We start from the raw sequence: 115,343 nt of genomic DNA on the forward strand, positions 1-115,343 counted from the left end.
TAAAGCTGAATAACAATCCTCAATTGGTGCTGGGTAAGGGTGTTCAGGTGCTAAGCGGTAGTCTACAGACACGACCACACAGCCAGCTTCTTTTGCAAACCTCATACAAGTATCATCGTTATCATCTATAGACCCTAAGATATAACCACCACCATGTATCCATAATAAGACAGGTAAAGGCTCATTATTTGATTTTGGACGATAAATTCTTAATGGTAACGGATTATCATCAGGTCCAACAATGACTTCATCTGTTAATGAAAGGGATTCATCAACAACGGTAGGTGGTCTCATTTGAGCTATTCCTTCTCTGATTGATTGCAAGTTTTCCGGGTGTAAATCGAGATTTGGAAACATCTCTAACCCTTGTAATAACTCTGGATTTACTCTTGTTTTCATTTTAGCACCTCTATTTGTAATTGTTTTCGAATAAATGAAGTGTATTCTAAGTAGTTTAATTGTGAAAAAATATCACAATTAAATTGTAAATTGGATATGCGATAACAGTCAACAGAATATTCGGAAATTAAAACCTTTCTCAAGAAGGAGTTTCACGCAACCAATAATACAAGTAGTGGATTTAGGAGCAAAGTGTTTTCATGTCGTTGTATTTATGTACACTTAGTTTTCTAATTAAACCAAGTGATAATCCTTTTTATTTTAATGACATATTGCAAGTGATACCTATTCGAATTCATACTCGGAAAGAATTAATACATTTTCATTCCTTAATATATAATTCTGGGAAATACTCATGGGCAGGCATTAATATAGGAGAACAGTACAAATTAAAATAACTGTTTAAAAAAATTCCTTTTATTTGGCTAGAAAAGGAGTAGATTCTTTTTTCTTATCTAGACTCATGAAGAAGTATGAAAATCAGAATTTATAATTCAAAAGCCAGCTTAAAGTAATTGCAATAATTACTTTGGATAGTAATCTTAAAAAAATATAAAAAAGAGAAGAACTCACCAAGGTTCTTCTCTTTTTTATATGTAATTAGGGTTTCCATAACTGTAGATATGGATGGTGTAAATTAATGGATGAATAATTTACTCTTAAAATTATAACAGAACAATTAAAGATTTTTATATGTAATATTGCATATGAAGGGTAAACAACAATAATTTCTTTTTATAAAAATAAGCCCCTGGTGAAAATGATGAGTAACCCTTTTCCATATGAAATGAACTTGGTATAAAATGAAAGATTACAAGTATAAGATTCTATACTTAGTAATCCCTCACTTTAAGGCATGTCTTTGGGGAAGTGTGAGGAGTTCAATCGATTCTGAATAAAATTGATAGTATCAGTTGCAATTTTTTTACGTTTAAGGACAATCCCGGCATGCCCACATGTATAAATATATCGCGTAGGTCTTTCCCAGGATTCCCACAAATAGTCCGTATCCTCAGAATGCACATAAAGATCATGCTTGCCTGAAATTAATAAAATATTTTCTTTTTTTACTTTTGGTAATGCTTGACTCGGTTCAGTGATTTTCCAATAAGCTATTAAATCATCATACGTAACACCATGATGTTCCAAGTCTTCTCTAATAAATTTACCTGGATTTGTCTTCCAAATTGAATAAGAGAGTCGATTCGCGTAGAAAATGGATGCTAACACATCAATTTCTGGTTCAACAAGAGATGTTAAGTTAGTAATAACTCCACCTAAACTGATTCCTATTAAAATCAAGGGGCCATTTTTATTTGCTTTAATCCATTTGATCAAAGTTCGTAAATCAGCTACCGCTTGTTTAGTTGCTTCTACAGTTCGTTCAACATTGGCACTTACCATGTACTCTCCACTGTATAGGGATTGGTTCGGTTTTCTGTCAAAATGATATGGTAAAGTGAAATAATACATATTCCACTTCAAGTTGGTCATATGGTCGTGGAATATTTTTTTTACACGTTCGTTAGAATCCATTCTCCAACCATGAACAAAGATGACATGAGGTGCATCTTCATTTTTATGTAAAAATAATTCCCCAGTGACAGAATCGTTGCGTGAATCACCAGATTGAACCGAGCTTTTATATTTGAATTGTCCAACCATGTATTCCTTTTCTTGTTTTAAATGCTTAATGTTAAAATGAATATGAGATGGTTTTACTTTATAAAAAAATTCTATGTCCTTTATATATAGTGAGGTGTTAGAAAGAGAAGTATACTGAAACTTTACACTTCTTTTTTTGTGCAAATCATACAAGGCGTATCGATCAATGAGTTTTGAAAAAATCAAATTAACCTCCTCCAAAATACATATCGTCTAAAAGATGGACAAAATTTATGCTGTAAATTAATTGTAAAATATTATCTTTTCCTAATAGTAGATGCTTGAATTATAAAACAGGTGGGGAATTTGTATATTATATTATAAAGCTATCAATAAAATAAAACTATAAATATCTTTTACAAAAACCTAAAAAGCAAGTTAATATTCTCATTCATAAAAGAGAACATTAACTTGCTTATTTTCGTATCAAAAGGTACACCTTTTGAAGTGACGTAATTTATATGAAAGACAATGTGTCAATTTGTATATTTAATACAGTGATAGTTACCATAATTTTCGAAGCCTATAGTTAATTAACCTTACAATATACGTCTTTTTGGTATATAAATAGCTATATTCATTAGAGAAAGAGTTTTAATCCTTCATGAGAATCTTTAAAACCTAATTTCTTATAAAAGTGTAAAGCTTCTTGTCGTTCTTTATCTGTTGTTAACTGTACTAAATGACATCCCCGTAATTTAGCACGTTGAATAGCCCATTTAATAAGTTTACTTCCTATACCTTTACCACGTTTTGATGAGGCTGTCCGTACACCCTCAATTGTAGCTCTCCAACCCCCTTGACGTACAATGTAAGGCGTAAATGTAATTTGTTGAATACCGACAATCTCCGTCCCATCACACGCTACAATCAACTCGTTATTTGGATCACAATCAATAGCATGAAATGCTCTTATATAACTATCAGGGAGTGGTGTTTCATAGCGCTCTCTTTTATTTCCTAAAACATCATCAGCAAGCATTTTTACAATTTCATCTAAATCATCTGCCGTTGCAATCCTAAATGTTATAGTTTCTGTCACTATCAAAAAACCTCCTTAATGTATGCACTTGTTGCTTTTATTTTACTTGTTTAAATACAAAAGGTTAAATTATAAAATATTATGAGTCTCTATAATTTTTTCTTATAGATAGCATAAAAGCCTAACTTATAAAATTATAAGTTAGGCTTTTTAACACAATATTATTATTAGAGAATCCGACAAACTTCAATAAACCTCCATATTCTTTAATGAATTTTCATATTTAACAAGCACACATATAACCATCCAAATAGGGTGGTTTTTATTTTTTGTATAGAAATTACGTAATAAGCATGGATTTGTATGCTCTCATTCAATGAATCTTAAACTAACTAAGGACTGCCTCTTTATCAATATTCAAAAACGATTACGTTTTTGGATTGGTGTTCCCGTTTTTCTTGACCAGGTCAATGAATAACTACACATAAACTCCTTATATCTCTAGATAAACTACCGATTAACTCCATATAGACTCTAGATAACCTATATAGAATACAAGTTATCAAGGAGGTAAGAAAAAATGAACTTTATGAAACGAGCAATTCTCAGTATGAAAAAAAGAGTAGGAACATCATTAATTTTGATGGCGGTTTTCCTAATTGTTACAAATTTAGTGTTGGCAGGATTCGCAATCCAAAATGCATCAAAAAAAGCTGCTGATGCAGCAAGAAAAAAACTCGGTGCAGATGTTACTTTAAGTCTTGATTTTGACAAATTAGGTCAACAAGCTAGGGAAACTGGAGAGATGCCTAATCCACCGAAGCTTAATACAAAAGAAGCAGATCAATTAGCGAAGTCAAAGTATGTAAAAGACTATAATTACATAACTAGCACTCTCGGAATTTCTGACGGACTTAAACTAGTAGGAGCTTCAGAAGGAGAAGAAGAAGGAAAAGGTAAGGCGGGAATGGCGGCTGTACGAGGCGGTTCAGGCTCCGGCACAGAAATAGATATGAATTCTTCTTTTATGATTGAGGGAGTTCGCAAAACTGCATTACAAGAAAGCTTTAAGAATGGAAAAAGTAAAATCATTGATGGGAAACCAATTACAGAACAGATGAAAGATCAGAATGTAGCTTTAATGGAAAAACGATTAGCGGAATTAAACAACTTGAAAGTAGGAGACAAAGTTAAAGTGCAATCAGGGGATAAGAAGGAAACCCTGGAGGTTGAAATTATCGGTATTTACGAAACGAATGAGCAAGCAATGGGGCAACAAGCTCCTCCTATAATGGATCCAGCTAATAAACTATATATGCCGCATTCAACTATGAAAAAATTAGAAATAGATCAAGGTGTAAGTAGCATTCAAGTCGTGTATTTCTTGAAAGATCCACAAAACATTGAAGCATTTAAAGAAGAAGCAAAAAAATCTGATATTGATTTTAATTATTATAAATTAGATGCACATGATTCGTTGTACAAACAAATGATTGGGCCTATCGAAAATATCTCATCAACTTCTCAAATGATTATTTATATTGTATCAATTGCAGGTGCGATTATTTTAGGGTTAATCATTATGTTATCGATTAAAGCACGTCGTAAGGAAATGGGGATTCTATTGTCCATTGGAGAGAAAAAGTGGAAACTGATAGCGCAGTTCGTAGTAGAAGTAGTATGTATCGCTATTTTAGCATTTGGATTATCCATAACAACAGGAGCAAAAATTTCTCAATTCATAGGGAATAATTTACTTTCGAGTGAAATTGCTACAGCAGGAGAAGAAACAAACACCCCACAAAATGGAACTGTAATGGTAGCTGGACCTGGTGGAACTGTACAAAATCAAAAAGAGGATCCAATTGATAAAATTAATGTAAGTGTAACTGGAGAAGATGTAGGGAAAATGGGGGGGATTGGACTAGCTATTGCTATATTAGCAACGCTTCTGCCAGCATTATCTATTCTACGCTTGAATCCAAAACAAATTCTTTTAAAAGATGAATAAGGAGGCTCGATATGGAGACGATTTTACAATTTAAAAACTTAGATTATTATTATGAAAGTAACGGAAAAAAAGTAGTGATACTAGAAAATGTTAACTTTTCTTTTCAAAAAGGACATTTCTACACGATTCTAGGACCATCCGGATCTGGTAAAACCACTACTCTTAGCTTAGGTTGTGGGCTAGATATACCTAAAAATGGTTATGTACTATTTAATGGAAAGGATATTCGAAAAATTGGTTTGGATCGGTACCGTAATCAAAATGTATCGGTAATTTTCCAATCTTATAATTTGATTACCTATATGACTGCTCTTCAAAATGTCTTAACAGCAATGGAAATTACAGGTGTTAAAGTGCAAAATAAAACGGCAAGGGCGTTAGAATTATTAGAGAAAGTAGGACTTACAGAAGTAGAAGCGAAACGAAATGTTCTGCAACTAAGTGGCGGGCAACAGCAGCGTGTTGCAATCGCTCGAGCGTTATCTTGTAATGTTGATTTACTGATTGCGGATGAGCCGACAGGAAACCTCGACGAAGAAACGGCAATGGATATAATAGAACTGTTTCAAGAACTTGCACATAAAGAAAATAAATGTATTATTGTTGTGACGCACTCACAGGAAGTTGCTAAAAAATCAGACCGTGCAGTCTATTTAAGTAAGAAGAAGTTGGTAGTAAACGAAATTTAATATAAACACCCTAGTTTTTTAATTCACATAATTTTCGAAATCAGTTTCTTCAAATATTTATATTTGATATACAATATAACCAAGCCATAATCAAAATGGTCTCCCTGTATTGAATGTTAAGATAGTTTGTTATTCCCTTTTTAACAATTTTTGAAAAAGAACTTGTAGTATATTCTACAGGTTCTTTTTTGTGTTCTTTCAATATCAACGGTCTTCAAATGAAATATGAATTTTAACTAAGTCATTCTTTGGAGTAATTATTTATTCGTTACTTTTAAATTGTCTAACACTATTTTAGTTGCATCTGCAATAAGTTTATCATCGTATTTCGCATCTTCTTTCGCATGATTAGAAAGTATCGCAAGAATAATTGGCTTTTTATTTGGTGGCCAAATGATTGCAATATCATTCCTTGTTCCATAAGACCCAGAGCCGGTCTTATCGGCTACTTCCCATTCTCCTGGAACTCCAGCACGAATTAAGTTGTCCCCCGTAGTATTTCTTTTCATCAAATCTATTAAAAAGTTCCGTTTCTCAATGGAAAGTATATCGCCTAGCGCGTATGCTTGAAGACTAGTAGCTAACGCCTTTGGGGTACTAGTATCACGAGTATCTCCTGGCTGCACTTCGTTTAATTCTGGTTCAAAACGTTCAGGATTTGTGACAGTATCTCCTATTTCTCTCAGTGTTTTTTTGAATTCACTTGGCCCACCTAATTGCTTAAGAATAAGATTTTGTGCAGTATTATCGCTATATCGAAGGGAAGCATCCGCAAGCTCTTTAAGAGTCATACCTGTATCTACATATTTTTCAGTAATTGGATTGTAATTCACAAGATCTTTGCTAGTATACTTAATTCTTTGATCTAAATCTTCTATTGATTTCTTTTGTAACAGTGCTCCAACAGCAAGGGCTTTGTGGGTAGATGCGTATGCAAACCGTTCATCTGAACGATAAGTAACAGTTTGATTCGTACCTGTGTCCAATGCATAAATACCAAGTTTAGCATCATATTCTTTTTCAAGCTTTACAAAAGAATGATTACCTGTATTTTCTTGTTTGGTTTGTTTCGGTGGTTCGGATTGAATATTACTATTGGAACAGCCTATAAGCGTTGCACATGAAAGTAATACTACAGGGAGCATCTTTTTATAATGTGCGATGTGAAAAAACTTCTTTGAAACTAGCATACATTTTCAACCTCTTTCAAGAATATATGGATTTTGTTTAGGTATTTTACATACCGATACAATTAACAAATGTACCAGATAGCACTCATCTTGTGTTTCTTGCATTACAAAATGAGAGAACTACCAAAAGCACCTTTTTTATACGTAATAGACAATCTAAGTAACACATTTGTTCCATTTATGATTAAGGTTTTGAATATATCCATTAATTTTATTTATAAGAATCACAAAATCCACCTTTTCTGCACGCCACTTAATTTAATGTGGATTTAGATTGAGTTTACCTCGTAATGGGAATTTCAATTGGATTGCGTATATATAACAACCTCGTTCCGGACAGAATAAGTAATAACAACTACTGATTTCATTTTAAGTGAGGTGTTATACGATACATACGACAAAGCAAAAAAGACTTGTGGTGCAAAGTATAACTACATTTAGTCTACTAATAACGACTATCTTTACACCCATGCTTATTTACATTGTTTATGGATTACAGATTTCGAAAGGCTTTGAGGGATACTGGCCATCAATCTTGTTTTATACAACTTATATGACGGGTGTGTTTATCTGGATACCTATTGTGAATAAGGCTGGGATTCACCGCTTTTTATATTGGACTGTTTCTATTCTGATAGTATCATTACTTAGTGTTACTTTCTTTGGATGGAGTTCAAGATGGCTAGAAATAAGTGCGTTATTTTCTGGTTTTGCAGTTAGTACAATTTCTACCATGACGAGTACTTTATTGTTTCTACATGTGGAAGGCGGGGGAAAGGTTTATAATAAAAATCAACAAGCGATTATTATTGGTATCGTTTTTCTTTTACTAATAATCGTATTGTTAGCGATTAGTTTTTTATCGCCGCCGCTGATAACATGCATATATGGGATTTGTTTAATCAGTATCCTTTTTGCTATAAAAAAAATGCCGAGAACAGAGTTAGCCAAAGGGCTTTTACCTATCTCCATCGTATCGGTTGTAGGAAAGTTTCTTTTTGTCTCAATGCTTATTCTTTTGATTCGAACAAGTCGTAACATAAACAATGAACAATATATTTTTTATTTTTTTCTACTTTCTATAGCGCTTATTTGTTTCATGTTTTTGAGTTTGTTGAAAGGAAAGTTCTTTCATAAACTTTCATCTTCTTTACCAATTCGCTTAAAGGCAGAATCATTTTTACTTGGATTAGGAAATGGATATTTATTTTTGATGGGTATTTTTTATAGTTTTACTTTCTATAACATGTTAACCTGTATTTTCATTGTAGTTGGACCATACCTATTAGGGATTTTGATGTCCATATTTTTAGATATCAAAGCTGCTAAGAAAGTTAATCCAATCCATTTGTTTTTAGTAAGTACTTTAATCATGATATTCGGGTTTTATTCTCCAATATTTATAGTCCTTAGCGTTACATTTGGGAGCTATGCCATTAATAGTATTTCTTCTCAAAATAATATGAAAGTATATATGGTGAATGCTACACATAGAGAGCTTTCTTTACTCATTTACACAACATGGAGAAATATGGGGAATATATTTTTACAATTTTTTATATTGATTGTGATTGTGGGAGTAGGGGTGTTTTATGATGTCGAATGGTCGCAACTTTTCCAAACAATTGTTGGGAAGGGTCAAATGCAGATTGAAGGGTTATCCGTACAACGATTGATGTTTATGTTAGCAATTTGCTGTTGGCTTGGCATGGTGGGCTTAGGTATGTGGATTGGTAAAAAAGCTAATCCCAATATTGCTTAAAAAGTAACTCGAAAAATATCAATACTAAAACTACAAAAAACAAACAAACTCGTCCTACTAAGAGGGGAGTTTGTTTGTTTTTTGTTTAGATAATGGAATGTTCATGCTAAATTGTACACTACGTTCCATATTCTTTATAGAATACTTTATATCTAGCGTTTCAAGAATTTGTTTAACAATATATAACCCCAAACCACTTCCTCCAGTATTTCGATTCCTTGATTTTTCAATTCGATAAAATGGTTTGAAAATTTGTTGTATATTCTCTTCCTTAATATTGACACCTGTATTCATAATTTGCATTTTGATTTGCCCTTGTTTAGAATCCTCACTTAACTTTATATAGACTTTTTCATTATGTGGTGAATACATAACTGCATTATGGATAATATTTTTACATGCTTTTTCAAAAAGAACACGATCTGTATAAACAGAAAGATTAGAATCAATTTCTTTTATTATTTGGATGCTTTTTTGAGAAGCAAAAAATTCGAGATCTTTTGTGATTGTATCTATTAACTTCGAAAGATTAACTTCTTCTACTTTTAGTTTAAAGGTGTGTTGTTCTAATTTCGACATGCTTAAAATTTCACGAACTAATTGTTCCATACTTTCAATAATTTGATGATTTTTCTTTAAATATTGATCACGATTTTGATAAGGGCCAATATTGTATATCATCCCTTCTAAGTATCCTTTCATTACAGTTAGAGGGGTCTTTAATTCATGTGCTACAATCGCAAAAAACTCTCTGCGTTTTGTTTCTATTTCTCGTTCTTTTTCAATATCATTTTTTAATTGTTGATTTGCTTTTTTTAAATCAAACATAGCTTGTTGTAAGTTAATAGACATGTCATTCAAACTATTAGATAATTCTCCTAACTCATCTGTAGAGCGAACCTCAATTTTTTCGGAGAAATCTAAATTTGCCATCTTTTGTGCACCCTCATTAATATAAATAAGTGGTTTTGTAATAAACCTGGAATAGAAATAAGCACTCCCTACACCAATTATGAGTACAATGATACTAATATAGGGGAGAAAGCGTACTAAAACCTGTGAAGCTTCATCAATTGGTTGAAATGTAGCAAAGACTATAAGCGTTAAACTACCATCTTGGAATTGAATTGGTTTCGTAACGTTATATGAATTGCTAAGGGTACCTGCATTCTCGAACCGTGTGGCTCTAGTAACTACTGTTGTTTGCGAACCATTTTGAGTAAAAGAAAATGAAGGAGAGTATTTAATTATTCCCTCATTATTTTGAAGATAAAGCATCGCATTATTTTTTTTTGCATATTCATCAAAAAGTGGTATCGCATCTTGAAACGTAAGATCTTTAGATTTATCAATGATTTCTTTTATCCCTGTTTGAAGTTGATCTGTTTTGTATTGCTCATAAAACGTAGGGAGAAAGAAGTATAAAGTTAAATAAATCAATACTGCAAAGGATAACAAAATGAGAGAGGTAGTCATAAAGAGTTTATAAGTAATTTGCTTCATCTTCATGATTTTCACAATACTATTCATCAATTTTATAACCAATACCCTTTATTGTTTTAATATAAGGGATAGCTAACTTTTTACGTAGGTTTTTAATATGTGTATCAATTATTCGTGTTTCTCCAAAATAATCGTACCCCCAAACTTTTTCTACGATATTTTCTCTTGTGAGTACTTTTCTCTCATTTTGAAATAGTAGTTGTAGAATTTCAAACTCTTTTGTCGTTAATAAAATTTCAACGTCATTTACATATACTCTATATGCATCAACATCGATACGCACTTCTTTAAATACCAAATGATTATTTACATTTTTATCATAACTTCTTCTAAGTACAGCTTCGACTCGTCTAATCAAAACATGAAACGAAAAGGGTTTTGTTATATAATCATCGATTCCAAGATCGAACCCTTTCATTTGATCTTCCTCTTCTTCCAATGCAGTTAGCATAATAATTGGTACGTTTGACTGACTTCGAATCATCTTGGATACTTCAAATCCATTAAGATTGGGCATCATTACATCTAGAAGAATTAAATCAAAGGATTGCTTATTAAATTGTGTCATACCCTCTAATCCATCTGATGCGACTACCACTGTATACTGTTGTGTCATTAAAAATTGTTTAATTAATTCCTGAATTTCTTGATCGTCCTCAACCACGAGGATATGATAGTTTTTCATAATATCACCTCTGGTAGTCATTATAGCCGTACTATCTGTAGTTTATGTGGAGATAAATTAGGAGATTCCACAAGACGATTATTGTGTTAGCTCCACGTTCAATAAAATGAACATTAATATTTAAGTAAAACTAATGTATAATAATGTAAATCGGGTGTAATTTCTTGAATTGTATGAAAATATATTTTTACTTCTTTACCAAGAGGAGAAAAGGAAATGAATTTCAATATAAAAGAAGCTACTGTAATTCTAGAGCGTGTGCCACAAACTTTGGAGTTTTTTTATCTAGTTTATCAGGCGAATGGCTACATTGTAATGAAGAGGAAGGAACTTGAAATACATTCGAAGTAGTTGAGCATTTAATTGATCTGGAGAGAAACAACTGGATTCTAAGGCTAGAATTAATTCTCCTGGAAGGTAAAAATAAATCCTTTACTCTGTTTGATCGTTATTCTCACATAAATAACAACTCTCTTGGTAAACCAAAAGTTTCAAGGTACGAACTAGGGATTATTTATATATTGCGAGAAAGGTTGTGAAATTATTTGAGGGGTTATAAAGCGATGCTATTTGATTTAGATGATACGTTACTTGATAGGGATAAGGCAGTAGATAACTTGTTTTTATTAGTTTTAGAGAAGTGTTATGAGGATGTTAGTGATACAGTCAAAAACAATATGTTACAGAAATTCAAAGAATATGATAAAAGAGAATATGGCATTAGTGATAAAACAATAGTTTTAGAATCATTATTTGATGAATTCGCGCCGAAATATAGATTGCCACGCAATTATATCCAAGATTTTTGGAATGAAAACTTGCCTAAATGTTTTTCAATTGACCAAAATACTATTCTTTTCTTAAATCATATAAAGAGGCACTTTAAAGTTGGAATTATTACAAATGGCTCAACTCAGAGGCAAAAAGCTAAAATAATGAATACGGGTTTAAATGAGTATTTTGATACGATTATTATTTCTGAAGAAGTGGGATTTAGTAAACCTGATAAACGTATATTCGAACTAGCATTAAATAAGCTAAATGTACAATCAGAAGATGTACTATTTGTTGGAGATGACTTAGAAAAGGATATTGCTGGTTGTCAAAATGCAAATATAAAGGGCATATGGTTCGATCCTAATATGATTAAGAATAATACCGACACTAAACCATATGCCGAGATTACTTCTTTTGATAATTTATTAAGTTATTGTGGAGAGATAAATTTTCAAAAATAGTAAAAAGATAGATTACCCTTAATTTCATTGACCGTATGAGAAGTTTTAAAACAATATTTATTTACGAGGATATAAAGGATATTGAGCCAGGGGCAAATCATTTATGTGTGTTAATGAAGATCTACACAGCGTGTTTAATATATACTTTATAAATTATAGAGGGGTGAGACTATGGAAATAAAGAAAGTAGTAATTGGCGGAATAAATATTGCCGTCGTCAGAAACGATACAGTATTAATATCCGACGTTCAATCTGCATTAGATCTCATGGCAACAGTTCAATATGAAGTGGATTCAAAGCGGATTGCTATCAATAAATCATTAATAAGTGAAAGCTTCTTTGACTTAAAAACACGGCTTGCGGGTGATATTCTTCAAAAGTTTATAAACTACAGAGTAAAGATTGCTATTATTGGAGATTTCTCTATGTATACGAGTAAAAGCTTAAAGGATTTTATTTATGAATGTAATAAAGGTAAGGATATTTTTTTATTAGCAACTGAGCAACAAGCAATTGAAAAATTAAGCTCATTGAAATAAAGATATAAAATGTAATTCGAAAGAGGCATCCGTGAAGGTGCCTCTTATTTGTATTTTTATATAAATATGTTTTTCAAATTTAAATTTTGTACCGGTACAGTAACTGCAAATGTACATTGTTACTATATCCCTTCAAATTTACAATCAGCATATATTATTTTAATTTATAACTTATTAAGGGGTGCTGAATATGACAAAGTTACAAGATCAACTCTTTACAAGATTAAACCTTGAAAAACGTACTGAAATAAAATTTGAAGAATTAAGTACAATACTCTTTGCATTTGCCCACACAATCCCGTTTGAGAATTTAAATGTAATAGCAAGTAATGCGAATACAATTTCTATGAAAAACTTACAAGAGAAAATTTTAACTAGTTCTCGAGGTGGGCTTTGTTATGAATTAAATACTCTTTTTTACTATTTTTTAAAAGATAGTGGTTATGATGTACAACTCGCACTAGGTACCGTATATAAAAATGATATAAACGATTGGGCACTTGAAGATGGGCATATAACAATTATTTTAAATTACGAAAACGTAAGGTACTTAATTGATGTAGGTATTGCTTCATTAGTACCTCTTGTACCAGTACCGTTTACTGGCGAACTTGTTTCTTCTAAAAACGGTTCGTATCGAGTAAGACAAAAAGATACGAGTAAAGGAAACTATGTTCTAGAAAGAATAGATGTTGATGGAGAATGGAAAGTTTGTCATGCTTTTTATAAACATATTATTGATGAGACAGTAGTAAACGATGTTCAAAGAAGAGTGATAAAAGATGAGAAATCTATTTTCAATAAAGGACCCATTGCAGTAAAATTGACGAACTTTGGCCATGTCTCATTAACGAATACTAGTTTAACTGAAATTATTTATGGAGAAAAAACGAAGCGTGAAATTACAGAAAATAAATATAAAGAGCTTTTATATACTTTATTTGCTATTGAGTTGTGAATATAAAAATAGCCGGTTCTTATTCAGAATCGGCTATTTTTATTATTTTTGGTTTAAATGGTTTTCGTCTAATATGTTTCGGAAACTGCGGTATAGTTAACGTTTTTAACGTTTCCTCAGCTTTTTCATATGTATGAAAGACTGGCTCTTTTCCATTATCTCCTTGCAAAACTAGCCCTTCATCCCGGATTACATACGGCATAAAACCACTCCTTATAGTAAAAAATTATGGTCTATTGAAACAGAATGATACGATTTCAAGTTTAATTTTCTTAATAGATATAATACACTAGAACAGTATAAAGAAGTATATAAAATGAATATTGGATGCAAAGGAAGATTATATTGTCAGTTATTGATAAATTGAAACTAAATAAGTATACAAATATGGTCGTAATTAACGAACCAAGTGATTATGACATTTTCACAGGTAAAGAAACCTCATTTGCAAAAGAACATGATGCTATTTTTATTTTTGTTGAAACACTTGATGAAATGGTGAAACAAACGAATTTTATTATTAGTAATGAAGAATTACTAATTGAAAAAGGTTACGTGTTTTTCGCATATCCGAAAAAAGGTAATGCTCGTTACAGTACGTTTATTCACCGTGATGAGATGTTTCCGGCATTAAACGTTGGAGATGATGGATATGTGGGGGAAAGCGAAATTAAATTTGCGCGAATGGTAAGTATGGATGATGTCTTTACAGTTGTAGGTTTAAAACGTGAAAAGAAAAAAGCGAAGAAAACACCTGCAGCGAGTCAATGTGTTGCTGATTATGCAGACCGTATTCAAGATGTTGAAGCATTATTGGCTAATCATCCAGTTGAACTTAAGTTTTATCAAAGTTTAACTCCTGGTTATCAAAAAGATTGGGCACGTAATTTATTTTCTGTGAAACAAGAAAAAACACGCGATAAACGTCTTGAGAAAATGATTGAAATCCTTTCACAAGGCTATAAAACAATTGAATTATTCCGTAAGAAGAAAAAATAATGATTAGGAACGTCACAATGATGCAACAATTAATTACGTTGAGCACATTGAAAAAAGGATTCCTTTCAGTATACTAAAGTATGTTCTTATATTTAAATAATTAGCAAAAGAGAAAAGGTGTTTGAAATGAAATCGTATATTGTAGTTGGATCTGGAATTTTAGGGGCATCTACTGCCTATCATCTTGCTAAGGCTGGTGTGAAGGTTACTATTGTAGATCGTCAAGATTTAGGTCAAGCAACTGATGCAGCAGCAGGTATTGTCTGTCCGTGGCTGTCGCAACGTCGTAATAAAGCATGGTATAAAATCGTTAAAGGCGGTGCACGTTACTATTCTTCGTTAATTCAGCAATTAGAAGAAGACGGTGAAACGGATACAGGTTACAACCGTGTAGGTGCAATTAGTTTACATACTGATGAGAAAAAACTAGATCAAATGGAAGAGCGAGCGTATAAACGCCGTGAAGATGCACCGGAGATTGGTGAAATCACTCGCTTATCAGCTGAAGAAACGAAAAAGTTATTCCCAGCATTATCGGAAGAATATAGTTCTGTTCATATTAGTGGCGCTGCACGAGTAAATGGAAGATTATTACGCAACGCATTAATAAGCGCTGCGAAAAAACATGGTGCAACTTTCATTAAAGGTGATGCAGTATTAGTCCGTGAAGGGAATCATATTACGGGAGTTAAAGTAAATGACGAAACAATTGTAGCGGAAAAGGTAATGGTAACTGCAGGCGCATGGGCGAACGAAATCTTGAATCCATTAGGAATTAATTTCTTAGTTACGTTCCAAAAAGGACAAATTGTTCATTTGCAAATGGAAAATACAGCAACAGAAAATATGCCAGTTGTAATGCCGCCGAACGATCAATATATTTTAACATTTGACAATGGCCATGTCGTAATTGGTGCAACGCATGAGAATGATACTGGTTTCGATCACCGTGTAACAGCTGGTGGTTTACATGAAGTATTCCATAAAGCGTTAACAGTAGCGCCTGGTTTAGAAGATGGTACAATGCTTGAAACCAGAGTTGGATTCAGGCCGTTTACGCCAGGATTCTTACCTGTTATTGGCCCACTCCCTAATTTTGAAGGCATACTCATTGCAAACGGATTAGGTGCTTCAGGATTAACAGCAGGTCCATACTTAGGATCAGAACTTGCGAAACTTGCGTTAGGGCAACCGATTGAATTAGATTTAAATGATTATGATGTTGCTGGGGCAATGGAATAGTAATAAACAAAAAGATTAGGAGTGATTTCCTAATCTTTTTGTTATGTTATTTGGGCGTAACTAAGTATTTTGAGAGGTAGGAGTTCTTTTAAACAAGTGGGATCACCACATCGCTATCAAGCTAAAAAAATAAATAATATCCACAAAACGAAAATTTTTTGCCCTTTATAGCAACGAAGTACATTTTTATCGTTTGAGGTATTAGAGAAGAAAGATTGATTCGTTCAATATAGAGGCGAAAATACATATCAGAAATATAAACAATAGCCTCAAAAACTGGAGGCTATTCAATTTCACAATCTATTATGATTAATTACAATAGATAAGCTCTTTAAAGTCTGTCCCATCGCTGCATTCGTAAAATGATGAATAACATCAAAACCCTCAACTTGATGGATATTAGCGAACCGTTCCACAAATGAAATTAAAGCGATAGACGGGATCCCAATTAAAGTTTTTTAAACCTAATTGGACTTACCATTAAGAGAGCGAGGATTAATGTAATCCATGCATTGCTATATAAAAACAATCCCATACCGGCCAATGGTAATCCAGCAGCTGGAATAGGTAATCCCTTAAAATATCCAATGGTTGGTTTTACACTAAATTTAGCTAATCTTAAAGCACCCATCGTTGGGAAAAGGATAAATGCCAAAGAAGTTAAAATAGATGGTGTTGCTATCGAATGAAATAAAAGTGCAGGAGCAACTCCGAAACTAACAATATCAGCTAAGGAATCCAATTGTACACCAAACTCACTGTTCACTTTTAATTTCCTCGCAATTCTTCCATCAAGGAGATCTAAAACAGCTGAAAAGAAAATGAAAATGGAGGCTACTTCCAAATAGTCACTCATATTCATGGTAATTGAAAAAACACCGCACAATAAATTTCCAATCGTAAATAAATTGGGTACAGCTTTTACTATTTGATTGAACAAGGTTGTCCCCCCTAAGTTGATCAAACTTCACGTTTATGTAGCATTTTCTATATATTCTTCCGTTATTCTTGAAAAAATATGACCACTGTATGCTAAGTAAATTTCGGCAAGAGAAAAACCGATTTCCTGTACGTTATGTTGGTTTATAAACATGTTTGATCAAAGGTAAGTCTATTACTGCTGATTTACCTAATATAAAAAGCCTGTTTTTGAAAAAAAAGAGTTATCAAAATAGGCTCTAAACATATTTTATAGAATCACTTTTTATAAAATATGTTTGATTATTTTCGGTACGCGTTGTTGAACATTAGCACCCGATAGTTGAAGTGCCAAGTAGTCAAGCATTTTCCTCCGGTTTTAAATGTATTGTTTTTTATAAGTTTAAGATTAATTTTGTCCGTAATTTCTTTAATAAAGGTAGTCCACTGCCTAAGACTACAGGAAACATATTAATCCGATATTCATCAATCAATTCAGGTAGTTTACGAAATTCTGGTTTTCCGCCAGAAAAGATTAGTTAGATATATTAATTATATAGTGGAACAAGATCATCGTTTTATTAAGAAACATGTGCGTTCTATTTTTGGATTTAAGTCCTATAAAACAACATCTACACACTAAAAGATGCATCATATCTTCATATATTCATAAAATTAATCTGTAGTCGAAAATACGTAAAGAGCTGCAAGAATGAATTACTGAGAATACGAAGAATAAAGGAGAGAAGCTGAGTAAAAACTAAAAAAATTAGACAAAGAAAATGGAGAGATGAACTAAATGTTAAAGATCATCAAGCATTTAAAACCATTTATTGCTTCCATCATTGCAGTTGTATGTCTTTTAACTGTACAGGCAGTATGCGATCTATCACTGCCAGACTACATGTCTAACATTGTCAATGTAGGGATTCAACAAAAAGGTGTAGAAAATGCAGTACCTGAGGTTATTCGTAAAAGTGAAATGGATAAACTTACGCTCTTTATGAATGAAAATGAGAAGAAAAAAGTTGCTGATAACTATGTGCTTTTAGATAAGAACAACCTCTCTCAAAGTGAACTGAAAAATGACTTAAAAGATTATCAGCAGCTTGATAAAGAGCCACTTTATAAGTTACATACAGAAGATAAAAAAATAATTAACGAACTTAACGATATCTTTGGGAAACCAATGTTAATTACACAAGGAATTGAAAAAGGTGGCTCATCTGCTTTCTCTCCTGCTGCGACAGGTGACAACAACACACCAGCGAAACTTCCGCCAAATACAGATCCTTTTGCAGTCATTGCGAAACTTCCTCAAGATCAAATCAATGCAATGAAAGAAAAGGCAGATGAAAAGTTTAAGAATATGCCAGGCAGCATGGTAACACAATCAGCTGTTTCATACATTGAGAATGAGTATAAGAAAATCGGTATCAATACTGATAAACTTCAATCTAATTTTATCCTTACTTCCGGCGGGAAAATGCTGCTTTTATCCTTAGTAAGTATGGCAGCTACCGTTATCGTGAGTTTACTTGCTGCAAAAGTAGCTGCAGGACTCGGCAGAGACCTTAGAAAGAAAGTATTCCGGAAAGTTACAAACTTCTCGAATGCGGAGTTTGATAAGTTTTCCACTGCATCTCTAATCACAAGAAGTACAAATGATATCCAACAAGTTCAAACACTTATGGTTATGATGCTTCGCATTGTATTCTATGCACCAATTTTAGGTATCGGCGGCATTATTAAAGTACTTACTACAGACCTTTCAATGGGATGGATTATCGCAGTTGCGGTAATTGCGATTTTAAGCCTAGTCATTGGTTTATTTAGCATCGCGATCCCTAAGTTTAAGTGTATCCAAAAGTTAGTAGATAAAATTAACTTAATCACTCGTGAATCTTTAACCGGTATGCTCGTTATTCGTGCTTTTAATACTCAAAAACATGAAGAAAAGAAATTTGAAAAAGGAAATCAAGATTTAACAAAAACAAATTTATTTGTAAGCCGTTTAATGTCATTTATGATGCCAATGATGATGTTTATCATGAATGCCGTTACTGTACTTATTATTTGGGTTGGATCACACCAAGTGGATATGGGACATATGCAAGTTGGTGATTTGATGGCATTTATGCAATATACAATGCAAATCATCATGGCCTTCTTAATGATTTCAATGGTATCTATTATGGTTCCACGTGCTTCAGTTTCCGCACAACGTATCGCAGAAGTTTTAGATACTGACATTACCATTAGTGATGTAAAAGAGCCGAAAACATTTGCTTCAGACAAGAAAGGTTACGTTGAATTTAAAAATGTTGGCTTTAGATACCCAGGTGCAGAAGAAGATGTGCTTTCCAATATCACCTTTACTGCAAAACCTGGTGAAACGACAGCTTTCATCGGAAGTACAGGTAGTGGTAAATCAACATTAATCAACTTAATTCCACGCTTTTACGATGTCACAAGCGGCCAAATATTAATAGATGGCACGGATATTAGAGAAGTATCTCAGAAGGAATTAAGAGAGAAAATTGGTTATGTACCGCAAAAAGGAGTTCTCTTCTCAGGTACAATCGAGAGTAATTTGAAATACGGTAAAAAAGAAGCGACTGAAGAAGAACTCGAAAAAGCGGCGGAAATCGCGCAAGCTATGGAGTTTATTAACGCGAAGCCTGAAAGCTTCCGCACAGAAATATCACAAGGTGGTACGAACGTTTCCGGTGGTCAAAAACAAAGACTTTCTATTGCGCGTGCTCTTACGAAAAAATCGGAAATCTTCATATTCGATGATAGTTTCTCAGCTCTTGACTTTAAGACAGACGCAGCATTGCGCAGAGCTTTAAACAATGAGATTACAGGAAGTACTATTTTACTTATTGCCCAAAGAATCAGTACAATCATGAATGCCGATAAGATTATTGTACTTGACGAAGGAAAAATAATTGGAACTGGTACTCATGAAGAGCTTATGGAAAACTGTGAAGTTTATAAGCAAATTGCTTTATCACAACTTTCAAGAGAGGAGTTGTCATCATGAGTGATAGAAAAATAGAAAATAGAAAACAAAGCGGCCCTGGTCCTGGCGGTGGCGGTCCTATGGGCGGCGGCATGAGAAAGATTGAGAAAGCAAAAAACTTCAAAGGAACGATGAATAAACTCCTTCAATACTTGAAGCCCTATAAATTATCAATCTTAATCGTTATCCTTTTCGCAATCGGCAGTGCAGCCTTTACAATCGTTGGTCCAAAAATTTTAGGAAACGCGACAACAAAACTTTTCGAAGGACTCGTAAGCAAAGTATCAGGAGCACCCGGTGCGGCCATTGACTTTACCTATATCGGAAACATTGTCATTTTACTCCTTGGATTATATATACTGAGCACTGTGTTTGGTATTATCCAGGGGTACATTATTTCTGGAGTAGCTCAAAAAGTATCTTATAACTTCAGAAAAGAAATCGATGAAAAAATTAACCGTATGCCGCTGAAATACTTTGATAAAACAACGCACGGCGAAGTATTATCGAGAATTACAAATGACGTAGATACGGTGAGCCAAACTTTAAACCAAAGTATGTCGCAAATCATCACATCCGTTATTACAATCATCGGTGTACTTATCATGATGTTATCAATCAGCTGGCAAATGACATTAGTGGCGCTTTTAATATTGCCAGTATCGATGATTCTCATCATGGCAGTCGTAAAACGATCACAAAAATACTTCAAATCCCAGCAAGAATATTTAGGACACGTAAACGGTCAGGTCGAAGAAATTTATAGTGGTCACAATATCGTAAAAGCCTTCAACAAAGAAGAAGAAGAAGTGAAAAAATTCGAAAAGGTAAATGATACCCTTTACCATTCCGCATGGAAATCTCAATTTTTATCTGGAATGATGATGCCGATTATGACATTTATCGGTAATATCGGTTACGTCGCTGTATCTATTTTAGGTGGATGGCTTGCGGTAAAGAGAACCATCGCAGTTGGAGACATTTTAGCTTTTGTGCAATATGTTAGAAGCTTTACGCAACCAATCGCTCAAGTAGCACAAATCGCGAACGTACTTCAATCTACTGCAGCTGCTGCAGAAAGAGTCTTCGAATTTTTAGAAGAAGAAGAGGAAGTGCCAGAAGCAGAAAATCCAGTGAAGCTGCAAAAAGTTCAAGGAGAAGTTACCTTCCAAGATGTTCAATTTGGATACAATCCAGATAAGATCATCATCAATAATTTCTCATCTAACATTAAACCTGGACAAAAGGTAGCAATCGTCGGACCAACCGGAGCTGGTAAAACAACGATTGTAAAACTGTTAATGCGTTTCTATGACATAAACAGCGGTGCAATATGTATCGACGGTCACGATATAAAAGACTTCACGCGAGAAGACCTGCGCAACATGTTTGGTATGGTACTTCAAGACACTTGGCTATTTAACGGCTCCATCATGGAAAATATACGTTACGGTAGACTCGATGCTACAGACGAAGAAGTAATTGAAGCAGCGAAAGCAGCTCACGTTCACAACTTCGTAAAAACATTACCAAATAAATATCAAATGGAACTAAACGAAGAAGCAAGCAACGTATCCCAAGGACAAAAGCAACTACTAACAATTGCACGTGCCCTTATAGCGGATCCGAAAATATTAATACTCGATGAAGCAACAAGCTCCATTGACACTCGTACAGAAGTACTGATTCAAAAAGCGATGGAAAACCTTATGGAAGGTAGAACAAGCTTCATTATCGCTCATAGATTATCAACAATACGTGATGCAGATTTAATCCTTGTCATGAAAGACGGAGATATTGTAGAACAAGGTAATCATGAAGAGTTATTGAAAGCTGATGGTTTCTATGCTTCGCTTTATAATAGTCAGTTTGAAGGTGCGGATGCTTCTTGAGTTAGTAGGTGAAAGTCCATTTAAATAACTAAACCCACGAAGAAAATGCATTTTCTTCGTGGGTTTTTATTATTTTTAAGGTTCTGTTACAAAATTTTAAAAAGTAAGCTAGACTTTTGCAAAACAGAGTGAGGAGCATGATAAATGGGATGTTTTAAAGGGAAACAATTTAAAAAGAACATTAGAAGATTAATTAATACATTCTTGTAATGTTTTAGTGTTTCTCCTCCTTCTCTTGTTTTATGAATATCTCCAAAGATAAGGAGCATTTCTTCCCGATTAATTGTTGCACAACGGATAACCGGTTTAATTAAAGGGAATTATCAAAAAGGGTACTATAAAATAGAACAAGCCAAAGAAATAGATAAGGAGTGAGCAAGCGATGGACAACATGATTAATACGGGCAGCTTTGGTTTACAAAGGGGACCTGATCCAAAAACGGTTGGCCAGTATTTGTTCGATTGCCTGAAACTCGAGGGCATTACCGAAATTTTTGGTGTCGCAGGGGACTATAATTTTACACTTCTTGATACTTTGGAGTGTTATAACGGCATCCGTTTTATAGAAGGACGAAATGAACTAAACTCGGGCTACGCTGCAGATGGCTATGCAAGAATCAAAGGAATATCGGCTCTTATTACGACATTTGGGGTCGGGGAGCTCAGTGCATGCAATGCGATAGCGGGAGCCAACAGCGAGCATGTGCCAATTATACACATTGTGGGTGCGCCTCCTGAGAAGGATCAAAAAGAGCATAAGCTTATGCATCACACCTTAATTGATGGGAATTTTGACGTTTTTCGCAAGGTGTATGAGCAGATTACGGCATATACCGCGGTGCTTACGCCGGAAAATGCCAAGATTGAAATTCAGACTGCGATTCGCATTGCTAAGGAAAAGAAAAAGCCGGTATACCTGGTTGTGGCTAATGATTTAGTGACCAAGCCGATTAAAGTCTGGGCAGAACCGGTACCACCACGTCCAACATCCAACTCGAATACCCTTCAGGCTGCAGTGAATCATGTCCGTCCGCTTTTGGAACGTGCCCAACGACCGGTTATCCTGGTGGATGTGAAAACGATGCGATTCGGCCTTCAGACAGCGACTCAGCAGCTAGCCGATGCAATGAATGTGCCTGTTGTAACGATGATTTACGGGAAGGGTGGATTCGACGAGAACCATCCAAATTATATCGGAATGTATTTAGGCTCTTTCGGGAGGACTGAAGTCCAAAGTACAGTGGAGAATGCAGATTGTATCATTGCGATTGGTATGGTATGGGCGGATACAAACACCGCAAGTTTTACCGCAAAGCTGAACCCACTGATAACTGTCAATATTCAACCAGATATAGTTAAAATCGCTGAGGCGGAATATCCGAATGTTCTTGCAGCCGACATGCTACTTGCCGTTCAGAAGGTGAATTATAAGGGCAAAGGTTTGACAAAAAAATTGTCATTCCCTTATGAGCAATTCACAACTACTACCGACGGACCTCTAATGGCTGACGGCTATTATCCGCGTTTTCAGCGTATGCTGAAAGAGGGTGATATTGTAATCGCCGAGACCGGAACGTTCTATTATGGAATGGGAGAGGTAAGACTGCCGGGCAATGTAACATATATTGGACAAGGTGGATGGCAGTCCATCGGTTACGCAATCCCTTCGGCGTTTGGTGCTATTATGGCCGCGCCGGAACGCCGAGTATTGGTGTTTACAGGTGACGGTGCCCTGCAGCTAACGGTACAGGAAATCAGTTCTATGCTCTATTACGGCTGCAAGCCCATAATCTTTGTCTTGAACAACGATGGTTATACAATTGAGAAATATTTAAATGTCAAAACAGAGGATCAAAAGTACAACCAAATCCCTCGATGGTCTTACACCAAGCTGGCCGAAGTTTTTGGAGGTAACGCGTTTACCGTTACGGTCCGGACCTATGGAGAGCTTGATCAGGCTATAATCCATGCTGAAAAGGAAAGCGCCGAAAGACTCTGTATAATTGAAATGATCGCAGGGAATCGAATGGACGCACCTGAATATATGCGACGGATGCGCAGTTATATGGAGAAGCAGGAAATGCAGCGCAGTCAGAAATAGTATCCAATTCTCTAGTCCCTAATTGGATACTAATTGAACAGTGCTAATCATATTCTTTTAATAAAACGCAATTAAAGGGGTGTAAAGTGAGTTGACAAAAGTTAAGGTTAGTTTACGGCCCATTGCAAGTAAGTTCAATTTACCTACTGTTTTGAAAACAACTATACTACCAGGTGACTCAATTGAAAGGTTATTTATTGCAACCCAGGTAGGAGAAATCTTTTACATAGGAGACGGAGTTATAAGGACTTTTTTAGATATTCGCCCGCGAATTATCAAATTAGGCACGTTTGAAGAAGGTGTCTCTAGTAGCGGTTATGATGAACGCGGATTGCTAGGACTAGCGTTTCATCCACAATTTTATCAAAACGGTTTATTTTACCTTCATTATTCAGTAGCTGGCACTCAAGGTCCGGGTGCCCTTTCTGAACCTTTTAAACCTAATCCGTGTGATCCGAAAACTTTAAACTTAAAGTGGGTAAATAGAGATACTCAATATGATCATATTGATACGGTTGAGGAATGGATTTTACAATCACATAGTCAACCTCAAAAACGACGGACATTACTTAACATAAGAAGGCCCTTTTTTAATCATAACGGAGTCAATAGTTTAAACTTTTCACCTGAGAGTGGAAAACTTGTTTTTACAAATGGAGATGGTGGATCGGGTTATGATCCATTTAATTTAAGCCAGGATGATTTAGAAATAGCGGGTAAAATAATTGAAATTGATGTAAGTAAAAATACATTCATAAATAACCCTCCAGTAGTTACACGCTTTAATGAGTTTCCTTTATCTATACAAGAAACACTTACAGTAATTGCGAAAGGAGTTCGGAATATAACAGGTATTTCATTTCAAAGGTTTTATAATCAGTATATCAAATATGCTGGAAATGTCGGGCAGGATATTGTAGAGTCTGTTTTTTCGTTTGTTCATTATAAACCCATACCGGTTGCCGAACTTGTTCAAACGCATTTAATGAGATCCACTCCCAATCAAGATGGATTTATTAATTTTGGTTGGCGAGGATGGGAAGGAGAATTTCCTACTTCTTTTATAAGGCACTGTTCTGAGAACCCTACTTTGGATGAGAGAACAATGGCTTATTATAATGAAACAATAGAAACATCAGTGAGGCGCATACAGCCCCTAATTAGTTATTTTCATAAAGATTCCAGAGCAGATAAGTTTGGAGGAACCTCACTTACAGGAGTACAACCATATATGGGAACTACAATTCCTAGTTTAACTGGTAGTATCGTGTTTACTGATCTTGCTAAGAAAGAAGAATTTCAATCTCCAGTAAAGGGAGTGTTAGCTTTTACTAGAGCAGCTCTAGACGGGAAACGTAAGGATTTTCATGTTATTGAAACCACTTATGATTTTGGGACTCAAGCAGCTTATTATGTTAGTTTAGGAACAAACTTAGATCAAACTAGATTATATTTAGGAGTTTATGGTTCTATGAAAGTAACTGAATTTAACAAAGGTACTATTTTTGAAATTGTTCCATGATACGGTATAAACTCTTAGTCTAAAAATATATGGAATTCATACTTTTTCAAACGCACGACTTAGCGCCTCTTAAAAAACCTTCTATGGATAAACATCTATTGTATAGTGATTCCTAACAAGCAGAAAGTAAAACATAACCAATAAGTATTTGAATAAAAATAGAAAGTGGTGAATTAAGTCTCTTTAGGGGGGAATTTGATGAATCGCTTTAGAAGCTATTGGTATCAATGGATGATAGAGCAGGATGCGAATTTTGTTCATAAAAGAAAGGTGACGCCTGCAAGTAGGTTAGTCATTACAGCATTACTCGGTTCATTTGCTGCTATTTTTCAATCTGCGGGGAACTTAATCCCTGGAATTGGGTTATTTATTAGTCCTTTCGCGACGCTACCGATTTTTCTGGCTATTTGTTATTCTATTCGTGAGGGAGTACTTTCTTATATTCTTACTATTTTCCTACTATTCATTATTGAGCCAAGTGAACTAATTGTCTTTCCCTTTACTACAGGCTTATTAGGTATAGCGTTAGGAGTATCCTTTTTACAATTCAAGAGGAGGATTTGGGTAATTTCCTTTTCAGCGATATGTCTACTTATAGGAATTATGATCATTCTCGATATCTTCCGTTTTCCTGTACTTGGTCCTAGTATTCATACGACTATGGATATAAAAGTTATTACATTAATATTTATACTGAGTTTTTTATACTGCTGGATCTATGCAGAGTTGTGTAGAATAATAATGAATAGAGTATATAAAGTATGGTCTTAGCAATTGCATAAAATCTTTTTGAACAAATACACTTTCTCATATATTTTTAAAAATTGGAGATGTAAGCCATGTATAACATTGAAATTAGAAGGCCGAATTCGAATGATTTAGATGAATTACATTTGTTTTTTCGTCTTGTTATTACTAATACATTTAAAAACGAAGGGTTATCACATCTATTAGATGACATAGAAAATGAAATTAACTCGAAAAAGAAATATTTAAAAAATGATTTTGATAGTAATGGAGAAAATCGTTACTTTTTATTAGCGATAGATACAAGTAACGATAAAATCATTGGAACGATTGAAATCGGTCCAGCAAGTGCATTGATTAATAGTTGTACAGACGGTGTACTTAAGGATTTGTATGAAATAGGAACTGTATTTATACTTCCGGAGTATCAAAGAAAAGGTATAGGGAGTTTACTACTAAATACAATGTATCTTACATTACTTAGCAGAGGAATAACCGAATGCTGTTTAGATAGTGGATACAAAAAAGCACAAAGTATATGGACAAAAAAGTTTGGAAAACCTAGTTATGTGCTGAAGGATTATTGGGGCGAATCAAACGATCATATGATTTGGAAAAAAAGTTTACATGATATACCTATAATATTTGAATTATAAAATGAAATATCTCTCTTAACATAGCTTTTCTTACATACTTATGCTATTATTTATCTTTATAATAAAAGAGGACGTGAATGAACTTGATTAAAATTAATATTCCTGAAGCTGATGTTTCCATTACTGAACGTAACCAAGTTATTAAAGGAGACGAGCCATTAATTACTCCAATTAACGGTTTTATCGATTTCCACTTGTTCCCTAGAGATAAAGGCGGCATTTTTATGTTTTACAATATTAATGACGAACTTCTTTTCGTAGGTAAAGCTCGTAAAATTAGACAACGTATTAAAAAGCATTTTGAAGATAATGTTTCACCAATCAAAAATAATCGTGATGAAGTATACCGTATCGATGCATGTATCGTAGAAGATCCAACTGAAAGAGAAATTTACGAAACATACATCATTAATAAGTACAAAGCGAAATATAACGTTGATAAAGTGTTTTATAAATAAACAACATTAGCGAAATGAAACAATCCTAGTACATACACTAGGATTGTTTTTATTTATATAGCTTTGTAATTTTTGTCCGTAATGATTTTCCTCGCATTTGTTCCTCCTTATAAGGGAATAGATTATTTAATCGGCAGAATTTTTTCGTATTTTAAAGTAATGAGCGGCAATTAAACAAAGTACCCCTATAAATAACATAATAATTCCAAAAGTTTTATGCTTTCCTTCGAAGAAAGGTATGTCTGTAATTACATTTGTCATACATAAGCCTAAGAACACAAGAATTGGTCCAATCCAAAGTAATATGTTGCCTAATTTTGTATGTTTCTCCATGTAAAACCTCCTTTTTTACATATATATCCATCTTTATCGCAATCCATAACTTCTAAATAAAGGTTAAAGTAAATCCCCAAGAGAAATATATTTTCTTTCATAACAAAAATTAAAGCATCATATATTGGTACAAGCAAATGAGAAAGGAGATCATCATGAATTGGCTAGAAGCTTTTATTTTAGGAATTATTCAAGGGCTGACAGAGTTTTTACCTATAAGCAGTACAGGTCACCTATATTTAGGGCGACATATTTTTCAGTTAGATGAGGCAGGTTTGTTTTTAGATACGATGCTGCATATAGGGACGTTACTTGCGGTGTTTATTTATTATAGAAAAGAATTTATTTATTTAATAAAAAATCCATTTTCAAAGCTTATGCTATTACTTATTGTCGGGACGATACCTGCGGTTGTAATCGGCTTATTATTTAAAGACTTTTTTGAAGATATTTCAAAAACAGGTATAACAATAGGTTGGGAGTTTTTAGTGACGGGTTTATTTCTTTATATGGCCGATAAACAAAAGAACGGTCGTAAAAAAATGAATGATATTACATATAAAGATGCATTCATAATTGGTTCATTTCAAGCAGTAGCTATATTTCCAGCAATTTCCCGTTCTGGAATGACAATTGTCGCTGCATTATGGAGAAAGTTAGACCGTGAAACAGCGGCGTACTTTTCCTTTTTATTATCAACACCAGCTATTGTCGGAGCTATCATCTTGCAATTTGCAGATGTTTTTCAAGGGAAAGCTGAATCTATTTCTAGTACATCATTAATTGTCGGAACATTATCAGCAGCGTTCTTTGGTTACATAGCAGTTTCATGGATGATCCAATATTTAAAACGTCATTCTTTAAAAGTATTCGCGTATTACGTATGGGGATTAGGTATTTTAATTTTAATGTTGCAATTCACACAGGTGTTTTAAATATAATTATCAAGGAATTATTAGTTAAGATCCTGTTCCATTCATACACGACAGGATCTCTTTTCATTAAGGGGGAAAAAATGTTTACTAAGGCTATTGTTATTGGTGGAAGTATCGCAGGAAAACTCGCCGCAAAGGCTTTATCAAATACGTTTGAAGAAGTAATCATTGTAGAAGCTGGTGAAGAATGGGATGGAAAAGGCCCGCGAAAAAGAGTTCCGCAAAGTAATCATCCGCATGTGTTATTAAAAGGCGGCGAAGAAGCACTTGAGGAGTTGTTTCCTAACATTACTAATGAATTAATTGAAGCAGGTAGCATCGTAAATAATTTTACTCGCGATTTAAAATGGCATCAGTTCGGCCTATGGAAGCAGCCTTTCAAAGGCGAAATAAATATGATTCAACAAAGTCGTCTTCTGTTAGAATCGCATATTCAAAAACGAATTGAACAAGTTTCAAATGTTACTTCGAAGTATGAAATGTTGGTTGAAGGATTACTAGTAGATAACAAGCTTAATAAAGTCTATGGAATAAGAGCTAAATGTTTGAAAACAGGAATGAAAGAAGAATTTCATGCAGATCTTGTTGTTGATGCAAGTGGATTTGGTTCGAAAAGTATAGATTGGTTACAAGAATACAATTTCGAAGTACAAGAAGAGAAAGTAAGAATTGATTTGTTTTACGCAACTAGAATGTTTAGGCTCAAAGAAAAAGAGAAATTAGACTGCTGTAATATGCTTATGTCTCCAAGTTTTCCTGAGAATCCTTATGGTGTTCTAATTCAAACGATTGAAGATGATCGTTATTTTGTTACTTTTAGTGGATATGCAAATGAAAAAGCACCGCAAACAGATGATGAATTTTATGATTTTGCTGAAAACCTATCAATCACTAATGTTACAGAGTTTCTAAACAAATCTGAGGCGATTACCGATATAAAAACGTACAAAATTCCATATCAAGTACGCAGGCGATTTGATCTAGTTAATAATTTGCCTGAAGGATTGTTAGTAGTTGGAGATGCGCATTGTCGTTTTGATCCAGTTTTCGGACAAGGTGTTTCAGTTGCAGCTATGGAAGCTCACCAATTACAACTAATTCTTCAAGGGAGAAAAAGGCTTGATAAAATATTAACTCGAGAGTTTTATAGGAAGACTGCTATGATTATCAAAACACCTTGGGAAATGACCACAACGGAGATAGCACGTCATCCTAAGTTACAGAAAGAATTAACTACGAAACAAAAATTTCAGCAATGGTATACGAAACAAATATATCAACTTTCTGCAAGTGATTCTGATATTTATATTCGGTTAGTCAGAGTTATGAACTTAATTCGTAGTCCATTTCATCTTTTTCATCCTAGAGTATTACTTACTGTATTACTCAGACGAAAGAAATAGCAGGAAAATTATCGTTTAAAAAAGAATGTATAACAGTTAGTAAATCAAGAAGGGGTAAACGGGATGGAAATATACATAGAACAATTAAAGAATCAAGACGCTGAAGATTTATTTAATTTTGAACTCACGAACAAATCATTTTTTGAAACAATGGTACCAAGTCGTGGCTCTAATTATTACGTGTATGAATACTTTCAAAAGCAACTTGCCGAACTATTAAAAGAACAAACTGAGGGGAGTTCTTATTTTCATCTCATACGTAATACAGAAAAAGAAATTGTAGGACGTATCAATTTAGTTGATGTAGATAAGGAAAAACGAATTGGGTCGTTAGGCTACCGAGTTGGAGAGGGTTTTACAAAAAAAGGAGTTGCAGCAGCATCTGTAAAATTGATTTTGGCTCAAGCAAGAGTCTATGAAATTAATGAAATACATGCTATGACAACAACAAATAACATAGCTTCACAAATTGTATTAGAAAAGAACGGATTTTCTCGTGAAAAGGAAGCGGAGACAACTACTGTAGATTTAAACGGGGAAAACGTAAATTTCGTACATTATATTTGGAGGACTACTAAGGGTTAAAAATAATAGGGAGGGACATGTACATGAAGGATTTACGTTATCCAATAGGTCAATTTACTTACGTAGGAACTATTACAGAAGAAATAATTGATAAATGGATTCAAGAAATAGAGGATTTACCTAATGAACTAGCCAGAGCGATAAAAGATTTAGATCAGAAGCAGTTAGATACACCGTATCGCGTCGGTGGATGGACTGTTCGCCAAGTTGTTCATCATGTTGTTGATAGTCATATGAATAGCTACATACGCTTTAAATTAGCAATGACAGAAAAGAATCCAACTATTAAACCGTACAAAGAAGAAAAATGGGCAGAGCTACCTGACTCGAAATTACCAGTAGATGTTTCACTTGTAATGCTAGATTCATTACATAAAAGATGGGTTAACTTATTATATTCTTTAGAACCGGCAGATTTAGAAAAGACATTTAATCATCCTGAATCAGGAGAAACAAAACTTGCTGCTGCAATTGGACTATATGCATGGCACGGTCGTCATCATACAGCTCACATTACTTCTTTAAGAGAGCGTTTAAATTGGTAACGTTAGAGAAGGCGACAGAAATTGATGCAGAGATTATATTTCAAATGCAAGTAGAATCATTTAGTTCATTATTAGAAAAGTATAAGGACTATGAAACAAGTCCGGCAAATGAACGTATTGAAAGAACGATTTCAAGAATAAATAATCTGGACGGTGGATTTTATAAAATTTTCGTAAATACGAATCTTGTCGGCGCGATATGTATATCACGTAAAGAAGAGGCATCTAAATTTTGGATAAGCCCGATGTTTATTATTCCAAACTATCAAGGGAACGGAATTGCTCAAAAAGTATTAATTTTAATCGAGGAGATGTTTCCGGAAATAACGAATTGGGAGCTTGCTACAATTTTAGAGGAAGAACGAAATTGTTTTCTATACGAAAAGATGGGATATATAAGAGCGGAATTTAAAAAGAAATTAAATGATAAAGCAACTTTAATTTATTATACAAAAGAAAGGTAAAGCACATTTTAAATGCTTTACCTTTTTGTATTGTTTTAGATTAAATATACAAAAATAATGCATATTCTTCCAAAATATTCGGGTTAGTAATTTAGAATTCGAATAAATATACAAAAACCAACTATTTTGTCGTATATGTTACTAACGCTTTTTGAATACTTAATATGCTATCATCGCCTTTAAATTCTTTCGTAATTGGCGCGCTCAAACTAGATACCCATATTTTAAGTTCTGCATCTAAATCAAAATGCCCAGCTGTTTCAATGCTAAATTGTGTAATGCTTTTATAAGGAATAGAATGATACTCTGTTTTTTTACCTGATATCCCTTGTTTATCAACTAAAATAAGACGACGATTTGTAAATACGATTAAATCACGAATTAATTTATAAGCATGCTCAACTTTTTCATCATCTAGCATAATCTTTTCTAAATCACGTTCAACGCTTTCTGTACTCGCACTTGATGCATTTCCTAAAATACCACTAAATAAACCCATATGAAATTCCTCCTTTATAATATGTGGAATGAGTTTCTTATATTGTACCATGCGAATGACTAATAGATTATGACATTGCTTCAATAGTTTTTTGTTATTATTGCAACTAATTTATATAACCTCATCCTAAAATCTTGTGCTAACATGTAATTAAGAAAACAGAAGCAGAGGGACTGAGCATGAAGAATATCGGTTTAGTATTAGAAGGCGGCGGAATGAAAGGGTTATATACTGCAGGAGTACTCGAATATTTTATGGAAAGGGACTTATTCTTTCCGTATGTAGTCGGTGTATCCGCTGGAGCATGTATGGGAGCGACCTATTTATCACGTCAAAAAGGAAGAAATAAGAAAGTGAATACAGAGCTAGTAGGAGATCACAGGTATATATCTTATCGAAACTTAATTAGAAAACGTGAATTATTTGGAATGGATTTTTTATTTGATGAAGTACCAAACAAAATTGTACCGTTTGATTTTCAAACATTCCTAAATTCAAATGAACAGTTTGTAATCGGAACGACTGATTGTGAATCAGGACAGGCAGTTTATTATAATAAAACAGAACATGGAAATGATATTTTAAAAATTATTCGTGCATCAAGCTCTGTGCCGTTTATAGCACCTGCTGTAGAATATGATAATCGAAAATTGTTAGATGGAGGGATTATAGATCCTATTCCAGTATTAAAAGCGCAAAATGATGGTTACCAAAAGAATGTTGTTATTATGACAAAGCCGGATGGATACGAGAAGCAGCGGAATAAATTTTCTGGGCTGGCTAAAATGTTATATAGAAAATATCCGAATATCGCACAATCTTTAGTAGAACATTATCGTTTTTATAATGAGACGATAACTTATATGAATCAAATAGAACAAAAAGACAATTTTTATATCATTCAGCCTAGCGTACAGCTTCCTATAAGCGGAATAGAAAGAAATAAAGAAAAACTCGTTAATTTATATAATCTCGGCTATACAGATGCTCAATATCATTATGAAAAATTGTTAAATTGGATAGAGAAATAAAGGGGTGGAAAGTTGCTATTAGGTAAAAAGGTTATTTTTAATGAATTGCAGAAAATGCATAGTCCGCTACTTAAACCGTTTCCGAATTGTGACCTTCGAAAAATACGAAAAGATTTTAATAATATGTTTACAGAAGATGATTGCATAAGCGCTGATTTAAATTATTATTGGATGCATACAGCAGGTACTTTAAGTTACATACTTAATAACAACGAAAAGGAGATTGTGTTTGATCAAATAAAGTGGCTAAAGAAATCGTTTTTTGAATGTTTTCCGCAATATCGTTTTATAGAAACAGAAATTGTGAAGTATCCCATTTTGTATAGAGATTTCATGAATTATGAGAAGGCCCGGAAACTATTACTGTATTATCTTACTGAATAAAAATAAAAACGTACAAGTTATGCTGCTTGTGCGTTTTTTGTTCATAAAAAATACAATTTTAATACCTTGTTTATATAGGGATTCTAATACGAAGAAAGAAGTACATATAGAATGATGTAAAGGAGGGAGAGGCGTTTAGATACCGTTTTCCTTTAATCCATTATCCAATTCGAATATAGTTAGTTATTTATGATAAAATATTTCGAGTGAAATCAAGTACTTATTATATCCAGTATTAAATAAGTTAAGCCAGGAGGAACAATAGTAACATGGAAAACGTGTCAAATATAGATAAATTGGAATCAATAAAATCTTTACAATCGACAATTCGTAAACTTGAAAATGCTTTTTCACAGATGACTCAAAAGGGAGCAAATACTACCTTAGTGAAAAAAAGGCTTAAAGCCGTTTGTATAGGGCTAGCAGTGTTAGAGAACGTGTGGAATCAAGAAAGTCATCGGTATAGCCAAGAAGAGTTAGCAGAAGCTCGTAATGTCCTTGCTGGTTTGCTTCCATCAATTGAGAGAGCCTATGATAAGTCTAAGGCTGGTAGTCCTCAAAGAACACTTTTAGAAAGAAGAATAAAAGCGTTGGAACTTTCTATTCAGGCAATTGATAAACCTTCTAAATAAATAACTCATCTAAATACATAACATACTAATCCTAAATTTTATAAAAGCAATCTAGTGAAAAGAAAGAAATACAAAGGAGGCAGATGGGTGACTTCAATAATTAGCCCTAAGTTAGAGGAGCTTAATAATCAATTAAAAAAAGGAAACGAGAAAGCAATTTATACTTTTTTGCATGAAATAAAGTCAAATAATACGCCACTAATAGAACAATGTCCTGTAGAAAATCAGTATAAGCTTATAACGTATATATGGTTAGGGGATCAAAAAACTGAAAACGTCTATGTATTCGGTAGTTTTCCTGGTTGGGATTTGTCTGTAAATCAACTACAGCGGTTGTTACAGACAGATATTTGGTATGTAACGTTTAGGACGGATGAGAGTTTTATTTCAACGTACTATTTTTCAGTAAACGATTTTTTCGAAAATGATTGGATAAAGCGCAGTGAAAAGTACCAACTAGACCGATTTAATAAAAATACATTTGGAGAAGATGCCAATAAAGCGTCTGTGTTAAACATAGGAATGGAAGTACAGTATAGCAGTCGTTTTCCTTCAGATCATTATCCATCTGGAAAAATTGAAACATATTCTTTTCATAGTACGATTTTAAATGACACACGTAAAATTTATATTTATACGCCTCATGACTATTCTCACACTTCACATCTTCAAGAACTTCTCATTGTGTTTGATGGGAATTCATTCATTAATAGCCTTTCAATCGCAAGAACACTCAATTATTTAATATACGAAAAAGAAATCCCATCTTGTATTGCTGTTGCAATAGAACCCGTTGATCGACTAGAAGAGCTAACTTATAACGATAAAATGAATACATTTTTAACGGAGGAACTACTTCCATGGATTCAAGCTAGGTATCACGTATATCAAGAAAAGAATCATACAACAATTGCTGGTTTCAGTCTTGGTGGCTTAGCAGCTTTTTATGCAGCGCTTCAAAATCCACATGTTTTCGGAAACGTGTTGTCAATGTCTGGATCCGTACATTGGAAAAAGGATAGTTATGAAAATCAAATGCCTTGGATTGAAAATCAAATTTCATCTATAGATTCCAATACGAGTCAACCTCATTTTTATATAGCAGCAGGAGAACTTGAAAACAAACCTCTTTTAACGGCTAATAGACGCCTGTATAAAGCTTTAAAAGAAAAAGGATACCAAATTACTTATGAAGAGTTTCAAGGCGGTCATGACGGTGTTTGGTGGCGAGAAAAGTTATTTGATGGGTTGAAAGCATTAAAACCTACAAAAACGCTACTATAAAATATAAAAGGGAGAGATTTTATGAATCAAGAAGAACTAGATAAAAAACTAAAAAAGCAAGAGATTTTAGTAAAAGATGAGAAAGTTTGGTCCTATACGTATGAGGATCATATTAGTTCTATCGTTAAAGAAGCAGAAAAGAAAGGGTCTTTTGATAATTTACCAGGTAAAGGGAAACCTCTAAATCTAGATAAAGATCTTTCGTATAATCCTGAAAAACAACTGTATAGAACTTTAAAAAATAATCATGTTTTACCTAGGTGGATTGAGCTTTCAAAGGAAATTGATGATTTAAAAGAAAGGCTAAAAGAAACTACAAATACTGCAGAAGCAGCGGATTTAATTCGAACTATTAATAAAAAGGTTTTAGAACATAATTTACTTTGTCCACCAAGTGCGCAAAAAACGAGGGTGAAAACGGATATTTAACGATTTTCAATGAAGTTATCTTTTGCTATATAATTAAGTAAGGCATTTTCAATTCATGATTAAGGGGAGGCAAATGTAATGAAGAATACGTATCAACTTCAAATTCCGAAAGAACTAGAGCAGTATCGTAGTATTTTAGAAGAAAGTGTGAAACCGTATATTAAAGTGTCTGGAACGCAAGCAGAAACAACTCTTTTTGAAAGTAAGTTTGGTGGCTATCCGTATGTACCTATAGATCAAGAGCATCCTAAAGATTCAAATGGACAACCTATGATGTTACTTGCGCAGCTAAACTTTGAAGAAATGCCGCATGTTGAATATATGCCTCAAAAGGGTATGCTGCAGTTTTTCGTAAGTGCTGAAGATGAGCTTTACGGAGCAGATTTTGATCATCCAACAATCCAAAAAGACTTTCGAATTATTTATCATTCTACAATTATAGAAGATTTAAATAAGGTTATTACTGATTTTAGTTATTTAAACACTTCAGAATTAGAGGACTTTATCATACCTGAAGCAGCGAAATTAAAGTTTGAATTGGGTTATCAACCCGTAACATCAAGGGATTATCGATTTGAAAAGATGTTTAGTGAGGAAATTGATTGGGAAGAAATTGTTGATGGAGAAAATAATACAGAATTAGGCGAACTGTATGATGATTTATGTAAAGATCAAGGGCATAAAATTGGTGGTTATCCATTTTTCACACAGACAGATCCAAGGGAATGGGAAGAAAAATACCAGCAACATGATATATTATTGCTGCAAATCGATACAGATGATTCATTAAATATTATGTGGGGAGATTCTGGTGTTGCTAATTTCTTTATAAAGAAAGATGATTTATTAAATCTAGATTTTTCCAATGTTATTTACAATTGGGATTGTTACTAAAAATAGATAAATGGATTACTAGCTAGCAAAAGAAATCTTCCTGAAGGTGAGGAGGATTTTTTTACGTTAAAAATAAACGTTATGTTAACTAGAATGAAGAATACAATGAAAGTCAAGCGTAAATAAAAGAAATAACAACAAAAATATAAAATAATAAAACATATGTAATTAGCAATAAATCTATAAAGCAAAACATAAAATGAAATTTATCATTTGTATAGAAAAATTTATTTCGCATAAAAAAATTCCGTGCTAATCAAAATTATTTTTGACTCGTTAAACGATAATTAATCGATTAAGATTTGCTGTGATTAATTTATAGCAAAATAAACGATAAAAACTGTAGAAATTCATTTAGATAAGATTTTATGTGAATCTCATTAAAAATACCCGTTTCGTCTCATTAAGTATAGTTTACTTGGTTTTTGATACAGATAAACACTTACTCTATACAACTTCGTATAATATATATTATGTTAACTAGTAAAAAGTAATAAACTTATTATATGTTAGTTGCGGTTATTAGTCTCCCCTTTTTAATTGGGTTCATAATGTGTTGTAGATTGTGTGGTTATTTGTTTTTTTAAGTTATTTATGTTGTGTTATTGATAAGAATGTTTCCGTGTATAATTTATATTTTAGTTAATAAAAAACGCAATTCATTTAAAGTGAACGAATTGCGTTGATATGATTAAGAATAAGTTTTTAAAATTAGTTTGCTACAGCAATTGCTTCGATTTCGATTAATAATTTATTGTTAATCAATTTGTTAACTTCTACAGCTGAACTTGCTGGTGGATTGTTTGTGTTGATGTATTGATCTCGAATATCTCTAACAATGGCCATTTGAGAAATGTCCGTCAAGAAAAATGTTAATTTTACTACATCATTAAAATTTAAGTCTGAAGTTTTTAATGCGATTTTAATATTTTCAAATACTTGTCGTGTTTGTGTAGCTAAATCATCAATTCCAACTATTTGACCGTCAGTATTAATTGCTACTTGTCCTGATATGTAAATGGTTCGTTTAGCATTACTAACTTCGACTACATGTGAGTATCCAAAAGTTGCTGGCATTGTTTCTGGATTGATAAATTTCTTTTGCATGGCTCTTCTCTCCTTTTAATATCTTATTTTCTTTATATTAGGTTTTAATTTTGGATTATCCTCTATTTACTAATTATTGTCTATACATCATTCAGCTGCTACATATGCAAAAGGATATTAGTCACTTTAATTTAAAGTTTTTAATAGATTATGTACGTTTGTTTTTTTGAGCGCTTGTTATAATTACGCCTTTTTGTATTAATTCTTCAGTTACTTTTATATAGAAAAAGTGATACCACCAAATAAAAAATTCTTCGTAAGTTATTTCTTTTGAGTATCTGCTGCTTGCAAAGTATTCTTTTAAAGGCTTCTCATTTTCTTTACATAATAAAATCAAATCTTCACTGATCGTGTTCGCGATTTCGTTAAGTATAGATAAATCTACGGCTGTAAACACTGGGATAACAGGTTGTGAATTTTTATATAAGCCTAATTTTTCGTATAATACATTTGAATTTAAGTCTACTTGTCTATCTACTGCTACAAAATTTTCAACTAATTGCTTTTTCGTATAATTAATATCGATAATAGCATAGTGAAAATATGCTTCAAACGTTTCTTCATTCGCAGTTATTAAATTCAAAGTTGTATATCGAGTGTTTCCATAAAGACCAATTTGATATTCCCCTAAATCTAAATACGTATTAACATACATTCCAAAGGACTCTTTGTCTGTTTGTTCTTGTTCTAGAATCGCATAATAATATCTTTTATTGTTTCTCAAAGGCCGTTCTGTTTCTAAATAGTTTTCTTCAATGTTAATTATTTGTCCAAAATCTAATAACACACCACTATATAGTAAAAGACTATACGATTCTTTAGATAAATGATTAAATGTCTCGATTCTTTTAGACATAGCATCAATTTGATTAGAATATTTTTCAATTATGTTAAGTGTAGGTTTAATTAGAGGCTCACATAGGTTATACAGCTTTTCTCCTTCATTAGCTGTTATAACCATACATGTTGGATAGTAACTCCCTTCTGTCTTATTCAATAAACCTTCTAGTTCTAATGCGTGCATTTGTTTTTCGAATTCCTCGCTAGTCCAATTTAGCTTCGTTTTTATAGTATTTGATTCTATGCCCAGATGGAGCATTACAAGTAAATATTGAAGGTTTGTTCTGCTTATTTTTAAAGTTGGATAATTGTCAACTTATGAAATCATTTTTGTCTCATAAGTTGTTTTAAGTATTTTCTCCGAAGTATAATTAGCAAGCATTTTAAAATCCCTTCTTTTTTAGTAATTTAATTGTAAAATCTATGTATTTACTATGTTCTATAAATAAAAATAAGTATCCTTTAATGATTTCAAATAAAAAACCTTAGTATAGCTATGTTAATACCTATACTAAGGTTATCTAGAATTCTATATTTAGTTATTGCTTTTTAATAGTTTATATTTAGACTTCTTTTTTCTTTCTTCAAGCATTTATAGACTCTCCTTCCTGTGGATAATTAGTTACCTATCTGCTTCTATAACATATAAAGAAACATACGGTCTTTGTTGTTTATAAGAAAGAATTTACTTAAACAAAACAATTCACAAATACATAATATTAGTTTTAGCTGCTGCTAAATGAATTCTATTTTATATATATAAATAATAAATTTGAAGAATTTATGAAATGTACTGCATTAAAGATGAAAGGTAAAATGGTATAGTTTACACTAATAACAGCTAGAATAACAACATACGTATATTGTTAAACGTAAAAAGGAGAACTAATGAAAAAGAAATATATAAATCAAATTCATACTGATGTAAGTTTTAAACCAAAAGATATTATCGGTTTAATGACTGATTACTTTAAAATGAAAACAAAGCTACGTCCTATACAAGACTTATCTATCGTTTTACCGAATAAAGATAATGGGTCTTTAGAGAGTGTTACATGGTTTGGTCACTCTGCTTCTCTTTTGAAAATAGAAGGTAAAAAGCTGTTGTTAGATCCTATGTTTGGCGATGCCTCTTCCCCGTTCCCTGTTTTTAATAGTAAACGTTATAGTGGTGCTTTTTCTTTAGAACGTGAAGATTTCAAGGAAATTGATGCGATTATCATTTCTCATAATCACTATGACCATTTAAATTACAAGAGTATTATGCAGTTAAAAGATCGCGCAAAGCACTTTTATGTTCCAGCGGGAGTTGCGCAATATCTTATTAAATGGGGTATTTCACCTAGTAAAATTAGTGAGCATAATTGGTGGGATGAAATTACGTTTGATAATATTAAGTTAGTTTGTGCACCTGCAAGGCATTTCTCTGGACGAAGTATGACAGATAGAGATTGTTCGTTATGGTGTTCATGGCTTATTCTTGGTCAAGAAACTAAAGTCTTCTTTAGTGGTGATAGTGGTTATGCGCCTCACTTTAAGGAAATTGGTGAGAAATATGGTCCATTCGATCTTACTTTAATGGAATGCGGACAGTACGATACGAGATGGTCTGCTATTCATATGTTGCCAGAAGAAACAGTACAAGCTCATATTGACGTTAAAGGAGAATTGCTCGTTCCTATTCATTGGGGTGCTTTTACGTTAGCATTACATGAATGGAGTGATCCTATTGAACGTGTTACGAAAGAAGCAAATCGTTTAGGGGTTAATATTGCAACGCCACAAATCGGTGAAGCTATTACGTTACAATCTAAAGATTATCCTACGGCTGCTTGGTGGCGAGAAGTGTAAGTATAATAAAAAGCGAACCAATTTAATATTGATGGTTCGCTTTTTATTCATTTATGACTCATCTATTAAAATTCTTTGTTTTATCTACTGGAATTGCATTTTTCATCTTTTCTGTTGTCCAATATCCTGTAGGGTCTTCCATATCGTTTGAATCTTGAATAACAGATGGGATATTGGGAGCTTTTTTCACTTGAGTAAGAGTATCTTTTTCGCTAGAGGCTGCCAATGCTAAGTAAATAATTAAAGGTATTATAATAGTAATACTAGTTATATATATCCAAAATAATTGATTTCCTTTTTTCATGAGCTCCTCCTTCTATTACATACTAATCTCCCCTAATTACTACTTTACTATGCTGGTCTGCTTAGCTAATTCTTTATTCTTATACTCTATTAATTTATGATTTGATAAAACGCAAGAGTGCTCTAATATTAATTCATTATAAAGTACTTCAGTTAAAAATTTAGGTATCATCTCTCCTACGCCGTAATTATAGTCACTTAGAATCCAAGATACCTCTTTCCAATCTAGAATTCCTTCTGAGAATTTTTTTGGAGTGTGATATGTAAATTCATTAAGTAGCTCTACTAAATAGACATACATGCCACCAAAATATGAGGAATCCTCCCATTTAATAATGCCTTTAAATTGAATTTGATTTTGTTCAACATCTATATTTGTTTCTTCTTTTATTTCACGAATTGCATTTTCAAACGGTGTTTCTCCTTTTTCTATCTTCCCTCCTACACCATTCCATAATCCTTTTACAGGATCATATTCTCTATTTAGCATAAGTATTTCTTCATTTCTTTTTATAAAACATAAAGTGTGCTTGTACATAATTTAATTCTTTCCTTTGTTCTCAATAAGTTCTAACAGGTGATATTAAATATACTGCTGCAGATTGTTCACCTGCTTCAATTAATATCGGTCTCATGGAACCGCCAAAACTTAAAGTAACTCTATCTTCTTTTATTGCTTTTAAAGTATCGACCATATACCGTCCATCAAAAGATATATTTAATTGCTTTTCACCGTGAATAGCATCTAGTTGTTGTGTCTCGGATATTTTACCAATTTGAGAAGCGTTGGAAGAGATTTGTATTGTGAATTCGTCGATGATTTCTAAGTTAACGTTGTTGTTTGCCCATTCACTAGCTAATAAACTTGAACGATCTACACCTTGTAAAATCTTTTTTCTATCTATATTAATAACCGTTTGGGATTCATTTGGAATTAGGCCGGATATATTAGGATATTTTCCTTCAATAAGTCTTGAATACAACGTAATTGTACCGAATTTAAAAATAATGTGACTTTCTGAAAGATATATGTATACTAAATTTGAATTACTGTTCATTAATTTTAGTAGTTCACTAATAGTGGAACTTGGTACAATGCAATTTAATTTCGCATGTGAAGAAATGGGTATTTTACGTAAAGCCAGTCTGTGCGAATCAGTAGCAGCACAAATTAATTTGTTATGATCAATAACGAAATGTACGCCAGTAAGAACTGGTCTAGATTCATTTTTAGCAGTTGCAAAGACAGTTTGTTTAAAGACTTCAATTAATTGTTCCGTCTCTACTTGTATTTCTGTATGTGCGTCTAAAAATGGTACATTAGGAAATTCATTTGCCGAGAGTCCATTTAAGTTTAAAGTAATTTCATCAGATTGAATTGTAATCAACTGCTCATTCATGCTTTTTATTAAAATATCACTTGGCATTTTCTTAATAATTTCAATGAAATATTTTGCTGGTACAACAATACTCCCTGCTTTTAAAATAGTTGTAATTTGTTCGTCTTCAATTGAAATGGGTATAAATTTTTCAATGAAAATATTCGAATTACTTGCGATTAAAGTAATTCCAGATTGATCTGCTGTTATCTTTATTCCGGATAATATAGGAATTAAAGTTTTTGTTGAGATAGCTTTACTTACTTCTGAAAGAGCTTGTGTAAATTGTTTGTGATTAACGATAAACTCCATTTTTCCCCCGCCTTAAATGAAATACTATCTTTATGAAGATTGATGAATAATAGTTCCATTAAAAATATAAGGAACTGTTTCTTTCTTTTGTAAAAGGCTTTTTAAGTGTTCTGGTATACGTAAATAAGGTTCTGCTGAATCTAATTCCATCCAGGTAATCTCCTCAATCTCTTTTGGCCGTGATATACAGATTTCCCCTCCGATTATTTCTCCTAAAAAATTAAAGAAGATTGCATGATGTCCTCTCTCCTCAAAAAAGGCTTCACTAATGGAACAAACCCCTTTTACGGATATGTCTAGCCCTGTTTCTTCTTTCACTTCACGAATTGCTGCCTCTTCTAACGTTTCCCCGAATTTAACTGCTCCACCTGGTAAAGTGTAATAAGAACCATTTTCCCCTTTGTTTTTAACCATTAATAGCTTTTCATGAGTTTCATCATATAGAAGTGCGTATGTAACATTTACTTTTTTCATATGTAACCCCCTTGAATGGTGAAAATTTTCTGTCTTTATTTTATTCTATCATTAAATTGTTTTGATTCATAAAAAGTAATTTGAGTAAATAACTAATACGAAACGATATCGTGTTCATAGACACACAAAAGAAAAGAGCATATTTTGAAAAAGATTAATCATAATACACTCTTTAATGATTCATTTATAACCTTTTTTCTAAATAGTAATGATTATGCCCTTTAGGATGATCTTCACTTACCCCTATCACTTTATACCCATGCTTCTTATAAAAATTAGGGGCTTGGAAACTAAAAGTATCTAATTTGATTAGCCTACATTCTTTTTTTATTGCAAATTCTTCAATAAGATTCATTAAATTGCTTCCATAACCTTCATGCCTGTATTCTTCAGAAACCCATAGGAAGTCAACATATACATGATGCCAGAATGTTATTGCTGTTATCCCTCCTACTATTTCTTCTTTTGCATTTTTTACTATAAAACTAACCGTTTCTGAAGGTGTTTTTTCTTCATTTGAAAGTTGCTTTTGGTTATATTCAATTACTTTTCTCTTATGTAATCACTATCTTCTTGTACCCATTGCTTTACTATTTTCATTTTAACTAGCACGCTCTTTTATGTTATTTATTCAATTTAATAATCGGAATTTCCTATCTTCTTTAATGTTAGTTATGTAGTAAGTACAGGGACAAAATTAGATTCTTTGAATGGCATCCATTGTTTATACATTATGCTGTAATGAAAAAGAGCCCTAGCATAAGGACTCTTTCTTAGCATTAAGCTATTTTTCGATTTAACTGTTTTATTTCCTTCTTCTTTTCTGCATTTGGAGGGCGGATTACTATAGAGATAACGAAAGATATAACACATAGAACACCGATTGTAATGAAGGTTGGTTGAAATCCGCCAAGTAGTGCTCCAATGAATGATCCTGCAAGTGCACCAAATCCGAAACCTTGGTAAACAATCCCGTAGTTTGTACTATGGTTTTTTAATCCGAAGAAGTCTCCCACAATTGCTGGGAATATGGTGATATTACCACCAAAGCAAAAGGCGACACTTGCTACACAAGCAAAATAAATCCCGTAATTTAGTGGAATAAAACTTAAAGTGAAGACGGATAATCCAATAATAATAAATGTAGCCGAGACGATTTTTAATCGGCCTATTTTATCTGATAACGTTCCAAGAATAATTCTACCTATTGTATTAAAGATTGCGATCATTGCGACGGCATTTGCGGCAGTCGCTGCACTAAGACCAACGAGCTGCACCCCGATGTCTTTTACCATACCGATTAAATACAGTCCGCCCATACATGATGTGAATAACATGAAAAATAAGAGATATACTTGTTTCGTTTTCATCATTTCACGCGGCGTATAATCATTGTGTAATGTTTCAGTTGCAGTGTTACTTACAATTGCTTCACGTAAGAAGAATGATCCTATCAACACTAATAGTAAGACGATAATACCCCAGTATAAAAATGCTTGTGATACTCCAAGACTGTTGATAAGATTTCCGTTTATATATCTAAAGATTAAGCTTCCCATTCCATATGCCGAAACAGATATACCAGAAATAAGTCCTTTACGGTTTGGAAACCATTTAATTAAATTAGATAGTGATGTAATATATGCTGTTCCATCAGCGTATCCAACGACAACACCGGCTAATAAATAAAGTAATGGTAATGAGGAAACTTGTGAACTAAGTATTAAACCGAGTCCTAAAACAATTCCTGCAGTAGCGATAAGTTTACGAAGTCCAAATTTTTGTTGTAGCTTTCCTGCAAATAGAGTTGAGAATGATAAAGAAAAACTCGTAATTGAGAACGTAATCGCGACTGAATTGAGGTTCCATCCAAACTTACTTACAAGGGGTTGATTAAATAAACTCCATGTGTAAATTGTTCCTAGGCCAATTTGAACAATGATTGTACCTAGAACAATTAGCAATGGATTTATAGATGTTTGTTTCATGCTAACTGTCCCCTTCTTTTATCATGACATGAATTTTCACAGTTAGTATATCCATGATAAATTGCAAGATACTGTACGGAAAATGGAAATTGAGTTAGCTTACACAAAAAAGACACTTCATCAAGAAGTGCCTTTTTGTAGGTTATATACAGCATTTAAAGAAAGCTTTGTTAAGATAAGACATTTTCGAATGCTTATGTATATATGTTATCAAATAATTCGCTGAAAGTGATGAGACTTAAGACGTATTTTTCTTTCATAAATAAGTCGGAGAGAAAATTAATATTCAATTTCCTCAAAGTCTTTCGGCTGCGGTACAGTTTGCATATTAGCTGCATCTTTCGGATCGCTATAAATCGCGTTTTGTTCTGTGTTTACATCCTTTATATTTTGCTTTTTATTTTTATTCACTTCATTTTTCATTAAAGTTCACTCCTTTTTATTATAGGAGTAGTTATACCCTAACCACAGTATTTTTACTGCTACTAAATGTATCAGCGACTAAATTGCTAAATTCACGTAAATAATATAAATAATTATCCCCACCATAGTTGTATCTTTTATTGTACATTTTAGCAACGACGACATTATATTCTGGAATGACTAATATCGTTGGTCCTGTAATTCCTAATATTTGATAGGAACCTTTAGGAACTCGCTCACCAAGTTCGCTAAATAAAGCAGGTTCATTTTGAACGAACCAAAACAACCCGTTTTGAGGTAGTTCTTTATTTGTATACTCTGGACTTTGTAAGCTCGTAGCAAATGCTATAACTTCTTTTGGCACAATTTGTTTACCATTTAAAAACCCTTTATTTAAATGAAGGTTACCCCAAAATGCAAATTCTCTCGCAGAGACAAAAAGATTTTTCTCGGAGCCGTCATCTACTGCACCAACACTATTTATTGCATCTTCATCTGGGTTTACAACAACCTTAACTAAATTATCATCTTGTTTTATTCTCCATCCAGTTTCCTTGAAGTCAGCAGGTATGAATACACGCTCCTTTAATAGTTCAGGAAAACTTTTGTTATACAAGTGATAAATAAGCTGCGTCACCATTCTTACATTAATATCTCTGTACGCCCAAGCTTGTCCTGGCTCAAATTCACGAAATGCTGTCCCATCATCGGTTTCATTTAAACCGTGTGAATGAGTTACTAAATGTCTTATCGTTGTCTTTCCAAGTAATGAAGGATCATATTCTTTAAAATAATTTACAGCCTCGTCATCAAGAGATTTTATTTTCCCCTCATAAACTGCATAAGCTACCATTAATCCTAAATAGCTTTTTCTTGCGGAAGCGACATTGAATTGTGAAGATATAGTTACTTTTTTACTAGTAGGAATATTTGAATGCGTTCCACTATAATGCTCTAGCACAATCTTATTATCTTTCATAATACAAAGTGCTGCCGTAGAACTTTGATTTGTCTCTTTAATGTTTTCTACCCATGAAATTAATTTTTTATATTTGTACAAATAAATATCCCCCTAAAACATATAAAAATAACAGCATGAAAGAAAAGTTTCAATACATTATAACTTTGCATCTGCACTTTTCTTTCATGTGAAATATTATTGATCTATAGTACTTAAATAATCCACCAGTTCCAGCAATTAGAACAGCTGAAACAACCAACACAGCCTACACAACCTACGCAACCGCCGCAACGTCCGCCGCCACAACCACCACAGCGACCACCACAACCGCCACAACGTCCGCCGCCACCGCATCCGCCACAACGACGTGCATCGTCTTGAATGTAGTAATATGGATATTGATTTTGTTGCTGATCCCAATACACAACATTACCAGGTTGATAAGCATTAAGGTTTAACGCTTGTAGTTCTTGTTGAAACTCATTCATTATGAAACCCTCCATTTACAAATGTAAATTCCGTCCAAATTTTCGAGTTTATTTACTTTTAAAAATAAAGTAGAAATAAGGCTATAGACTAAATGCGTACATCAACAAAATATGACTTTACACTAGGTGATGTACCTTGTTTATGAGCCTATTTTCTTTATATTCTTTTAGTGGACGGAATTAATATAAATAGAGACAATTAAAAGTTGCTAATCCAGCAAGTTAATAGTTCATCACTTAATTTTCTTTCTAGTAATTCTTTTACTGAAGGTGTCGGCATTATTGTATAGGAATTTATATTTTCTTTATTAAAATCAATCCAGTGAAATGCTAAATGGGACTCTTTAAATATTGGAGTGAAATCGGATCTTAACTCATTTGAATCTATTTCAAAAATGTGGTTAATTTCATGGTGGAGGGTTTCTTTGGCTTGCCATTGATTTTCTATGACGCCTAAAAATTGTTTTATACTGCAAGTTACTCCAAGTTCTTCTCGTAACTCTCTTATTAGTGCATTCTCTGCTGATTCCCCAATTTCAACATGGCCACCGGGTAAAAAATAGTGATGGCCTATGTATTCAGCGACTAGTAGTTTTTCATCTTTTATCATGATAGCTCGTACAATATGATGGAATTTACTTTTCATTTTGTATTCCTCCTAATCATTCACTTTATACTTGCTCGAAAATTTTCATTTAAAAGCGGGATAATATAAATCATAGGTGTTTCATATGGGTGAATTTCATTGATAATTGCAAGAGTACCTTTTACAAGTTCTCGTTTATACGTTAATTAAAACTAATAATTTTGATAAATGATTCTAAAAAAGAGTATGTTTATGAAGAAAATTATCAAAACATACTCTTAATATTTTTAGTTGATTCATTCTTTTACAATAAGGTTTGATTAGCCCTATTCTTTGCGGCCTCAAAATCGAATCCGTAGCTAAAGTATGCAATCACTACTATTCCCTAAGCAAATCTATTCTCTACTTCAAATTTACCTGCCTGTACAAATTTTAGACTCTTAACGAACCACGAAAGCCTCTTGCGGCATAGTAAGATTCTGCCCCATTGTGATACACAAAGACGTGTCCAAAGCGATAATCGCAAAAAAGGGCACCGCCAAGTTCTCTAATATCAGAAGGTGTTTCCACCCAACTCGACGTCTTCATATCGAAATTTTCAAGATTATGTAATGTACGATATTCTTCTTCCGTTAATAGTTCAATACCCATGGCAGTTGCCATATCAATAGCGTTATTTTCTGGTTTATGTTTCTTTCTTGATTCTAGCGCTTCAAGATCGTAACAAACACTTCTACGACCTTTAGGACTTTCTGCTGAACAATCATAAAAAATATATTCGCCTTTTTCTTTATCAAAATCAACAACATCAGGTTCGCCACCAGTTCGTTCCATTTCGTTGAGCGACCACAACTTTTCAGTATTAGCATCCAGCCTTTCTTGAACATTAGCCCATTCTAAACCTTTATGACGGTTCATATTATTCTCAAAACGATCTTTCAATGTTTGTAGTAATTCTTCACGTTGCTCTAGTGACAACTCTTTTTTATTGCTTTCTTTCATATTAGTTCCTCCATTGATGTTTTTATTAATGATAGTTTAAGTATATATAAATACTGTTTTATAATAAAATGTTTAAATAATTGCGTGAATTGAGTTTGCGATAATTTATATGAATTAGTACAACCAATTCTCCGCGATATGACCCTTTAACGGAACAACTTATTGTTTCAAAACAGTATATCTTTATTTCAATAACAATAAGCGATATACTTCCTCACCGTCATATACATTTCCTAATGGTTTAAAATCATAACATTCATATAGTTTCTTTGCAGAAATATTATCTTTATGGACAGTTAATCTAATTTCCTCACACTCTTTAAAGTTATTTTTTATTAAGTTAATGATTTCCTGTAATGCTGCTTTTCCATATCCTTTTCCTTGCTCTTTTTCATCAATGATAAATCCGTTAATCCAATACATATCTGTTGACTCTCGCACAAAAGCATGCATAATAAAACCAACTATAAGGTCACCATCATATATAGCGAATGGAATATATTCGACATTTTCACCATCTGGTTTTATGTATACTTTAGCAAGTGATACTGCCACTGCCGGAACAAAGTGTATTTGGTTTTCTTTAACTTGTAACTTTAATGCGTCTTCCCAATTTTCTCTCGTAACAATTTTTAATTGGACGTTCACTATTTTAAGCTCCTTTAAAAAGAGAATTTATCTTTTATATTCAACGGAGTGAAATGATTCCCTTTTTCGACATCAACTTATAACATGATTTTCATAAAATCCTGAATAAATTTTTCCTCATCTAATTGTAACGCTATACGCGCCCCTTCAGATTTAGAGTGTGGACGAAAATCAGCAAAAGTTTGTCCCTTCGTTTCGCCACATATATCCACAGTCACTTTTCGGGATGTATAATTTAAAAATGTAGGATTCACTAAACCGCTTATAGCAAGTACATCGTGTAATAATGGCCCTTCAATATATGGATTGAGTTTTTGGTATGCTGATAAATAATAATCGTACAGGGGTTTCATAATCGGCTTAAATGGATTTTGTGTATTAACTAAAATATAAGTAAATACACTTGGGGTTAAAACCGTTTTATTTGTTACATTTAAAGGGAATAACGTTATATTTTTCGCTTGCTGAAATACAATTTGACTTGCTATCGGATCTCCGTACACGTTTGCCTCTGCTAATGGAGTAACATTCCCTGCTTCTAAAAAGACACCACCCATAAAATAAATTCCTTTTATATTTAACATCAATTCGTTCCATAAATTAAAAGCAATCGCTAACGAGGTAGATCTTCCTACATCGACAATTGTTAAATCTTCTCCATACTTTACAAGAATCGCAGCAATACTACCAAAATTGTATATAGGAATAGATAACACACTTTCCGGTACATGGATGGGCCCTAATCCTTCTGGTCCATGGATTTCAGGGTAATACGTTGTAATTTCATTTGTAAGTGGGCCTGTTGCACCGCTAATTACAGGAATATCTTGTCTGTTTGCTAACTGTAAAATATATGCGGCATTATGAGCGGCATGTATATGTTCAACATTTCCATATCCAGTTACGATACCAACGATTTCAATTTCAGGATGCAGTAAGCCATACATAATTGCAAACGAATCATCAATACCTGGGTCTCCAAAAAATAAAACCTTCTCCAAGAAATGCACTCCTTTCATAGGTAAGATAATTATGTATATGTGGAAATAATTTAAATCTATACAGTTCTAAGCAAATATTAATGGTGAGTAATGTATTGATAAAAAAGAACTAGCATTATGCTAGTTCTTTTGCAGATAAATAATCTACCAGTTTAATTAAATCTCGTACAAATATTGGACTAGCTGATTTTAATATAGATTTTTTTCACTATATTTATAGAATGGAAAGCCTGTTATTAATCCGAAATTTTGCATTTAAATTGCAAATACTCGCAGGGATGTCTTACCATACTTTTTCACTCTCAATTTGCTTATAATTATCTTTATTAAATGTTAAATGAGCAATCACAACTCCAAGTATAGTAATTCCCCCTCCAATTATCGAAACAAAGGTTGGCACCTCACCTAACCATATCCAAGCGATAATACATGCAGTTACTGGTGTTAAATATAGAGAACTTGTTGCCTCAGAAGCACTGGCATGGGATGTAATATATGCTAATGCAATATACGGCAGTACTGTCGGGAACACACCTAAATATATAACACTCAAAGTAACTTCTATAGGAGCTGCTACAATTTCTTCATAAATCCCTGGCAAAAAAATAAGCATAAATACAGTACCAGACCAAATTGTATATATTGTAAATGGCAAGAAACCGTACTTTTTTAAGTATGGCCTTTGAAAAACGAAAAATAGACTTTCTGAAATTGCCGCCAATAAAATTAGTAATCCCCCACTATTCAATTGAATGGAATCTCCTTGACTTAACGATAAAAAAGCAATTCCTACAAAACTAATTACACCACCGATCCAACCATTTAATTTCATTTTTTCATTCAAAAAAACAGAAGCAAGAATTGCCGTTAATATAGGTGTTACTGATACAATTAAACTAGCAGGTCCAGCATTCACACTCTTTTCACCGTAGTTCAGTGCAATATGATAAATTGTAAATCCAAGAGCACCAAATATAAAAATCACTGGAATATCTTTCAAATCAGGTAAACGTAATTTGTATATAAGTGAAAACAGAAAAAGAATCAAAGAAGCGATTAATAATCGTAGCAAAGTAAGGTGTTCAGGGGTGTAAGCTTCAAGCCCCATCCGAATTCCTGGAAAAGCTGTTCCCCATATAAGAATCGTAAAAGCGTGAGCACATACAATACGAAAATCCCATTTTTTATTATGCATATTTTCTCTCCCTCTCCAATAAACCAGCCATTTTCTAATTACCAATTATTTCTTTTCATCATATTTAATAGTTGATACAATGTCTTCAACCAGTTAATCCTCGAAAAAACCAACCACTTTGCATTTTTAAAATGAATGAGGGAGTTTTTAATATGTCTACTGATAAAAAACTGCCTAAATATCGGCAGATAATAGACTATATGAAAGAAAAAATTGAATACGGAGAATGGCCGATTGGAAGTAAGGTTCCTAGCCAGCGGCAGTTAGCGAAATTATTTCATGTAAATCGTAGTACTGTAATAACCGCACTAGAAGAACTTATGGCAGATGGCTTAATTCAAGGGAAAATCGGGTCAGGAACAATTGTAACGAATAATACATGGTCATTATTAGCCACCAATCCCCCGCCCGATTGGAGTGAATATGTAAAGGCTGGTATTCATAAACCAAGCAAGTTAATGGTACGGGAAATAAATGAAGCAGAAGCAAATAAAAAATTGATTCATCTTAGTAAAGGAGAACTTGCACCTCATCTTTTCCCGTTAGAAACTATGCAATTCATTATGCGTAACGTATGTGAGGAACTAGATTATTTCGGATATGAAGAACAAAAAGGATATCTCCCTTTACGTGAAGCAATAAGTAATTATGTAAAATCATTTGGAATAAATACATCACCAAGCTCTATATTAATAGTCTCTGGTGCATTACAGGCATTACAATTAATATCAATCGGTCTTTTACATAGAGAGTCAACTGTTTTACTTGAACGACCTTCTTACTTATATTCTCTTCACGTATTTCAATCGGCTAATATTCACCTTTCTGGAATACAGATGGATCAACATGGAATTATCCCTAATGATTTGTTAAGAAAAATTAATTATAGTCAAAAGAAAAATATTTTATATTCGATTCCTTGTTTTCAAAATCCGACGGGTGTATTAATGTCCAAGGATCGACGAAAAGAAATACTAAGAATATGCGAAAAAGAACAATTGCCTATCATTGAAGATGATATTTACCGTGAGTTATGGATGAACTACCGCCCCCTCCTTTAAAGTCGATGGATAAATATGGACATGTTTTATATATCGGTAGTCTATCTAAAACACTTAGCCCAGGACTTAGGATTGGTTGGATTATCGGACCAGAGCCTGTTATTGAGAGATTATCAGACATAAAAATGCAAACTGACTATGGGTCAAGTTCTTTATCTCAAAGAGTTGCTGCAGAATGGTTAAGTAAAGGGGTTTATGAGGATCACGTAGCGAATGTAAGGATTCACCTAAAAAAACGAAGACAAATAATGATACAAGCCTTAAATATGTACTGTGCTGACATTACTACATGGGATATTCCTAGTGGTGGATTTTTTATATGGCTAAGGGTAGTGCCTAACATTTCGATGAAAAAACTATTTTCAGAGGCTCAATCAAAGGGAGTTCTTTTTAACCCGGGACGTATTTATGAGGAAGAATCAGATCAGTTTATACGTTTATCTTATGGGTATTCTTCCCCTGAACAAATTACTCAAGGTATTATTATATTAAGTAATTTGATTCGTAAGTTAATGGCATAATAAAAAAATCCTCTTTTTATAAAGAGGATTTTTTGTGTGCCTTTTTTACCATAATCTCATTTCCTGTCCTAATAAAATAAGTTCTTTATAGGGATCACCGTCAATGTTTAATACTTGAGCAAAAGCCGGTTCTGTTTTTAACCCTTGTTCTTTTAATTCAATTACTTCTTCTCTAATGTGTGGGTGCTGCATTAATAGCATGTGCTCCACTATCATATGTTTATATGCATTTTGGTTACGTACTGGCCGCGGTTGAGCAAATAATTCAAATTCAAAACCTTCAAATTGAAAATTCACCTTTATTGTTAAGATATTTTTAATGATTTTCTTTTTCATTTCAAATCCTTCGTATGAGCCATACAATGATCTAATTTCCTGTTCAAAAAAATCATAATTATGTACTTCCATTACAATGTCTAAGTCAGAATGAAGGGTATCAACTCTAATAGGGATTGTCCCGCAAAGTACAGGGCTATATAAAGCTAAATCCTCCATTATGTTTAGTTTATTAATAACTTCGTAAACTTTTTGTTGCTTATCATTCCCAGATTGTAAATATGTAATAGATGTAAACATAGAAGTCTCTCCTTCATTTAACGTAATACTCGTCTCACTAAATTTGAGAAAAAATTTAATCATTCCATTTTGTTCTAGGAGTACCTTTATTTCAATATATTAAGGCAAACTAACTATATTGTTCAACTTTTCTCCTATACTGCAATACTATAAAAATAAAAAAGGAGGAACTTTTATGAGCATTTTCAACATTCTTTTGACCATACACATATTATTTGGAACCATATGTTTAATTACTGGTATTGTAGCGATGGTTGCTCAAAAAAAGAAAGGAAAACATACGGAATGGGGCGAAATATACCATGCGTCCTATATTGTCATAACCCTTACTGCAATTATATTGTCTATTTTAAACTGGGATAAAATCGCATATTTATTTTATGTAGCAATTATCTCCTATTCATTTGCGATTTACGGATATCTCGCAAGAAAAAAACGATGGAGAAATTGGTTGCAACACCATATTAGAGGTATGTTAGGCTCTTATATTGGTGCAGTTACCGCACTTTTAGTAAACATTGGTATGTATATCCCTATTTTAAATCTACTTCCACCAATATGGTTTTGGTTCTTACCTACTATAATCGGTATTCCTCTCGTAGCCAGTGTATCAAAAAAATATAAAAAAGAAAGGAAAAATTAATTACATTTTGATTACTTTCTGACAAAACTTATGAAAAATAATAATCAATATTGTATTATATCAAGTTTGGCGTATAGAACTAAAAAAGAATCCAATATGTTTATTGGATTCTTTTTTGTTTATTACTCCCTTAAGAATAATACTTTTTAATTATGACTTTTCAAATCTAATACTGAATGTAAACGATCCGGATAATTAGTAAACATCCCGTCGATGCCCCAAGAAAGTAACTTTTTCATATCTTTTTCATTATTTACTGTAAATGGATGAACTTCTAATCCATAATTCTTTATTTTTTTTACGTAGGCTGCATCAATATATTTATAATTCATACCAAGACCTATGCAGTATGTTTTATACTTTTCTATTTCTGAGTCTGTTAATTGAACTGCTTTTTTATATGATAATAATTGTACTAACGGTATATTATCATTTAAACTGTGAATCTTTCGCAGACTTTCTTCACTAAATGATTGAATAATAACTTTATCATTTATTTGGTAGTGATTAATAATTTCTAATAGTTTTTCCTCCATTCCAGGATATTCATCTGGTGATTTTGTTTCGATATAATAATTAGCATTATGTCCAAACGTTTCAATAATCTCTTCTAATATTGGAACTTTAGTATCTTCAAATTCTTTCTTTGCTAAATTTGGATACTTTTTATTGAAAAAAGAACCTGCATTCAGTTGTTTTATTTCATCTAATGTATGATCTTTTACAAAACCAGTACCGTTTGTTGTGCGGTTTAATGTTTCATCATGCATAGCTACTAAATGTCCGTCTTTTGTCATTTGGAGATCTATTTCTATATAGTCACCTTTTAATTGCTGTCCTAATTGATACGCTTCTAATGTATGTTCCGGTGCATATGCAGAAGCCCCTCTATGCGCAATATTTTTAATATGATTTGATTGATTAATAGCTTTTGTATATTTTTGTTCATTTACTTGCTGAAAAACAAAGATGCTTATTACTGTGAAGAAACAAATGATTGTAATTATAGATGTTTTTTTCATAACGGTATGTTAACTCCTATATTTAAAACAATTTGACTTGGATGATTTACTCAAATAAATGCCGATTTTCAAAAACAGTCATTTGTCCTACAACTTGAAAGCCGGATTTTTTATAAATATTTATTCCATCAGGTGAAGCTTGTAATACACAATACGTATTTTTTAATTGTTTTGCTTCTTGCAGCAGGAAATTAAACATAGTAGAGCCAAAACCTTTTCCTCTCATTTCTTCTTTAGTCGCTATATCATAAATACCGACACTATCTTTCGTACATACTAAAGAGCCAACAGATACTACCTCACCTTTATAAAGACCTAAGTATAGTTTCATGTTATCGCTATTCCATAAATTTAAAGAAGAAATTTGATTATAGTATGCTTGTACATTTTTACCTTCCTCTGATGTACCAAATAGATTAGCTAACGTTTCTCCAAACTTTTTGATTTGTCCTGAAGAAGATGCTTTTTGTATCGTAAAACCTACTGGCATGTTTATTCTTGGATGAATTGTTTTTAATTCTGCTACCATCGCGATATTCTTTTCAGCTTCTTTTAAACCAAGTTTGATTAATTCGCTTTTTATAGTCTGCTCTTGCTTATCATCCCAAAACCAAACACTCATTGGAAATTTCTTTTGATTATAGTATTCTACCTCCTTATATAATTTCTCGATTCCTTCCGTTACATTACTATTTAGTAGTGTGATAATATTAAATGTATCTGCAGGTAATCCGCAGTCGACAGTAATGTAATCCTTCGTTTCTTTTACATCCATTCCATTTACCTGCCGCGTAATATATGAGGTTTTATATGTAAAATTGTCTATTAGTAACTGTTTATAATTCATTCATTTTGCTCCTTTCATAAAAATTCGTATTCGAATCCTTCAGTATTAAATATATCATATAAGAAATGTACCTATTTCTATAAAAATATCTCTATAAATCACTCTTTGCGCCCTAAAAGAATTAAAAATGATATAACGTTGTCGGAATGAAAAAAGTGGTATATAATAAATATTAACATTACTAGTAATTATTTTAGGTATTCCTAGAATAAAGGAGCGATACATATGAAAATTACTATTTATTTCGGAAGTCATGAGGATCAAGATGTTCGTACTATGGACTGTCATTTAGATGTAGAAGATACAGAAGAGATTGTTTCTGTATCATAATATAAATAGTTGGGATGAACCCTCTTCCCTACAGCGTTTAAGGCACCTTTTACAGGTGTCTTTTTTGTTGTTTTTTCATCAAAAACCCTTTACTTTAGAGCGTTTTAATAGTAAAATATAAATATACGAACAAACGTTCTTTTTATTTTAATTGTACATGAAGGGATGATTTTAACAATGACTCAAGCAAAGCGCAGAGGAAGAAAAAAGCAAACACCTATTATTTCAAATACAGGCTTTATCGGCTCTGTCTTTATTGATACATTGGAGTTACAAAAGAAATCCTATTATTTCGCTCGTAAAAAACTTCAAATTGTTCATCACGTACTAGATGGTCTATCTGGGGCAACGAGTGCATTATTTAAAGAACATAATATATCCGCATACATGTCATGTGTGTATTTACATAAACAAAAGAAAATCGGCTTTGTTCTTTCAACAAAACCTTTTGAACAAAGTGATGGTGTTTCTTATTTTATAAATTATTTGATCGAAAAGAATTTTTATGGTGACGAAGATATTGAATATCAAGAAGTATTTAATACAGGTTTTATTGGTGTAGTATTCGCGGATTTATCTAGTATAGATCGCTTTAATTTTGAGTTTGAAATGGGTATGTTAACGAAATTAATGAAAGATATGATCATTCCTGTTAAAGAACTCTTTTTACGCCACAATGTACCGGCTTACATCTCCACTTCTCATTTAGAGGAGCAAAATAAATTAGGTTTCGTTCTTTCTGTAAAGCCATACGATGAACGTGCAGAAGCAGATTTATACTTCGAAACATATTTAAAAGAACGTGGATTATTTATTGGTGATGAAGAGGATGATATTGATAAGATTGTTATTAGAAAGACGGCTGAATTACGATAGTCTTCCAGTACAACTCACATTAATAAATTGTTCAGTATTTAATTTAAACTTAATACCTTCCTATTGCCAATAGGAAGGTATTAATAATTTATTAGCCCTTATGCTTTTCATACATCTCTATTTTTTTATTTAGTAAATCTTTACCCCAGATTTGCATTGCTTCTAATACAGGTATAAACTTTTCCCCCTGCTCTGTTAAAGAATATTCTACCTTTGGTGGAACAACTTTATAAACTTCTCTGTGTACTAGCTCGTCCTCTTCAAGCTCTCTTAATTGTCTAGTTAAGATTCCTTTTGAGATGCCAGGTAACATCCTCAATAATTCATTAAACCTAATGATTTCATTTTTGCTTAAATGCCACAAAATCACGATTTTCCATCTTCCTGCAATTGCATTTTGGGTAACTATTAATGGACAAATTTCTTGCTGTGTTTCTTCAGAAACCGATTCATCTTGATAACTAAAACGTGCCATAATAAAATCTCCTTTTTCGCTAAGTACTATTTTTATGACTATGTTATTAAATTGTGCCTACTTACATAAATCCTTCTTAAGAAATAGCATATGTAATGTATACAAAAATCAAAAATAACGCTGTATGTAACGGAGGAGATTGTATGAAAGTTTTAGTAACAGGTGCAAGCGGAAATTTAGGTTCTAAAATTGTTGAGTATTTACTTACCAGATTATCAATTGAAGAAATAATTGTTGGTGTACGTGATGACAAGTCTGAAAAAGCACTTAGTTATAAGGAACAAGGCTTAGAAGTACGTGTAACGGATTTTGAAAATCAAAAAACCTTGTTTTCAGCATTCAAAGATGTTGATCGTTTATTCATCATGTCAACATTTGGTGACTTTGATACAGTTATACGTCAGCATACAAATGCAGTAGAAGCTGCCAAAGCAACAGGTGCAAAACAAATTATTTATCCAAGTGTTACAAGAGCAGAAGGAAATGACTTTTTCCTAGCGGGCATGCATAGAGCACGTGAAGTAGCAATTATTGAATCAGGTATTCCTTATGTGATTCTGCGTAACAACTGGTATGTAGAAAATGAACTTGGTACAATTCAAAGCTGTATGGCTGGTGCCCCTTGGGTGACTTCTGCAGGAGAAGGGAAAATCGGTTGGGTATATCGTCCGGATTTAGCTGAAGCAGCAGCGAATGTTTTGGTAGCTGATGGTCACAAAAATAAGATTTATGAACTTTCTGGTGAAAATTTAAAACAACAGCAATTTGTTGATACATTAAGTGAAGTATTAGGAAAAGAAATTCCTTTATTAGAAGTAGATGACTCTTCTTATGAAGGAATGTTAAAAGGTGCTGGAGTACCTGAAGCCTACCTTCCAATGTTAGTAATGATTCAAAAAGGGATTCGTGAAGGAGGATTAGAATCAACACATACCCATTTGAATTTCTTATTAGAACGTCAGGCTACACCATTAAAGCAAGCATTAACACATTTATTAGTAAATACAAAATAGATAAATCAAATTCCACAGCCGAAATCAAATAATAAATTTTGTATTTAAAAAAGTGCCTTTACTTCGACCACCTATCACTTTAGTTAAAGAAGGATTTTTAAACAACATTATTATTTTTTAAAGGACTTTATTGCAAAATAAGCATCTTTTTTGTTACTTAACAAGTTCACTTAGCTACGCAAAACACTATAATCTTTTGAATGAATTTCTAAATTTAACTTATTTGAGTAAGCCTTATTCAAAATAAGAAATACTATCCCTCCTGTAATTGGAAGCGTGTAAGCAGGGATATAATTTAATACTAATCCTGATAATGCCAATGCTATTGGCTGCATCATTTTACCTATACTTAATCCAATACTGAGTACCCTCCCCCTATATTCATCAGGAATCTCTTTTTGCATGAAATAAATTAAAGGAATATCAATTAACGCTATTATTAGCCCTAAAAAGAACATAACAACACAATACGTAATAACGTATACAAAATCATTTACTTCAAAACTTTTGAATAGAACTGGAATTCCTGAAATAATCATAAAAACTGCCAACATTGAACTTAGCTTTTTCAAAAGATAAGAGTAAGAAAAACGATTAGTTATCTTTTTTACTAAAATTGCACCAATTATCATCCCTACTGGAAAAGTCCCTTGAATGATACCAAATTGCTTAGAACTAAGATTGAGAACTGTGTTAATAATGTATGGCAATGGAACAGTTACAGCAAACCCTAAGAAGAAATTAAGTGAAATTAAAATTCGAAACGTATTCTTTAAGCTTTCCTTTTCAATTAAGTATGAAAACCCCTCTTTTATATCTTTAATAAAATTAATTCTCCTTTTTGGGCATTCCTCATTTATGTTGAACTCGAACAGTTTAAAATGAATAAATAATATGGATATACCCGAAAGAATAAATGAAATACCGTTTATAATTATAAAAATTTTAATATCAAAGACTGCAAAAACGATGCCACCTAACATAGGACCGAGAATTAAAGATACAGAATCGATAATTTTACTTATAGAGTTAATACTCATAAGCCGCTCTTTAGAGACGATATTTGGTTTTGCGGCTTCTAATCCTATTCCAAAAAATGTTGTAAATACCGTCATAAGAAAGGTAGTAGTATAAATGATGAATAAGTTTAATCCATAATAGCTGCTTAATATATAAACAGTTATTAATAAGCATCCACTTAGTAAATCCATACAAATAACCAGTTTCTTTTTATCAACCTTATCAGCAATTACACCGGCAAATGGATTCATAACAATCATTGGAATCGTTCCTAAAATGAGCGTAATCGCAAAATTTAACGCAGATCCGGTTATTTGTAAAACATATAATCCTAATGCGAAACTATATATAGAGCTACCGGATATTGATACTGTTTTTGCAATTGAATATAAACAAATATTTCTTAGTTCTTGGTTTCTTTTTTTATTTTCTATATGTAATCGTAAACTTCCCATAACATTTCCCTCCCGCTGAACTTTGTATTACGTACAGTGTAAGTTCTCGGGTTAACCCAATATCAATATGCTATTATTAAAAACTTCTAAAAGAAAAATTTAAAAAGATGGGGTTAACCCCATCTTTTTCCGAAAAATGAATATGTATAAATTTCTTCTCCTTGAACAAAGAAATCTTCGTACTTTCCGCCTCGATCCAAATAATTCGAAGTTCTTTCATCAATGAATTGAAACTGTAGATTTTGGATTTCTTTCGTTACTTTTGAAAGTGTAAAATTTTCTCGAAACCTAGTTTTAATTTGGCTGTTTATGCTAAAATTTTTAAATAAAATAAATAAACTTAATAAATAACAATCCGTTTTAAAAAGTGGATTTAATTCGTGAAGTAAAAAATCCTCATGCTCAAAACTATAATTGCTCGTACCAGAGTGATCAATTACAATATCAACAGACTGATTCTGAATAGGTATACTTAAAAAATCAGCACAGATAAAGAGAATGTTTCTTTTCGGATTTCTTCTTTCTAATACATCTTTTAAAAATAGTAGTTTATTCAAATCTCGATCAACTGCAATAAATAAGCAATCCTCGGGTAGTTCTTCATAAATATTTCGCAAAAAGAACCCAAGACCCGATCCTATATCAAGTAGTATTTTGTTATTTAAATCTAATTGCATTAGTTTCTTTTTCGCCCATTCTCCTTCTCTATGCATATTTTCCAAATATGCAGTATCAGTTTCATGAATATAATCTGAAATAGAACTTTCAAGTGAAGATCGCTCATATGCTTTAAATAAATTGCCAGCTGTTAGAATACCTGAAGTAATAATGTATTCTTCCCCACAGTTACAAATTAACTTTCCCTCTGTAATTTGATTGCAATTAATAATTCCATTTTGAAGAATTAGGTTTTTGCTACACTTAGAACATGTAAGTAAATGAAGTACGCTTAAATCTATCCCAATAATAGAATTCGGAGTTTCATTTGTTAGCGATAAATCATTTAACACTTCTTTTAATTTATCCCTTCTCTCCTCTAAAATTTGTATTTCTTGTTCAAACATTTCGTATTTCGATTTAAATAAAGATTGGTAAAGAGTATCTTTTTCGTAATTCATAGATTTCGCTAAATTTTGATAAAGAAAAAGTTCTTTAATTTCATTCAAACTAAAACCTAGCCATTTGTACTCTAATATAAGCTCTATATCTTTTTGACAATACTCATCAAAAAAATAATGGCTACCCTTCTTTTCAGGAATAATTAGTCCGAGATCCATATAATGTCTAATTGTATCTATACTTATATTATTTTTTTCTCCAAACTTTCCGATTTTCATAATATCACTACCATTATAATATTTGTTTATACATACTTCTTTTTTTTAGTAGAAAATCCTTTTATCTATACATTATTATTTGTGATACGGGAATGATGTAATGAAGCTTTTATATAATAAAAAAACCCGCGAATTATTCACGGGTTTTCCTCTTAATAACTAATTGCTATTGTTCCTTCACCTGCATGAACAGCAAATGAAATCGGCAATGGATAAAGCTTGAAATCCATTTCAGGGAATGCTTGTTTAATATCTAAAATCCATTCTTCAGCTCCATCTTTATCGTTAGCATAGAACATATGAAGTACTTTTGGTAATTCTTTTTCAAGCTCATTTTTAATGTATTCTCTACATTTTTGGATTTTACGCACTTTCTTTTCAAGTAAAAGTTCTCCGCCTTTTACTTCTAAGATTAAGTTGACACTTAATAAACTTCCAAGTAAAAATTGAACTCCCTTTACTCGACCACTTGCATATAAACCTTTTAAGCTTTTTGGAAATACATAAAAAGGCCTTCTTTTTTCATCTACTAATGTTTTATGTATATCTTGTAAAGTCATACCATCATTGTATAACGTTTTAGCTTTTCTCAAAAGTTCATCCATTGGATAACTTGTCGTTTCACTATCTAATACAGTTAAAGGGAAACCTGCCATATCAGCAGCTAGCTTCATATTTTGATAGGTCCCACTTACTTTTCCGCTAATAGCAACTGCAAAGCCTTCTTCATATTCTTCTTTGCATTTAGTAAATAATTCTACCATTTCCCCTATGTTAGGTTGCGAAGTAGTAACTGTTCTTCCATCATTTAACGCTTCATAAAGACGTTTATGAACTCCTTCTTCACAATCCTTATAAGACACTCCATCAATAATAACTTCAATTGGGATAACAAAGTTATCACCATCTGTTGTAAAACTCGCAGTTGTACTATCAGTAAACCAAGCAACACGCTTCATGTTGTTCCTCCCTTATTCTGTTCCTCTTTTCTGACTTTTCTATATATTTATCTTACGAAAAGAGAATATCCCCTGTAATAGTAACAGGACTTTAATATTTTGGCTATAGAAGATGTATAATAAATGTGAATGTTTTTTGTCTATTTGTCAAAAAAAAAGAAAACCACAAAATTTTCCGGTCTTCTTTTAACATTACTTAAATGTTTCGTTATCTAAAATTACAACATAATCATTCGTCAATCGGCCAGCTTCTTTCGTATAATTAACAAGCCTTTGTATGTTATCACAGCTAAGTTTTGCTCCCCATACGAGTAATGGTACGCCGATAAAGTCGATGTGGAACCTTCTAGAAAACAGGCCACCGAAAGTCATTGGTAAAGGAACTGTTGGTGATGTATTAGAAAAAATAATCTTTTCATGGCTGTGATAATGTTTTTGCAGAATCTCTCCTAAATGCTTCATCGCAGGTACAACGACTTTGGATGCCCCGCACCCAATTGTATATACAGGATTCCCATATTCATCTTGTCCATGAAAAATAATCTTTCCCATATCCTCTGTTTTCAATTTATTAAAGTAATCTACATTTAATATTTCTTCTTTCGTTAACTTACGATCTGTTGGTAATTTATTTAAATGATAAGCTGCAGCGAGTGCAGTTGAATGCGTTCCACCGAAATCTGTGTAAATGAATATCATATTATCATCCCTTGTTGTAAAAGTTCAATATTATTTAGTATTACCGTTCACAGCGTTGTTAAACAAGGGACGAATGTATTTACGCTTTTTGTGTTAATTCATTATATTTTTTCCAAATATAATAGCGTCTACTAATTACGGTACCTAATGTGATACATAAAAAGGCATTCGTTACAACCATTAATGTGTGGTGAGTACTGCCAGGAAACATACTTTGCTTAATCACGATTTTCGCACCTAAAATAACAAGGAGAATAATTGTACTTAACCAATTTCCTTTTCGTAATACATGACCTGTTTCACTATCTAATCGAAATGTTAAAGCTTTTCCCCTAATAACTCCAAGACCCAATCCAATTCCAAGCATTGCAACGAAGAGAAGTCCTTGCAATATATTTAATTGTCCCATATGAATAATGGACTGGATTGTTACAAAGCACAGCAAAGCCGGAATGAGCCAAATACGATTAATATTCACTTTGTATTCCTTACCTTGAATTAATACAATTATAAGAATAACAAGTAGAATAACAAATAGAATATCCATTTAGAGTCCTCCTATATACTTGTTTACCTTTGAAAATTATATTCGTCTCTGTTCATATCATACTTGAAATACGATAGCTACTTTAATTTGTATAATATGGAATGTGATCTCCCATCAGCCTTAAGCATAATTCATAAAAGTAAAAAGACGTACTTTTTACTCATACGTCTCCTACTACTTGGTCTTCATATATAGCTACTAGTTCAATTGCGGGATTTTCATATTTTTCTTTCGCTCTAAGTACATTGTCATAATATGCTGTATCTAAAAAAGATAACGCACGGCAACGTACCTAGCCTATTTCGTCTTCTTTTTTATATGCACTAATTTTTATATCCATGTAATTAAAAAGCTACTTCTATTTCTACCATTAGTTTTTCAGGGCCTGCCCCTTTATGATAGCAGTAAATAATTTGCATCCTGAGGCAATTCCAAATCTTGTTTGTAGTGTATTGTTTATACATTCACTTCGGTTAGCATATCCAAATGAATTTTCATAGATAATATCATCATCTTTTTTTATTAAGACTACCCCAGAAAAATCTATATTCTGATGTATTTCTTTTACAATTTTCTCTATTTGATCTTTTGTTTTTATCATAATAACCACCCTTGTTTATTGGTATTGTTCTTTCCCCTTATTATTTTTCCATATATAGGGTAAAGAAACCTCCTATTCACCCACCCTTTAGTTTCAAATAAAAATCAAGGTAATTATTTCGATTTTATTGATTCAGCGGAATATATCTTAGACTGCGATGGTAATAAGGTAAACACGCACAATATGATAGTAATAAGTAGCATTACCAGTACTCCTACAATGACCACAAGTTGCATAGAAGTGAATTGAGTTGCAACGCCGAACAGAATCGTTATAAAAATTGTTAAAACAGCTATAATGAGCCCGTATATACTCCCGATTCGTCCCATCATATGAACCGGAACGTTATTTTGATAAAATGTGTAAAATCCTGTATTTGCATATGCCATAGAGAAAGATAGAATAAAGAATCCGATAGCAGCTATTAAAAACTCACTTGAAAAAGCATAAATCAAATATCCGATTGCAATGAATAATGATCCTATCCCAATTAGAAATGAAGGTGCTAATTTTTTTGATAAAATTGTATTTGTTATGGCTCCTAAAATAAAACCCGCTCCAGCGATACTAACTAGGAAGCCATACTCACTATCTGTTAACAATAAAACTTCTTTCGCAAACGATAGTTCAAGTGAATCTATAGCGGTAGCTAAAACCATCATCCCTTGAAATAAGAAGTAAACACAAACAATATACATAGATTTTTTACTAAAATTTAAAACTATGTTCCAATCTTTCTTTAATACAGTTAGTGAAAATTTATCATTGGATGTATTAGAATCGTCTTTTTTATCAAGATTAGGTAAAAGTAATGTAATGAACCCTGATAACAGAAATGCTATAGCATTCATATATATAGCAAACTCTGGTGTACCAGTTATTAATAATATCCCCGCTACTGCTGGACCAATTAAAAATGCACCAGATCCTATTAAACTACGTAGTGAGTTGAAACGTTGTCTTTGCTCTACTGGAATCAATTTCGTCATATATGTCATAGCAGTTGGTTCATAAATCGCACTGGCCATACTTATAAAAAATACTAAGAGATAGACAATCCAAAGGGATGGAACCAAGGGTAAAATAGCGATAAATACTACTCGATATATATCGAGGTGAATCATTAACTTTCGTTTATTTAAACGATCTATCATACTTCCTGACCAAGCGTTTGTAAATAAAGTGGCTAATGGTTTTATCACATATAAAGTAGCGACAGCTAAGGCTGAGCCACCCATATTATAGACAAGTACATTCAGTGCGATTAAATAAATCCATGCACCTAAATTCGCAATACCAACTCCGGACAATAGTAATAAAGGATATTTCCAATCTTTAAGTAATTTTTTCACTTTAGGCACCCACTTTCTAAATTGTTTTAAAAAAACAAAAAAATCCCACCCCCAAGACTTTTAGTCTTAGGGACGAGATTTATCATCGCGGTGCCACCCTAGTTTGTTAATATGTCGCCATATTAACCTTATCAGGTACTGCACTATTTTCATGCTTATACCTTAGCTCTATAACGGGAGCTCCCGTCACACCATCCACTTTTAAAAGGTTCCGATGTGCTGCTCAGAGGCTTGATTCAATAAAGAATTTTTGCTCCTTTTCAGCTAAATGGAGCTCTCTGTGAAAAATTCATTTTATCTACTCTTCTCTTCACTGCATTTGGTTTTTCCATATTATCACATAACTATTTAACTGTAAATAATAAATAATCAGATATTTCAAGCTATGCCAATGTTAATAGTCTTATTTATTATTTTTTCTAAAAATTACGGTGCGTGAAATTAGTTGAATCTCTAAAAAAAAAGAGCCAATTATATATAGGCCCTTCAAAATTTCCAAATTAATTCGTGTTTGCCTCTACTAACGGTTGTAGCGGTGGTTCTAATTCTAGTTCTAAAGTGTCACCCTCTTGTAAATCTTGTCCTTTTTCAATACTTTGACTCGTTACATAGCCCATACCTGAAGTTTTTAAATCTAATTTTAATAGCTTGGAGAAATACATAACATCACGCATTGACCAACCTTTTAGGTTAGGCATTTTCACATTACTTCCTACTAGAAGTATGCGATCTCCTTCACTCATTACTTCGCTAGTCTGTGGATATTGTTTTATTATCTTTCCTTCTCCTAATAATACCGGCTGAAGTTTCTCTTTTTCTGCAATATTTTTTACAGTATCCATTGTTTGATTTACATAATTTTGTACTTTTATTTCAGATTGCTTTGTTGCATCTACCATTTGCTTTTCTGTATATGGTTTCACTTTTAAATATTCTAGACTATTTTTCATAACTGGTTTAAAAATTTCAGCAAGAGGCTGAGCACCGTATTCATTCCCCTTTAATTTAGGTTGCTTAATGGCTAAATATACGACTAATTGTGGATCATCAATTGGAGCCATTCCTAAGAATGAAAAAATATAATTATCTTTCCCTTCCATATATCGTCCATTTTCAGGATTCGGAATTTGCGCTGTCCCTGTTTTACCACCAATCGGATAGCCATCAATTTTATACATCGTTCCCGTTCCTTTTGATGAAGTAATAACTCGCTCCATTAAGTTCCTTACCTCTTCTGCAGTTTCTTTTTTAATCGGATTCCCTATTTCTTTAGGTTGATTTTCCATAATAACTTGTTTATTTGTTGGATTTACAACCTTATCAACAATATAAGGTTGCATCATTTTCCCGTCATTTGCTATAGCTGTGGCCGCTTGTACGATTTGAATAGGAGTTACAGTTGAGCCTTGGCCGAAAGAAGTAGTAACTTGTTGAATTTGAGTATTTAACAATAATGTATTTTTACTTTCTCCAGGTAAATCTATCCCTGTTTTTTGATTGAAACCAAATTTATTCATATATTGCTTGAATTTATTTGGTTTCAGTAACTGGTCTTCTAAAATAGAAAAAGCAACGTTCGATGACCGTTCAAACCCTTCATCAAATGTAATTGAGCCCCATCCATAGCCGCTATTATGATCTTTAATCTCTGCTGAACCAACTGCGTATTTTCCTGATTGGAAATATTCTTTCCCGTTATATACACCTTCATTAATTGCAGAAGCTAATGTAAAAACTTTCATTGTAGACCCTGGTTCGAATGCATTCGCAATTGGATCGTTTAAAAAATATTCAATGTCTCCCTTGTTAGGATTATAACTAGGCTTACTAGACATTGCTAAAATCTTACCTGTTTTTGGATCTGCAATAATTCCTACTAACATAGAAGGGTCATAGTGTTGCGCCGCTTTATTCATCGCGTCTTCTAAAAAACTATTAATTTGTTTATCAAGCGTAAGGTATACGTTATTTCCATTTTTAGCAGGTTCTACTTTTCCTATATCATTTGTAAGTGGGATTCCTTTTCTTGAACCTACATATGAAACATTACCATTTGTAGAGCGCAAATATTTATCCAAACTTTCTTCAAGCCCAAACTTCCCCACCGCATTACCTTTATCGTCTGGTCTTGCAAAACCAAGTATATACGAGGCGAAATCTTCATTTGGGTATACTCTGGCTTTTTCTGTTGTGAAAGATACACCTGGTATTTTCAAATTATTAATCTCTTCCTTCGCTTCTCTAGATAAGTTACGTCCAATTTTACCAATTTCAACTTGCGTACGTCCTTCGTGAAAATTTTTCATGATCTCCTCTTTATCAACTTCAAGCGCATCTGCTAAACGTTGTGCGGTATCTTCTTTATCTTTTAATTTATCTTTTCCTTTTAGGTTTACAACGATGCGATATGTCGTTGAGTCTTGGACTAATACTTTACCGTTTTGATCATAAATTGTCCCGCGATTTGCCTCTAAAACTCCATTTTTGTTTTGTTGTTCCTTCGCAAGATCCTTTACATTAACATTATGCACGACTCCTACTGCTTGAATATAAAATATACGTAAAAGCATAGTAAGAAACAAAACAATAAAAGCAATCATCATATATCGAGCGCCTTTATTCGTTTGAAGTTTATGCATACTAATCTCCTTTCCTTTACAATGCATTAATGCGAAGATGCACTTTTTTATTTTAGATACTATATTTTTCGTAGTTTTTTCAGTGAATTCCTCTAAAACGATAAGAAAACAATCTAAGTTGCTATTTGTTTCTGATCGTTTATGTTTTTAAATATTAAATACGGTGAGTGAAATTTTTCGAATCTTCAAATAAAAAGAACCTACTTTTTGGTAGGTTCTTAAGTTTACGCTATGTGGTTATATTTCGCTAAAAAAGGAACTCGTTTTGCTACTAGTGAATACATTTTGAAAATAAAACTTGCTAACGGTTCAAATATACGTGCGCTTTGCATCACTAATCCACTTGTAATAAATGTTAAGAACGCAGCACCAAGTATATCTAGAGGATAATGAACGCCTACGTACATGCGTGATACACCGACTAATATTGCCCATATTAACGCGATATATTTAAGTTTTTCTCCTCTTAGAATAAATACGAAGGCAATCGAAAATACGAGTACAGAATGATCACTTACAAATGATGAATCTGCTGCATGCGGTACTAATTGATTTACATGATGTGTTATAAAAGGACGCGGATGGTAATATACCGCATGTATAAGAACATTTACTAATAATGCAATACTAACTGAAAGTGTCGTATATAACACTGTATATTGTTTTCTAATTGCATTCTCTTTCTTTCCATTATTGAACCATAGGATAAGCATAAATAGTATTGCTACATATGCAGCACTATTTGTAATAGCGATCATTAGCGTATCTAATAGCTTGGATGATCCAGCAAAGTTATTAATCCATTGAAATACTGTGTAATTCATATTACTCTCTCCTTATTATTACTCATTGTACTTTAAATAAAGATACAAGTGTTCTTGATTTACACAGTATACAACATCAATATGAAAATGGACTTAAACTTTTCTCATCTAATTCTCATTTTGCTACTATTCATTTGACAATGGCGTAACTATTTACACGAGCTAAATATGTATAAAGGTTGTAAACCATTTTAAATAGTATGGTGAACACTCTATGCATGAATATAATACATAACATATTCATTTAAATATATTAGTTACGAAATCATATTCTTATTCCATACGAAGGGCAATATTACCGAATTGTTCTCCTTGCTGCATTCGATTTAAAGCTTGGATTGCTTCTTCTAATGGATATACTTTATCAATAATTGGTTTAATATTATGTTTCTCTATAAAATGAACCATCTCATTAAATTCTTCACGGCTTCCCATTGATGTTCCCATAATATCAATTTGATTATAAAATAATGCTCGTAACGGTAATTCGATTTTATCTCCTGAACTTGCACCAAAGTTAACGATTCTTCCATTTGGTTTTAATATATCAAAATATTTTAAGAAAGTCGCCGGACCTATACTATCTATAATTAAATCCACTTTTTCTCCATGTAGGCACTCTTCCCAATTACCAGAACTATTAAAAGAAAAGTCTGCACCATATTTTTCAGCAGCCTTTCTTTTTCCCTCTATCCTTGAAGTAACACTCACCTTTGCTCCAATTGCTTTAGCAAATAACATAGCATAAGTAGCTACACCACCGCCGATTCCCGGAATTAGGACATGTTCTTCAGGTTTTAATCTACCTTTTGTAAAAAGCGCTCTATATGCAGTTAATGCCGATAAAGATAAAACACCAGATTCTTCCCACGTAAGATATGATGGCTTTTCCACTACATTTTCTGCTGGTACAATAACATATTCAGCAAATGTTCCATCTGTTGGTCCACCTAGTACTTCAGGTAACTCTGGTATTTCATGAGTATTATTCCATCCAATACTAGGGTTAATAATAACCTCGGTATGTAGTGAAATATTTGAAACTCCTTCTCCTAGTTCTATAACAATACCTGAACCATCTGACCCTAAAACTAATGGTAGTTCCATTTCTTTTCTATTATTCATTATAAATAAATCACGATGATTTAAACCTGCTGCTTTTAATTTCACTTTAACCTCTCCAATGTTAGGAGTTATCTCAGGTGATAATTTATATTCTAAACCTTCTAATCCTTTTTTATGTTGATGTACAATAGCTTTCATTAATTATTCCCCCTTAATCCTTTCAATTTACTTTAAATATCGAAATAAATAAAATAATTTGATTACTAAGCATCAAAAAAGGAGGAAATACAAAATGTATTCCTCCTTTTAAAGAGTATTTTCAAAAAGAATTTTTTACCTTTAACTATTCATGTGTAGTATCCGGAAATGTAATTGTAACAATTGTTCCTTCGTTTTCTTTACTCTCTAATTGAATAGCTCCGTTATATTTTTCTACAAGCCTTTTTGCAATTGATAAACCTAGCCCATTTCCACCTTGTTTTCGGCTTCTCGCTTTATCAACTCTATAAAAACGGTTAAGAACAAATGGTAAATCAGCTTCAGGTATTCCTGTTCCATGATCTATTATGCGGATTTTAATTTTTCCTGACCGCATACTTGATTCAATGCAAATATACTTATTAGCTCCTTTTGTATATTTCACTGCATTATCCATTACAATAATAATTATTTGTTCTAAGTAAGATGATGGTATTGAAACATACGCTTCATCTGCATCCAATTTCATATCAAATTGAAAGTCAGTTTGCAGTACTGCAAAGTTTTGTGTAACTTGTTTTAATACGCTATTAACATGGACTCGTTCAGCTGCTATTGGATGTATCTGTTCTGATTCAGCCCTTGATAGCTCTAGTAATTCTGAAACTAATTTATTTAATCGATCTACTTCTTTTAAACTGGATTGAAGAGATTTATCCAATATAGCTGGATCATTTTTCCCCCATCGATTCAGCATTGATAAGTGCCCTTGAATAATTGTTAATGGTGTTCTTAATTCATGCGATGCGTCTTCTACAAACTGTTTTTGCTGTGTAAAAGAAGTTTCCACTTCATCCATCATTTCATTAAAAAGAATCGATAATTTTGCGAGTTCATCATTATTTTCTCGTACTGGAACTCTTTCATTTAGTCCGTTTTTCTTAATACGCTTCATCGTATCCGTTATGTTTTGAACACTTGATAAAAGCTTTTTCGTTATAAGTATTCCGCCTAAAAAACTAAACACTAATCCACATATCCCTGCAAAGACCATTACCACTAAGATAATTTTTAATAAATGATCAAATGTCTCTAAGTTTTTCGTAAGTTCAATAGTTCCCGTGAATTTTTTTGTTTGAATTGGTATGCGCTCAACTAATATTCGATCTTCTATATGTCTTTTTATTAAGGATTCATCTTGGGTAACCTGTTTTGGTTTTATCCAAGCTTCATTAAAATCTCGAGAAACAGTAACAATGGGCTTTCCATCATTTCCGATAATACGAATCATTTGATGTTTATCAATCATATTATTTAGAAATTCTTTACTATTTTCAAAAGTTTTGCTCGAGAGCGTTTCGTTTTTATCTTGAAAATATGCCGCTATTTCTGTCAATTGTCTGTTTATTTGTTTCTGTTCATAATCTATAGTCCACTTATTAATTACAATGAATTGTAACGTGCTATACAAAATAAACAAAATGAATACTAGTGTAGTGGACCAAAGTGTTAATTTCCACTTTATAGGTAAATTTCGAATTCGGTGCACAATGTTTTTTATCATTTCATTATATATCCAGCACCGCGAACTGTTTGGATATACTCCTCCTTATCCACACTATGTAACTTATTACGTAAATAACGAACATACACATCGACTATATTTGTCTCAACCATTGCATCATATCCCCATACTTGGTCCAGTAAAATATCACGGGTAAGAACTCGATTAATATTTTTCATAAACATAAGCAGTAGCTCGAATTCTTTATTTGTAAGTTCAATTTCTTCATTTCCTTTAGTTATAGTTCGAGATTCAATCTGAAGCTGTAGATCTTTAAACGAAAGAAATGATGCGTGCTTTTGCTCTGTATTTTCTTCTCTCCTAAAAATCACTCTCATACGTGCTAAAAGTTCTTCAATTGCAAACGGTTTTGGAAGATAATCATCAGCTCCACTATCTAACCCTGTCACACGGTCCATAATACTATCACGAGCAGTCAACATAATAATAGGTGTACTTTTAGTTGCTCTTAGTCGACGACATACTTCCAGTCCGTTTAATCCTGGTAACATTAAATCAAGTAATATGAGATCGTAATTCTTTTCAAGTGCTGCTTCTAATCCCTTTCTTCCATCAAGTTGTATATCTACTATATATCCTTCATACTTTAATTCTAATTCTAAAAAATCTGCTAAGCTTTCCTCATCCTCAATAATTAGTATATGTTGCAACGATACTTCCTCCTATACGATTAAATGAATAAGTAATTCTATTCCGAATATAATTGCAACGATTTGATGTGTTTTTCGATACATTATCAATTTCGTTTTCTTATTAGTTTGTTGTAAAACAAATCCCGCAATCCCTAATGCTATTAAGGTTAAAAGAGAAAATATACCACTGTATACTAGCATAATATGCCGACTTCCTTTTATTAAAAAGTAAACACCGTGAGTAGTCGCAACAGCTATTACAGCGTATCCAATTAATACGTGAAAATGTTTTATAAAAAGATATAGCTCTTTAATTATTTTAAATCTGTGAATATGTTTCTTCTTTAAAAATAACCATATATGACGTAAGAACCATAATGATGCAGCTATAATTACCCCGTATTCACCTAAAGAACCTAATTTCTTATTTAGCCATTGTACATTTAATACATTCCCGTACAAAACATTAATAAATAGCAATTCTACACTACAAACAATAATAGTAATACCGATTATTTTAACATATATATGGAAACATTTATTTCTAAGTATTTTCTCCATTTTATATAATCTCCTTTTGACTCAAAAGCTCTATAATCAGCAGTGTATCAAGTAAAAGAGAGAATAACATGAGAGAAAGATTAAAATAAAATGAGAATCTGCAAACTACTTATATTTTATTTATCTCCTTTTTGGCCAATTCTAATATGTTGCAAATAAACGGTGCTTTTGCATTTGTATATGAAACACGATCAAAAGGATATGCAGCAGCAAGCATCTCTTTTAATACTCTATATTCTTCACGTGCCCACTCATGATTTATTAGAAAGTCTCGAAATAAAAGGTTGTTCCTCCATTCCTCGTTATTATAAATATAAACATGTAAATGGTGGGTACCAGCTCTCCATTTACCTTTTCTAAAAAAACGCCAATTAGGTGTTTTTTTAGGAACATATTCATAGCCAATTTCTTCTAGGGCTTCCCTCCAATTTTCGGTAATTTGTAAATTTGTTACGCCGATCATCATATCAATAAGAGGTTTAGCCCCTAACCCTTCTACGGCTGTGCTTCCTATATGTTCAATAGCAATAATTTCTTCATGGAGTAAAGGCACAATTTTATTTTTTTCATTTAAAAACTCTGTATGCCAATATTGTTGGTACGGTTTAATTATGATTTTTCCATCCATTTGCTTTCCTCCTTATAACTATATATTATTATATTTATAAAATTTAAGTTTATAAATATAGGGATTTCACAAAATATGTCGAATACTGTAATGGACAACTTAATTATATTAAATTTGAGGTGAATTATGAAAGATATTCCAGTTAAAATTCAGTTAGATACTATAACATTCCAACTAAAAAAACATCATAATTTTGATTGGCTTACAAAACTAGGTACAGTATTTGCGGTTTTTGACCAACAAGATTCCGGTAATATAAGTTTTGGTGTTGAAAAGAATGGGAAAAAGAACTTTATAAAATATGCAGGGGCACAAACACTCGCATATAATGCTTCTACAAATGAAGCTATACAAAGATTAAAAAGCTCAGTTACTATATACAATGAATTAAAACACGTTTCTCTTATAAATTTAATTGATCACTACCCTGTACAGCATGGATATGTTTTAATTTTCGATTGGTTTGACGGTGAATGTCTTCACTCACACTGGAGTTTCCCACCCCCAGCAAAATACAATGATCCTAACTCACCATTTTATAAATATAAGAAATTATCCGTTAAAGACAGACTGATTTCATTAAATTCTATTTTTAATTTCCATATTTACGTTGAACACAAACACTATGTAGCTATTGATTTTTATGACGGTAGTATTTTGTACAACTTTAAAACTAATGAAACAAAAATTTGTGATATTGATTTATACAGTAACAAACCGTATGTAAATAAGATGGGACGAATGTGGGGATCATCTCGTTTTATGTCACCTGAAGAGTTTCAACTTAACTCTATAATAGACGGAAAAACAAATGTATTTAATATGGGGGCTATGGCTTTTGCACTTTTAGGTGGCGGGCAAGATCGTTCCTTTATGAAATGGGAAGCTAGTGAAGGCTTATATGAAGTAGCATACCGTGCTGTAAATGAAAATCGTAGTGAGCGCTATGCGTCAATGAAAGAGTTTAATAATGCATGGTTAAAAGCCTATAACACTGAAAATCTATAAAAACTACATACATTGTAAAAGTACATGTAAAACTTGTACTTTTATAATGTATAATACATATGGGATTGAAATTCAGGATAACGGGGCATGTATTATGAACTTTGTTTACATTAATCAAAATGTTTTAAATAATCTTCTTTATATTTTAAGCAGTATATTTGTTTTTTATTTTATTTATGATAGTGGGTACTTCGGGAAGAAATATAAGAAACTACTTATCATTCTTTGTACGAGTATCCCACTAATTTTATGTATGCGGTACCCTATCTATATGGATGAAAATTATATTCACGATTTAAGACAAATCCCCTTTTTAATTGGTACACTTTATGGTGGATTTCCAGTCGGTATTGCATTACTCATGATTTTATTAATAATACGTTTTATGTTTTATGGTTTTAGCCTGTTAACAATCATTGTGTATGGAACGATGTTAATAATTACAGCATTCGCATCCTCAAAATTTAATACATACAATAGGAAAATAAAAGTAACTTCATCTATGTTTTTAACTTTTTTCCTTGCAATATTTACAACAGTAATTGTTTTAACTCTATCAGATTTTGAAGTGAATAATTTGTACATTATTTATTTCATTCTATTACCAACTATTTTAATATTATTTATGGTCTATTTTAATGAGGTTTTAAAAGATGCAATATTTATGCGATCAAAATTAATAAAAGTTGAAAAAATGGAGATTGTCAGCCAACTCGCTGCAAGTATTTCACATGAAGTAAGGAATCCATTGACTGTTGTAAAAGGATTTACACAACTTTTAAAAACACCCAATATAACTCAACAATCCAAAGATGAGTATATTGAACATATTCTTGAAGAGTTAAATCGTGCACAAGCAATTATTGATGATTACTTAACTTTTGCCAAACCGGCTTCAGAAAAACTAGATCATATTTCAGTGGAGCACGAGTTAAATCGAGTTATTAATATGATGTTGCCTTTTTGTAACATGAATACTATTAATATTACAAAAGAGTTCTCAGAGGGAACAATTATTGGTAATACACAGCACTTCCATCAATGTTTTTTAAATTTAATAAAAAACAGTATAGAAGCAATGCCATGTGGCGGTAATCTAATTATTTCTGCAACTGTTAGCAATAATAAGGTCATAATAAGGATTCAAGATAGTGGAGTTGGAATGTCGCAAGAGCAAATTAATCGATTTGGCGAACCATATTTTAGTACAAAAACGAAAGGTACTGGTTTAGGTACGATGGTTGCTGTTAAAATTATTGAAACGATGCGAGGCAGTTTAAAAATCCGAAGTATCGTTAATAAAGGAACTACTTTAACTATTACATTCCCAAAATATAATAATGAGAGCACGTTGCATAATAAATAAAAAAGGAGCATAATGGCTCCTTTTTTATTTCGATACAAAAAGTATCTGCTATGTTTTTTTAATTTACATTTAGAAGAGACTAATTAGAAATTAGTACCCTTAGCTCCAACAGCTACATCCAACAATAATTAATAAAATAAATAACACAACTAATAAAGCGAAACCTCCACCAAAACCACAAGAACCGCCGAAACTCATATTTTTTCCTCCTTTTGGTTTGAAAACTAATAGGTAGTTGATCATTTTAACTGGTTCGTATTATACAGTATGTATATCTCCCTTTTTTGAGCATGTCTTCATAAAAATTAGTAAAAGCACTCTATTGAGAGTGCTTTAAAATGGGTACCAGAAGCTTTGGAATACATTCAGCTTTAAGTAAACTGCAATAATCAAAATGATAATACCAACAAAAAGTGTGATGTAATCCTCCTTTTGTGCGTCTTTTGCATAGTACCACGTTCGTTTATCCTTTTTTCCAAAACCTCTTAAATCCATTGCATTTGAAACAGTATCAATCCTTTCTAATGAATGAATAATAAGTGGCCAAAAAATTAAAACACGGTTTTTCATACGAATCCACAAGCTCGCTTCTCCTTTTTCAAAAGGTACGCCTCTTGCTTCCTGCGCGTGTCTAATGATTATATATTCAGATTGAATACTTGGTATATAACGCAGTGCAATATTTATTGCATATGTAATTTTATAAGGAACAGCAAATTTATTTAAGCTGCTTACAAATTCACTTGGATGAGTTGTATAAATAAAAAGAAGTGTAAATGGTAATAACGTAAAATATTTCAATGAAAGTGTAGCTGCATAAAATAAAGTTTCATATGTAATTGTTGCATAACCTATATAAAAAAAAGAGGTATACGATCCCGTTAATTCCGATCCATGGGTGGGCGTAATGAAAAGAATCATAACGGAATTTAATAAACTAAATGTAAATATAACGCTGAAAATAACTATAATTTTACGCAATTGAATTTTTGCAATTAAGAGGCCGATACATCCAACAATAAATAAAATTAGCAATATACGAAAATCAAAAAATAAAAAAGTAAGTGTCATACAAAATATAAATAAAGATAATTTAATTGCACCATCCATACGATACAAATACGTATTATGCATATTCCTCCCTCCTATTAGCTTCAATATAAAGTTGCACAAATGTTTCTGGAGTTGGAATTCCGCTTAATTTAGCTAGTTTTATTAATGAAATCTCCCGTAGATTAGCTCTTTGTAACGTTCCTTTATCCCCTAAAACAGCAGATACAGTATTGTCCGCAATAATTTTCCCTTCATGCAGAACTACCGCTCGATCTGCATATTCTAAAGCAAGATTCATATCGTGTGTGATAATAATAAAGGATATGCCCTTTTCAGCCAGTTTTCTAATAAACGACATAAACTGTTTGTAATGGTAATAATCTTGTCCAGCTGTCGGCTCATCTAATACAATAAGTTTTGGGTTTGTTATAAGTACAGATGCAATAGTAAGCCTCTTTTTTTGTCCATAGCTTAATGCCTGAATTGGCCAGTTACGAAATGGATATAATCCACAAATTTTTAAAGATTTTTCGACTCTTTTCTCAATCTCATCTTTAGAAACCTTTTTTAATTTTAATGAATATGAAACCTCTTCTAAAACAGTAGGCTGTGTAATCATTTGATTTGGGTTTTGCATAACGTAAGAAATAACTTCCCCGCGTTTACGAATAGACCAACAATTTATATTTTCTCCATCGAATGTTATTCTCCCATTCTTCGTTTTATTTATTCCTATAAGAGTATGAGCTAATGTCGATTTCCCTGCTCCATTATGACCCAATAACGCTACTATTTCTCCCTCTCCTATTGAAAGGTTGATATCTTCTAAGGCTGTATGTTTGTTATTGTACGTAAATGATAAATTTTCTATCTTGCATAAAGCTTTTTTAATATATTTGTTTTTTGATGAAACTTGCTTATGCATCCAGTTCTTTAATAGGCTATGAACGCCTGCATTACGAAGATTTTCAATTGGAAATACCCTAACATTATTACTATCAAAATTTAATTTCTTTAGCGCCTCTATATAAATAGGTTCTCTTAGTCCGATATTTGGTAATATATTAGAATTTAAAATACTATCCGGTGAACCAACGGCAATAACTTCTCCCTCATCTATTAAAATAATTTTATCTAAATCAAGGTTTAAAATTTCTTCTATTCGATGTTCAATAATTACAATTGTTTTATTATATTTCTCATGTATATTTTTAATGAGTTCTATTGTATTCAAACTACATGCAGGATCCAAATTAGCTAACGGTTCATCAAATAATAATATATCGGCATTTGTCGTTAGCAGACCTGCAAGAGAGACTGTCTGTTTTTGACCTCCTGATAATTCATGCGGACTTTGTGTATGAAAGTCCTGCATGCTTACCTTTTTTAAAGAATCCGTAACAATCTTTTTCATTTCTATTTGATTTACACAATCGTTTTCTAATGCAAATGCTACATCCTCTTCGACAGTAAGGCCTATAAATTGTGAATCTTGATCTTGTAATATTGTCCCTACGTGTTTACTCTGTTCAAAAACACTACCTTTTCTCGGATCCTTTCCAGCTATTAAAATGTTACCGGTACTTATCCCTTCGTAAGAAAATGGGATTAGCCCATTTATACAATGAGCTAATGTTGACTTACCTGAACCACTTCGTCCAGCGATAAGTACCTTTTCCCCAGGATATATTTGAAATGTAATATCTTTTAAAGTAGGCTGCGTGGTATGCCTATATTGAAAGGTAAATTGTTCAAAAGAAATAATTGGTTGCATGTATACATCCCTACTTTTCAATTTTTAAATGTGTATGTTTCTTATTTGATTTCGCTAGACCGATCGTGATTGGTAAGCCAAGAACTAAAAATACGATAACGTCTGCAATTGTTGCGCCTAGTACTTGTATAACTATTTTGTCAAACGGTTCTCCCATCACAATAATATCGAATGCTCCAGCAAATATAATTGCTATGACAATACCAATTAACCCTGCAATTGCAAAATAAGAAATATCACGGTTATTATACGTTCCATGTTTTACACTAAAACCAACTCTTTTTTGTATGAGTCCCATTGCTAAACCAATAATACCTGAACTAATAACCCATCCCCACCAAATACCCCAACCAGCGATCGTATCTGTAACGGTATGACCGATGAGTCCTATTAAAAGTCCTGCTACCGGGCCAAATAACGCTCCAAAAACTGTTAAAATAGCCAATGCGGGTTTAATAAATGTATTCGGTGCGATAGAAAATCCCCAAAGCCCTAATACCCCGTATAGAGCTGCTCCAATTCCAATAGCTACTACTAGCTTTGTCGTTAATTTGTTCATTACAATTCCCCTCTCGTATTATTCAACTTTTAATACTCTATATTTATTTTGAAAATGAATTATGCATCGACACTTCCTTTCTATACAACAAAAAATGACCTCTTAAATAAGAGGTCATTTTCTTTCACGTACAAGAATCCCCTTATCTTTCAAAAGACACATAGTGTCCTCTGCGGAATTAGCACCTTCCTATGTAATTACATAGGGGTTGCTGAGGCTTCAAAGGGCCGTTCCCTCTACCTCTCTGGATAAGTATGTATTTGTAATCTGTATTATGGCACTAACAATAAATAATTTCAATACTTTTCTTACTATTTTTATTTTTCGATAAATAGTTCATTTAAATCATTGTATTCTTATCGGAATTATGAAATAATAAATTCAAAATTGTTACGGGAGGAATGCATGATGAAAGTAATTGGCTTAATTGGCGGACTAAGTTGGGAATCAACATCGTTATATTATAAACATATTAATACACTAACTCTCTCTCAATATGATCAAAATGCTAAGCTTGTTTTATATAGTATGGACTTTGGTGAAGTAACTACATTATTACAAAATCATCAATATGAAGAAGTGAAAAATGAATTAGTCGCAGTAGCAAAAAAAGTAGAACACTCTGGAGCTGAATGTTTACTAATGTGTTCTAATACTGTACATCTATTTGCTGAGGAAGTAGAACAAGCAATATCAATCCCACTTCTTCATATCGGTGATGTAAGTGCTAAAGAAATGGTAGAACAGAATATAAAACGGATCGGATTATTAGGAACGAAACAAACAATGGAAGAAGATTTTTATACATCACGACTAGCAAAATATAACATTGAGACAATCATCCCAAATGACGAAGAAAGAACTTTTATCCATCACGTCATATTAAATGAATTAATTAGAGGAATTATTTCAGAAACATCAAAAGAAAAACTAATACAAATTACCAATTCATTAATTAATAATGGGGCTGAAGGAATTCTACTTGGCTGTACGGAAATTCCTTTGCTCATTTCCCAAAATGATCTATCCGTTCCTGTTTTTGATACTGCTTATTTACATGCGAATACTGCTGTACAATTTGCTGGATAATAATATAAAAGCATACAGGTAGAGCCTCTATGCTTTTATATTATCCGAACTATTTATTTAAAAGAGCATCAATAACTACAATGGCTCTTTTGGAACCACCACACTCTAAAAAACTTTCATTCAGTTTTTGAATGCCATGTTTATACTTTTTATTTGAAAGAACGTCTGTTACCGCCTTTTTTAAAGTTTGCACATTAACATGCTCTTTCAATAATCTATGTGCTGCCTCAAGCTCAGTTAATCTTTGCGCTATCATAGGCTGATCTTTATCATGCGGTATTATCACAAATGGGACATTATAATGGATTGCATCGTGCACACTATTCATTCCACCATGTGTAATAAAAACATCTGCTTCACTTAATATTTCTGATTGAGGTACGTAAGGGGTTATAATAAAGTTGTCTGGCGCTTGCGTAATTTTTGAAATATCATTTCTATCACCAATCGCCATTACTACAATCCCTTCGAAATTTGAAAAAGCATCAATACAAGTATTAAAAAATGGTTCGAGCCCTTCGAGAAGTGTTCCCATTGAAATATAAATAACTTTCTTTTTTGAAAGCAATTCAAGTGGAAACTTTACATTTGTTTTGCGCTTTATAATACTCGGTCCAATAAAAACATTGTTTTCTCCGAACGAATCGCTATTAGGTTGAAAATAACGACTTGTATACACGAGACTAATATCTCCCTTATTATGCATAAATTGAAGATTATTTTTGGGCTTTACTCCAAATTCATGTTCCATTTGATACAGTAACTTTTCAGAGAGTTCATCGGGTTGGAATTGTATTTCTGCATTTGGATGAAAAGGCAAGGTTTCCAATAATACTGGTGGAATTAAAAATATAGGAGAGGAAACTATGCCTGGAACTTGTAAATATTCCTTTACTAACTCTCCAGCACCAAATATATCATAAACTATGAAATCAAAATTAATGCTTTTACATAATCGTTTCGTAATTTCTAATATGTATAAAGAAGTTTGAACATGTACATGAAAGAAAGTTTTTAATCCATATGAAGTTTCATTATCAATAGAAATCTCCTTTAATAAATCCGGATGAGTATGTACAATGGCTCCCAAAACTTCAAGCCTTTCCTTAAAACTTTCCGTTGTAATATAGTGTACGTTATCACCTCTTTCAGTAAAGGCCTTTACTAAACTTAATGTAGGATTTACATGTCCCTCTGCAGGGAAATTAACTATTAAAATATTCATCACTTATTTCTCACTCCTACAATTCAATGTTCTTATTAATCGTACTGTTATTATTACAAGCAATCTTCCCTTAATAGTCCCAATATACTTACTACTTTAGGTTGATAAATAATTATCAGACATTGAAAAAGGCATCTACATAAAATGTAGATGCCTAACTGTGATAAGGAGTGTTCTGTGAGGTTAGGATAAGCTTTTCTGCTTGTCCTATGCTATCAATATATGATTTATTTTATAAAACGTGCATATCTAATAGAATTATTTTATTTGATCAAATGGATAATATACCATCTTCACTTTACCTATTATATTTGACTCATCAATTAGTCCAAGCGTATTCCTACTATCTTTACTATGATTTCGATTATCACCTAACACAAATAATTTATGCGTGGGAACTTTCATTTCTCTACAGTTTGAAAAACGATTTGATACTTGTGACATATCTAACTGTATATACGACTCATCACGCTTTTTACCGTTAATATATACCTCATCGTCTCTTAATTATATGTTATTCCCCGGTAATCCAATAATTCGTTTCACGTAGTATGTAGCCGAGTCTTCTTTTTTTATTATTACAACATCACCATGATGAAAAGAAGAAAAATAGATGCTAGCCTTATTAACAAGTATGCGATTATTCTCATTCAAAGTAGGTTGCATCGAAATTCCTTCTACCATACAAAATAAAAATGACTTATTAATAAAAATAATTCCTATTATAATTAAAATATAGCTACATATTTTTCTCCGATCTTTTAGAATCAATTGCTTCATATATACCTCATTTCTAATCTATTCGTATGTAAAAAACGTCTCTAGTTCATATAATTGCTAGAGACGTTTCGTATATTTTAATTCTCTTTAGAGTCATCTGTTTTTGGTGCTTCGCCAGTTAATCGCTTATTTTTTAATTCAAAATAAGCATCTAAAACTTCTTTTCCAATATCAGAGTTAATACCAGATTTATCATTAATAACCCACGGCACAACTACAGAGAATGCTACTTCAGGATTATCATACGGCGCATATCCTGCTAACGTTAAATTATAACATTCTCTTCGCTCACCTTTTTCATTTCTTCCAATATCACTTTCTCCACCGTATACTGTCTGTGCTGTCCCTGTTTTACCTGCTGGCTTATAAGATGCTTTTTGGAACGCCCTTACTCCTGTTCCATCACCTTCTTGGAATACCCTTCTAAATCCTTCTTTTACTTGATTTATATATTCCTCTTTCATATCTATCTTATTTAAAACGATTGGTTCTACTGTATGCACCACTTTACCAATCTCATCTTTTTGCGACGTTTGCTCTCTTACCTCTTGAACAATTTGTGGCTTCATTCGATATCCACCGTTTGCGATTGTTGAAATATACTGTACAAGCTGAAGCGGTGTATACGTGTCATACTGGCCAATTGAGTAGTCTAGTAAAAAACCAGGTTGATTATCTTTTTTACCAATTTGTCCAGCTGTTTCATTCGGTAAATCAATACCCGTTGGAACACCTAATCCAAATTGCCTGAAATAATACCTCATTTTATCAAAGTACTCCTGTTTAATATTTAATGAACTATTTTTCACATAATCTACACCTGCAATTTTTAATGCTGTATTAAACATATAAACGTTAGAAGAAACTTGTAAAGCTCTTAGATCATCAATATTCCCGAAATCTTTCCAAGACTTTTTCTCCTTAGTTCCTTTAAACTTCATAGGCGCATCATAAAAGTAAGTACCTGGTGTTATAGCTTTCGTTTCGAAACCAGTCAATATTGTCGCACCTTTAACTGTTGATCCAAGCTCATATGAACTTGTCATCGTACCTAAAGCATAATCTTCAACTTCTGTTTTCCCATCTTTTTCTACTAATTTTTTCCCTGCCATTGATAATACTTGACCATTTTTCGGATTTATCATTACAACGAAAGCACGGTCCAACATCGATTCTGAACCTTTATAGGCCTTTAATATTTTTTCTATGCTCTCTTCTACTTTTTTCTGTAATTCCATATCTATTGTTAAAGTTAAATTCTTACCGCTCTTTCCCTCAGAAACGGTTTCCGTTCTAATTGTATTACCTTGTTTATCTGCAACGCTTCTTACTTCTTTTTTTGTACCATGAAGTACATCTTCATATTGCTGCTCGATATAACTTTTTCCAACCCTATCATTTCGGCTATAATCACGTACCAAGTAGTAATCTAATCGTTCACTTGGTAATCTAATCGTTCACTTGGTAATCCTTCATCGGAATTAGAAACATTTCCAAGAACAGATCGGAATAATCCATCATTTACATACACTCTCTCCCAATCCACCGATACGTCTACACCTGGGAGATTCGCTAAACCTTCACTAATTATAGTAAATTCCTTTTCACTAACATCTTTTTTAATAATTTGAGGTGCCATTTGATAACCTGAAGTCATCTTACTTTTAATAGCTAACACTTTTATATCTTTCTCTGTTAATTCCTGAAGATTTTTATCTGTAACCCGTTTTCTTTTTAACTCTTCTATTTTTTTATCTAGCTTCTTGCCGCTAATATCCTTTTCTCTAAATGTATCTATTTCTTTTTTCGATACTAGATTTTCAGCCAGTTGCGGATTTAATTGCATCCAAAAATCTTTCTTATCTGTCTCATTTAACTTATCTATATCTTCTTGCGGCATTTCAATTATGTCTACAAGTTGTCTTGCAGTTTTTAATATATCTTCTGATTTTACACCTTTCATCTTTGTGTACGTGATCGTGCGTAAAGATGTATTATCAACAACTGGATTCCCTTCTCGATCAAATATTTTCCCACGTGGGACAGATAGGCTCACAGTTGCATTTTCTCTCTTTTCTACTTCATTTTTATAAGTCTCTCCATCGAAAATTTGCACTTTACCTAACTGTATAATCATTGCAGAAAATAATAAAAATACACATAGAAATAAAATATTTAACCGCATCGGTATTGCTCTACCACTTTTTTTCACTTGCTTTTTCACCTTGTCATAATCTCCTCCTTACAGTATTTCTAATAATAATTGAATCTATATATTAAAAGTAATGCACATTTTCTATACAGTACTTTGTACAAATATTAATATACTGATAAAAACTTAATAGAAATTAAAACAAAGGTTAAGAAAAGGTAAAGTTTACTAAATTAAATATAAAAATACCCAATGAAAAAAGTTTAGCTTTTTTCATTGGGTATTTAATCATTTATTTAAGAGTTAATACTAGAACGTATCGATATACATTTATCATCACAATTTGATAGAGATTGTTTACTCTGAATTTTCGGTAAGTAAATAGTTACAGTTGTCCCGACGCCAACCTCACTCATTATACTTATTGTTCCTTGATGACCTTCAATTATTTTATAACTTAACATCAATCCAATACCGGTACCTTTTTCTTTCGTACTATAGAAAGGTTCACCTAATCTTTTAATTCTTTCTTCAGGTATTCCTATTCCTTCATCTATTACACTAATAATGACACCTTTTTTATGTATTTCTTTTATATGGATTGAAATTTTCCCGCCATCTAGCATTGCTTCAATTGAATTTTGCAAAATATTAATAAATACTTGTTTCAATTGATTTTCTGAGCATTCAATGATTATCTCTTTGGAATCTGTAAATAGTTCAACTTGAATATTTGTCATGATTGCTTTTGTATTAATTAATGATACGACATTTTTAAAAATTTGATAAATATTTTTCTTTTCTGTATTTATTTCATCAGTTTTAGCAATCGACAAAAACTCTTGGAGGATTGCTTCTATTCTTTCTATTTCGGAAAGCATAAGGTCAAAATATTTTTCTTGATCTTCTTTATTAATTTGGAATAACTGTATAAATCCTTTAATTACAGTTAATGGGTTTCTCACTTCATGAGCTACACCGGCTGCTAATTGACCAATTGCCGCAAGTGTATCTGATTTATTTAGCAATTCTTCTGCCTTTTTCCGCTCTGTGATATCGCGTACAATGATCATAATTTTATCTTGTAATAATGGTAAACATCTAGCTTCAAAGAAATCGATACTCCCATTAATTGTTAGAATATATTCTACGATTACATTCTTTCCTTCTTCTTTCAATTGGCGAATTGCTTCTTGAAATTGCTGTGCTACTGGAGACGGTAATATTTCGTAAAACTTTTTTCCCATAAAAGCTTCTGCAGGTACGTAAAATTTTGTAGGGGATCCTGCTTTATAATCTATAATTGTCCCATCATATTCTGTTAAAAAACATAAATCTGGTAAAGCTTTAAAAATTAATTCTAATTCAGACGTTTGTTGTTTTAATTGCTCTTCTATCGCTTTTAAATGTGTAATATCTACCCCAACAGCCCAGTAACTAAATCCTGTTACAGGAAACTGTTCTGATATATTGGACCACATTATCGTTTTAATTTCACCATTTTTACATGTTAAACTCATTTCCCAATCTCTAAAATTTTTTCCACGAGTCAAAAATTTATTTTGTATTTGATGGCGATAATTATGGTCAGGATACAGTAATTTAAGAGCGTTTGGATTCCCAATTATTTCTTCAGCAGTATAACCTGTTACAATCTCGCATTCTCGATTCCATAAAACAAAATCTCCATTATAGTCAAGCGCATCAACCATAACAGGCATGTTTTGTAAGATCGTATGTAATTCTTCCTCTTTTCGAGAAAGTAACGATGTATTTTTACTTTGAACTGCTTTTTTCATCCCAGTTATAATGAGGTTAGAAAGCATTTCAAAATATTTTTGGCAATTGCAAATTTCGCTTCGTTTGGACCATACAATAAAAGATCCTAAATATTGATTGTATAAGAAAAGGGGGATTTCAATTTTGGGAAGTTTACATACTTTCATTTCATTAATTCCAAATGAAAATATACATTCGTTTTCAGCATCAAGAAGTTGATGTGATATGTTGGTTAATTTATAAAATTGTTCTGCCATGGTTTCTATTGTACTCACATCAATAAGTTCCATTAGCCGCGCATTCATTCCTTTTTCACCTCGATATGTAAAAATTATACAAATTCAAAATTCATACTTCTTCATTATACGAAGAAAGTGCTCCTAGGTATATAGCTGTAGAATAATTATTCTAACAAATTCTATTTTTCAATTAAAAACAGAAAATAATATGGGAGTGTTACGCGCTGCTAACAGCACTATAAAAATACAATAAACATAAAGTTCACAAATTTTTCATAATTTTCATGAAAAATATAAACATTTATTCCAATATATTCTATATAATTAGGTGTAATAAGGCTTCTATGAATCACATAGAATACCTTACCCCTAATAAAAAGAAAAAAGAATCTATTTGGATTCTTTTTTCTTTTTTATTACATTACATATTTATATAAAGCATGTGCGACACCATGTTCTTCATTTGTTAACGTTTCGTATTGACACATCGCTTTTATTTCTTCAACTGCATTTCCCATTGCAATTGATATATTTGCTTTCTCCATCATAGAAACATCGTTTAAGCCATCACCTATTGCTACAGTGTTTTCAACTGGAATATTCAAGTGTTCTGCTAAAGTGTATAATCCATTTCCTTTTTGAGCATCTCGATGATTAATCTCTAAATTATGCCAATAGGAAGATGTAATAGCTAAATCTGTATTATGCAGAAACGTTTCTTTTAATTTTTTTAATTTCTCTATGTCATAAGAAAACGGTAAAAGTTTATGCACATGTATATCAGTTTCTACAATTGGTTTACAACTTTCTGTACTATGAAATGCTGTATGTTCAAGATATAATGCTGCAATCGTTTCTAACTCTTTCAAATCGAAAGTTTCTTTTGCATTCCTCACATACTCGATTTCATTACGTACACTCTCTACTCCATAATCTGGTACATACACACCTTTATTAGTATAAAGCTGATAATACAAGCCATTCTCTTCAAGATATTCTACAATCTCAAGTGCGTGCATATTTTGAATTGGATATCTCTTCATCATTTTCTTATCTTTATAAATAAGGGCACCATTTTCCGCAATAATTGGACACTCTAAATTAACTTCTAACAATAATCGTTCAATATCAACGATAGAACGCCCTGTACAAATAGCTACAACATGGCCTGCTTCCTGACATTTTCGAATTGCTTCTGCATTTTCTTTACTTATCATTTTATTACCGGAAAGAAGGGTTCCATCTAAGTCAATTGCTATTAATTTCATTATTTCTTCACCACTTTCTATAAATACACGAGATCTATTTAACAAAAAGGTATCGTTTTCATATTGAGCTCGTTAAGTACTTCTTATTTATAATTTATGAAAAGCGTTTCAGGTCAAGAAATAATTAAAAATAAAATCAAAAGCTTTTCTCTTTAAAGAAAAGCTTTTGATTTTAAACTATGAACTATAACTAATATATTTTGTCTCACACATATACACATTCTTTTCTTCAGTTGGGACATATACTTTAAACTTTTCTAAACGTTTTCCGTAAATATGAATCGTGACAACGCTTTCACATTCAGCTATTTTAAGAATATGACAATCAGCTGGTGGAATGACTTTATCTGTTTCTCCTTCTCCCAAATAAAGATTTCCTGTATGGGTTAAATAAACAAGTGAATTTTCAAGCTGCTTAGTTTGTATAAAGTTCTGCACCATTATCCTTCCTGAAAAAACACCTTCTACTCCCCATGTACCATCATGATCATGTAAAGGTGTAGATTGTCCATCTTTCCATACAAGAGCTAATACTTCAAATCGCTTTAAAGGATCTTCATATAACAAGTGCCGTGCATATTGAGCCGAATTCGCCTTCTGTTTTTCTAGCGGAAGCCATGTTTTTTTTTCTAAAAGTTCTTCTAGTAATTTTTCAATCGCACAAACAATTTGATCTTCTAATAAATTACTATCAATTAAATCCGTTACAGCTTTAATAAATGTTTGAAACGTTTTACTTCCATTACACGTTAACATAAGCATCCTCCTCCACTCTTCTTTCACACACTTCCATACTAAATAGACCACTAAAAATTTACAATTGAGAAATAAAAAAACAAGGTACAGTAATTTTGTACCTTGCTGAACGTTTTACCTAGTTTTCAAAAGAATAGGTAAGTATTTTAATGTTTGTTCATTTTCTAATATACATTTTTCTAAATTGAACGATGGAGATAACTCTATTTTTTCAAAGGCATTTATAAAGGTAGTTAATGCAATCTCAGCTTCTAAACGTGCAAGTGGCGCCCCTAAGCAAAAATGAGGACCTTTACCAAAGGTTAAATGCTTTTCATTTCCTATTCTGTGTAAATTAAATTTAGAAGCTTGTAAGAACTTTTTCTCATCTGAATTTGCTGCACTAACCCACGTAACAATCATTTGATCCTTTTTCATAAAAGGTCCAAATATATTTGTGTCCGCTGTAATCCTCCTAGCTAATGTAATGGGAAAGCGATAGCGTAAAACTTCCTCAATCGCTTTTGAAATTAACGTAGGTTCTTTTCTTAACTCTTTATATATTCCAGGTGAATCTACTAAAAAGCAATAAAAGCTGTTAATAATTAAATTTGTATTTGTTTCATTACCTGCCGCTAATAAACCTAAAGAAAAAGTAACTATTTCTTCATCGGTTAATCTTTCGCCTTCATATTCAGCTCGTATTAAATCTGAAATAATATCGTCGGTTAAATGATATCTTTTCTCTTGAACAATTGGAAGCAGGTACGTTTTAAATTCATTTAACGCAATTCCTTTTTCTACATCCAAATCGTTAAATTTTTCTTTACTATATGGCATAAATAAAATATCAGACCATTCTTTAATCTTTTTACGATCCGTTGTTGGCACTCCTAATAAATCGGATATGACGGTAACAGGTAAAGGTGCAGCAAACTCTTCAACGATATTAACCTCACTATATTTTCCGATATGTTGTACAAGTTCATTTGCGATAGACTGATATGTAAATATAATAAAAAACGAATGATTAATAGAAATATTCTACGCCACTCGTTTTTTATCGGACTTCTTTTTACTGTACTTTTATTTTCTTTATGAGTTATTAGAAAAATAATTGTCTATATAAGTCTTTATTTTTTCAAAATCCTTTTCCATAAATAAGATTGCTGGTACTTCAATTATTGGAAGATTATTTTCATTATCAAAAGGTGGACACGGTTTGGGAACTACCAAATAGTCAACTGAGTTTTTATCCCTAATATAATTAATTGAAACATCATAATACTTAGAAAAATATTCCTTCAAATCATCCTGATTCCTTAAAAATGGTAGAGAAAATATTGAACCATAATTTATACCAGCGTCGACAATTAATACAAAGCATATTTTTTTCATGATACACCCTCCTCGTATAATAAGTTTTAAGTTAATAACTGTTCCTTGAAAATTAAATAGTTTTTATCTTCAAGAGCTACATCAAAAAAATGATGTATGGGTAAAATTTAGTCTTGGATAAGGTAACACTGATAAAAACAGGTTTCCTTTTTCTTTATATTCAATTAAATTATATCATTATTTTACATGAATTTTCAGACTTTGGTTTTTTATTTTATTGGTAAACTTATGCTTAGCATGAATTGGAGGGATATATATGATAGATTATAGAATAATTTCAAGAGAAAACTATTCAAATAAGATTGGAGAGCTTGTAACAATGCTTGAACATACAAGAGATGTTACATTGAGCGAAATCTCCAATTTAAACCAAAGTGATTTAGATTTCTTACCAAACGGTAGTTCAAACACTATTGGTTCTCTCTTATCACATATTGCAGCGATGGAGTTTGTTCATCAAGTTATCTCGTTTGAAAAAAGAGATTTAACTGAAAGTGAATATCTAAAGTGGCGAATTTCTTTAGAACTTGGAGACAAAGCAAGGGAAGGAATAAAAAAGCAATCTTTAGATTATTATTTGAATGAATTATCACAAGTTAGAGAAAATACACTAACATATCTGAAATCAAAACAAGATAGCTGGTTATTCGAGGAAAACAAGTGGGATAATGGTGTGCCTTATAATAATTACTACTTGTGGTTTCACGTTATGGAAGACGAAATTAATCATCGTGGACAAATAAGAACAATTAAGCGATTGATGGGAATGAATAAATAAATCTTATTCAACCAAAGGGTGCTTTACTTGAGAAAGTCACTAGAAGAGTCAAATGATAACTATGAACTGCCCCCAATTGCTAGGTTTTGTTTAACAATTGGGGGCAGTTCATTTATAGCGCATAGGTAATCAGCTTTTTGTTAATCATGAGGTAGATATTTTTAACTAAAAAACCAATAATGGAAATATATTACAGCTTATGACCCGTTTTTACACGTATCTCGGCTGAACCCCATAATACACTGTATCCCGCTCTTCGGCGCTTCGAAAATATGGGGGCTATAATTAAACAAATACATAAACAAGTCGGAAAGCCGAATCGAAATATGTACGACATAACTGAAACAGGAGAAGAAATTTTTTATGAAATGTTAAGAGAGTTTCCCGAAAAGATTGCGACAAATAACGCTGAATTCCTTGTGCGTATCGCGCTATTTGAAAAACTTGATTACGAAGCTAGAAAAGAAATTTTAACAATACGCCAAGACGTACTACATAAACAGCTTACTGCTATTCAATCTTTACATGTTAGCTCATCTTTTATTACAGAAGTCATTGAATTTAGTAAATCACGTATTGAACATGAATTGCTCTGGATTGCATCACTTATGAAGAAAATATGAAAAAATAAAAAGAAAAGTTAAAAACAATGAATGAAAATGAGATTTATTATCAATACTATAATTAATAAAAGGGCAACCACGATTTGGCTACCCTTCAAAAATTTATACTTCTGGATCAAAAGTTTTGCAATCTGTTTCTTCAGTTGTAGATGCATGTTTACCTTTATGACTTACTACATAAATTGCATCTGCACTACATTTATTGCCGTTAGCCCAAAATTTACAGTTGTTTACTTCACATAAAACGTCTTGTGCCATAGTATCACACCTCCTTGTTCTATTATCATTAACAAAATTCGGAGGTATGATACTCTTTGTCATGCATTTTTTATTACCTTTTTAACTTTCTTAATGGTTCAATGTCTCCTTGTACAATACCATCTATATTTTCTGTTATTTTTTCAATGTCAAAATGCCACCATTGAATTTGCAATAACTCTTCTACTATTGTATTTGTAAATCGTTCCTTTATTTTATTTGCAGGGTTTCCGCCAACAATTGTATATGGTGCGACGTCTCTAGTCACAACAGATTTTGCTGCAATGATTGCACCATCCCCTATTTTTATTCCAGGCATAATCGTTGTATCCATACCAATCCATACGTCATTTCCTATAACTGTATCCCCTTTGTAAGGTAAATCAGACAAATTAGGTGTATACTTCTCCCACCCATTCCCAAATATATTAAATGGATATGCCGAAAATCCATCCATCCGGTGATTCGCTCCGTTCATAATAAAGGTAACTCCATTTGCAATACAACAAAACTTTCCAATAGTAAGATGATCTCCAAGAAATTCATAATGATGTAATACTCGATCTTCAAATGTTTCTCCATCTTTCGCATCATAATAAGAATAGTCACCAACAAATATATTAGATTTCGTTATTGTATTTTTTATAAAATGAACGTTTTGATTTCCTTCAATAGGGTATTTAACATTTGGATTAGGATTCATGTTGCACAGCACTTCCTTTACCATTCATTTCACTTTCTACTGCTATTACTGGCTTTAAATTGTATATAGGCAAAATAAACAATAATCCAATAACAAATAGTAGAGCCGTCCCCTCATACATCGTACCTAATGAAAACATCTCCTTTAATGAACCAGCTATACTCATCGTTACTACCATTGAACCGGTGAATAGTGGACTTAAAATGCCATTTACTCTACCAATAAAATCCGTATCACTATTTTGTATAATAAGTGTATTTATCCCTATTTGAATACAAGGTAGGGCTAAACCACTGAAAAGTTGTGCTGTAAGTGTCACCCATAAATTTGTAGAGTATCCTATAATAGCAATTCCAATTGCCTGACCAAGCATACCTACAATTAACATCTTTTGGGGAGCAACGTTTTTCGCAAATACCATCGCTAGAGCTCCGCCAACAATCATCCCCGCACCATTTACTGTTAGTAACCATTGTAAACTCTCTTTTGATAACCCTAACTGCTCAGTCACAATAAAGATGCCTAGTGGCTGAATTAAACCTATACCTAGTCCTGCTGCCATAAAACAAAACCCTAGCAAAGTTAATGCTTTTTTCTTTTTTACATATTTAATACCATCCAGCATTTCCTGTAACAGCGTAATTTCTTTCTTTTCATTATCATTCTCAAGATCTTTCGGAAGAAATAACAACACAGCTGCTGCAAGTAAAAAAGCGATACCTGTTATGATGATTGAAATATAAATTCCAAAACTATGAAAAATAAATGTTCCAAGAATAGGTCCTAACACCATAAAAATCGCAAATATTGTTTGATATATAGACATCGCTAATTGAATGTGTTCCGTTGATAAATGCTGTTTAAACAACTTCATACCGGATGGTTGAGAAAACTGCGAAAGGATTGCAGAAATAAGCGTCACAAAAAACACGATTTTCCACGTTCCAAACATAAGAGTAATTAATACAGCGAATACGGAAATAGAACTTAACGTCTCACACCATATCATTGTCTTCTTTGGCTTCCACCTATCAGCAAAAGTTCCTCCAATGAATGAGAAAATAAAAATGGGAGCAAATTCAGCAACCGAAATCATTGAAATAGCAAAAGCATCACCTTTCGTCATTTCCATAACATAAAGTAATACCGCAAAGTTACGAACCCAAATTCCAACTTGTAAAAATAATGCTGATGCTAGAATCCCTTGCACAAATCGATTTTTTAATACTTGTGATACCCCATGATTTTGTTTCGTTTCTGCAGTCGTCGACATAAAAAAGCCTCCTATTTCGTGTTCTGAACAGGAGGCAGCACAAATCATATGAAAAGACTATATATTCGCAGTGCGAAACACATCCCTTTTCTATACATGCACATACTAATCCTATTCAGAAGAATATTTCGTTTTTTAACGAAGATCTCTTACAAATAGAATTAGTTGATCATTGGGATGTTTTCACCCTTCCGTTTCGAATTTAAATAACACATACATACTCTATGTTAATCATTTGTCGTGTATGCATGTCTCAATATAACTATTCTAAAAAGACAATGGTAATTCCTCTAAAGAACGCATTAAATAATTACCTTGCCAATTAATTTTGTCACGCTCACCTTTTATTTGTAACGATGGCATTCTTTTAAACAGAGCAGTAATAGCAATCTTTGCTTCCAACCTAGCAAGTGGAGCTCCTAAACAGAAATGGCTACCATGTCCAAAAGCAATGTGACGGTTATTCTCACGCATAATATCAAATACTTCTGGGTTTTCAAATACTGTTTCATCACGGTTTGCTGAAGCTAATGCGATAATAACCATATCTCCTTTTTGGATTGTTTGGTCATGAATTTGAAACGGCTCAGCCGCCCATCTTGCAGTTGTCACCTCAACTGGAGAATAATAACGCAATCCTTCCTCAATAGCTGAATCAATTAATTCCGGATTTTCTTTTAATAACTGTAATTGCTTCGGATTTTCAAGAAGTGCTAATACCGTATTTGTTATTAAATTCACTGTCGTCTCGTGTCCGGCTACAATTAATAACATGATCATTGAATATAGCTCTCGAGCACTAAGTTTATGCCCTTCATTTTCTGCAAGTATTAACGCACTAACCAAATCTTCTTTTGGATTTTTTCGTTTTACATCAACTATATATTGGAGATATGTAATAAACTCAGATAGTTGTTTTTCGGTTTCTTTTACTTCTTCAGGTGTTTCTGGCGATGCAATGACAGCATGAGACCAAATTCTAAATTTCGCTTGATCCTCTTTTGGAATTCCAAGCATCTCACTTATTACAATAATCGGTAATGGGAATGAATAATCATCCACAAGATTTAATGTACCTTTTCGCTCTATTTCACTTATTAAATCATCCGCTATTCTCTGAATTCTTCCGTCTAATTGTGAAATCATCTTCGGTGTAAAAGCTTTTTGAACTAAAGATCGCAAACGACTGTGGTTAGGTGGGTCCGAATTTAACATGTGCGTTGTTAAATGATCACTATTGTCAACGGAAAGATGCATGTTCTTTGTATCTTGAGGAAACACATTTGCCTGATCTTTTTTTAAGCGATTATCTTTTAAAAGCGGCAGAGCATCTTCATATCTTGTAATGAGCCATTCTTTACCGATTTCAATTTGATTTACAAATAATATAGGCTGTACTTTTCTCGATTCTTTATAAATTTCATAAGCATCTTCTTTAAACTGAGCAGAAGCTAAATTAATGCCATCCTCTATTTTTCGGCCAACCTTATTTTTTATTGACATTACATTCCCTCACTCTCAATTATTTGTGTAAATCAACCTAACATTTGAATTATACTTCAATAAAAACTAGAAAATTGTAAATTTTTAATTAAAATCTTACTTCGTATATTGAAAAATAAAAAAGTGAGAGAGTAAAATTATTCTACTCTCTCACTTCCTATTATGCGAAGCACATAAAATTACTAATTTGTTGATATCGATAACTTACTTTACGACGACGACCACCTTGCCAAGTGTAACCTGAAACCCCGCTTCTTCTTACCTCGGTTGGAAAGAACCATAAATCTCTTCCGAAAGGACCAGGTCGATGTAAACGTAAATAGCCCCATCTTCCTAGACAGTTACACATCCAAGATTTCATATTGCCTGCTTGTGCTGGAGAAGCAAATGTGGACGGTAACGACGGAGCTTGTGACGGTGGTGGTGACGTTGGAGCATCTTCCGCATCATCTGGTCTATAGTCTTCTTGTTCAATATCTCTCACTTCATTTGTAGATTCATAACCGTAGTTTTGTGGATTATAATACATCTCTTGATCATATGGATAGTTTTGTTGGTTATACATAATAACCCATCACCTTCTTTTCATTTGTTTCTTTTAACATTCATATGTGATACGCCATTCATAGGAAGCTTATGTATAGCCTAAATTCATCTAAAAAAAGCTCGTATTTTTAAAATACGAGCTTTTTTATAAACAAAATATATTTTTTATTTTATTAACTTCACACTATAAAAACGCATTTGATCTAACGAACCTTCATATTCAAATACTTCTTGCTTAATTAATTCTTTCAAGCGATATTCCAAAAACGTATCCCCAACCAATTGATCCGCAAGTCCAAGTGCTTCACCTATTACTCTCGGAGCTTTATGAAATTCTTTATCTGCTCCTACATTTTTCGCACACTCAATAATGAATTGATCAAAATAATCTTCTTGTACAGAATGCACTTCATCGTCTTTCCAAACTCTTAAAAACTCTGTGCTTTGCGATAATCTATCCCACTCATGTGCAAACTTCATTCGCTTCTCTTCAGGTAAATACGGAAATTCCACAAAACTTTTTTTGAATAGTGCTAAACTTTCAGGAGATAATTCTCCAGTTCCACGAATATCATAATCTTGTTTTAATATTTCTCTACTCGCTTCAGAAGTATTCAAAACACGAATATCTTTCTTATCTTTTAATTGCGCAATTGCAAAACAAAGCCCTACATGCTCATGGGCATTATCCGCCTTCCAAATGGTAATCGGTGTTTCATTCGGAATTGAATGTAGATCTTCTAAAGTCTCCTTAAATCTTGGTAAATACTCTTCTTCAAAATAACAATCATAAGAAGTTAAGTTATTTAATAACCACTGTGTCCTTGCTAATTGACCTTCATTCGTATGTAATTGATGTATGGGACCAATTGAAAAGAATTCAGAGTATGAAACTACACTCTCCTCGTGTAATCCTTCTTGTTTCAACATATATTTTAAACATCCGGCTGTTGAATCATCAAAGGCAATATGAATGTGTGTGCTTTCTTCTAAATTTTTTTCCTGAGTTGTATGACTCGTCAATTGCTTAGGGATACTCGTTAAATTTTTTATCATATCTTCGCTATAATTCCCGTCTAATACATCTAACTGTATTAGAATACTTTGAAGTAAATGTTTTGCTTCATCTTCATACATATCCTCTACAACATTTTTAATTTTATCTATCATATAAATCCCTCTATTCATTTCTAAAATAACGTAGATTATAGTGTATCATTTTAGCCCAGATGTTTAAAAGTCTTTTTAAAATCAAATCGTTTATTACACAGATTGCTGCAGCCATCTAAGTTTTTAACAAAAGCTTTCTCTATATTCCTCTCAATCTATAGATCTATAATATTTTTTTCTTCCTCCTTATTTATCTCCCAAAATCACATTCGTTGCTAAATAATTTTTAAACACTTTGTAAATCTTTTTATTTAAATGTATAATTATATAGAAAACAAAAAATACAGGAGCAATATTAATGGCGAAAGTATTTACTAATTATAAACGTTATTTAAAAAATTGGAGATTTATATTTATTTGTATATTACCTGCTGTCGCTTTATTGTATACATTCGATGTCATCTTTGAACTACTGTGTCACCAAAATTTCTATTTGTCTAATTTAATTATTGCTATCATATTAATCCTAATATTTATTAACGTTAAAGAAAACTATAATTGAAACGAAACCGTTGTGAAGCTACATTTTTCATAAAAAATTAGAGCACCCTGCTATTGTATGCCCTAATGTGATTAGAGGTTTTTTCTGAGTATTTAGTAGGACACGAAGATCTTGTCCTATTACATACTATATGCTTATACTTATTACATTGTGCACTAGAAAGCACAATGTCTAGATGCCAAATAGATACATACACATTGGAGTAACTAACACGCTAGAAAAGACCTTTCTATATCCATTCATTCTTAATAGCCTACATTATTACTAATAAAATTTTCTCATACTTTCATTGTACAATTGCTTTATTTATAAACAAAAAACATCCCCATGGATGTTTTTTATCTAATTACCTTTAAACTTCCATAAATTTAGCAGGTACACCAATTTTTTCAACTACAGAAGATATATTAGTAGGGTTAATCATTACATTTTCAATACAAACTAATTTATTTTCTAATAATCCATTCTCTGTAGTAATAAACTCTTCAAATCGTTCTAAAGTCATTGAGAATTTGTGCTCACTTCCACCATTCATACTGACTTTTACATACTTCATAGTGTCACCGCCTCTCTTAATTATCTATAATTCGCTAAAAATACGCTTACATCCTTTTATTAAAACGTGGATTTATCACTTTTATCACTTCCCACTACACGTTTGAAATGATTTTGAGAAAAAAGCTACTAAACACCACCTGTTCTTTTCATTAAAATTTCAATAGAATGTTTCTAGAATTATATATCTTTGGAAAAGATTACATAATAGTACTGATTAAATATTGGGAGTGTTATTAATGGTTGATATAATCCGACTCTTAATCACCATACTTATCGCAATTTTTTTATTTTCATCAATTATTATGGAGTTTAAAAAACCTCACAAAAGTATGTTTTGGTTCTCAATTGAAGTCTTGTTTCTGCTAGGAATCGTACTTTTAATGAAAGAGTTTTTCATCAAACTTTCCGCATAAGCCCTTAAGTAAAACATAATATCCCATCAATAACGCAGGATAAATTATGATTGTTATTTTTTCACTGAAGTTAATAATTTAACTTCAGATAGTTAGCTTTTATTTATAACTACTTTATAAGCTTCTGCCAATTACTCTTTTTCGTATATTATCATGAAGACTAGAGCAAGCATGCCTTGTCATATATTAGATAAGGGATGTGATAACATTGGGTAACGATAACAATCAATTTATTTTTCATGTAGTACAAAGTTCGGCAATTAAAAGATTTATAATTATCGATATAATTGCTGGAACAGGAATTTATTGGACCGTAAATTTCATTTCTTCAAATGCATTACTCGCAATTATTAGTTGTTTTTTGGGGACAAAAAAAATGAAAAAAATGCATCATTCATAGAAGCAATAACTAAATCCCAATTCATTTCTTTCAAATTTGTGCCTTTACTCTTCTTGAAGTGGGAAAGCAATTTTTCACAGTTGGCTAATTCATCCGACTTTCTGGCAGACAATACTTTTGATTGTCTGCTTTTTGTATGAGATTTTTCGTTTGACATATACTACTTTTGAACCTGTATACCAATACAAGCCATTTTGGTGTTTGGGATTTCCCTTCCTGGGATAAATATTTTTGAACTTATCCCTTTTTGTATAGGCATGTATATTTGGGATAAAACTAATTACAAGCAGATTTTCTGTTTATTCGTAGTTCTTAACCAAAAGACTTTTCTCCTTTAAAGGACAGTAGGTACGACTGCTTGTCCTTTTTTATTAATATTTCACACACCATTTTTTGCCCCCTTCTAAGCATTCTATTACAGCTCCAAAATAGCCAATGTTTATAGTCATACAAAATAAGCAGTTGCTGATACTTTCCTTTTTGAGTTACACAACACAATAAAAATGTGTAACTATAGATTTGAATCCATGTCCCTCCTATCTCAAAAGCTCTCCTAAGTAACTAAAAAAAACACCTTAAGTGGGTGTCCTTTTTTCTTTATGTAAGAGAACATACAGATAACGTTAATCCTCCAAATGTCAATGTTCCTAGTAACCCCAATACAACTCCTGTTAAACAAACACAATCAGCAAGACAAATGGAAGATTGCGATAATGGAACAAATGACCTACTTGTGCTCGATCCATAATGTTTTATTTTCTCATAATTTATATCTAACATAAAATGTAGACATGATATACAACCATCAATAGTTTGAAGAGATTCATTTTCTAACCGCACCAATAACTTGTTATTTAAAGCAAATGGAAGAGGGTACTGCTTATCTAATTTCGTATTTTGATAAATTAATTGTAAACGAGATAGCATATTATTTTTCTCTTTTTCAGATGCAGCCGTACATTTTATATTATTAAATTCATTTAATAACAGCATCAATTCATCTCTGTTGCCGTATAAATCCCTAGCTATTCTTCTCTTTAGTTTGTAATAAAGTATTAAAATAATGCTGGTTATATGTTCACGTTATTATTGCTAATAAGAAGGATAAAGATAAAAATGCACAAAGTGGTACATATAAAACAGTATCCATTCTAGCAAACTGCGTATCTTTTTTTCGTTTAAAGATACCAAAATAATGAAACTCACCAATTACTCTTATGAAAAAAACAACCATACAAACCCAGGATCCCATTTGAACAAAAACATTGGGAAGTGCGGAATGAACAATATTTGCTTGTTGTAATAAAATCATTGCTGCCATACTTAATAATAACGCAATGACACTATTTGTCGCCCACTTACCTCCGAAAGCCCAATAAACATGTAAAAAACTAACTAAGAATAATATGCAAACAGAAATATATGTAATAATAAGCATTTTGTCCTCCCATTATTTTATTTAAATCCTTACCTTTAAAATATGCTATGAATCCTTCATACGCAACCTATATTTAATTACATAAAAACCCCCTTAATGATTTATCAATTTTACGATAAATCATTAAGAGGTTAGTGAAATTTATTATGCATTATACCTATTTTTCCGACGTTCCATCCTAGTTTGTCCTTGAACAGTACTTTCTTTATATTGATCTATTTGCTCTGCCATTTCATATGTTACAACTGGTTCTTCGTTATTACGCTCATGCATTATTTCTAGCGTTTTACGTTTAGAACCTTTTCCACCAAACTTAAATAATTTCATCTTAAATTTCGGTAATCTTGGAAAGCGGATCTTAAATGATAGCCTTTTACGTTTCTTTTTTTGTTTAAATAGATTTGTATTTTCTTTATTAGTGTCTTTCTCTTTACGGTGTAATAACATCGCAAGTAATCCACCTAATATAAGTCCTCCAACTAAAAGGAGAATATATAAGTAATGGCTTGTCATTAAATTCATCATACGCTCAAGTATGACTAACGACTGCACTTCTTTTATATCCCATAGTAACGCGGCCCATAATGAGAATAAGCCCAAAGTAAGCCCGTATGTACGAAACCGGAATAAACACGGAATTAACGCAATGCAAGCGGCGATTTTCGCGTTCGCTATTATTGAACTTATTGAAATATCCTGATTCCAAATAACTAACAGTAATGTTATAAATGGTGCATACGCTATCCAGCTACATATACGTGAATATATCTTTTTCGCAAAGTAACTACCGAAACTAGTAAAAAATAAAAGTCCTCCAATATATAAAGATTGTTCAAGAGGGATTTGCTTTAACATTCCTGCAATTGGAAAGAGGCCGCTCAGTAGCATTAATAATACATCTAATTTCTTCACAATTCCCCATTCCTTTCAAATTTTCTTTTCAATTAATAAAAATCGCTTTTCCATATGATGTAGTTTTTGTATTTCTAAAAAACATCTTAATCCTGTATGTAAATAAAGTAAATACGTAAAAGAAAAGATACATGACAAAGGATAGCCTTATTTACATGAAAAAATGACAAATCCTGCTCATTATTACTAGCAGGATTTGTACACTATTATTTATATTAATATCAATGTATCTTCTTTTTCTAAAATTATTACATCTTCATCTAATTCGTCATTGAATTCTTTAAACTCCCTTGAATCAATATCGGTAGTATAGTTTTTAATTAATTTAGCCATATGCATTACATACGTATTATGAATATTTTGTTCTGAGAGCAAGGTTGATTTACAGCACATGTAATGTATCATTTTGGCGATTTCTTCTCTCTCTTCAGATTTTACACCAAGCGGGATAACTTCGAGTATGTACTGCTGTACTATCTCATTACAATCTAATTCGTATGCAGCCGTGCTATAGTAAATTCCCATTTGATCTACAAATAATCTCGTTTCATTCATAACATGTTCTTGGTCTCTAACAATATAGTTCGGTACATCTGAGTTAGTATTAATTCTAATTATGTTTATATCCTCTTTTAAATTTGGGATTATTTCAGGTGAAACCCCAATATTAACGCTTTTATTTTGCAATTCCTCTATCCAATATTTCCTCATATTGGCATCTACAATAAAATAAACTTCTTTATTTTGTTTATGTGCATCTTGTGAAATTTCAACTAATGTTTCTGACATAAATTGTTTAAAACTGACTCCTATATCATTCCTTTTTGATGGTTGTGGTAAAAACACTTTATTATTACCTATATTTAATAAAGTATGATCAATTGTGCCCCATTCTTCTTGACCATATAATTTATATAATATTTCTCTCCCATTTATTTTTGAAAAAATAGGTAAGAAATCATATTTAGACATTTTCTCAATTGATAAATTTACAATTATCCCCGGTAATTTTATCTTATTCCAACTACACTTTAAGAACCCCTTTTGTTCTAACAAACTAAGAATGGCATTAATAATTTCTTTTTTAGATACACTTTGTCCGATAAATAAATTAATAAATGCTGAAATACGTTCCGTTTGAGCGAATCCTTCCCGAATAATTTGCTTTGGATTAATTTTTTCGCGACCATCACAACTTTTTATTGCAATTAATGCTAATTTCATTTCATTTTGCTCACCTGCCGTAGCATGTACAGCTTTTACGACATCGTCTACTAGTTTCTTTTTGTTTTTATGGCTATATTGCATTCTATATGGATTTTGTAACAATTTCCTAATGTTATATCTTACTATTTTTAACAACACCGGATTGTCTGCATTTAATACATAGGAGGAATCTCCGTTTTGAGCTAAAACTATTTTGCTATCTAATAACGCTTGTTCTATCTCTATTACTATATCATCTGACCATACTTCTAACGTAATTGAGTCTAATCCCTTTGGGGCAAATAAAGGTAATAACTCATTCTCATTATTAGTTAATACATTTTCACATTCTGGAAGTAATGTGAAATATGGGCATATTCGTTGGAATTCATTAAAAAGTTCCTCTTTTTCTCTTACTTTTATACCAAATTTTATTTTTGTTCCTTGAACTTTATATATATTTTCGTTATATGGAAGAAGCACTCTTATCTTTGTTCCTCTAATATACTCTTTCGGACATTGGAGAATGTTCTCTAATTTAACTTCTCCCCCTATCCTATAATCATCTTTTAAATTTCTAAAACGTTTAATCCACTTTATTCCTTTTACAGCTTGTTGTACTTTTAACTTTACAAATCTTTGCTTTTTATTATTTGATTCAAATTCAGGAGTTGAAATCAGTATTTGGCTCCGCTTTCGCCCTAAAAGTATAGGGATATCTTTATGATTATATTGTTGATAAAACCTCCTAATCCCTACAGATACTTTTAATAGCGGAATATTCTCACCTCCACGAGTTACGTATTCAAACCGATATACATAAGAGAAATAATCATGTGTTTCTTCATCTTTAATTGGCTCAGACATCGCTTCAGAAACATGTTGTGATCGCAGTGGTGAAAAATATATTTCTTCCTCATTTTTATTTTCCATACGTAAAGGCTGTTCGCAAAAAATATGAGTAATTAGAGCTGGTACCCATTTAGAAAACGTTTTTTTATCATGTAATGCTGGTAAATTACTAATTAAATCATACTGCCATTCTAAATGTGGTGGATCTATTAATTTATTAGGTTTCCAATCATGAATAACCTCATACCAGCTTTGGAAAATATAGTCTAACTGTTCTTGTTTCATTGGTTCTTTTGCTACAATCCAGGGCGTATCTTCCTTTAATATATATGGATTATGCTGAATGAATAATATATCAGAAAACATTTCATACAATCTTTCATTTACAAGTTTTAATTTGCTCGTTAATAAAAATGTTCTATAATGTATCTCTACAATATCAAGCCATTCAATAGGAAAATAAATATACGATACTTTCTCATTATAGAGGGGTTCTACTATATTTTTAAATGCTAATAACTGTAATTTTTCCATAATATTAATACTTCCTCTCTTAATTTATATTGATCATGAATAATACTAGAAAAGATACCAATTTTTTAAGCATTAACGAATCAAATTTTAACCAAGCACATTAAAGGAAATAGCTAAATTACATTTGGTTATATAAATAAAGCGTTGTTAAAATCAAATTAATATAAAGTAACTATTAACATATAACTACCTCCTTATGGAACTTTATATTATAAAATCATTATAATGAATTATTATATTTTTTATCTATGATTTACAAAAAAATTACAGAAACTAAATATAATAAAAGGTATCGCCTCTTTATATAGCGATACCTTTTATATACTCTTAATTAAATAACACCTTTAACTTCTTCATTCACCGGCCATTTTTCTAATGTATATGCCATTTCCCAAAATGAATATTCATATTGACTACTAAAAATAAAATGTTGTCTCATACGATTACGGTCTGCCTCTGTTACTTTTTCAGCGATCGTATCTAATCGTGTGATTTGCTCTTCAACTAATGTACGGAACCAATCAGATCCATATGCAGAAATCCATTCTTGATAAATTGGCTCTTCTGGTTGACATTCTTTTAATCGTTCACCGATTTCATAATATAACCAATAACAAGGTAAAATAGCCGCAATAATATCTCCTAAATGCCCTTCATAAGCTGCACGATACATATGAGATGTATATGCATATGCAGTTGGCGCAGGAATAAAATTATCTTTTTCTTCTTTTGTAATCCCTAATTTCTTTGCGAAATTCTCATGTAATGATAACTCAGCTTCATACGTATTTTGTGCATGGTGTGCCATACGAGCTGTCGTTTCTAATTCAAGAGCCTTTGCAGCACCTAACGTTTGTACTCTAGCAAAATGACTCAAATAATAAGAATCTTGAAGCACATAATATCGAAAACTAGCTAAATCTAATGTTCCTTCGCCTAGTTTTTTTACAAAAGGATGGTTAAAACTTGCTTCCCAAATTGAATCTACTTCTTTACGTAATGATTGTGAAAAAGTCATTTAAATCCCTCCAAATAATGTAAAAAATATACGTATTTATCCACAATTATTAAAGCTGTAAAATAAAAAAACTTTCTTTACAGGCGTAAAGAAAGTGAAATTGACAGTATTTATTCGTTAAATAGCAACGTCTTTCCCACTTCCCTACGCTGGCATTAACCAGATCAGGTACTAAGAGTCTCAAAATTTCATCTGATCTCAGCCTATAAAAGGCCCCCCTAGTGGATAAATATTTAGTTGTCGTATTGTAATTATCATAGCATAATTCGTGGAACTGTCAAAAGAATTAATTATATAACTACCTTAAAAACCTTCTTCTTTCCTTACTTTTAATGAAGTTTCAATTATCATATCTAATAGTTTGCTATAATTAATTCCCGCTGCTTCCGCACTTTTTGGCAGTAAACTTGATTGTGTCATCCCTGGTAATGTATTAACTTCCATTACATATGGAATTCCTTCCTTCACCATCATATCAACCCTTGCATAAACACTACATTTTAATGCTTTATAACAAGCCAGTGACGCTTTATTTACACGTTCCTTTATTTCAGCTGGAAGTTCGATAACTTCTTCAACTGTACTAGTATCATCATATTTTGCATTGTAGTCAAAGAACACAGCAGCATGTCGAATCGAAATGATAGGTAACTGTTGCCCATCAAAAATTGAACATGTAATCTCGTCACCTTTTATATACTTCTCAATTACTACTTCAGAATCCCATTCGAATACAGTTTCTAGCATAGAGATTAATTCATTTTTATCATAGACAATCTTAACTCCAACACTTGAGCCGCCAGAGTTTGGTTTTACCACTAACGGAAAGCCTAATTTATCTAACTCCTCAAGCTTTAGATCCTCCATTTTTGTAAGTTCAATCCAATCTGGTGTTTCTACTCCTTCATAACGCAAAATCTTTTTCGAAATATTTTTATCCATACATATACCGCTAGATAACATATTACTGCCGCTATATGGAATACCTAAACTCTCAAGCGTCCCTTGAACCGTACCATCTTCTCCGTATTTTCCGTGTAATGCTAGCAATGCAAAATCAATGTCTTTCGCTTTTTCAATTAAATCCATTTTTTCATTTAACGTAATTGGAACGATTTCATATTTACTCTTATCTAAATGTGCAATCATTTCATTCCCAGTCATAATTGATACTTGTTTTTCAGAGGATACTCCTCCCATAATAACGCCAATTCTCATTTTCTCAACTCCAAGTTTCATTTTTTAAAGTTTCACCAATTATTTGAATCCCGCTAACAATTTCCTGTTCTTTCAAACGTGAAAATCCTAATCGGAATGTGTTCGCTCCTCCTCCATCAGAGTAAAAAACATCTCCAGGAGAAAAAGTAACTCCTTTCTCATAACACTTTTGTAAAAGTGTGCGGGCTTGAATTTTTTCTTCCAACTCTATAAACAAATGAAGTCCACCGTCTCCAGTCATTCTTTTAAACGGAATGTACTGATTACACGCCCCAACAGCTAACTCATATTTTTTCTTATAAACAGATCTTGCTTTTTTTAAATATTTTTCAAAATATCCTTCATGTAAATATTGAAACAGAACAGCTTGATCTAACGTAGATGTGTGAATGGTTCTGGCTCTTTTAACACTTTCTAAATAATGTATCAGTTCTTTATCTGCAATGATCCAACCTACACGTAAACCAGGGAAAAGTACCTTTGAAAAGCTACTAATATAAATCACATTATTACCAGCCCCTGCAAAAGTTAATAATGGCGATAAATGTGAACCCGAATAACGTAATTCTTCATTAAACCCATCCTCTATAATAGGGATCTTGTATTTTGAAAATAACCTCATCAATTCCGTTCTTTTCTCCGAACTCGTAACAATACCAGTTGGATTATGATAAGAAGGGATTAAATACGCGAAATCAAAATCCTTTTCATGCAAACTTTTTTCTACTTCATTCGTATCAATACCATCATCATTCATATTAATTCCATGAACTTCAAGTCCATGTAAACGAAAAAGCTTCAATGCAGCATGGTGAGTTGGGTTCTCACAAATAACACGCCCTGATTTCTTCGATAAAGAAGATAACACAATATCTAATCCTTCTGTAAATCCATTTGTAATTAGAATATCTTTGTTCGAAATATCTACACCTTTCATTTCCATGTAATGAAGTAAATAATTCATTAACGGTCTATAACCTTTTGCATATCCGTAGTTCAATACGATATCCCCTTCAATGGACATACGAGTAAGAAAAGCTCTTTTGAAATTTTCAACATCAAATAGCTTTTCGTCCGGGGCTATACTATTAAAAACAATCATTCCTTTTTCCCAGCGAACTCCATGCTTCATTAAGTCTAATTCATCCGCTAATATGGTAACTGTATTAAGTTTATTTTTCCAATCTATTTCAACAGACGAGGTGTTACTTATATCCACCTTCGCAACGAAATTTCCTTTTCCTTTAACTGCATAAATGAGTCCTTCTTGTTCTAAATCCGCATATGCAGAGAGTACTGTATTTCTGCTCACTGATAATAATTCACTCAGTTCCCTTGTTGATGGGATTTTTTGGTCCCCCAACAAATGCCCTTTCATAATCATCTTTTTTAAATAATCCTTTAATTGAATATAAACGGGACGATCTTTTACAACTTTAAAATCTTTAAACAATTTCTTACCCCCTGCAATTATTTTTGCATATTTATTTCATTCTCAAAAGGTCCACTACATATGTATTTTTTATTAATAGCGGTACGGTTATAAAGCCTATAAATCATTTCGATATAAATTGATTACATCTTTTAAAGCAGCAGCTGCAGCTCCGCGTGGATTAGAAGCTCCACCAATTGTAGTGACTTGTCCCATTGTATCTGTAAAGAACGTAATTCCTTTTTCCGTGCCATTTATATTTGCTAACGGATGTTCTTTCTCTAAATTACAAGGTTGTACACTAAGGTTTACTTTTCCATTATCATCTTTATATGCTGATGCAATTAATTTAATTGATTTATTTTGTTCCTTTGCATTTTGAATTTGTTGCGTTGTAACGTGCTCTATTCCGTTTATTTTTATATCTTTGAGTGAATAATCGTTTCCCATTAAACTATTCGTCAAAAGTAATAATTTACAAGCGCTATCCATCCCGCTTATATCTAATAACGGGTTAGTCTCCGCAATTCCTTTATTTTGTGCTTCTTGCAATGCTTCTTCAAACGTCTTATATTCTTCATGCATCTTTGTAAGAATATAATTTGTTGTCCCGTTCAATATTCCTTCTATTTTTTCAATATGGCAACCTGCTAAACTTAGTTGTCCAATGTCTAATGTCGGTAACGCAGCGGCAGTTGCACCGCTATATCGAATGCGTGAGCCTGAAATACGTGCTGCCGTATTCAGTTCACTCCAAGCTGTAACAAGTGCACCTTTTGAAATAGCTACTATATCCATTTGATTTTCAATAGCTTGTTTCATATACTGTTTCCCTGGATTTCCATTTTTAAGATTTGTAGCAGTTGATTCAACCAATACAGTACCATTTATATTAATCGTTCCGCGTTCTTCTGGATAATGTTCGATATATTTTTCAATTGCAGCAGAACCATCACCATACGTCAATAAATCATTAATCTGCAAACCTTTCCCGTTATGTATTGCAATATTTCTTCCTATCACTCCACTAACAACTAAGTCAATTCCATATGTTTCATTTATATATAAATATTTTTCGTTTAATAATTTAATAAATTCTTTACCAACTGTCCCATACCCCGATAATACAACTTGAATTTTCATAAGATCACCCCATGTTTTTTGCCAAATCCCTCTTTCAATATAATATAAAGCGCCCTCGAATTCCATTGAGAGCGCTTTATTATTATCTATTTCGGTAACCGTGATAACTTTTCTGCAATTGTTCTATAAAACTCTTGAATATTAGAAAAACCTAACGTGTCTGAAACGCTTAATCCTACCATATCAAGATGGTCCCAATTTGCTTTCGTTTCGATATGATTCCATTTTCCAACCTGTAAAGACTCATTATCATTTGCAGCAATATTAGATGAAGGTGCAATCATAGAATTTGTATTTACTACACCGTCATTTTGCCACCAAGAAGTATCTATTAATGTTCGATTCTCTTCATATCTTGCATAGGAACCTAAGAAAAATACATTACCCATTAACACTTTATTCATCGTTATATAAGGTAAATGTAAACCTGTTATTGGTGCTGCTTGCGATGCATGTCCACTATAAGATAAGTAATATACATCCGATTGCGTCTTTACCCAATTATTTAACTCCTTTGCTCCATCAGTACTTAAATCCCATTGACTTATATCTTTTGTATTTTCCCAAATTGAACTATTTAAAATACGATCAGTATATTGGAAAAAGGACTCTCCAGTATTCTTTTTTATACCCCATTGATCCAATTTAAAATCATATAATGATAAATTATTGTTTCCACCTAAACTTGCAGCTGTAATGAGTAAATCTTTAACGAACGGCAACAGAAGACTTCCGTCCGCGAGTGTTGTACCGTTATGAGGAGTTGCTAAAGTTGTAACACTATGAACATACGATTTGCCACCTTCAAATAGTGGTGATATCTTTGTGTTCGGATGATTTTTCACATAATCTTTTTCTTCATAACTTCCTTCTTTTAATAACTGCACTAATGTTCTTGTCGTTTGTCCACCCATGCTATGCCCAACTAAATGAACTTTATTTGTTTCACTCCAATTCGGTGCAAATCCACTATAAGTTCTACCAAAACGATTATGTCCATGTTTCTCAGCATGTGCCGCACCGTAGTCTACTATTCCACCGTTAATTTGCGCATATAATTCACATGCACGATCCCAGTTACTAGAAACTGGTCCAACAGCTGCAGTATGTACTGTATAACCATTTCTTTTTAAATCTTCTTGTATATCATGAACACCACCCCAATATTTTACCCCTAGCATTTCCTCTCTACCCCATCCAGCAAATCCATTCACTAAAATGATAGGATAATTATTTTGTTGTCTCTCTTCAGCGTATGTTGTTTTCGCTGCGAATGAACAAACAGTCACTAATGCGAAAAAACATACTTTTAAAAATAATTTCCCCATACTTTCTCCTCCTCAATAAAACGTTTACATTTATCTTTGAAAAAAAATACAAAATTAGTTTGCAACTTAAACATAATGTAAAGTATTTTATATACGTTGTATATATAGAAAACATATACAAATGTTGATAAATATTTATTCTAGTAAGCATTTACTTTTCATAACACAACTTGTAAATCTGATTATTTGAATTTATAATTAAATATAGTTTCCTCATGTTAAATGAATTTAAAAATCATAAGAAAACTAATTTCATTGCTTGAAAAGGAGGAAAAAAGCATGCAAGTCGGATTAAACATTCATACATTAGCTCAACCTTCTAAAATAACCCCATCTAATCTTGAGCATAATACTATCTCTTCTACTAAGCATGAAGATAAAAAATCTAATGATCTAATCAAATTTGATATTCGTACATCTGAACAAGAAATGAAACAAGCGGATCATAAATTTAGCGAATTAGACTTATGGAAAATGCTAAAAGACAAAGGTGTACCTTTATGGATGATTTTAGAAATGTTACAGAAATTTCGTAAAGAAAAGGAATCTCAAAATGGTTCGGTTCAACATTCAAATGCGATTGAAGAAACGAGCGAGACTCGATTAAATGAAGTCATGTAAACTATGTTATCTGAATGGTCTATAACTAAAAAGAGTTCAAGGTTGATAGAAACTTTATCAACCTTGAACTCTTTTTTAAGATTTTTCTTCAATCGTTAAAAACTGAACTGATACTTCTCCCTCAAAATCTTTAATTAGCTTTCTTACTTTTACATTTTCATTAACCAATGTATTATCTGTCGACATTTTAGGTTTTTCGTCACCTAAAGATTTTTTTAATTGAAGAAGATGCATTTTTGTTTCATTTGCTTTTATTTCCTTATATATATTATTTTTTGATACAATCACATACCATTGCGTTGGATAATTACGCTTGTTACCTATCCAAGCGTCACTATTGTATATGACAGGAACCTCTTTTCCTTCTAATTTAATACTTTTCAAAGTCTTTTCGTCTTCTTGTGCAAACAGTAGAGAACCCTCTTTTGGGAATTTCGGTAACGTATTTACAGGCATAAAATTGGAGCCATTATCTCGTTTACGGAAAACTTTAGCTTTAATCAATGCTTGTGCTGTAGACTCATTTAAAATTAATACCTGTCCGTTTCCATAAGTACCTGTTTTCACAGAAAACACTTCATTTTCTTTCGTAATTTCTTGATAACGATTAATAATTGGTGAAATTTTATTTTCATTTCCAATGATTAATAAACCGTTTGCAGGAAATGGATTCTCCTTTTTAGAACATGCACTAAAACTTATTAATAGTAGTATCGTTAACATAAAAATAGTTAAAGTTCTTTTCATCGCGTTTCCTTTCATCATACAGTTCATTTTTTCCACATACTTTAATGTAGTCTTACAAGCTAATAAACTCTATTGCTCCATAACCTTATAAAGCTTTTGCAGGTAACGCCAACGGGTTATAAAGAAATATAATACTTGTATACATATAAATGAAATTAAAATAACGATAGAGCTATTAATTATAGAAAAATCGACTAATTGCTGTAATGCCGTATAAGCGACTACAGTATGAATCACTGCAACAACAATCGGTAAGAAGAACATTAATAATAACTGTCTCGTTACAATTTTTTTTAATTCTCGTTTACTTAATCCCATTTTCGAAATCATTTTATATTGCTGTTGATCGCGATCTAAATCAGTATATAATCGGAAATAAATAAAACTAGCAGCGAATGTGAAGAAGACGATTCCGACTAAAACACTTGCCATAAGTAATAATCCATTCGTTTGCTTTGCACTTAACAAATCTATAGTTAAAGCCCGAAATTGAAAATTACCTACTCTAGTATCTTTCTCAAATCTACTAATTAATTCGTTTGAAATTCCCTTCGTTTTCATCCAATCGTCTACAACAAATCCGTAAGTACGATATGGAATGTCTTTATTAACTGGGTCACTAGTAAGAGGGATTCCATCATATACCTGATCTTTAACAGCGATATAAATAGTTCTAGAATCATGTGGTAAAACTAAATTTTCTACAGCTTTTTTCACATGAAATGTCTTTGTCCAATCTCCTTGAATGACTTCTATATTCTTTTTATACTCGCCATTTTTAAATTCTTGTTTTTGTGATACGACTCCAGGAATTAATAAAATTTCATCTTCTTTTTCTATTGTTTCTTGTTGATAGCCTAGTGCTTTAGCAAGATCGTTATATTCACTTAACTTCATTACATCTACACCATTTTCCGTGTATATATATGAAGATGAAGCCATTCGATACGGAATATTAGCATCAGAAAGGTGTTTTTTTATAATAGAAAGATTTTTATTTAATACTTTGTCGTTTTCAAAACTTCCATATAAAAATGTATACGGATTTGTCATCCTTACCAAATCCCTATTTCCAATTGCAGCTGTTGTACCAATCGCTGTAAATGCAACTGCTGAAACAATAGATACTATAAAAAACATCGTTGCATTATCTTTCATACGGTAAATTAATTCAGAAAATGTTAATATATTTGTTCTCTTTAAAAAGAAAGATTCTCTCCTTTTCGCAAGGTGCAATATATAAACGCTACACTGTGTATATAAAAAGTACGTTCCTATAATTACTAGGAGCACCCCTATTCCAAGCGTAATAAAATTAGTACTTGGGATAAAGCGAAATACTGAAAAATATCCATACCCTATACTAATTAAAGAAAGTAGCGATAATAAAATTGATGTTTTCGGTTCTGGCTTTGGCTTTTCCTCTGCTTGTATAAGTTCCACAAGTTCTGTTACTTTTATCATTTTAAATGTAACGAGCGAAACAATTAAAAATAATAAAAGAAATGTGATAACTGTTAATAATACGGCCTGCACTGGTATATAAAAAGGCAAACCATTACTAATCATTAATACACTTGCGCTTATCAATAAAACTAGTTTAGAAAATATGAGTCCAATGAGAATTCCTATACAAATTGAGCCAAGTCCAATCAACATATTTTCAATTAATAATAATTTCTTAAGCTGTCTCATTGACATACCTTGCATCATTAATATCCCAAATTCTTTCTTGCGCGTTTTTAAAAATGAACTAACTGAATATAGAATGAAGAAAAATGAAAATACAAAAATCAAGCCTTGCGAAACTGAAAATCCCAATGTACCAAATGCACTTATTGTTGCACTTGTCGATTTCAACTCACCTTGTAAATCAGGATGAAATAATAAAAGAGCATACGTAAAGAAAATCATAATAGAAAATGCACTACTTAAAAAATGAGCTGCATATGTACGCTTATTGCGAAAAATATTATTAAATGCGAACTGACGAAAAGTCATGCCTTTTCCCTCCTAACAAAGAAAGGACATCCATAATCTTTTGATAAAATGCTTGCCTACTTTCACCACAATAAATTTCGTTATATAGTTGACCATCTTTAATAAATATGACTCTGCTGCAAAAACTCGCTGCATACGGATCATGTGTAACTAACATCATCGTAGCTTTTTCTTCTTTATTTAAAGTATCTAGCATCTCCATTACATCATTTGAAGATTTAGAGTCTAAATTCCCTGTTGGTTCATCTGCAAGTAATAATTGCGGCTTATGAACAATTGCACGAGCAATTGCTGTTCTTTGAGCTTGCCCCCCTGAAATTTCAAAAGTTCTTTTACTCAATATATCTGTAATATTTAATTTCTCTGCAATTTCTTCAACTCGTTCGTTCATTTCTTGTACAGAAACACCATCTAATGTCATCGGCAATACGATATTTTCCTTTACTGTAAGTGTGCTAAGTAAATTAAATGATTGAAAAACAAATCCTAATTGTTTCCTACGGAATAAAGCCAAATTATCTGATGTCAACTGGAATGGATTTGTACCATTTATTAATATTTCTCCCGATGTTGGAGAGTCGATAGTAGATACCATATTTAATAACGTTGTTTTCCCGCTCCCTGATGGCCCCATAATCCCTATAAATTCACCTTCTTGAATTGATAAATCAATATCTACCAATGCTTTAAAAGGTACTTTCCCTTTATATACTTTACTAATACTTTTTGCATGTAGAATTTCCATTTATATTCTCCCTTCATTTGCACTTCTCACAATATAGTGTAAATGAATTGTCTTATAGCACATATTGATTCATCTTTCATTTATCTTACACGATTGTAAGATTTCTAAAAAAACTGATAATAAATCTACTTTGAAACTATAATCAATTTATATCTATCTTATAATATTCGCAGGGTAGTATGAAATACTATGCTATTTATTTCTAATCTTTATTATATTAATGAAAAAAGACCGATTGGTGATATTATCCCCTTTAGGTAGACAGTGTAAAAAAGACCATGTACACACATGGATGTTACACTATTACTTGGAGGGGATTTTTCATGACTAAAAAAGGATCGACATTTAATACCTATTCAGAAGAATTAAAGTTATCAGCTGTTCAAAGTTATTTAAACGGAGAAGGAAGTTACAATATGATAAAGGAAAGATATCAGATTAGAAGTTCTACCCAACTTAAAAATTGGGTCAAAAAATATAAAGAATGTGGTGAGATTACAGATACTCGCGGGAAAAATGGGGGAATGAAAGGTATACCAAACCCTCTAAAAGGAAAACGTGTTTATTTTAAGACAATTGAAGAGGAACGTGACTACTATAAGGCACAGGTTGAATATTTAAAAAAGCAGTATCCAAATCTATAAATGGAGGTGTACTAAAATATAAAGAGAGATATCATATCATTGAATCATTAAAGACAAAGTATCCAGTTATATGGCTTACGAAATTTGCGGGTGTACATCGTTCAAGTTACTATAAATGGATTCATACCAAAGGTATGAAAAACATACGACTAAAATCCGAGAAACGATTAAAAAAGGTAATACGATCTATTCACGTAAAGCACAAAGAATATGGTTATCCACGTATGAAAATCGCTTTACAGGAAGAGGGATATTTTATAAATCACAAAAAAGTATATCGCTTAATGAGTGAGCTCAATATTCAATCTATTATTCGAAAGAAGCGTCGCTTCTTTAAAGGGAACTATTCCAATATTTTTCCGAATGTTTTAAACCGTGAATTTAAAGATCGCCAACAAAATGAGGCACTTGTTACAGATATTACTTACCTACGATTCCAAGAGGGATTTCGGTATCTTTCTGTTGTACAAGATGTTTATAATAACGAAGTTGTTTCTTGGAAAATATCTACGCGCAATAATAATGAACTTGTATTAGATACGATTGAAATGTTGGCACAAAAAAGAGATGTGCGTGGAACCATTCTCCATTCAGATCAGGGATTCCAGTACACATCTCATGCCTACAACAAACGACTTTCCGATTTAGGTATCATTGGTAGCCACTCTCGCAAAGGAAACTGCCATGATAACGCTTGTATCGAGTCATTTTTCTCCCATTTTAAATCG

The 115,343-nt window shown here is 32.3% G+C and carries 111 protein-coding genes, 8 pseudogenes, 2 riboswitches and 1 other annotated feature (2 of these 122 cut by a window edge); of the genes and pseudogenes, 42 read left to right on the forward strand and 77 right to left on the reverse strand.

Annotated elements, in window-relative coordinates; all coding sequences use genetic code 11:
• The 3 genes from QCI77_RS13005 to QCI77_RS13015 all read right to left on the reverse strand — a co-directional run.
• Positions 1 to 399, reverse strand: partial view of an alpha/beta hydrolase gene (locus QCI77_RS13005; protein WP_002127565.1) — the 5' end (the start) only. 558 nt of this gene lie to the left of the window's left edge; 399 of the gene's 957 nt are visible here — the first part of the coding sequence; it begins with the start codon at positions 397 to 399; the stop codon falls past the left edge of the window.
• 849 nt (positions 400 to 1,248) lie between these two features.
• A complete protein-coding gene (locus QCI77_RS13010) occupies positions 1,249 to 2,250 on the reverse strand; it encodes an alpha/beta hydrolase (protein ID WP_002141898.1) in 1,002 nt (333 codons plus the stop codon).
• Between the two features lie 394 nt (positions 2,251 to 2,644).
• Complete coding sequence (locus QCI77_RS13015; protein WP_002032325.1) at positions 2,645 to 3,106, reverse strand: GNAT family N-acetyltransferase; 462 nt, start codon at positions 3,104 to 3,106, stop codon at positions 2,645 to 2,647.
• Between the two features lie 520 nt (positions 3,107 to 3,626).
• Here QCI77_RS13015 and QCI77_RS13020 point away from each other — a divergent pair.
• On the forward strand, positions 3,627 to 5,057 hold the full coding sequence (locus QCI77_RS13020) for an ABC transporter permease (protein WP_113769487.1): 1,431 nt from the start codon (positions 3,627 to 3,629) through the stop codon (positions 5,055 to 5,057).
• Between the two features lie 11 nt (positions 5,058 to 5,068).
• Entirely contained in the window at positions 5,069 to 5,746 is a 678-nt protein-coding gene (locus tag QCI77_RS13025; protein ID WP_002189713.1) for an ABC transporter ATP-binding protein, read from the forward strand.
• A 257-nt stretch (positions 5,747 to 6,003) separates the two neighbouring features.
• Here QCI77_RS13025 and bla read toward each other — a convergent pair whose 3' ends face one another.
• Positions 6,004 to 6,936 carry a class A beta-lactamase gene (bla, locus tag QCI77_RS13030; protein WP_113769488.1) on the reverse strand — a complete coding sequence of 311 codons (933 nt, stop codon included), beginning with the start codon at positions 6,934 to 6,936 and terminating at the stop codon, positions 6,004 to 6,006.
• A 469-nt stretch (positions 6,937 to 7,405) separates the two neighbouring features.
• On the opposite strand from bla, the gene QCI77_RS13035 reads away from it, so the two are divergent.
• Positions 7,406 to 8,698, forward strand: a complete 1,293-nt coding sequence (locus QCI77_RS13035; protein ID WP_353825770.1) for a hypothetical protein — start codon at positions 7,406 to 7,408, stop codon at positions 8,696 to 8,698.
• Positions 8,699 to 8,755: 57 nt separating this feature from the next.
• Here the strand turns inward: QCI77_RS13035 and QCI77_RS13040 are convergent, their stop codons facing one another.
• Positions 8,756 to 10,228, reverse strand: coding sequence for a sensor histidine kinase (locus QCI77_RS13040; RefSeq protein ID WP_113769489.1), 1,473 nt, complete (start codon positions 10,226 to 10,228; stop codon positions 8,756 to 8,758).
• Positions 10,221 to 10,886 (reverse strand): response regulator transcription factor, encoded by a 666-nt coding sequence (locus QCI77_RS13045; RefSeq protein WP_000800741.1) that lies wholly within the window; start codon positions 10,884 to 10,886, stop codon positions 10,221 to 10,223. The genes QCI77_RS13040 and QCI77_RS13045 overlap by 8 nt, the downstream gene beginning before the upstream one ends.
• A gap of 216 nt (positions 10,887 to 11,102) precedes the next feature.
• Here QCI77_RS13045 and QCI77_RS30935 point away from each other — a divergent pair, with 216 nt between their 5' ends.
• The 4 genes from QCI77_RS30935 (at position 11,103) to QCI77_RS13065 (ending at position 13,622) form a co-directional block, all read left to right on the forward strand.
• Positions 11,103 to 11,237 (forward strand): hypothetical protein, encoded by a 135-nt coding sequence (locus tag QCI77_RS30935; protein ID WP_002141907.1) that lies wholly within the window; start codon positions 11,103 to 11,105, stop codon positions 11,235 to 11,237.
• Between the two features lie 212 nt (positions 11,238 to 11,449).
• Positions 11,450 to 12,124, forward strand: coding sequence for an HAD family hydrolase (locus tag QCI77_RS13055; RefSeq protein WP_353825771.1), 675 nt, complete (start codon positions 11,450 to 11,452; stop codon positions 12,122 to 12,124).
• Between the two features lie 171 nt (positions 12,125 to 12,295).
• Positions 12,296 to 12,664, forward strand: a complete 369-nt coding sequence (locus tag QCI77_RS13060) for a DUF4180 domain-containing protein (RefSeq protein WP_002141909.1) — start codon at positions 12,296 to 12,298, stop codon at positions 12,662 to 12,664.
• A gap of 190 nt (positions 12,665 to 12,854) precedes the next feature.
• Positions 12,855 to 13,622, forward strand: coding sequence for an arylamine N-acetyltransferase family protein (locus tag QCI77_RS13065; RefSeq protein WP_002141910.1), 768 nt, complete (start codon positions 12,855 to 12,857; stop codon positions 13,620 to 13,622).
• A gap of 19 nt (positions 13,623 to 13,641) precedes the next feature.
• Here QCI77_RS13065 and QCI77_RS13070 read toward each other — a convergent pair whose 3' ends face one another.
• Positions 13,642 to 13,824 carry a hypothetical protein gene (locus tag QCI77_RS13070; protein WP_002141911.1) on the reverse strand — a complete coding sequence of 61 codons (183 nt, stop codon included), beginning with the start codon at positions 13,822 to 13,824 and terminating at the stop codon, positions 13,642 to 13,644.
• A 143-nt stretch (positions 13,825 to 13,967) separates the two neighbouring features.
• Between QCI77_RS13070 and QCI77_RS13075 the strand changes: the two genes are divergently transcribed.
• Positions 13,968 to 14,621: a YdeI/OmpD-associated family protein gene (locus tag QCI77_RS13075; RefSeq protein WP_353825011.1), complete on the forward strand. Its 654-nt coding sequence runs from the start codon at positions 13,968 to 13,970 to the stop codon at positions 14,619 to 14,621.
• A gap of 126 nt (positions 14,622 to 14,747) precedes the next feature.
• Positions 14,748 to 15,863, forward strand: a complete 1,116-nt coding sequence (locus tag QCI77_RS13080) for an NAD(P)/FAD-dependent oxidoreductase (protein WP_326997894.1) — start codon at positions 14,748 to 14,750, stop codon at positions 15,861 to 15,863.
• Positions 15,864 to 16,311: 448 nt separating this feature from the next.
• Here the strand turns inward: QCI77_RS13080 and pssA are convergent, their stop codons facing one another.
• Positions 16,312 to 16,803, reverse strand: a complete 492-nt coding sequence (gene pssA, locus QCI77_RS13085; RefSeq protein WP_113769491.1) for a CDP-diacylglycerol--serine O-phosphatidyltransferase — start codon at positions 16,801 to 16,803, stop codon at positions 16,312 to 16,314.
• A 510-nt stretch (positions 16,804 to 17,313) separates the two neighbouring features.
• Between pssA and QCI77_RS13090 the strand changes: the two are divergent.
• The 8 genes and pseudogenes from QCI77_RS13090 to QCI77_RS13125 form a co-directional block, all read left to right on the forward strand.
• Positions 17,314 to 17,418, forward strand: a pseudogene (locus QCI77_RS13090) (IS6 family transposase); the annotation flags it as partial.
• Between the two features lie 162 nt (positions 17,419 to 17,580).
• Entirely contained in the window at positions 17,581 to 19,827 is a 2,247-nt protein-coding gene (locus QCI77_RS13095) for an ABC transporter ATP-binding protein (RefSeq protein WP_353825012.1), read from the forward strand.
• Positions 19,824 to 21,698, forward strand: coding sequence for an ABC transporter ATP-binding protein (locus QCI77_RS13100; protein WP_002165711.1), 1,875 nt, complete (start codon positions 19,824 to 19,826; stop codon positions 21,696 to 21,698). The genes QCI77_RS13095 and QCI77_RS13100 overlap by 4 nt, the downstream gene beginning before the upstream one ends.
• 382 nt (positions 21,699 to 22,080) lie before the next feature.
• Positions 22,081 to 23,799 carry an alpha-keto acid decarboxylase family protein gene (locus QCI77_RS13105; RefSeq protein WP_353825013.1) on the forward strand — a complete coding sequence of 573 codons (1,719 nt, stop codon included), beginning with the start codon at positions 22,081 to 22,083 and terminating at the stop codon, positions 23,797 to 23,799.
• Positions 23,800 to 23,890: 91 nt separating this feature from the next.
• Entirely contained in the window at positions 23,891 to 25,321 is a 1,431-nt protein-coding gene (locus QCI77_RS13110; protein WP_353825014.1) for a PQQ-dependent sugar dehydrogenase, read from the forward strand.
• A 198-nt stretch (positions 25,322 to 25,519) separates the two neighbouring features.
• The gene (locus QCI77_RS13115) at positions 25,520 to 26,092 is read left to right on the forward strand and encodes a YybS family protein (protein WP_002189725.1); all 573 of its coding nucleotides are present in this window, start codon (positions 25,520 to 25,522) and stop codon (positions 26,090 to 26,092) included.
• 68 nt (positions 26,093 to 26,160) lie between these two features.
• Positions 26,161 to 26,724, forward strand: a complete 564-nt coding sequence (locus tag QCI77_RS13120; protein WP_002141923.1) for a GNAT family N-acetyltransferase — start codon at positions 26,161 to 26,163, stop codon at positions 26,722 to 26,724.
• A gap of 77 nt (positions 26,725 to 26,801) precedes the next feature.
• Entirely contained in the window at positions 26,802 to 27,182 is a 381-nt protein-coding gene (locus QCI77_RS13125) for a nucleotide excision repair endonuclease (RefSeq protein WP_002013261.1), read from the forward strand.
• Positions 27,183 to 27,308: 126 nt separating this feature from the next.
• Here the strand turns inward: QCI77_RS13125 and QCI77_RS13130 are convergent, their stop codons facing one another.
• The gene (locus QCI77_RS13130; protein ID WP_002127593.1) at positions 27,309 to 27,515 is read right to left on the reverse strand and encodes a hypothetical protein; all 207 of its coding nucleotides are present in this window, start codon (positions 27,513 to 27,515) and stop codon (positions 27,309 to 27,311) included.
• A 155-nt stretch (positions 27,516 to 27,670) separates the two neighbouring features.
• Between QCI77_RS13130 and QCI77_RS13135 the strand changes: the two genes are divergently transcribed.
• The 5 genes from QCI77_RS13135 to QCI77_RS13155 all read left to right on the forward strand — a co-directional run bounded on the left by QCI77_RS13135 (position 27,671) and on the right by QCI77_RS13155 (position 31,447).
• Positions 27,671 to 28,450: an undecaprenyl-diphosphate phosphatase gene (locus QCI77_RS13135; protein WP_002013258.1), complete on the forward strand. Its 780-nt coding sequence runs from the start codon at positions 27,671 to 27,673 to the stop codon at positions 28,448 to 28,450.
• Between the two features lie 80 nt (positions 28,451 to 28,530).
• On the forward strand, positions 28,531 to 29,853 hold the full coding sequence (locus tag QCI77_RS13140; protein ID WP_002032359.1) for an FAD-dependent oxidoreductase: 1,323 nt from the start codon (positions 28,531 to 28,533) through the stop codon (positions 29,851 to 29,853).
• Positions 29,854 to 29,916: 63 nt separating this feature from the next.
• Positions 29,917 to 30,438, forward strand: coding sequence for a GNAT family N-acetyltransferase (locus QCI77_RS13145; protein ID WP_113769495.1), 522 nt, complete (start codon positions 29,917 to 29,919; stop codon positions 30,436 to 30,438).
• 23 nt (positions 30,439 to 30,461) lie between these two features.
• Positions 30,462 to 30,983: a YfiT family bacillithiol transferase gene (locus QCI77_RS13150; RefSeq protein WP_002085329.1), complete on the forward strand. Its 522-nt coding sequence runs from the start codon at positions 30,462 to 30,464 to the stop codon at positions 30,981 to 30,983.
• Complete coding sequence (locus tag QCI77_RS13155; RefSeq protein ID WP_002141933.1) at positions 30,923 to 31,447, forward strand: GNAT family N-acetyltransferase; 525 nt, start codon at positions 30,923 to 30,925, stop codon at positions 31,445 to 31,447. Before QCI77_RS13150 ends, QCI77_RS13155 begins: the two co-directional genes overlap by 61 nt.
• Positions 31,448 to 31,568: 121 nt before the next feature.
• Here QCI77_RS13155 and QCI77_RS13160 read toward each other — a convergent pair whose 3' ends face one another.
• Complete coding sequence (locus QCI77_RS13160; protein WP_002141936.1) at positions 31,569 to 31,946, reverse strand: PH domain-containing protein; 378 nt, start codon at positions 31,944 to 31,946, stop codon at positions 31,569 to 31,571.
• Between the two features lie 179 nt (positions 31,947 to 32,125).
• Here QCI77_RS13160 and QCI77_RS13165 point away from each other — a divergent pair, with 179 nt between their 5' ends.
• The 6 genes from QCI77_RS13165 (at position 32,126) to QCI77_RS13190 (ending at position 36,600) form a co-directional block, all read left to right on the forward strand.
• Positions 32,126 to 32,977 (forward strand): patatin-like phospholipase family protein, encoded by an 852-nt coding sequence (locus QCI77_RS13165; protein WP_353825015.1) that lies wholly within the window; start codon positions 32,126 to 32,128, stop codon positions 32,975 to 32,977.
• 12 nt (positions 32,978 to 32,989) lie between these two features.
• Complete coding sequence (locus QCI77_RS13170) at positions 32,990 to 33,361, forward strand: YxiJ-like family protein (RefSeq protein WP_044441648.1); 372 nt, start codon at positions 32,990 to 32,992, stop codon at positions 33,359 to 33,361.
• Between the two features lie 269 nt (positions 33,362 to 33,630).
• Positions 33,631 to 33,993: a hypothetical protein gene (locus QCI77_RS13175; protein ID WP_353825016.1), complete on the forward strand. Its 363-nt coding sequence runs from the start codon at positions 33,631 to 33,633 to the stop codon at positions 33,991 to 33,993.
• 87 nt (positions 33,994 to 34,080) lie between these two features.
• Positions 34,081 to 35,277 (forward strand): alpha/beta hydrolase-fold protein, encoded by a 1,197-nt coding sequence (locus QCI77_RS13180; RefSeq protein ID WP_353825018.1) that lies wholly within the window; start codon positions 34,081 to 34,083, stop codon positions 35,275 to 35,277.
• 21 nt (positions 35,278 to 35,298) lie between these two features.
• The gene (locus QCI77_RS13185) at positions 35,299 to 35,706 is read left to right on the forward strand and encodes a DnaJ family domain-containing protein (RefSeq protein ID WP_002085321.1); all 408 of its coding nucleotides are present in this window, start codon (positions 35,299 to 35,301) and stop codon (positions 35,704 to 35,706) included.
• 78 nt (positions 35,707 to 35,784) lie between these two features.
• The gene (locus tag QCI77_RS13190) at positions 35,785 to 36,600 is read left to right on the forward strand and encodes a YwqG family protein (RefSeq protein ID WP_353825019.1); all 816 of its coding nucleotides are present in this window, start codon (positions 35,785 to 35,787) and stop codon (positions 36,598 to 36,600) included.
• Between the two features lie 711 nt (positions 36,601 to 37,311).
• On the opposite strand, the gene QCI77_RS13195 is transcribed toward QCI77_RS13190, so the two are convergent.
• Together QCI77_RS13195 and QCI77_RS13200 are read right to left on the reverse strand one after the other, a co-directional pair.
• Positions 37,312 to 37,707, reverse strand: a complete 396-nt coding sequence (locus QCI77_RS13195; RefSeq protein WP_113769500.1) for a RidA family protein — start codon at positions 37,705 to 37,707, stop codon at positions 37,312 to 37,314.
• Between the two features lie 148 nt (positions 37,708 to 37,855).
• Positions 37,856 to 38,839 (reverse strand): hypothetical protein, encoded by a 984-nt coding sequence (locus QCI77_RS13200; protein ID WP_483298994.1) that lies wholly within the window; start codon positions 38,837 to 38,839, stop codon positions 37,856 to 37,858.
• Between the two features lie 596 nt (positions 38,840 to 39,435).
• On the opposite strand from QCI77_RS13200, the gene QCI77_RS13205 reads away from it, so the two are divergent.
• A complete protein-coding gene (locus tag QCI77_RS13205) occupies positions 39,436 to 40,398 on the forward strand; it encodes an MBL fold metallo-hydrolase (protein ID WP_113769501.1) in 963 nt (320 codons plus the stop codon).
• Positions 40,399 to 40,456: 58 nt separating this feature from the next.
• On the opposite strand, the gene QCI77_RS13210 is transcribed toward QCI77_RS13205, so the two are convergent.
• From QCI77_RS13210 to QCI77_RS13275, 14 genes and pseudogenes are all read right to left on the reverse strand, one after another.
• The gene (locus QCI77_RS13210) at positions 40,457 to 40,702 is read right to left on the reverse strand and encodes a hypothetical protein (protein WP_201065676.1); all 246 of its coding nucleotides are present in this window, start codon (positions 40,700 to 40,702) and stop codon (positions 40,457 to 40,459) included.
• 39 nt (positions 40,703 to 40,741) lie between these two features.
• On the reverse strand, positions 40,742 to 41,239 hold the full coding sequence (locus tag QCI77_RS13215; RefSeq protein ID WP_353825021.1) for an NUDIX hydrolase: 498 nt from the start codon (positions 41,237 to 41,239) through the stop codon (positions 40,742 to 40,744).
• A gap of 22 nt (positions 41,240 to 41,261) precedes the next feature.
• Complete coding sequence (dnaN, locus tag QCI77_RS13220) at positions 41,262 to 42,392, reverse strand: DNA polymerase III subunit beta (protein WP_353825022.1); 1,131 nt, start codon at positions 42,390 to 42,392, stop codon at positions 41,262 to 41,264.
• 30 nt (positions 42,393 to 42,422) lie between these two features.
• On the reverse strand, positions 42,423 to 42,866 hold the full coding sequence (locus QCI77_RS13225; protein ID WP_016101906.1) for an NUDIX hydrolase: 444 nt from the start codon (positions 42,864 to 42,866) through the stop codon (positions 42,423 to 42,425).
• A gap of 184 nt (positions 42,867 to 43,050) precedes the next feature.
• Positions 43,051 to 43,466: pseudogene (locus tag QCI77_RS13230) on the reverse strand (GNAT family N-acetyltransferase).
• A gap of 179 nt (positions 43,467 to 43,645) precedes the next feature.
• Complete coding sequence (locus QCI77_RS13235) at positions 43,646 to 44,854, reverse strand: L-lactate MFS transporter (RefSeq protein WP_002013226.1); 1,209 nt, start codon at positions 44,852 to 44,854, stop codon at positions 43,646 to 43,648.
• A gap of 279 nt (positions 44,855 to 45,133) precedes the next feature.
• Positions 45,134 to 45,277 (reverse strand): hypothetical protein, encoded by a 144-nt coding sequence (locus tag QCI77_RS13240; RefSeq protein WP_002013225.1) that lies wholly within the window; start codon positions 45,275 to 45,277, stop codon positions 45,134 to 45,136.
• Positions 45,278 to 45,308: 31 nt separating this feature from the next.
• Complete coding sequence (locus tag QCI77_RS13245) at positions 45,309 to 46,337, reverse strand: serine hydrolase domain-containing protein (RefSeq protein WP_353825023.1); 1,029 nt, start codon at positions 46,335 to 46,337, stop codon at positions 45,309 to 45,311.
• A gap of 113 nt (positions 46,338 to 46,450) precedes the next feature.
• Complete coding sequence (locus QCI77_RS13250; protein WP_002032388.1) at positions 46,451 to 46,726, reverse strand: heterocycloanthracin/sonorensin family bacteriocin; 276 nt, start codon at positions 46,724 to 46,726, stop codon at positions 46,451 to 46,453.
• Between the two features lie 199 nt (positions 46,727 to 46,925).
• The gene (locus QCI77_RS13255) at positions 46,926 to 47,372 is read right to left on the reverse strand and encodes an NUDIX domain-containing protein (protein ID WP_113769505.1); all 447 of its coding nucleotides are present in this window, start codon (positions 47,370 to 47,372) and stop codon (positions 46,926 to 46,928) included.
• A gap of 372 nt (positions 47,373 to 47,744) precedes the next feature.
• The gene (locus QCI77_RS13260) at positions 47,745 to 48,314 is read right to left on the reverse strand and encodes a DUF4256 domain-containing protein (RefSeq protein ID WP_012261004.1); all 570 of its coding nucleotides are present in this window, start codon (positions 48,312 to 48,314) and stop codon (positions 47,745 to 47,747) included.
• A gap of 183 nt (positions 48,315 to 48,497) precedes the next feature.
• Positions 48,498 to 48,962: a GNAT family N-acetyltransferase gene (locus QCI77_RS13265; protein WP_002032392.1), complete on the reverse strand. Its 465-nt coding sequence runs from the start codon at positions 48,960 to 48,962 to the stop codon at positions 48,498 to 48,500.
• Positions 48,963 to 49,039: 77 nt separating this feature from the next.
• Positions 49,040 to 49,963 (reverse strand): nucleoside hydrolase, encoded by a 924-nt coding sequence (locus tag QCI77_RS13270; protein ID WP_215601105.1) that lies wholly within the window; start codon positions 49,961 to 49,963, stop codon positions 49,040 to 49,042.
• A 283-nt stretch (positions 49,964 to 50,246) separates the two neighbouring features.
• A complete protein-coding gene (locus tag QCI77_RS13275) occupies positions 50,247 to 51,158 on the reverse strand; it encodes a DMT family transporter (RefSeq protein WP_061690150.1) in 912 nt (303 codons plus the stop codon).
• 152 nt (positions 51,159 to 51,310) lie between these two features.
• Between QCI77_RS13275 and pdxR (QCI77_RS13280) the strand changes: the two are divergent.
• A pseudogene (pdxR, locus tag QCI77_RS13280) lies at positions 51,311 to 52,740 on the forward strand (MocR-like pyridoxine biosynthesis transcription factor PdxR).
• 45 nt (positions 52,741 to 52,785) lie between these two features.
• Here pdxR (QCI77_RS13280) and QCI77_RS13285 read toward each other — a convergent pair.
• Positions 52,786 to 53,316: a DUF4269 domain-containing protein gene (locus tag QCI77_RS13285; RefSeq protein ID WP_078176607.1), complete on the reverse strand. Its 531-nt coding sequence runs from the start codon at positions 53,314 to 53,316 to the stop codon at positions 52,786 to 52,788.
• A 175-nt stretch (positions 53,317 to 53,491) separates the two neighbouring features.
• Between QCI77_RS13285 and QCI77_RS13290 the strand changes: the two genes are divergently transcribed.
• Positions 53,492 to 53,959: a DUF2306 domain-containing protein gene (locus tag QCI77_RS13290; protein ID WP_113769506.1), complete on the forward strand. Its 468-nt coding sequence runs from the start codon at positions 53,492 to 53,494 to the stop codon at positions 53,957 to 53,959.
• 146 nt (positions 53,960 to 54,105) lie between these two features.
• On the opposite strand, the gene QCI77_RS13295 is transcribed toward QCI77_RS13290, so the two are convergent.
• Positions 54,106 to 54,981, reverse strand: coding sequence for a glycerophosphodiester phosphodiesterase (locus QCI77_RS13295; protein WP_353825024.1), 876 nt, complete (start codon positions 54,979 to 54,981; stop codon positions 54,106 to 54,108).
• A gap of 46 nt (positions 54,982 to 55,027) precedes the next feature.
• Positions 55,028 to 55,828 (reverse strand): GNAT family N-acetyltransferase, encoded by an 801-nt coding sequence (locus tag QCI77_RS13300; RefSeq protein ID WP_113769508.1) that lies wholly within the window; start codon positions 55,826 to 55,828, stop codon positions 55,028 to 55,030.
• Between the two features lie 507 nt (positions 55,829 to 56,335).
• Between QCI77_RS13300 and QCI77_RS13305 the strand changes: the two genes are divergently transcribed.
• Complete coding sequence (locus tag QCI77_RS13305) at positions 56,336 to 57,034, forward strand: hypothetical protein (RefSeq protein WP_078176610.1); 699 nt, start codon at positions 56,336 to 56,338, stop codon at positions 57,032 to 57,034.
• A gap of 91 nt (positions 57,035 to 57,125) precedes the next feature.
• Here the strand turns inward: QCI77_RS13305 and QCI77_RS13310 are convergent, their stop codons facing one another.
• Positions 57,126 to 57,509: a winged helix-turn-helix transcriptional regulator gene (locus tag QCI77_RS13310; RefSeq protein ID WP_113769509.1), complete on the reverse strand. Its 384-nt coding sequence runs from the start codon at positions 57,507 to 57,509 to the stop codon at positions 57,126 to 57,128.
• A gap of 143 nt (positions 57,510 to 57,652) precedes the next feature.
• Here QCI77_RS13310 and QCI77_RS13315 point away from each other — a divergent pair, with 143 nt between their 5' ends.
• Positions 57,653 to 58,522 carry an SDR family oxidoreductase gene (locus QCI77_RS13315; protein WP_113769510.1) on the forward strand — a complete coding sequence of 290 codons (870 nt, stop codon included), beginning with the start codon at positions 57,653 to 57,655 and terminating at the stop codon, positions 58,520 to 58,522.
• Between the two features lie 170 nt (positions 58,523 to 58,692).
• Here the strand turns inward: QCI77_RS13315 and QCI77_RS13320 are convergent, their stop codons facing one another.
• The 15 genes and pseudogenes from QCI77_RS13320 to QCI77_RS13390 form a co-directional block, all read right to left on the reverse strand.
• The gene (locus QCI77_RS13320) at positions 58,693 to 59,997 is read right to left on the reverse strand and encodes an MFS transporter (RefSeq protein WP_113769511.1); all 1,305 of its coding nucleotides are present in this window, start codon (positions 59,995 to 59,997) and stop codon (positions 58,693 to 58,695) included.
• Positions 59,998 to 60,110: 113 nt separating this feature from the next.
• Positions 60,111 to 61,334 carry a methyltransferase domain-containing protein gene (locus tag QCI77_RS13325; protein WP_113769512.1) on the reverse strand — a complete coding sequence of 408 codons (1,224 nt, stop codon included), beginning with the start codon at positions 61,332 to 61,334 and terminating at the stop codon, positions 60,111 to 60,113.
• 152 nt (positions 61,335 to 61,486) lie between these two features.
• Positions 61,487 to 62,293: a DegV family protein gene (locus tag QCI77_RS13330; protein WP_002141971.1), complete on the reverse strand. Its 807-nt coding sequence runs from the start codon at positions 62,291 to 62,293 to the stop codon at positions 61,487 to 61,489.
• Positions 62,294 to 62,485: 192 nt separating this feature from the next.
• Entirely contained in the window at positions 62,486 to 62,992 is a 507-nt protein-coding gene (locus QCI77_RS13335) for a DUF3189 family protein (RefSeq protein WP_002013190.1), read from the reverse strand.
• Positions 62,993 to 63,071: 79 nt separating this feature from the next.
• Complete coding sequence (locus QCI77_RS13340; protein WP_002032414.1) at positions 63,072 to 63,539, reverse strand: CcdC protein domain-containing protein; 468 nt, start codon at positions 63,537 to 63,539, stop codon at positions 63,072 to 63,074.
• Positions 63,540 to 63,708: 169 nt separating this feature from the next.
• Positions 63,709 to 63,879: pseudogene (locus QCI77_RS13345) on the reverse strand (GNAT family N-acetyltransferase); the annotation flags it as partial.
• Positions 63,880 to 63,936: 57 nt separating this feature from the next.
• Positions 63,937 to 64,140, reverse strand: a pseudogene (locus tag QCI77_RS13350) (penicillin-binding protein); the annotation flags it as partial.
• Positions 64,141 to 64,253: 113 nt separating this feature from the next.
• Positions 64,254 to 65,492, reverse strand: a complete 1,239-nt coding sequence (locus QCI77_RS13355; protein ID WP_002189759.1) for an MFS transporter — start codon at positions 65,490 to 65,492, stop codon at positions 64,254 to 64,256.
• Positions 65,493 to 65,557: 65 nt separating this feature from the next.
• Positions 65,558 to 65,815, reverse strand: a binding site (T-box leader).
• Between the two features lie 177 nt (positions 65,816 to 65,992).
• Positions 65,993 to 68,131 (reverse strand): penicillin-binding protein, encoded by a 2,139-nt coding sequence (locus QCI77_RS13360; RefSeq protein WP_353825026.1) that lies wholly within the window; start codon positions 68,129 to 68,131, stop codon positions 65,993 to 65,995.
• A gap of 224 nt (positions 68,132 to 68,355) precedes the next feature.
• Positions 68,356 to 68,955, reverse strand: a complete 600-nt coding sequence (locus QCI77_RS13365; RefSeq protein WP_012261019.1) for an undecaprenyl-diphosphatase — start codon at positions 68,953 to 68,955, stop codon at positions 68,356 to 68,358.
• Positions 68,956 to 69,228: 273 nt separating this feature from the next.
• Positions 69,229 to 70,218 carry a zinc-binding dehydrogenase gene (locus tag QCI77_RS13370; protein WP_002141979.1) on the reverse strand — a complete coding sequence of 330 codons (990 nt, stop codon included), beginning with the start codon at positions 70,216 to 70,218 and terminating at the stop codon, positions 69,229 to 69,231.
• 145 nt (positions 70,219 to 70,363) lie between these two features.
• Positions 70,364 to 71,782, reverse strand: coding sequence for a HAMP domain-containing histidine kinase (locus tag QCI77_RS13375; RefSeq protein WP_016101886.1), 1,419 nt, complete (start codon positions 71,780 to 71,782; stop codon positions 70,364 to 70,366).
• Positions 71,779 to 72,453 (reverse strand): response regulator transcription factor, encoded by a 675-nt coding sequence (locus QCI77_RS13380; protein WP_002032425.1) that lies wholly within the window; start codon positions 72,451 to 72,453, stop codon positions 71,779 to 71,781. Before QCI77_RS13380 ends, QCI77_RS13375 begins: the two co-directional genes overlap by 4 nt.
• A gap of 12 nt (positions 72,454 to 72,465) precedes the next feature.
• Positions 72,466 to 72,996, reverse strand: a complete 531-nt coding sequence (locus tag QCI77_RS13385) for a hypothetical protein (protein ID WP_012261021.1) — start codon at positions 72,994 to 72,996, stop codon at positions 72,466 to 72,468.
• Between the two features lie 109 nt (positions 72,997 to 73,105).
• Positions 73,106 to 73,624: a GrpB family protein gene (locus tag QCI77_RS13390; RefSeq protein WP_353825028.1), complete on the reverse strand. Its 519-nt coding sequence runs from the start codon at positions 73,622 to 73,624 to the stop codon at positions 73,106 to 73,108.
• A 126-nt stretch (positions 73,625 to 73,750) separates the two neighbouring features.
• On the opposite strand from QCI77_RS13390, the gene QCI77_RS13395 reads away from it, so the two are divergent.
• Entirely contained in the window at positions 73,751 to 74,632 is an 882-nt protein-coding gene (locus QCI77_RS13395; protein WP_353825029.1) for a protein kinase family protein, read from the forward strand.
• Positions 74,633 to 74,678: 46 nt separating this feature from the next.
• A complete protein-coding gene (locus QCI77_RS13400; protein ID WP_002141985.1) occupies positions 74,679 to 75,998 on the forward strand; it encodes a sensor histidine kinase in 1,320 nt (439 codons plus the stop codon).
• A gap of 99 nt (positions 75,999 to 76,097) precedes the next feature.
• Here QCI77_RS13400 and QCI77_RS13405 read toward each other — a convergent pair whose 3' ends face one another.
• The 4 genes from QCI77_RS13405 to QCI77_RS13420 all read right to left on the reverse strand — a co-directional run bounded on the left by QCI77_RS13405 (position 76,098) and on the right by QCI77_RS13420 (position 79,384).
• Positions 76,098 to 76,196, reverse strand: a complete 99-nt coding sequence (locus QCI77_RS13405) for a YjcZ family sporulation protein (protein ID WP_000007808.1) — start codon at positions 76,194 to 76,196, stop codon at positions 76,098 to 76,100.
• A gap of 135 nt (positions 76,197 to 76,331) precedes the next feature.
• Positions 76,332 to 77,132: an energy-coupling factor transporter transmembrane component T family protein gene (locus QCI77_RS13410; RefSeq protein ID WP_305927605.1), complete on the reverse strand. Its 801-nt coding sequence runs from the start codon at positions 77,130 to 77,132 to the stop codon at positions 76,332 to 76,334.
• On the reverse strand, positions 77,125 to 78,825 hold the full coding sequence (locus QCI77_RS13415) for an ABC transporter ATP-binding protein (RefSeq protein ID WP_002013167.1): 1,701 nt from the start codon (positions 78,823 to 78,825) through the stop codon (positions 77,125 to 77,127). Before QCI77_RS13415 ends, QCI77_RS13410 begins: the two co-directional genes overlap by 8 nt.
• 10 nt (positions 78,826 to 78,835) lie before the next feature.
• Positions 78,836 to 79,384 carry an ECF-type riboflavin transporter substrate-binding protein gene (locus QCI77_RS13420; RefSeq protein ID WP_002127640.1) on the reverse strand — a complete coding sequence of 183 codons (549 nt, stop codon included), beginning with the start codon at positions 79,382 to 79,384 and terminating at the stop codon, positions 78,836 to 78,838.
• 139 nt (positions 79,385 to 79,523) lie between these two features.
• Positions 79,524 to 79,639, reverse strand: a riboswitch (SAM riboswitch).
• Between the two features lie 150 nt (positions 79,640 to 79,789).
• On the opposite strand from QCI77_RS13420, the gene QCI77_RS13425 reads away from it, so the two are divergent.
• The gene (locus QCI77_RS13425; protein WP_353825030.1) at positions 79,790 to 80,473 is read left to right on the forward strand and encodes an aspartate/glutamate racemase family protein; all 684 of its coding nucleotides are present in this window, start codon (positions 79,790 to 79,792) and stop codon (positions 80,471 to 80,473) included.
• A gap of 49 nt (positions 80,474 to 80,522) precedes the next feature.
• On the opposite strand, the gene QCI77_RS13430 is transcribed toward QCI77_RS13425, so the two are convergent.
• The 8 genes and pseudogenes from QCI77_RS13430 to QCI77_RS13465 all read right to left on the reverse strand — a co-directional run bounded on the left by QCI77_RS13430 (position 80,523) and on the right by QCI77_RS13465 (position 90,049).
• Positions 80,523 to 81,701 (reverse strand): macrolide family glycosyltransferase, encoded by a 1,179-nt coding sequence (locus QCI77_RS13430; RefSeq protein WP_353825031.1) that lies wholly within the window; start codon positions 81,699 to 81,701, stop codon positions 80,523 to 80,525.
• Positions 81,702 to 81,956: 255 nt separating this feature from the next.
• Positions 81,957 to 82,478, reverse strand: a pseudogene (gene lepB / locus QCI77_RS13435) (signal peptidase I).
• 77 nt (positions 82,479 to 82,555) lie between these two features.
• Positions 82,556 to 84,702, reverse strand: a pseudogene (locus tag QCI77_RS13440) (peptidoglycan D,D-transpeptidase FtsI family protein).
• A gap of 224 nt (positions 84,703 to 84,926) precedes the next feature.
• Entirely contained in the window at positions 84,927 to 86,714 is a 1,788-nt protein-coding gene (locus QCI77_RS13445) for an ATP-binding protein (protein WP_353825032.1), read from the reverse strand.
• Positions 86,715 to 87,064: 350 nt separating this feature from the next.
• Positions 87,065 to 87,916, reverse strand: coding sequence for a Cof-type HAD-IIB family hydrolase (locus QCI77_RS13450; protein ID WP_353825772.1), 852 nt, complete (start codon positions 87,914 to 87,916; stop codon positions 87,065 to 87,067).
• Positions 87,917 to 88,093: 177 nt separating this feature from the next.
• Positions 88,094 to 88,672 (reverse strand): cysteine dioxygenase family protein, encoded by a 579-nt coding sequence (locus QCI77_RS13455; RefSeq protein WP_002136626.1) that lies wholly within the window; start codon positions 88,670 to 88,672, stop codon positions 88,094 to 88,096.
• 114 nt (positions 88,673 to 88,786) lie between these two features.
• Positions 88,787 to 89,653: pseudogene (locus QCI77_RS13460) on the reverse strand (cytochrome P450); the annotation flags it as partial.
• 93 nt (positions 89,654 to 89,746) lie between these two features.
• Positions 89,747 to 90,049 (reverse strand): hypothetical protein, encoded by a 303-nt coding sequence (locus QCI77_RS13465; RefSeq protein ID WP_000717614.1) that lies wholly within the window; start codon positions 90,047 to 90,049, stop codon positions 89,747 to 89,749.
• A gap of 256 nt (positions 90,050 to 90,305) precedes the next feature.
• On the opposite strand from QCI77_RS13465, the gene QCI77_RS13470 reads away from it, so the two are divergent.
• Both QCI77_RS13470 and QCI77_RS13475 read left to right on the forward strand, forming a co-directional pair.
• Positions 90,306 to 90,827, forward strand: a complete 522-nt coding sequence (locus QCI77_RS13470; protein ID WP_000568385.1) for a DinB family protein — start codon at positions 90,306 to 90,308, stop codon at positions 90,825 to 90,827.
• A gap of 218 nt (positions 90,828 to 91,045) precedes the next feature.
• On the forward strand, positions 91,046 to 91,450 hold the full coding sequence (locus tag QCI77_RS13475; RefSeq protein WP_078204536.1) for a PadR family transcriptional regulator: 405 nt from the start codon (positions 91,046 to 91,048) through the stop codon (positions 91,448 to 91,450).
• A gap of 102 nt (positions 91,451 to 91,552) precedes the next feature.
• Here QCI77_RS13475 and QCI77_RS13480 read toward each other — a convergent pair whose 3' ends face one another.
• From QCI77_RS13480 to QCI77_RS13505, 6 genes are all read right to left on the reverse strand, one after another.
• Entirely contained in the window at positions 91,553 to 91,708 is a 156-nt protein-coding gene (locus QCI77_RS13480; protein ID WP_000046089.1) for a DUF1540 domain-containing protein, read from the reverse strand.
• A gap of 73 nt (positions 91,709 to 91,781) precedes the next feature.
• Positions 91,782 to 92,411 carry a Vat family streptogramin A O-acetyltransferase gene (locus QCI77_RS13485; protein WP_353825033.1) on the reverse strand — a complete coding sequence of 210 codons (630 nt, stop codon included), beginning with the start codon at positions 92,409 to 92,411 and terminating at the stop codon, positions 91,782 to 91,784.
• The gene (locus tag QCI77_RS13490; RefSeq protein WP_002013150.1) at positions 92,401 to 93,684 is read right to left on the reverse strand and encodes an MFS transporter; all 1,284 of its coding nucleotides are present in this window, start codon (positions 93,682 to 93,684) and stop codon (positions 92,401 to 92,403) included. Before QCI77_RS13490 ends, QCI77_RS13485 begins: the two co-directional genes overlap by 11 nt.
• Positions 93,685 to 93,951: 267 nt before the next feature.
• Positions 93,952 to 95,187, reverse strand: a complete 1,236-nt coding sequence (locus QCI77_RS13495) for a cytochrome P450 family protein (protein WP_353825034.1) — start codon at positions 95,185 to 95,187, stop codon at positions 93,952 to 93,954.
• 160 nt (positions 95,188 to 95,347) lie between these two features.
• Entirely contained in the window at positions 95,348 to 95,752 is a 405-nt protein-coding gene (locus QCI77_RS13500; RefSeq protein ID WP_002032464.1) for a hypothetical protein, read from the reverse strand.
• A 146-nt stretch (positions 95,753 to 95,898) separates the two neighbouring features.
• Positions 95,899 to 96,903 carry a DUF1835 domain-containing protein gene (locus QCI77_RS13505; RefSeq protein WP_215586372.1) on the reverse strand — a complete coding sequence of 335 codons (1,005 nt, stop codon included), beginning with the start codon at positions 96,901 to 96,903 and terminating at the stop codon, positions 95,899 to 95,901.
• Positions 96,904 to 97,201: 298 nt separating this feature from the next.
• Between QCI77_RS13505 and QCI77_RS13510 the strand changes: the two genes are divergently transcribed.
• Complete coding sequence (locus QCI77_RS13510; RefSeq protein ID WP_002189789.1) at positions 97,202 to 97,405, forward strand: hypothetical protein; 204 nt, start codon at positions 97,202 to 97,204, stop codon at positions 97,403 to 97,405.
• Between the two features lie 352 nt (positions 97,406 to 97,757).
• On the opposite strand, the gene QCI77_RS13515 is transcribed toward QCI77_RS13510, so the two are convergent.
• Positions 97,758 to 97,961, reverse strand: a complete 204-nt coding sequence (locus QCI77_RS13515; RefSeq protein WP_002085220.1) for a hypothetical protein — start codon at positions 97,959 to 97,961, stop codon at positions 97,758 to 97,760.
• A 623-nt stretch (positions 97,962 to 98,584) separates the two neighbouring features.
• Between QCI77_RS13515 and QCI77_RS13520 the strand changes: the two genes are divergently transcribed.
• Positions 98,585 to 98,776 carry a hypothetical protein gene (locus QCI77_RS13520; RefSeq protein ID WP_002070042.1) on the forward strand — a complete coding sequence of 64 codons (192 nt, stop codon included), beginning with the start codon at positions 98,585 to 98,587 and terminating at the stop codon, positions 98,774 to 98,776.
• On the opposite strand, the gene QCI77_RS13525 is transcribed toward QCI77_RS13520, so the two are convergent.
• The 10 genes from QCI77_RS13525 to QCI77_RS13570 all read right to left on the reverse strand — a co-directional run bounded on the left by QCI77_RS13525 (position 98,727) and on the right by QCI77_RS13570 (position 109,857).
• Positions 98,727 to 98,933, reverse strand: a complete 207-nt coding sequence (locus QCI77_RS13525; protein WP_162014392.1) for a hypothetical protein — start codon at positions 98,931 to 98,933, stop codon at positions 98,727 to 98,729. The genes QCI77_RS13520 and QCI77_RS13525 overlap by 50 nt on opposite strands.
• Positions 98,934 to 99,373: 440 nt before the next feature.
• A complete protein-coding gene (locus QCI77_RS13530) occupies positions 99,374 to 99,769 on the reverse strand; it encodes a homoserine dehydrogenase (protein WP_353825035.1) in 396 nt (131 codons plus the stop codon).
• Between the two features lie 85 nt (positions 99,770 to 99,854).
• Positions 99,855 to 100,214, reverse strand: a complete 360-nt coding sequence (locus QCI77_RS13535) for a DUF3995 domain-containing protein (protein ID WP_353825036.1) — start codon at positions 100,212 to 100,214, stop codon at positions 99,855 to 99,857.
• Between the two features lie 144 nt (positions 100,215 to 100,358).
• On the reverse strand, positions 100,359 to 101,126 hold the full coding sequence (locus tag QCI77_RS13540; protein ID WP_353825038.1) for a DUF3959 family protein: 768 nt from the start codon (positions 101,124 to 101,126) through the stop codon (positions 100,359 to 100,361).
• Positions 101,127 to 101,336: 210 nt separating this feature from the next.
• The gene (locus QCI77_RS13545; protein ID WP_353825039.1) at positions 101,337 to 103,718 is read right to left on the reverse strand and encodes a pPIWI_RE module domain-containing protein; all 2,382 of its coding nucleotides are present in this window, start codon (positions 103,716 to 103,718) and stop codon (positions 101,337 to 101,339) included.
• Between the two features lie 331 nt (positions 103,719 to 104,049).
• Positions 104,050 to 104,736 carry a thiaminase II gene (tenA, locus tag QCI77_RS13550; RefSeq protein WP_002032475.1) on the reverse strand — a complete coding sequence of 229 codons (687 nt, stop codon included), beginning with the start codon at positions 104,734 to 104,736 and terminating at the stop codon, positions 104,050 to 104,052.
• A gap of 124 nt (positions 104,737 to 104,860) precedes the next feature.
• Positions 104,861 to 104,966, reverse strand: a riboswitch (TPP riboswitch).
• 73 nt (positions 104,967 to 105,039) lie between these two features.
• Positions 105,040 to 105,954 carry a D-alanine--D-alanine ligase gene (gene ddlB, locus QCI77_RS13555; RefSeq protein ID WP_002013134.1) on the reverse strand — a complete coding sequence of 305 codons (915 nt, stop codon included), beginning with the start codon at positions 105,952 to 105,954 and terminating at the stop codon, positions 105,040 to 105,042.
• A gap of 4 nt (positions 105,955 to 105,958) precedes the next feature.
• On the reverse strand, positions 105,959 to 107,407 hold the full coding sequence (pdxR, locus tag QCI77_RS13560; RefSeq protein WP_353825041.1) for a MocR-like pyridoxine biosynthesis transcription factor PdxR: 1,449 nt from the start codon (positions 107,405 to 107,407) through the stop codon (positions 105,959 to 105,961).
• A gap of 96 nt (positions 107,408 to 107,503) precedes the next feature.
• Positions 107,504 to 108,529, reverse strand: coding sequence for a homoserine dehydrogenase (locus tag QCI77_RS13565; RefSeq protein ID WP_002165683.1), 1,026 nt, complete (start codon positions 108,527 to 108,529; stop codon positions 107,504 to 107,506).
• An 86-nt stretch (positions 108,530 to 108,615) separates the two neighbouring features.
• Complete coding sequence (locus tag QCI77_RS13570) at positions 108,616 to 109,857, reverse strand: esterase/lipase family protein (RefSeq protein ID WP_353825042.1); 1,242 nt, start codon at positions 109,855 to 109,857, stop codon at positions 108,616 to 108,618.
• 279 nt (positions 109,858 to 110,136) lie between these two features.
• Between QCI77_RS13570 and QCI77_RS13575 the strand changes: the two genes are divergently transcribed.
• On the forward strand, positions 110,137 to 110,478 hold the full coding sequence (locus QCI77_RS13575) for a DUF3914 domain-containing protein (protein ID WP_002127670.1): 342 nt from the start codon (positions 110,137 to 110,139) through the stop codon (positions 110,476 to 110,478).
• A gap of 75 nt (positions 110,479 to 110,553) precedes the next feature.
• Here QCI77_RS13575 and QCI77_RS13580 read toward each other — a convergent pair whose 3' ends face one another.
• The 3 genes from QCI77_RS13580 to QCI77_RS13590 all read right to left on the reverse strand — a co-directional run bounded on the left by QCI77_RS13580 (position 110,554) and on the right by QCI77_RS13590 (position 113,971).
• Complete coding sequence (locus QCI77_RS13580; protein WP_002127671.1) at positions 110,554 to 111,225, reverse strand: lipoprotein BA_5634 family protein; 672 nt, start codon at positions 111,223 to 111,225, stop codon at positions 110,554 to 110,556.
• A gap of 69 nt (positions 111,226 to 111,294) precedes the next feature.
• Positions 111,295 to 113,226, reverse strand: coding sequence for an ABC transporter permease (locus QCI77_RS13585; protein WP_113769532.1), 1,932 nt, complete (start codon positions 113,224 to 113,226; stop codon positions 111,295 to 111,297).
• Positions 113,201 to 113,971, reverse strand: coding sequence for an ABC transporter ATP-binding protein (locus QCI77_RS13590; RefSeq protein WP_002013124.1), 771 nt, complete (start codon positions 113,969 to 113,971; stop codon positions 113,201 to 113,203). The genes QCI77_RS13585 and QCI77_RS13590 overlap by 26 nt, the downstream gene beginning before the upstream one ends.
• Positions 113,972 to 114,294: 323 nt before the next feature.
• Here QCI77_RS13590 and QCI77_RS13595 point away from each other — a divergent pair.
• Positions 114,295 to 115,343, forward strand: a protein-coding gene (locus QCI77_RS13595; RefSeq protein WP_483298979.1) for an IS3 family transposase whose coding sequence is annotated in 2 segments (ribosomal slippage) — positions 114,295 to 114,589 and positions 114,589 to 115,343 — 1,197 coding nt in all; it runs 147 nt beyond the window's last position. Because the reading frame shifts where the segments join, the coding sequence is not laid out codon by codon here.

The sequence above is a fragment of the Bacillus cereus group sp. MG9 genome, assembly GCF_040459995.1.
GTDB classification, from domain to species: domain Bacteria; phylum Bacillota; class Bacilli; order Bacillales; family Bacillaceae_G; genus Bacillus_A; species Bacillus_A mycoides.

Excerpts from the sequence above, each read along its gene's own strand:
- QCI77_RS13365 (WP_012261019.1), bottom strand. The coding sequence starts at position 68,955 with ATGAATTACACAGTATTTCAATGGATTAATAACTTTGCTGGATCATCC.
- QCI77_RS13400 (WP_002141985.1), top strand. The coding sequence starts at position 74,679 with ATGTATAATACATATGGGATTGAAATTCAGGATAACGGGGCATGTATT.
- QCI77_RS13395 (WP_353825029.1), top strand. The coding sequence starts at position 73,751 with ATGAAAGATATTCCAGTTAAAATTCAGTTAGATACTATAACATTCCAA.
- QCI77_RS13115 (WP_002189725.1), top strand. The coding sequence starts at position 25,520 with ATGAATCGCTTTAGAAGCTATTGGTATCAATGGATGATAGAGCAGGAT.
- tenA (WP_002032475.1), bottom strand. The coding sequence starts at position 104,736 with ATGACTTTTTCACAATCATTACGTAAAGAAGTAGATTCAATTTGGGAA.
- QCI77_RS13145 (WP_113769495.1), top strand. The coding sequence starts at position 29,917 with ATGGAAATATACATAGAACAATTAAAGAATCAAGACGCTGAAGATTTA.
- QCI77_RS13580 (WP_002127671.1), bottom strand. The coding sequence starts at position 111,225 with ATGAAAAGAACTTTAACTATTTTTATGTTAACGATACTACTATTAATA.
- QCI77_RS13130 (WP_002127593.1), bottom strand. The coding sequence starts at position 27,515 with ATGGAGAAACATACAAAATTAGGCAACATATTACTTTGGATTGGACCA.
- QCI77_RS13330 (WP_002141971.1), bottom strand. The coding sequence starts at position 62,293 with ATGAAGCGTGTTGCTTGGTTTACTGATAGTACAACTGCGAGTTTTACA.
- QCI77_RS13480 (WP_000046089.1), bottom strand. The coding sequence starts at position 91,708 with ATGGCACAAGACGTTTTATGTGAAGTAAACAACTGTAAATTTTGGGCT.
- QCI77_RS13060 (WP_002141909.1), top strand. The coding sequence starts at position 12,296 with ATGGAAATAAAGAAAGTAGTAATTGGCGGAATAAATATTGCCGTCGTC.
- QCI77_RS13045 (WP_000800741.1), bottom strand. The coding sequence starts at position 10,886 with ATGAAAAACTATCATATCCTCGTGGTTGAGGACGATCAAGAAATTCAG.
- QCI77_RS13485 (WP_353825033.1), bottom strand. The coding sequence starts at position 92,411 with ATGAATCCTAATCCAAATGTTAAATACCCTATTGAAGGAAATCAAAAC.
- QCI77_RS13505 (WP_215586372.1), bottom strand. The coding sequence starts at position 96,903 with ATGATAGATAAAATTAAAAATGTTGTAGAGGATATGTATGAAGATGAA.
- QCI77_RS13320 (WP_113769511.1), bottom strand. The coding sequence starts at position 59,997 with ATGGGAAGTTTACGATTACATATAGAAAATAAAAAAAGAAACCAAGAA.
- QCI77_RS13310 (WP_113769509.1), bottom strand. The coding sequence starts at position 57,509 with ATGGCACGTTTTAGTTATCAAGATGAATCGGTTTCTGAAGAAACACAG.
- QCI77_RS13255 (WP_113769505.1), bottom strand. The coding sequence starts at position 47,372 with ATGAAAAGTAAATTCCATCATATTGTACGAGCTATCATGATAAAAGAT.
- QCI77_RS13055 (WP_353825771.1), top strand. The coding sequence starts at position 11,450 with ATGCTATTTGATTTAGATGATACGTTACTTGATAGGGATAAGGCAGTA.
- QCI77_RS13120 (WP_002141923.1), top strand. The coding sequence starts at position 26,161 with ATGTATAACATTGAAATTAGAAGGCCGAATTCGAATGATTTAGATGAA.
- QCI77_RS13425 (WP_353825030.1), top strand. The coding sequence starts at position 79,790 with ATGATGAAAGTAATTGGCTTAATTGGCGGACTAAGTTGGGAATCAACA.
- QCI77_RS13515 (WP_002085220.1), bottom strand. The coding sequence starts at position 97,961 with ATGAAGTATGTAAAAGTCAGTATGAATGGTGGAAGTGAGCACAAATTC.
- QCI77_RS13240 (WP_002013225.1), bottom strand. The coding sequence starts at position 45,277 with ATGAAAAATGAAGTGAATAAAAATAAAAAGCAAAATATAAAGGATGTA.
- QCI77_RS13495 (WP_353825034.1), bottom strand. The coding sequence starts at position 95,187 with ATGTCAATAAAAAATAAGGTTGGCCGAAAAATAGAGGATGGCATTAAT.
- QCI77_RS13500 (WP_002032464.1), bottom strand. The coding sequence starts at position 95,752 with ATGTATAACCAACAAAACTATCCATATGATCAAGAGATGTATTATAAT.
- QCI77_RS13335 (WP_002013190.1), bottom strand. The coding sequence starts at position 62,992 with ATGATATTCATTTACACAGATTTCGGTGGAACGCATTCAACTGCACTC.
- QCI77_RS13545 (WP_353825039.1), bottom strand. The coding sequence starts at position 103,718 with ATGGAAAAATTACAGTTATTAGCATTTAAAAATATAGTAGAACCCCTC.
- QCI77_RS13575 (WP_002127670.1), top strand. The coding sequence starts at position 110,137 with ATGCAAGTCGGATTAAACATTCATACATTAGCTCAACCTTCTAAAATA.
- QCI77_RS13105 (WP_353825013.1), top strand. The coding sequence starts at position 22,081 with ATGGACAACATGATTAATACGGGCAGCTTTGGTTTACAAAGGGGACCT.
- QCI77_RS13535 (WP_353825036.1), bottom strand. The coding sequence starts at position 100,214 with ATGCTTATTATTACATATATTTCTGTTTGCATATTATTCTTAGTTAGT.
- QCI77_RS13210 (WP_201065676.1), bottom strand. The coding sequence starts at position 40,702 with ATGAAAAAAGGAAATCAATTATTTTGGATATATATAACTAGTATTACT.
- ddlB (WP_002013134.1), bottom strand. The coding sequence starts at position 105,954 with ATGAGAATTGGCGTTATTATGGGAGGAGTATCCTCTGAAAAACAAGTA.
- QCI77_RS13020 (WP_113769487.1), top strand. The coding sequence starts at position 3,627 with ATGAACTTTATGAAACGAGCAATTCTCAGTATGAAAAAAAGAGTAGGA.
- QCI77_RS13300 (WP_113769508.1), bottom strand. The coding sequence starts at position 55,828 with ATGAATTATAAACAGTTACTAATAGACAATTTTACATATAAAACCTCA.
- QCI77_RS13385 (WP_012261021.1), bottom strand. The coding sequence starts at position 72,996 with ATGGAGAAAATACTTAGAAATAAATGTTTCCATATATATGTTAAAATA.
- QCI77_RS13340 (WP_002032414.1), bottom strand. The coding sequence starts at position 63,539 with ATGGATATTCTATTTGTTATTCTACTTGTTATTCTTATAATTGTATTA.
- QCI77_RS13205 (WP_113769501.1), top strand. The coding sequence starts at position 39,436 with ATGAAAAAGAAATATATAAATCAAATTCATACTGATGTAAGTTTTAAA.
- QCI77_RS13450 (WP_353825772.1), bottom strand. The coding sequence starts at position 87,916 with ATGAAATTAATAGCAATTGACTTAGATGGAACCCTTCTTTCCGGTAAT.
- QCI77_RS13325 (WP_113769512.1), bottom strand. The coding sequence starts at position 61,334 with ATGAAAATCGGAAAGTTTGGAGAAAAAAATAATATAAGTATAGATACA.
- QCI77_RS13035 (WP_353825770.1), top strand. The coding sequence starts at position 7,406 with ATGCTTATTTACATTGTTTATGGATTACAGATTTCGAAAGGCTTTGAG.
- QCI77_RS13445 (WP_353825032.1), bottom strand. The coding sequence starts at position 86,714 with ATGAATGCGCGGCTAATGGAACTTATTGATGTGAGTACAATAGAAACC.
- QCI77_RS13175 (WP_353825016.1), top strand. The coding sequence starts at position 33,631 with ATGGAAAACGTGTCAAATATAGATAAATTGGAATCAATAAAATCTTTA.
- QCI77_RS13155 (WP_002141933.1), top strand. The coding sequence starts at position 30,923 with ATGGCACGGTCGTCATCATACAGCTCACATTACTTCTTTAAGAGAGCG.
- QCI77_RS13285 (WP_078176607.1), bottom strand. The coding sequence starts at position 53,316 with ATGTTTACATCTATTACATATTTACAATCTGGGAATGATAAGCAACAA.
- QCI77_RS13420 (WP_002127640.1), bottom strand. The coding sequence starts at position 79,384 with ATGAACAAATTAACGACAAAGCTAGTAGTAGCTATTGGAATTGGAGCA.
- QCI77_RS13305 (WP_078176610.1), top strand. The coding sequence starts at position 56,336 with ATGACTCAAGCAAAGCGCAGAGGAAGAAAAAAGCAAACACCTATTATT.
- QCI77_RS13390 (WP_353825028.1), bottom strand. The coding sequence starts at position 73,624 with ATGGATGGAAAAATCATAATTAAACCGTACCAACAATATTGGCATACA.
- QCI77_RS13080 (WP_326997894.1), top strand. The coding sequence starts at position 14,748 with ATGAAATCGTATATTGTAGTTGGATCTGGAATTTTAGGGGCATCTACT.
- QCI77_RS13510 (WP_002189789.1), top strand. The coding sequence starts at position 97,202 with ATGGCGAAAGTATTTACTAATTATAAACGTTATTTAAAAAATTGGAGA.
- QCI77_RS13295 (WP_353825024.1), bottom strand. The coding sequence starts at position 54,981 with ATGAAAAAAACATCTATAATTACAATCATTTGTTTCTTCACAGTAATA.
- QCI77_RS13490 (WP_002013150.1), bottom strand. The coding sequence starts at position 93,684 with ATGTCGACGACTGCAGAAACGAAACAAAATCATGGGGTATCACAAGTA.
- QCI77_RS13095 (WP_353825012.1), top strand. The coding sequence starts at position 17,581 with ATGTTAAAGATCATCAAGCATTTAAAACCATTTATTGCTTCCATCATT.
- QCI77_RS13565 (WP_002165683.1), bottom strand. The coding sequence starts at position 108,529 with ATGAAAATTCAAGTTGTATTATCGGGGTATGGGACAGTTGGTAAAGAA.
- QCI77_RS13585 (WP_113769532.1), bottom strand. The coding sequence starts at position 113,226 with ATGACTTTTCGTCAGTTCGCATTTAATAATATTTTTCGCAATAAGCGT.
- QCI77_RS13140 (WP_002032359.1), top strand. The coding sequence starts at position 28,531 with ATGTTTACTAAGGCTATTGTTATTGGTGGAAGTATCGCAGGAAAACTC.
- QCI77_RS13415 (WP_002013167.1), bottom strand. The coding sequence starts at position 78,825 with ATGCAACCAATTATTTCTTTTGAACAATTTACCTTTCAATATAGGCAT.
- QCI77_RS13455 (WP_002136626.1), bottom strand. The coding sequence starts at position 88,672 with ATGTTAACGTGTAATGGAAGTAAAACGTTTCAAACATTTATTAAAGCT.
- bla (WP_113769488.1), bottom strand. The coding sequence starts at position 6,936 with ATGCTAGTTTCAAAGAAGTTTTTTCACATCGCACATTATAAAAAGATG.
- QCI77_RS13570 (WP_353825042.1), bottom strand. The coding sequence starts at position 109,857 with ATGGGGAAATTATTTTTAAAAGTATGTTTTTTCGCATTAGTGACTGTT.
- QCI77_RS13275 (WP_061690150.1), bottom strand. The coding sequence starts at position 51,158 with ATGCATAATAAAAAATGGGATTTTCGTATTGTATGTGCTCACGCTTTT.
- QCI77_RS13235 (WP_002013226.1), bottom strand. The coding sequence starts at position 44,854 with ATGAAACAAACATCTATAAATCCATTGCTAATTGTTCTAGGTACAATC.
- QCI77_RS13315 (WP_113769510.1), top strand. The coding sequence starts at position 57,653 with ATGAAAGTTTTAGTAACAGGTGCAAGCGGAAATTTAGGTTCTAAAATT.
- QCI77_RS13530 (WP_353825035.1), bottom strand. The coding sequence starts at position 99,769 with ATGCTGTTATTAAATGAATTTAATAATATAAAATGTACGGCTGCATCT.
- QCI77_RS13040 (WP_113769489.1), bottom strand. The coding sequence starts at position 10,228 with ATGAATAGTATTGTGAAAATCATGAAGATGAAGCAAATTACTTATAAA.
- QCI77_RS13150 (WP_002085329.1), top strand. The coding sequence starts at position 30,462 with ATGAAGGATTTACGTTATCCAATAGGTCAATTTACTTACGTAGGAACT.
- QCI77_RS13370 (WP_002141979.1), bottom strand. The coding sequence starts at position 70,218 with ATGAAAGCTATTGTACATCAACATAAAAAAGGATTAGAAGGTTTAGAA.
- QCI77_RS13250 (WP_002032388.1), bottom strand. The coding sequence starts at position 46,726 with ATGAATGAGTTTCAACAAGAACTACAAGCGTTAAACCTTAATGCTTAT.
- dnaN (WP_353825022.1), bottom strand. The coding sequence starts at position 42,392 with ATGGAGTTTATCGTTAATCACAAACAATTTACACAAGCTCTTTCAGAA.
- QCI77_RS13465 (WP_000717614.1), bottom strand. The coding sequence starts at position 90,049 with ATGAAAAAAATATGCTTTGTATTAATTGTCGACGCTGGTATAAATTAT.
- QCI77_RS13525 (WP_162014392.1), bottom strand. The coding sequence starts at position 98,933 with ATGTCAAACGAAAAATCTCATACAAAAAGCAGACAATCAAAAGTATTG.
- QCI77_RS13375 (WP_016101886.1), bottom strand. The coding sequence starts at position 71,782 with ATGATAAAAAACATTGTGCACCGAATTCGAAATTTACCTATAAAGTGG.
- QCI77_RS13100 (WP_002165711.1), top strand. The coding sequence starts at position 19,824 with ATGAGTGATAGAAAAATAGAAAATAGAAAACAAAGCGGCCCTGGTCCT.
- QCI77_RS13590 (WP_002013124.1), bottom strand. The coding sequence starts at position 113,971 with ATGGAAATTCTACATGCAAAAAGTATTAGTAAAGTATATAAAGGGAAA.
- QCI77_RS13165 (WP_353825015.1), top strand. The coding sequence starts at position 32,126 with ATGAAGAATATCGGTTTAGTATTAGAAGGCGGCGGAATGAAAGGGTTA.
- QCI77_RS13470 (WP_000568385.1), top strand. The coding sequence starts at position 90,306 with ATGATAGATTATAGAATAATTTCAAGAGAAAACTATTCAAATAAGATT.
- QCI77_RS13190 (WP_353825019.1), top strand. The coding sequence starts at position 35,785 with ATGAAGAATACGTATCAACTTCAAATTCCGAAAGAACTAGAGCAGTAT.
- QCI77_RS13135 (WP_002013258.1), top strand. The coding sequence starts at position 27,671 with ATGAATTGGCTAGAAGCTTTTATTTTAGGAATTATTCAAGGGCTGACA.
- QCI77_RS13025 (WP_002189713.1), top strand. The coding sequence starts at position 5,069 with ATGGAGACGATTTTACAATTTAAAAACTTAGATTATTATTATGAAAGT.
- QCI77_RS13360 (WP_353825026.1), bottom strand. The coding sequence starts at position 68,131 with ATGCATAAACTTCAAACGAATAAAGGCGCTCGATATATGATGATTGCT.
- QCI77_RS13125 (WP_002013261.1), top strand. The coding sequence starts at position 26,802 with ATGAACTTGATTAAAATTAATATTCCTGAAGCTGATGTTTCCATTACT.
- QCI77_RS13225 (WP_016101906.1), bottom strand. The coding sequence starts at position 42,866 with ATGAAAAAAGTAAATGTTACATACGCACTTCTATATGATGAAACTCAT.
- QCI77_RS13195 (WP_113769500.1), bottom strand. The coding sequence starts at position 37,707 with ATGCAAAAGAAATTTATCAATCCAGAAACAATGCCAGCAACTTTTGGA.
- QCI77_RS13410 (WP_305927605.1), bottom strand. The coding sequence starts at position 77,132 with ATGCATAATACGTATTTGTATCGTATGGATGGTGCAATTAAATTATCT.
- QCI77_RS13070 (WP_002141911.1), bottom strand. The coding sequence starts at position 13,824 with ATGCCGTATGTAATCCGGGATGAAGGGCTAGTTTTGCAAGGAGATAAT.
- QCI77_RS13160 (WP_002141936.1), bottom strand. The coding sequence starts at position 31,946 with ATGGGTTTATTTAGTGGTATTTTAGGAAATGCATCAAGTGCGAGTACA.
- QCI77_RS30935 (WP_002141907.1), top strand. The coding sequence starts at position 11,103 with ATGAATTTCAATATAAAAGAAGCTACTGTAATTCTAGAGCGTGTGCCA.
- QCI77_RS13065 (WP_002141910.1), top strand. The coding sequence starts at position 12,855 with ATGACAAAGTTACAAGATCAACTCTTTACAAGATTAAACCTTGAAAAA.
- QCI77_RS13405 (WP_000007808.1), bottom strand. The coding sequence starts at position 76,196 with ATGAGTTTCGGCGGTTCTTGTGGTTTTGGTGGAGGTTTCGCTTTATTA.
- QCI77_RS13215 (WP_353825021.1), bottom strand. The coding sequence starts at position 41,239 with ATGTACAAGCACACTTTATGTTTTATAAAAAGAAATGAAGAAATACTT.
- QCI77_RS13290 (WP_113769506.1), top strand. The coding sequence starts at position 53,492 with ATGAGCATTTTCAACATTCTTTTGACCATACACATATTATTTGGAACC.
- QCI77_RS13260 (WP_012261004.1), bottom strand. The coding sequence starts at position 48,314 with ATGAAAGAAAGCAATAAAAAAGAGTTGTCACTAGAGCAACGTGAAGAA.
- QCI77_RS13185 (WP_002085321.1), top strand. The coding sequence starts at position 35,299 with ATGAATCAAGAAGAACTAGATAAAAAACTAAAAAAGCAAGAGATTTTA.